Source organism: Magnetovibrio blakemorei (assembly GCF_001746755.1).
In the GTDB taxonomy this organism is placed as follows: Bacteria; Pseudomonadota; Alphaproteobacteria; order Rhodospirillales; family Magnetovibrionaceae; genus Magnetovibrio; species Magnetovibrio blakemorei.
The window spans coordinates 1-85,780 of record NZ_MCGG01000029.1; the positions used below are offsets into that span (position 1 = coordinate 1).

An 85,780-nucleotide genomic window follows, 5' to 3' on the forward strand; every position below is an offset into this window, starting at 1 on the left:
CAGGGGCCGGCGTTCCGGCTTCCGCCTGTTTCAAAATATTAATGATCTGCCTGTCCGAATAACAGGGCTGTTTCATGCAAAATCTCCTCACGTCAAATTACGAGAAAATTGTACTTCTGCGGACCTCTAATTTTCGGGGGTATTATCGCAACTGTGACGTTGATTTTGTGTTAAGTACGCTGTAGTTCTGAGAGTAAGGGTGCCTTAGTTAGTGCAAAGAGGGATTCTATAATCGGCCAGTATTACCTACCCAAAAAGCTTAGGGTACGTGGCAGTCAAGGTCGAATAGGGTAGCAATTAGGGTCAAAACTCATTAACCTTTCAGTGATTTAATAGCTTGAAACTCAAAAAGGAGGTTTTCGGGCTATGAAGCGCAATTTCTGGCTCTCTGACGAACAATTTTCACTGATTGAACCGCATTTACCTTACCGTGCCGCCGGCAAGCGTCGCAAGGATGATCGGCGCATTATCAGTGGCATCATTCATGTTCTACAATCCGGTTGCCGTTGGCAAGATTGTCCGCCGGAATACGGACCATCGACGACGGTTTACAACCGTTATAACCGCTGGTCGCAGAAAGGGATCTGGCAGTACATGTTTGCGGAACTGACGGCAGCCCTGTCGGGAACACCAGAACAAATCTCCATCGACGCCTCTCATGTCAAAGCCCACCGTTGTGCTGGCGGCGGAAAAGGGGGGCTTCTGCTCAGGCCATCGGTCGCACAAAAGGAGGTCGCAACACCAAGGTTCATGCCATAAGCGACGAGCAATGCCGCCCTCTGGCCTTTTACCTGACACCTGGTCACGTCCACGATATCAAGGGCGCTGTCATGCTCGGCGCATCACTGCCAAACACCCGATACCTGCTCGCCGATAAAGCCTATGACGCCGATCATTGGAGGGACTACCTGAAATCCCAACGTATCCTGCCGGTGATCCCAAACAAGTCCAACAGAAAGCAGCCGCACCCGTTCAACAAGGCCCGATACAAAGGACGCAACGTCATTGAGAGAATGTTTGGCCGTCTTAAGGACTTCCGTCGCATTGCCACGCGATACGACAAGAATGCTGAAAACTTTCTCGCTGCACTATGCCTCGCAGCACTCATTTGCTACTGGATTTGAATGAGTCTGGACCCTACCTTGCAGCATTATGTCTCGCAGCACTAATTTGTTATTGGATTTAAATGAGTCTGGACCCTAGAATGTTAAGTAGTGAACGGATTGTACAGGTGCTTGTGACGTGTAGATGTTGGGGGCGCTTTTTAGTATGACCAAAACAATCCTCGTCACTGGCGGCGCCGGATATGTCGGATCGCATGCCTGTAAGGCTTTGGCGGCGGCGGGCTATACGCCTGTCAGCTTCGATAATCTGTCCAACGGCCACGAGTGGGCGGTGAAGTGGGGGCCGTTGGTGGTGGGTGATGTGTTGAACCCAGATGATCTGGATGCCGCATTTGCGGCCCATAAGCCCGTCGCCGTGATGCACTTTGCAGCTTTGATTGAGGTCGGCGAGTCCGTCAAATATCCAGAGAAATTCCACCGCACCAACGTCACTGGCTCCTTCAATGTGCTGAAAGCTATGGGGCGGGCCAATGTGGATCGTATTGTTTTTTCAAGTACTTGCGCTGTGCATGGGGATGTTGGGGGGGCTTTGATTAAGGAGTCTTCGCCCATTGACCCCATCAGCCCTTATGCCAAAACCAAGGCTGAAGTTGAAGGTCTGTTGGCCGATTTTTCACTCAGTGACGGGCTCAAGGCGGTGGCGTTGCGCTACTTTAATGCTTCGGGCGCCGACCCGGATGGAGAGTTAGGCGAAGCGCATGACCCGGAAAGCCACCTGATCCCCATTGCGTGCCAAGCGGCACTGGGCCAGCGCGATGGCATGTTTATTTATGGGGATGACTACGATACTCCAGACGGCACTTGTCTGCGAGATTACATTCATGTCGCAGATTTAGCTGAGGCTCATGTAAAAGCCCTTAAGCGTTTAGATGGTGCGGTTCCGGGCGTTGAGGCATTTTGTCTTGGCGGCGGCGTTGGCACAAGCGTGCGCGAAGTCCTTGACTGCGTGAAAAAAATCTCCGGTGTGGATTTTTCTGTAAAGTTGCAAGCCCGCCGTCCGGGCGATGCCCCATCGTTGGTGGCCGACCTCAGCAAGGCTAGAACGGTTTTAGGGTGGACGCCTTCTCATTCCGATTTGACGACCATTATCAAAACGGCCTGGGCTTGGCATCAAAAACACCACCATCACTAGCTTGTGGCCTGGGTTGGACTCCGCTAAAAGAAAGACTTGATTCGCGTGGCTTTCAGACCGGGCGGGACTATTCTATTTTTTGATCAGAGGGCTGTTCATGAAAGTTGTTATTCTGGCTGGTGGATTGGGTTCGCGCATAGCCGAAGAATCTGATGTGCGCCCCAAGCCTATGGTCGAAATCGGTGGCATGCCGATTTTGTGGCACATCATGAAAATATACGCCTCGTACGGCCTTAAGGATTTTGTCATTTGCCTTGGCTACAAGGGCTATATGATTAAGGAATACTTCGCCAATTACGTTTTGCACCGCTCTGACGTCACGGTCGATTTGGCAAAAAATCAGATCACGTATCACGCCACCCAAGCCGAAGACTGGCGTGTGACCCTTGTCGATACCGGGGCCGACACCATGACTGGCGGGCGGGTCAAGCACGTTGGTGCTTACTTAGATCCCGACGAGCCCTTCTGCATGACCTATGGTGATGGCCTGTGTGATGTAAACATCTCAGATCTGATTGCCTTTCATAAAGCCCAAGGCCGTGAGGCCACGGTGACCGTTGTGCGGCCGTCGGGACGTTTCGGCGCGACTCGCTTGGAAGGTACACGGGTCAGCGAGTTTGCTGAAAAGCCGGCGGGCGAGGGCGATTTCATCAACGGCGGCTTCTTTGTCTTGAACCCGAGCGTGGTGGATCGGATTGCGAGCGATGACACCGTGTGGGAACGCGCGCCGTTGGAAGGCCTTACCCGTGACGGTCAACTCAGCGCCTTTCAGCACGATGGCTTTTGGCAACCCATGGACACGTTGCGGGAAAAACGCATGCTGGAAGACTTATGGGTCTCGGGCCGAGCCCCGTGGAAGACTTGGGACTGAATGATGACGTCCCGCTCCGATGCCTGGGCACGCACCACGACGATTGTCGTCACTCACCATTCCAGTGCGGTCATCGGGCCGTGCCTTGACAGTGTGTCGAGATCGGCCCGCATTATCGTGATTGATAACGAAAGCAACGACAACACGCTTGAGATCGTGCGTGCGCACGCGCCTCAGGCCGACATCATCGTCAACGCAATCGGTGTCGGTTACGGCAATGCGGCCAGCCAGGGTTTGGCCTTGGTCGAAACCGAATATGCGCTGTTGATGAACCCAGACGCCGAATTTGTCGGCGAAGCCTACGCGGACTTGGTGGCAGAGGCCGATGCGAACCCAGATGCTGGATTGCTATCGCCGTTGCTGATCGGCACCAACGGCGATTTTGATCGGGCCTGGAACGGGCCGTTGTTTGGTCGCGATTTAATGCCCAGCGACCGTAAATCCGAGCCCAAACCCGAAGGGACCTTTTGCACGTGGGTGGTTTCCGGGGCGGTGAACCTGGTGCGCATGTCAGCTATGCGTGACGTGGGGTTTTTTGATGAGGCGATTTTCCTCTATCATGAGGACGACGATATTTGCATGCGGTTGATGAACGGCGGTTATAAGGTGTTGGTGGTGCCGAACGCGGTGTCGGGACACATCGGCGGCGGGTCCATCGGCAGCGGCTGGCAGGTCCACTGGGAGAAGTACTATAACATGTCATGGTCGCGCCTGTACTTTGAAGCCAAACACAACAGCCTCGCCGCAGCTCAATCTTTGGCGTGGCGGCGGATGTTAAAGTTTGGTCCCAAGGCGTTGTTGGTGTTCCGCCCGAAAAAAGCGCTGCGGGATGCGGCCCGGTTTTGTGGTGCGCTGGCCTATCTGCGGGGCGTCGCCGCGTCCAAAACCACCACCCGCGCGAGACCGGAGGTCTGCCTATGATTTCTCCTGATTTTTGGCAGGGCAAGCGTGTGCTGTTGACGGGACATACCGGCTTTAAGGGCACCTGGATGGCCTTGTGGCTGGAAAACTTGGGCGCGGATGTGTATGGCTTTGGCTTGGAGCCGGAAACAGACCCCAGCTTGTTTAATCTGCTGTCGCCCTGGTCAGGCATCAAATCCACCATCGGCGATGTTCGCGATGCGGCTGCCGTCGAGCAGTGTGCGGCCGAGGCCGACCCCGAAATCGTCATTCATATGGCGGCTCAGGCCTTGGTGCGTCGTTCGTACCGGGAACCGGTCGATACCGTGGCGTCCAACGTCATGGGCACGGTGAATGTACTGGAAGCGTTGCGGGGCGCGAAAAACTTAAAAGTGGCTTTGGTCATCACCAGCGATAAGGTCTATCAAAACACAGATGACGGAATTGCCTTTGGCGAGGATGCCCCGTTGGGTGGCGACGATCCGTATTCGGCGTCCAAGGCGTCTCAAGAAATCATCGCCCAGTCTTGGGCCAAAAGTTTTTTTGCCGACCGCGACGTGGTCATTGCCACCGCACGGGCCGGCAACGTTGTTGGTGGCGGGGACTTTTCCGAAGATCGCCTGATCCCCGACATTTATCGGGCGTTGGCGTCGGGGCGCAACCTCACGCTCCGCAGTCCCAATGCCACGCGCCCTTGGCAGCATGTGTTGGATTTGAACGCGGGTTATTTGATGTATGTTGAACGTTTGGCGAGCAGATCAAAGGACACGCCGCTTGCTTTGAATTTCGGGCCGATGTCCGGACCCAGTTCAACGGTTGGGGCTATCACCAACATGATGATGACAGCTCTGGGCCAAGATGTTCCTTTGGATATTAAGTCTTCAAAATTGAAAGAAAAAACCTTGCTGTCGGTGGACGCCACCCGGGCGCACGAAATTTTAGGCTGGGCAGCGAAGTTGGATGTGGAAGCTACGGTGCGTTTGACCGCTGACTGGTACGGCGCATTCTTGAACGGTGCTTCAGCAAAAGACATCACCGCACGTCAGCTTATCGATTATGGAAAAGACCAATGACCACCTGTCGCTTTTGTGGATCAAGCATCCAGTTGAGTTTGGTGGACCTGGGTTTCCAGCCGCCTTCCAACAGTTATTTATCCAGCGCGGATGGCCAAGAAAAAGTCTTTCCCTTGCACGCTGTCGTGTGTGAGGACTGTCATCTGGTGCAACTGGCCGATGAGGTCCCGCCGGGTGAAATTTTTACCGAAGACTACGCTTACTACTCGTCATTTTCGTCCAGTTGGGTGGCGCACGCCAAGGCTTATGCCGAGGCGATGATGGCGCGCTTCGGCTTGGGGGCTGAGAGCAAAGTGGTCGAGATTGCCAGTAACGATGGTTACCTGTTGCAGCATTTTGTAGCGGCGGGTGTTCCGGTGTTGGGCGTTGATCCGGCGGCGGGCTGTGCGGATGCTGCACGCAAACGGGGGGTGGCTACCGAGGTCGCCTTTTTCAATGCCGAGACCGCCAAGCGGTTGTGCGCCTCCGGCCACAGTGCCGACCTGATGGCGGCCAACAATGTATTGGCCCATGTGCCCGATATTCGCAGCTTCGTCGAAGGCTTCGCCATTTTGTTGAAAGATGACGGCCTCATGACGGTGGAATTTCCCCACCTTCTGAACCTTTTGAACCGGGTGCAGTTCGACACCATCTATCACGAACATTATTCGTATCTGTCGCTGCTGGCGGTGGAACGCATCTTTGGCGAATGCGGTCTTAAGGTTTTTGACGTTGAAGAAATCACCACTCATGGCGGCTCGCTCCGGGTCTTTGCGTGCAAATCAACCAGCACGGCCCACGCGGATCAGCCGGGGCTGGCCGCTATGCGGGACAAAGAACGCGCTGCTGGCCTGCACACGCGCACGGCCTATGAGGGCTTTGACGCCAAGTGCCAAAACGTGCGTCAGGGCTTGTTGGCGTTTTTGCACCAAGCCCAAGCTGAGGGCAAAACGGTCGTCGGTTACGGCGCCGCCGCCAAGGGCAATACGTTGTTGAACTACGCCGATGTGGGTGCGGATCTGATTGATTTTGTTGTCGATGGTAATCCGGCCAAACAAGGCAAGTTTCTACCCGGAAGTCGCATTCCCGTTTTGTCTGCGGATCACATCGACAGCGCTCAGCCCGATTACATTTTGATTTTACCGTGGAATCTGCGCACGGAAATTGCCGATCAACTAGCCTCCATCCGGGCCTGGGGTGGAAAGTTTGTCGTCGCCGTTCCCGAAATCGAGGTGTGGTGATGCAGATCACCCCGCTCAAAATTCAAGGCGCAGCTCTGGTGGAGATTGAGCGCTTGGAGGACGAGCGGGGGTATTTTGCCCGCAGCTTCTGCCGCCAGGAATTCAAAGACGCTGGGCTAGATTTTGACGTGGTGCAGAGCAATCTGTCGCACAACGCGGCCAAGGGCACATTGCGCGGCCTGCATTATCAAGATGCGCCCAAGCCTGACCCCAAACTGGTGAGCTGCATTCGCGGCGCGATCTTTGACGTGGTGGTGGATCTGCGCAAAGGTTCTCAGACGTATTGCCAGTGGGTGGGCGTTCAACTCACGGCGGACAATGCCAAGGCCCTGTTTGTGCCGCCGGGCTGCGCGCACGGGTTTATAACGCTTTGCGATGACGCCTTGGTCAATTACCTGATGGGTGAAGTCTATGTGGCCGCGTTGGCGCGCGGAGTGCGCTGGAATGACCCGGCCTTTGCCATCGATTGGCCCGAAAACCCCGTCGTTATATCTGAACGCGATGCGGCCTATCCTGATTTCCAGGGGGCTTAAATGACACGCGTTTTGGTCACGGGGGCATCTGGGCTGATTGGCAAGCCGGCCGTCCGAGCCTTGGTGGATCAAGGCCTTGATGTTCACGCCGTGGCCCGCACCGTTGCGGAGCGACCGATAGGCGTGACGTGGCATGCCTGCGATCTGTTGGTGCCGGGCGCTGCGGAAGCCTTAGCGCATGACGTTCAAGCCACACACCTGCTGCACTTGGCATGGGTGACCGAGCACGGCCAATTTTGGAATGCGCCACAAAATGCGAACTGGCAGGGGGCTTCCAAGCGCTTGATCGAAGCCTTTCAGGCCAACGGCGGCAAGCGCGTCCTGATGGCTGGATCGTGTGCCGAATACGACTGGACCGATTTAGCCGATGGGGTATGCCGCGAGGGCATCACGCCGATGAAACCGCACACGCTTTATGGCCAGTCGAAGCTTGAGACGCTTGAATGGTTGGCAGACTTTGCCGCCAAGTCTGCGTTAAGCTACGCCTGGGGACGGGTATTTTTGTTGTTTGGCGAAGGCGAAAATGACAAGCGCTTGGTGCCTTCCGTGGCTTCAGCTCTAGCCCAGAGGCGTGTCGCCAAGTGTTCGTCCGGCACTCAGATTCGCGATTTCATGGATGCGCGGGATATCGGTTCCGCCTTCGCGGCCTTGCTGATGAGCGATGTGCAAGGGGCCGTGAACGTCGCCAGCGGAGAAGACCGCACAATTGGCGAAGTTGTTTCCTTGTTGGGCGAAATATCGGGGCATCCCGAGTTGGTGCACTTAGGCGCGTTGCCGGATCGGGCAGATGATCCTCGCAAACTGGTCGCCAGCGTGGAGCGTCTGCGTCTTGAAGTGGGCTTTAAACCCAAACACGACTTGCGTGAAAGCTTGATAGAGGTCTATCAGAAATTTAAAAATGAGAATGAATAGACGCTTTGGTGGGCGACGTGTTTTGATATAAATCGAACGGTGTTTTGGTGGGGTGGATTGTGTCTAAGCTATTTCGCAAATTAGCGCGGGTATTTGGCGGCAAAAAAAGCCGCGACATTTTGCCCGACTACGTGAGCATTGGTCGCGGCACCTATGGCGTGGATCGCAACACCATTCAGGGCTTGTCTTCGGATGCGCCGGTGAGCATTGGCAACTTTTGCTCGTTTGGCCTCCAAGTGCTGATTTTTTCCAAGGCCGACCATCCGTTGGACCGACCATCCACGTTTCCGTTACGCACTCTTCTTTTGCACCCCGGCCTGGGTAACCAAGATGCCGTGTCCAAAGGCGGCGTGACCATTGGACACGACGTATGGGTTGGTGCACGGGCCATGATTTTGAGCGGGGTCACCATCGGCAATGGTGCGGTCATCGGGGCTGGCGCGGTGGTGGCAAAAGATGTTCCACCCTACGCGGTGGTCGTTGGCAATCCCAGTAAGGTGGTTAAATACCGCTTTTCCGAACCCCACATCGAAGCTCTGCAAAGCATTGCGTGGTGGAATTGGCCTGACGAAAAAATACGTGAGTTCGAGCCGCAGTTTTACAGCGACATCGACGCCTTTATCGCCAAGGCCAAATGAGCGAACTCTCCCTTTAAATCACTTTAAGCGCAGCACTAACGCAGCCTAAGAAAAGGTTGCGTTATACGTTTCGCGCAGAATGTTCTTTTGCACTTTGCCCATGGTGTTGCGGGGCAACTCATTCACGATGAAAACCCCTTTGGGATGCTTGAAGCGGGCCAGTTGGTCCTTGATGGCGTCTTGAATGGTGGCGTCTGTGATGTTTGCACCCGGTTCAGAGACGATGACCGCCACCACGGCTTCGCCGAAATCGGGGTGCGGCACGCCCACCACGGCGCTTTCGATGACACCGGGCAACTCATCAATGACGGTTTCGATTTCTTTGGGGTAAACGTTAAAACCGCCAGAAATGATCATGTCCTTGGCGCGTCCGACGATGGACACGCGGCCGTCCTCGTCCATCTTGGCCACATCGCCGGTGATGAACCAGCCGTCCTTGCGAAACTCGGAAGCCGTTTTTTCCGGCATGCGCCAATAGCCACTAAAGACATTGGGGCCGATCACTTCCAAAACGCCGATTTCTTGTGGTGCCAAAACATCGCCGTTTTCGTTGGCGACGCGCACCTGAACGCCGGGCAGGGGGTAGCCGACCGTGGCGGGCACGCGATCACCGATTAAGGGGTTAGACGTGATCATGCCCGTTTCGGTCATGCCATAACGTTCCAAGATGCGGTGGCCGGTTTTGCCTTCAAATGCGCTGAACGTTTCGGCCAGCAAAGGGGCTGAACCTGAAACAAACAGCCGCATGTTGGAGGCGGCCTCTTTGGTTAAGCCCGGATGATCAACCAGGCGGGTGTAAAAGGTTGGCACCCCCATCAGGACGGTGGCTTTGGGCAGCAGATCGATGACGGTATCGACATCAAATTTGGGCATAAACCACATTTTTGAGCCGTTCAGCAGCGCGCAATGCAGCGCCACGAACAGGCCGTGGACGTGAAAAATGGGCAGTGCGTGAATCAGCACATCACCATCGCGCCAGCCCCACATATCGTGCAGAGCCAAGGCGTTTGAGGCCAGGTTTTGGTGACTTAACATGGCCCCCTTGGACCGCCCGGTGGTGCCTGACGTATACAAAATGGCCGCCAGATCATCGGGCTCAACTTGGGCTATTTCATTCCAAGGCTCCGCCGACTGGACGTCAACCCAGAGCGTACCATGTTTGTGCCCGTCACAAGTCATGATGTGCAGATTGGGCGTTTGTTTTAAGACCTCAAACAACGCCTGTTCGGCTTGAGGGCGACAGACCAGCAGCTTAGGTTCTGCATCGTTGATGAAATACGCAACTTCGCTGGCGGTGTAAGCGGTGTTGAGCGGCAAATACACCGCGCCGACGCGCAAGCACGCCAGATAGAGCGCCACGGCTTGGGGGGATTTATCGATTTGCACGGCCACGCGATCACCCTTGGCGACCCCCAATGTGCTGAGCAGCCCGGCAACCTGTGCGGACATCTTGTCCAGATCACCGTAAGAGACGGTATCACCGTCTGGCACGACCAGGGCGGGTGCGTTCAAGTCTTTGGGGAAGCGGGTTTGGAACAAGGCGTAGAGGTTTGCGTTTGTCATGGTGAAGTCTCGTGCACAAGGGGTGGTTTAGGCGCTGTTGCGGATCAATTCGGATGGCAAGGTGGCGATAAAGTCGGTGAAGGAGCCGCTTTGCACGGTGACGTGGTCCCTAAGCAATTGCTTGGCGCGCGCCTCGTCACCTTGGGTGATGGCATCAAGAATCTTGCCGTGCTCTTGAAACGATTCGGACAACCGTTGGCGTTGGCGCAATTGTAAACGGCGATACGGTGCCAAGCGATTGCGCAGCGCGCGGGTCTGGTCTGCCAGATAGGCATTGCGGCTGCCTTGATAAATGCATTCGTGAAAGCATACATTGGCGGCGTAGTAGCCGTCATGGTCTTCGTTTTCGCTAAAGGGCTGCCCTTGCAGGTGGCACGCGGCGAGCTTTTTGCGTTCGTCGCCAGACATACGCCGCGCCGCCAATTGACCGCACATGCCTTCCAGCTCAGCCATGACTTCAAACATTTCCATCATTTGTTTGAGCCCAATGGCGGCCACCACGGCACCGCGACGGGGGCGGATTTCCACCAAGCCGATGGAGGCCAGCTGGTTGAGCGCCTCGCGCACCGGTGTGCGCGACACGTGAAAGCGTTCCGCCAAACCCATTTCTTCCAGGCGCGTTCCGGGCGCGAGCTGTCCGGTAACAATCTCTTGTTCCAGCGTTTCCCGCAACGGACTGGCGGTTTTTGTCGACAAAGGCGTGTTCCCCTAGGGCTGTCATTCAAGGCGGTGATCGCGCGTGGATACAACGTGACCTGAGCGTGAGCGGATCGTCTGCGGCTCGCAGCGGGTCCGATCTTACTCAATAGCCACAGATACACTACAGTCTTTATTGCATTCAATAAATAGAAAATTGTATACAATTTAGTTTGACACGCATTCATGCGAGTTTTAGGCTGTTGAGCGAATGGGCAGGTTTCTAGTGTGTTTTGCCAGTGAATTCTGGTGCACGCAAAAGACTCTAAGCCCGCAAAAATAACAGGCATTTTCACAGGGATTTTGCGTCAGGGGAGTTGACTTACAATGACAATTTTTAAAACCACCGTGGCCGGGGCGCTTGCCCTTGCTTGCACCATCGCCGCCGGTTCCGCCGGGGCTGAAACACTGAAGGCTTCACACCAATTTCCAGGCGGCAAAGGCGATGCCCGCGATGAAATGGTTCAGATCATTGCCAAAGAAGTGGCCAAGGCCAATGTGGGTTTGGATATTAAGGTTTACCCAGGCCAATCCCTGTTCAAGTCCAAGGAACAGTGGAACGCCATGGTCAAGGGGCAGTTGGATATTGCTTCGTTCCCGTTGGATTATGCCAGCGGCCAGCATCCTCAGTTTTCTGCGACTTTGATGCCGGGTTTGGTGAAAAATCACAAACACGCTCTGCGCTTGAACAAGTCACCGTTTATGCAAGACATCAAAAAAATCATCACAGATGCGGGCGTTGTTGTTCTCTCTGATGCCTGGCTTGCGGGTGGTTTTGCGTCCAAGAAAGAATGCATTTTGGGTCCGGAAACCATGAAGGGCCAAGTGACCCGTGCGGCAGGTCCGGCATTTGAACAGATGTTGGTGGGGGCTGGCGGTTCGATTTCGTCGATGGCCAGCTCTGAAGTGTATCAAGGCTTGCAGACCGGCGTTCTGGACGCTGCAAACACCAGTTCCGGCAGCTTCGTGTCGTATCGCATTTACGAGCAGGTGAAATGTCTCACCGAACCCGGCGAACATGCTTTGTGGTTCATGTATGAGCCCATTTTGATGTCCAAGAAAAGTTGGGACAAGCTCAACACAGCCCAACAAGATGCTTTGATGGCCGCCGGCCAAAAGGCAGAAGCCTATATGACGGAACAGGCTGCTGGGCTCGACGCCAAAATGGTCAAGGTCTATAAAGAAAACGGCGTTGAAGTGGTCGCGATGAATGCAGAACAAGCGGCCGCCTGGTTGGAAATTGCCAAACAGACGTCTTACAAAATCTTCTCCGAAAAGGTTGAAGGTGGCAAAGAGCTGATCGAAAAAGCGCTCGCTGTCGAATAACCACCGATAATGGCCCCGACGGACTAGGTGCTGTCGGGGCTATTTTCCTTTTCGTTTAAGCTATACTCATTTTGGGCACTTTTCGGAGCGTTGACATGCATGCCTTCTGTCGATTGATCCGCGCCATTTCCCACCTTTGCGGAATTGTGGCCGCAGCCTTTGTCGGCTCAGCTATTCTTGTGGTCTGCCAGATGGTGGTGATGCGCTATTTCCTGAACGCTTCAACCGTATGGCAGCCGGAATACGTCATTTTTTCTCTGGTCGCCGCCACCTTTATCGGCAGTCCTTATGTCTTGCTGGTGAAGGGACACGTCAACGTCGATTTATTGCCCAATTTTTTAGGCCCGGTCGGTCGGCGCATCTTGGCGCTGGTGGCCAGCTTTGCAGGCTTGGTCTTTTGCGCCGTTTTGGCGTGGAAGGGCTATCAGCACTTTGAAGAAGCCCTGGTGAACGACTGGACGACCGATACGATTTGGGCGTTGCCGTTGTGGATACCTTATATGGCGATGCCCATTGGGATCGGCCTTTTGGCGCTTCAATATGTTGCAGATATTTTTGCCCTATTGGTTGGAGAGCCAATGCCGTTTGCCATGGATCACCACAGCGGTTTTGAAGGAGAATAGGCCATGACACCGCTTTGGATTGGTGTGCTTGTCGTTATTTCGACGATTGTTGTTCTGGCGTCCGGTATACCGGTGGCGTTTGGCTTAGGCCTGGTCGCCATTGGATTTCTCGTCGCGTTTGACGGAATTTCGGCATTGGACATTGTGGCCGACAAGTTTTTTGGCGGCATTGCCGAATTTTCTCTGGTTTCGATTCCGATGTTCATTGTGATGGGTGCGGCGGTGGCCTCTTCGCCAGCGGGCAAAGACCTGTACATCGCCCTTGATCGCTGGCTGCATCGGGTGCCGGGCGGTTTGATCATTTCCAACATCGGCGCGTGTTCGGTGTTTGCGGCCTTGTCCGGTTCATCGCCCGCGACCTGTGCCGCCATTGGCAAGATGGGTATTCCGGAAATGCGTCAGCGCGGCTACCCAGATGGCTTGGCCACCGGTGCCATTGCGGCGGGCGGGACTTTGGGCATCTTGATTCCGCCGTCCATCACCATGATCGTTTATGGCATCGCCACGGAAACATCCATTGGCCGACTTTTTTTGGCGGGGGTGTTTCCAGGTTTGCTGTTGACGGCCTTGTTCATGGCTTGGGCGTTATACACCGCACACCGCCATGGTTATAAATTTGGCCGCGTGGAGGGTGGGTTTTCGCTGCGCCAAAAGCTGGAAGTCTTGCCCCGTGTGTTGCCGTTCTTTTCCATCATTGTCGGCGTGCTGTACGTTTTGTACGGCGGCGTCGCGACACCCTCCGAAGCGGCGGGCGTGGGCGCCATGTTTGTCTTGGTTTTGATCGCCATTATTTACAAAGTTTGGCAGCCGCAAAAAATATGGGCCATCATCAGTGATTCCATGCGCGAAAGTGTGATGATTTTGATGATCATCGCCGCCAGTGCTTTGTTCAGCTACACCCTGTCATCCCTTTACGTCACCCAGTCTGTCGCCCAGTTCATCGTTGATTTGGATATCAACCGCTGGGGCTTGATGGCGATGATCAATGGCTTTTTGCTGGTGACGGGCTTTTTTCTTCCCCCCGTGGCCGTGATCTTGATGACCGCGCCGATTTTGTTGCCGATCATTGTGCAAAGTGGTTTTGATCCCTACTGGTTTGCCGTCATTTTCACAATCAATATGGAGATCGGCCTGATTACCCCGCCGGTCGGTTTAAACCTATATGTCATCAACGGAATTGCCCCCGATATTGCGCTTACCACCATCTTAAAAGGGGCGTTGCCGTTTATGCTGTGCATGGTTCTCGGTATTGTCATTTTGTGTTTGTTCCCCGAAATCGTAACATGGTTGCCGACCGCCGTGATGGGCCCCGTGATTGGTGGCTAGCTGATCAGGTGATAGGCGAAACATTTGGAAAGGGATTAGGCCGGGTGACCTTTTTTAGGACATTTCTCAGCACGATAGCAGACGCTGGGCGGGAGCTTTTAGACGTCCATCAAGGACGAAATGCAAAGTCCGGCGATGTGAAGGCGTTGTGTTCGGATTTGATCACGCAAAAGGGCGAAGCCCTGGGCACAGCCCTGGCGTTGGCGGTGGTGGAAGCGTACCAAAGCTATGACGCGGCCCAAAAACTGTCCTTTTTTAAAATGCTGCTCACCGATTTCGATGTGGATGAAGCGGCTCTCAATGCCGCCATCGCGGCGTATCAAAAGGCCCCCGGTCCGCTGGCGGCACAAAAGGTCGGCATGGGTGCGGAATCCTTGCGACAAAGGGTGATCCGTGGCGTCAATATGGCGCCGGGTGGGACCCGCGCGGTCATCAACATGCGCGAAGATTTGCTGGATATGGTACGCGACGAATCCTCTTTGGAGGCGGTCGATGCCGACTTCGCTCATTTGCTGTCGAGCTGGTTCAACCGTGGCTTTTTAGAATTGCGTCGCGTGGATTGGAGCACCCCCGCCAATGTTTTGGAAAAGCTCATCACCTATGAAGCCGTTCACGAAATTCGCGACTGGGAGGATTTGCGCCGCCGTTTGGACGCAGATCGGCGCTGTTACGCCTTTTTCCACCCCGCATTGCCGGACGAGCCGCTGATTTTTGTCGAGGTGGCCTTGGTCAAAGGGTTGTCCGGATCGGTACAGGAATTGCTGGACGATACCTTGCCGCGCATTTCGGCAGACAGTGCGGACACGGCCATTTTCTATTCCATCAGCAATTGTCAAAAGGGCCTGCGCGGCATTTCGTTCGGCAACTTCCTCATCAAGCAAGTGGTTTCTGAATTGCGCGCTGAGCTGTCCAACCTGAACACCTTCTCAACCCTTTCGCCGGTTCCCGGATTTATGCGCTGGCTGCAAAGCGTGCGTAATCGCTCAGATGAAGCGAAAAAGGTTTTGGACATCTTGGACGGGCAAGACTGGCTCAACGATCCAGACCTGCAGGACCAACTGCAACTGCCCATCACACAGCTGTGCGCCCACTATCTGGTGAATGAAAAACGCAAGGGTCGTCCGCTTGATGCCGTGGCGAAGTTTCATCTCGGCAATGGCGCCGGATTGGAGCGCATCAATTGGCTGGGCGATGTGTCGGCAAAAGGCGTTGGCGAATCCGCCAGTCTGTTGGTGAATTATAAATATGATCTGGCCAAAATCGAAACGCACCACGAAGCCTACGCCAATGAAGGCATCGTTGCACATTCCAAGCGCATCGCCAAACTTCTGGATGAGCCTTTGGTGTTTACGGAAAGCTAGGCTCTGACCCTAGATTCTGATCGTAAGTTGTTACATAAATTCTGCGATTCGAGCTGCCATTTCGGTGGGGGCTAGGCCGTGGGCGAATTTGACGAGAAACTTTCCATCGGGTGCCATCAAGAAAATAGAAGCCGTATGGTCGACCAGATACTCGTCTTTTGCCTCGCCTTCAGAACGTTGAACTTCGCTGAAGATTTTGTAACGCTGGCTGACGCTGTCGATCATCGGTTGCGGTCCGGTCAATCCGATTAAGCGCTCATCAAAACTCGCGACGTAATCGTGCAGCCGTTTTGCGGTGTCGCGCGCGGGATCAACGGTGATGAAAATCGGAGCAATTTCCTCAGCCTTGTCACCCAATTCAACAAGCGCGTTGCTCATGTTGGCCAAATTGGTGGGGCAGACATCGGGGCAATATGTATAGCCGAAAGTGATCAACAAATAGCGGCCGTCAAAATCTTGATCGGTTACAATCTTGCCGTTATGGTCTTCTAGCATAAAGCGACCGCCAATTTCCGCAGTCTGAGCATTGTCCTGGGCCTGTAAGGCCGAAGGTGCGCACCACAGCAGAGCGGCAAAAATCATTGATTTCAATACATTAAACGAATACAATTTTACACTTGCTGTTTGGTGAGGCGTAATCATCGAACGAGTACCTTCTGTGTTATTATATGGTTATAGTCCAAGAGGGGGTTGATTTCTGCAGTGCTCATAAAGTTTGTGGTGTATTTTGCGAGGATGTCATTGTGCCGACATTTAAGCATCGTACATCTTGACCAAGGTCAAATCTTACGGAGCATCAATAGCCTAAACTTTCTACCGTCCTAAGTCACGTCAGTCCCAAATCGCAGCAGCTCGGGGATACTGCGATTTGTTGTCCTTTTGTAGCCCGAGGGAGGATTTATCCTATGCAACTATTTGGTAAACGGGCTTTGTTGGCGCTGAGCGCCTTCAGTTTTGGCCTGGTCACCGCTTCAACATCTTGGTCGGCCGATAGCCTTGATGACGTTATGAAACGTCGTGGGTTAACCGAAAAAGATGTGCTGGCAGCGGCAAAAACATATGTTCCGACAGGCAAGCGCGACGAATTTCTCGCCTTTGCATCCGGCGGCCAAAGCGGTCAAGTGATCGTTTATGGCATTCCGTCTATGCGGATTTTGAAATATATCGGCGTTTTCACGCCAGAACCCTGGCAGGGTTATGGCTTTGATAACGAATCCAAAGCCGTTTTGGCTCAGGGTCGCATCAACGGCAAAGATATCCTTTTCGGCGATACTCACCATCCGGCGATTTCGGAAACCAATGGCGATTACGACGGTGAATACTTGTTCATCAATGACAAGAACAACCCTCGTATCGCGGTCATCGATCTGCACGATTTTGAAACCAAGCAGATTGTCGTCAACCCGATCATGAAATCGGAACACGGCGGCGCTTTTGTGACGCCCAACACCGATTACATCATCGAGGCTTCCCAGTATGCTTCGCCGTTGGAAAACGGTTATGTGCCGCTGTCTCAGTTCAACGAAAAATATCGTGGCGCTGTGACCTACTGGAAGTTTGATCGTAAAGCTGGTCGGATTGATCCGAAGCAATCGTTCTCTCTGGAACTGCCGCCCTATAGCCAGGATTTGTCCGATTTTGGTAAAGGCGTTTCCGACGGCTGGTCATTCACCAACTCGTTCTGTTCAGAACGTTATGTCGGTGGCATCGAAAAAGGCCGTCCGCCGTTTGAAGCGGGTTGCTCTCAAAAAGACACCGACTTCTTCCACATGATCAATTGGAAGAAAGCTGCGGAAGTGGTTAAAGCTGGCAAAGTCAAAATGATCAATGACCATCCGGTCATCATGATGGACACCGCCATTGCTGAAGGCATCTTGTACTTGGTGCCGGAACCCAAAAGCCCGCACGGTATGGACGTCAGCCCAGACGGCAAGTTCATGATCGTTTCCGGTAAGTTGGATAGCCACACCTATGTGTTCAGCTTCGAAAAGATGATGAACCTGATCAAGAACAAAGATTTCGCAGGCAAAGACCCCTACGGCGTTCCGATTCTTGATCTGAAAAAATCGTTGCACACCCAGGTTCAAGTTGGCTTGGGTCCGCTTCACACCCAATACGACTCGAAGCCTTGCGTTGTTTACACCTCTATCTACGTGGACAGCCAAGTCACCAAGTGGGACTATTGTGAAGGCAAGGTTCTGGATAAACTTTCCATCCACTACAACATTGGTCACTTGATGACGATGGAAGGCGATTCCGTTAATCCTAAAGGTAAATACCTTGTGGCTTTGAACAAGCTGGCAATTGATCGCTTCAACCCGGTTGGTCCTCTGCACCCGCAGAACCACCAGTTGATCGACATCAGCGGCGACAAAATGGAATTGTTGTATGACATGCCATTGCCGTTGGGTGAACCACACTATGCCGTGGCAATTGCTGCCGACAAACTCAAACCGATCATCCGTTACAAGAGCGGTTGGAACACCCGTACTGACGAAGTGCATGAAGGCAAGACGCGTCCGGGTAAAGAACGGGTCGAGCGTGACGGCAATAAGGTAACGGTGTACGGCACGACCATTCGTTCGCACATCACGCCTGAAATCGTCGAAGTTCAAGAAGGCGATGAAGTTACCTTTGTTATGACCAACCTGGAACGTGCTGAAGATCAAACCCACGGGTTTGCCATCAACGGCACCAACGCCAACTTGTCGTTGGAACCTGGCAAAACCGCTTCGGTGACCGTCACCGCTAGCAGACCTGGCGTATTCCCATACTACTGCACCGAGTTCTGCTCGGCGCTGCACTTGGAAATGCAGGGTTACTTGTTGGTCCAGCCAAAGGGCTATAAGGAAGTTGCAACTAAAGGCGCTGAAGGCCAAGCCTATACGCAGGCTGATTACGATAAGCAGTTCAAAACCAACATCGAAACACAAGGTGTGATCGATTCGGTTGTGGGCTACATCGTTGCACGTAACTATCAGGACTTCCCGCCTGTGGTTTCGTTGGTCGAAGACGCTACCGAACAGTTGGGCTTCGCCGCTGACACCCGCAAAAAAGCAGAAGAGTTCGCCGCCAAGAACGATTGGCAGAACGCGACGCTGTGGGCTGGCCAGTGGTGGCAGTATCAGGTTAAGGCTGCAGACATCGGTCTGCGCGCCAAAACCTATCTTGACCAGCATGGCGCAGTTGAGGTCAAAAAATAAAGACCTCAAGCCTTGCAAACTAAGGCAAAGCGAGGGGGGGCCGCATGAGGCGGCTCCCCCATCGTTTCACATTACAGGAGACCCCGTATGAAAAAGAACATCTTCCAAAGTGTCGCAATTTTGAGTTTCGTTATGCTGTCAGCGTCGGTCGCAGTCCTGCCGGCAAATGCCGCAGAAGAGAAAGCCAAGCGCGATCCTGGCAAGACTGTTTACATGGGAAAGGCCTGTATGGCATGCCATGGTAAAGATGGCCGCAAGGCAATGATGGAATATCCCAACATTGCGGGTCAGGATGAAAAATACATCGCCAGACAAATCGAGGACATCATCAGCGGTAAGCGCTTGGGTAGTCCTGATGCAACCGGCAACCCGCGTGCCCAAGGCATGCAGGGTGCGTTGGTCAGCCCCAGCGGTGACAAAAACGTACCGCGTATTTCAAAGGAAGAAATTAAACAGGTTGCGAAGTGGCTTTCCGAGCAAAAGCCTGCCGATCTGAAAGAACCGAAAGAACCCTTGGATGCCGCCAGCGTTGCCGCCGGCGAGACCTTGTTCAAACAGAAATGCAAAGCGTGTCACGGCAATGAAGGTATGAAGCCGCTTAAAGGCAATCCCTATCTTGCGGGGCAAAAGCGCAATTATATTTTTGCACAACTGCAAGACATTAAAAGCCAGGCACGCAAAACGGCAAAGACCGCTCCCATGTATGGGATCGTAAAGAAAATGACGGATGAAGAGTTTGCCTCCTTGGCCGACTATTTGTCCCAAGTTGATCGCAACGCTGCGAAATAACGCCCACATTAACGCACACCATTGGTATCGATGGAGATAACCTATGAAAACAAGAATAAACTTCACCGCACTTACATCGTCTTTAGCGACCGCGTTGGTCGCCACCATGATGCTGACCACGCCTGCCGCAGCAGCGGATAAGGCCGCAGGCTGGAACGAGGGCGGCGGCGAGCAAGACGAAGCATTGCACCTGACACCAAACCTGGAAAATGGCATTGAGGTGTATGAAGTTTGCGCCGCTTGTCACCTTTACGAAGGCTGGGGCCAACCCGACGGCACCTTCCCGCAATTGGCTGGTCAGCACAGACATGTGCTCATCAAACAGTTGGCGGACATTCGCGCGTTAAACCGCGATAACCCAACCATGTATCCGTTTGCTCTGCCCGAATCCATTGGTGGACCGCAGTCTATCGCCGACGTGACGGCATACATCGCAACCTTGCCGATGAACCCGGAACCGGGTCGTGGACCAGGCACCGATTTGGAGCATGGCAAGCAGCTTTACAAAGACAACTGCGTGCGCTGCCACGGTGAGCACGGCGAAGGTGTGGAAGAAAAATATTACCCTCGCATCCAGGGCCAGCATTACAACTACCTGATGCGTCAATTTGCCTGGATCCGTGACGGCAAACGCCGCAACGCCAACCCCGACATGGTCAAACAGATCCAAGAGTTTTCAGACAAAGACATGGCCGCCGTTTTGGATTACGTGTCGCGTCAGCAGCCGCCAGCCGACAAGCTTGGCGTGGTCGGTTGGGAAAACCCTGACTTTAAATAACTGACTGAGAACAAGGCCGGAGCGTCGGTTGGTGGGCGACCTTTTCCTCCGCTTCGGCCTTTATCTTCTCCCCCAAATTCACACGGGGGAGTAAATGCCAAAGAGATAACCCCGAAAAATGTCCCAAAAATTGGGCGGGCATTGAGGACAAAAAAATGATCGTAGAAGAAAAATCAAACCGCATGCTGATGGTACGCGCTTTGGCCTTTGCCGCTTTGGTGATGTTGGCCTTCGCATACGTGGCACCGACGTGGTGGGTGTCGCTGAAAGCACCCCAATATCCAGATATCGCATTTCCTCAAGGTATTCGTATCCACTTCCATATGGATGGGGTGTTTAACGGCTGTCAGAAAATTGAAGTTGCTGAAAAACAAGAAGACGAAGCGCTCAATTGCAAACACGAAATGGATGCCATCAACCATTACGTCGGTATGTATCCCATTGCTGCGGGCGGTCCGGTTGAGCGGGTGTTGTCACCGTTTGTGTTTTCCCTTCTGGGGTTGATGATTGTCGTCTTTATCGTGCCGGGACGCACCCGACGTACCATCGTTATGACGGTGGGGGGGCTTGCCATTGGCGCGTGGATGACAACCGCTTTGTTTACAGAGGGCGGGTATAAGTACCTGTCGCCAAACTATGTCACCGACGTGGTGACGACCATGGACCTCGATGAAGATGAATATGCGTCGTGGTCCGGTATCGAAATGCTGCAAGAAGGGTATAACGAAGCCCTGGGGCGTTATTTCCGCCAGCAAACCATCATTGATCATAATGTTGAGACCATGACCCTGGCTGCCAAGATTGCTTATGGCGGGTTGTTGGTATCGATGTTGATTCTGATCGTGGGCGTTGGCCGCATCAAAGCGGTGTATTGGCTGACCGTATTGATGCCGATTTTGTTGCCAGTCTTTTTCGTCGCCGATTATGCCGGGTGGCTGTGGTGGTTTGGTCACAGTCTCAATGAAATGGGGGCGTTCTCCTTAAAGCCGTTTATGCCGACTGTTTTGGGCCAAGGCAAAGTGGCGCAGTTCACGACATTTTCCTATCCACACTATGGTTTTGGATTGTTGGCGGCTTCGTCCGTGGCCCTGGGGTTTGCAGCCTTGTTAAGGCGCAAGCACATCTTGGTCACAGGGGACGACAGCTAAAGCTGTCGGAGATGCGGTCATGGGCAACCCGTATCGTCTAGTCATAAAAACCATCGCCGCACTGGCTATCTTCGGGAGTGCGGCGATGGGTTCTGCGTGGGCGCAACCTTTACCATCATTGCAACCGCTCATTGACGCAGCCAAGCCCGGCGATGTCATCACCCCACCTGCGGGGACTTACGCGGGGCCTTTACTGATCGACAAAGCCATCATCTTGGAAGGCGGCGGGAACGTCACCATCGACAGTGGCGGCGTCGGCAGCGTCATCGTATTGCAAACCGATGGCGCCACCGTGCGGGGCTTGCATTTGATGAACACGGGGGAATCGCATAACGATTTGGATTCCGGCATCCAGGTTCGCGGCAATTACAATGTCATCAAGGATAACGATATATCCGACAGTCTGTTCGGTATCGATATCCAGCAATCGAACAACAACATCGTTGCGCGCAATCGCATTCAATCAAAACCTTTTGATCTGGGGGTGCGTGGCGACGGGATACGTTTGTGGTACAGTAATGACAATCGCATTGAGGACAACACCATCATCAATGCGCGCGATGTCGTGGTTTGGTACTCAAAAGACAATACGATTTCGGGTAACTCCATCAGCGGTGGACGGTATGCGTTGCACTTTATGTACGCGCAATACAATTTGGTAAGCAACAACCACTTCGATAACAATTCGGTTGGCACGTTCTTGATGTACAGCGATGGTGTGGTGCTGCGGGGAAATCGCATATCGCGGGGGTTGGGTGCCACCGGCATGGGCATCGGGATGAAAGAAAGCAGCGATGTGACGGTGGAAGACAACACCATCTTGTATTGTGCTACGGGTATATACATGGATGTTTCCCCCTATCAACCGGGTACCACCAACCGTATCGTGCGCAATCGTTTGTCGTTTAATTCCATCGGTATTTTGTTTCACAACGATTGGACCGGGAACGTATTGGAAGACAATCGATTTGAATCCAACTACGTTCAGGTGTCAGTCAATGCGGGTGCCAGCGCCAAGCGCAACGATTGGGACGGAAACTATTGGGACGATTATTTAGGCTTTGACCGCAACAAAGATGGCATCGGCGATAACGCCCATGAACAGCGCGTGTATGCGGATCGTTTGTGGATGGATGTACCGGCAGCCTCGTTCTTTAAAGGCTCTGCAGTGTTGTCGATGCTGGATTTCTTGGAACGTTTAGCGCCTTTGTCGGAGCCCGTGTTGTTGTTGAGCGATCCCCGGCCAAAAATGACGGCCGACGTTAAAGTGGCCCGCGCAGATGACGAGACAAAAGAGGAAAGTGCGCCCCACGAAGGCCCACAGTTAAAATACGATCCGTTTGGCCTGTCCAATCGGGTTCCCAAATACATGCAACAAGAACGGTGAGAGCAGCCCCATGACGGACGCCAAAACACCCCCAACGAAAAAACCTGTAACCGTGCGCCAGTTGCGCGAACGCCGACAAGTGCTGCGCTCCATCGGCGCGGGTGCCGGCGTCATTGGTGCGGCGATGCTGGGCTTTTTCCCGGTCATGAAAAAATGGACGGAACGATTGCGGCCTCCAGGCGGGCTTTTAGAAGATCCTTTTTTGGCCGCCTGCATCAAATGCGGACAGTGTGTTCAGGTTTGCCCGGTCGAAGCCATTAAATTGGGCGATTTGGACGAGGGTTTTGGCGTTGGTGTGCCGTATATCGATGCACGCAGCCAAGCGTGTGACTTTTCGTGCGATGCCGTGCAGTGCGTTCTGGCATGCCCGACCGGGGCGCTGTCGCACGACACGGATACCAAGGAACAAGTGCACATGGGGGTGGCGCGCTTATCGCGTCCCAAGGCCTGTTTGGCGCGCCTGGGTAAAGGTTTCAAGGGTCCCGCGCGCGGGGCGGATCATCCCGGATTGCACCGTTATATGGAGGTCGATCGGTGGAATCCGATTTTGATTTCAGATCACCCATACGATCTTGAGCTTTGCGACTTGTGCGTTCGTGAATGTCCAATCGTAGGTGCGATTACACTGGAACGCATTAACCTAGATCCCAGCGATTTACGGGGAACGCCCGTGGTGTTTGACAAGTGTGTCGGCTGCGGCATGTGTGAAATGATCTGCCCGGTGGACCCGCCTGCCATTGTCATTGATAAACGCCAACCTGGGGAGGACGCATGATGTCGCTGTTGACCTCAATTGCCGAAATGTTCGGACGCGCCCCAGGCTCAAAGCCGGATGACAGTGCTTACTCCGAAGGGGCCCGCGCTCTTCACGACGCCAAGCGGACCAAAGAGGGTAAAAAGGAACGGGTCGCCGCCATTAAGGCCGAACGCGATCTGCATCCGTCGCACAAATGGCGCAACCGACGCTGGGCGTCGATCTTGATCGTCAACGCGCTGTTCATCGTGTCCTTCTCTTGGGACATTCAGTTGATCGAAGGCTCTTTGTCGGCGTCGCGCGTGGTCGGGTTCCACTTTGCCGACTTGAACGCGTCCTTGCAGGTCATGCTGGCGTTTAAGGAAATTCTCATCAACCTGGTGATCGGTACTGCGACGGTATTGTTGCTGTGGTGGTTGTTGGGCGGACGAACATTTTGCTCGTGGGTGTGCCCCTATCATTTGTTGGCGGAATTGGGGGAATACATTCATTTGCGTCTCACCTCCATGAAGCTGGTGCGCGACATGGCCATGCATCGTGGCTTGCGCACGGTTTTGTACATTGTGTTTGCCGGGCTTGCCTTTGGCAGCGGATATACGGTGTTCGAAGCCATTTCACCGGTCGGGATTTTGTCCCGCGCCATGATCTACGGCCCTGGATTGGCGCTGATCTGGGTGGTCGTGTTGTTGTTGTTTGAAGTGTTTTTCACCCGCCGGGCCTGGTGTCGCTATATGTGCCCCATCGGTTTGACTTATGGCATGGTGGGCATTACCTCACCCGTGCATGTGACCTACAATTTGGAAAACTGTTTGCATGAAGGTGACTGCCGCGCTGTTTGCCTGGTCCCTCATGTGCTGGAAGTGACCAAAAAGGGTTATGCGTTAAAGGAAGATGTGGCTCTCGGGCCGGACTGTACCCGATGCGGCCTGTGCGTTGACATCTGTCCGACCAATTCGTTGACATACGACGTTATGGGTCTGAACAAGCTTTTATGAGCCCGCAAAGAAAGACAACTTTTCCATGATCGAATTTGCAAAGGTATCGAAGACCTTTCAACGCCGGGCCGTCCTTGACGACATCTCGTTGTCCTTCAACAAGGGCGCGCGGGTGGCGTTGGTGGGCTCCAACGGTGCCGGTAAAACAACGTTGATCCGCTGTCTGTTGGGGGAATACGTCTGTCAGGGCCGTGTTTCTGTCGACGGTGTGGATCCACGCCAAGATCGTCAGGGCGTGCTGGCGCGCATTGGTTTTGTGCCGCAATTGCCACCACCTTTGAAAATCCCCGTTGGTGAATTGATCAACTATGCCGCCAGCTTGTGCTGCAGCGATCCGCTGCGCATGGAACAGGTGGCCACGCAATTGGGCTTGGACATGAAGGTCATTCGCACCCAGCCGTTCGTTAAATTGTCCGGTGGGCAAAAGCAAAAATTGCTGATCGGGATTGCCTTGGGACGCGACAGTGACATTTTGGTGATGGACGAACCGGCGGCCAATCTTGATCCTCAATCACGGAAAATTTTCTTCAACCTGTTGTCGGAGCGCTCACCGGACACGGTGATGTTGATGTCCAGTCACCGCATTGATGAGGTCGCGGCCTTGGTCAACCGGGTGGTGGAATTGGACCGGGGCAAAGTCGTGCTGGACGATCATGTTGCCGATACGGTGGACCCATCGGCGGTGCAAGCGTGCTCGCTGCATCTGAGCCGTCCCGAAGACGCTTTGGCCAAGACGCTCAGTGCTTGGGGCTTTGCCTCATCAGATCAGGGTTTGGTGTGGAGCGGCACCGTGGCAGGGCCGGACAGATTGCGCTTTTTCGCCATGATGTCGCGCTACGCGGGGCTGGTGTCTGGATTGGAACTCAAATGATGGGGGTAAACTTCACGCGAGCAATGCTGCTAAGCGCGTTGCTGGTGCTCAGCGCCTGCTGGGGTGGGGACAAAACCGGGCCGGAAGACATTCATTGGGACCGCGAAAGCTGTGAGCTTTGCAAAATGCTCATCAGTGATGCCCGCTTTGCCGCTGAGGTGCGCGGTGGGGCCAAAAACAAGATCACCAAATTTGACGATATCGGTTGTGCTGTAAACTGGCTCAATGAGCAAGATTGGGCCGGCGATCCGGCGACGGAAATTTGGGTTGCCGATGTCACCAGCACACGGACCAATATGATTTGGTTGAATGCCCGCGATGCCCATTACGTGAAGGCCGAGCTGACCCCAATGAATTATGGTTATGGTGCCGTCTCCGACCCCAAACAGGGCATTGATTTTGCCCAGATGACAGCAAAAATTTTGACCGATACACCCAATCACATTTGCAAAGTGCCCCTGAACAACAATTGATGAGACGAACAAAACCATGTTCAAATCTTTAGCTCACACAGCCCGGCTTGAATTAACGGAATCCATCCGGGCACGCTGGTTCTTGGTCTATTCTTTGGTCTTTGGCGCCGTGATGGTGTTGTTGTTGGCATCGGGCCTAACCGATTCTCGGGTCATGGGCTTTACCGGATTGTCGCGCACGCTGACCACTTACATCCAGATTTGCATGGCGATTTTGCCGATTTTTATTTTGATCACCATGGTGCGCTCGGTTGCTGGCGACCGTGAAGCCGGGGTGTTGGAATACATGCTGGCTTTGCCGGTGTCTTTGGGCGCTTGGTATTGGGGTAAGCTGTTGGGACGATATGTTACGGTCTTTCTGCCGGTCTTTTTGGCGGTGGTCGTGGCGGTGGCGTGGGCCGGCGTGCGTGGCTTTGATGTGCCATGGATGGAATTTTTATTCAGCACCGCTTTGTTGGTGTCGTTGACCTGGTGTTTTTTGGGCATCGGTATGTTGATTTCCACCATCGCCAAAACGTCGGACGTCGCCCAAGGCGCAGCCTTTACCGTGTGGCTGGTGTTGCTGTTGTTTCTCGATTTGATTTTGTTGGGGGCGATGGTGCGCGAACAGATGTCCTCGGAAGTGGTGGTGACGATCGCCCTGCTCAATCCCATGCAGGTCTTTCGCACCGCGTCCATGCTGGTGTTCGATCCGGAATTGATTTTGATGGGCCCTGCGGCGCATGTGATTTTAGATGCGTTGGGGCGAACTGGTTTTTTGATTTTCGGTTTTGTTTATCCCTTGGTGTTCGGCACACTTAGCGCCGTCACCGGGTTTGTTTTGTTTCGCCGTGGGGACCTACAATGAAGTTTGGTGTTGCTTTGGTGTGTATGGTGTTGTGGGTCACCAATGCACAAGCACAGTCTGAAGGCTATGCGGAAGACGGGCGCGATATCTATGTGGTGTGCGCCCCGTGTCACGGACCGGAAGGTCAAGGCGGTGGCGGCGGTGATTATCCGCGCTTGGCGGGCTTGCCGATGGAGTATTTGGTCAGTCAGCTGAAGGCTTTTAAGTCGCGCGAACGCATCAACATTCCGATGTTTCCGTTCACCGTCGAACGCGAATTGGGGGAACAGGAAGTTCTAGACGTCTCGGCCTACATCACCGAGATGAAACTGGAAAGCCGGCTTCCCGACATGCCTGATACGGTTGACGGGTATACCCGTCTGCTGGCGTCAAAGCGGGTTTTGCAAATTCCCCGCGCGCCTGGTGATGCAGACAAGGGGGCAACTGTTTATCAAGATGGATGCGCACGTTGCCATGGCGACAAAGGCGAAGGCCGTCCGCATGATCCACCGTTGGGCGGCCAGCACATCAAGTATTTGCAAAAGCAATTTGCCGATATTCTGACAGATACCCGGATGCATCCCCGACCGGAAAAAATTATAAAGCCGCTGAGTCAGAGCGATATCGAGAATCTGCTGGCCTATTTTTCTATCCTTGACGACTAGGTCTTGGCCCTAGAGCACAAACAAACCTGCCGCAGTTGTCAGGGCGAACAAGCCTTGAAATTTGACCGTAGTGCCGAGTAACGGGTTTAGGGCTACTCCGGGTTCTGTTGCGCGAAATGCGCGGATGGCTTTGAGCGCAAGGGGGATCGTCGCCAGTCCACACAGGGCACCGGGGAAGACGGTTTGGGTCGCAACCCCCATACTCAAAAGCACAAACGGTGCGAGCATCAATACGCTATACAAAGAGCGCGACGCGTTGAGGCCAATGCGGATGGCGACGGTGCGTCGCCCAGCGTCTTTGTCGCCCTTCATGTCGCGCACGTTGTTGAGCAACAACACCCCCCCCGCAGGCAGACCCATGGCGCCCCCCAACAGCACCGCAGCGTCGGAGACTTCGCCCGTTTGCAGGTAATAGGTCCCGGCGACGGCGAAAACACCAAAAAAACCAATCACGACCGCCTCTCCAAACGGGGAGTGTGAGATGGGATAAGGGCCGTGGGAATACAGATAGCCTGCGCCGAGCGAAGCGAGTCCTAAGAAAAATATCGGCCAGCCGCCAATGCCGATCAAGTGGAGGCCGCCCAAAAGGGCCAGCAAAAAAAGGCTTAGGCCTGCTGCCGACACCTGGTGGGGCAAAGCCCAACCCAAAGCCGTAATGCGGGGCGGGCCAAGGCGCTTTGTTCCTCCCAGCCCATCCGTGCCGTTGACAAAATCTTGGGCATCGTTGAACAGATTGGTGGCGATTTGAATGGCGATGGCGCACAGCAAAATAACTGCGGGAACCTCCATATGGGGCATGGGTTGGGACTGAGTGGCGTGCTCGCTCCACGCCAGCGCCGTGCCCACCAGCACTGGACTGACGGCCATCCCCAATGTTTTGGGGCGGATCGCTTGCCACCATACTCCCAAATTTGACGGTCGTGCAGGCGGGGAGGGGGGGGGCGTATCGCTCATGTAAACCAAGTGTCCCGAAATAAATCAAAGAGGCACAGTTTACAGGCACATGGGAAAAATCGTTACGTAAAATATGGGTTGATTGGGGTTGGTGTTCGGGCAACCCTATGTGGACAAGGTCGGCCTGGGCAGGATCCGTGCTCTGGGTCCGTGCTCTGGGCCCTTATTTCAGCAGAGGAACAACAAAGCGGTTGAGCGCCGCTTCACTGAAGGTTCCGCGTTGCACGTAAGGGATTGATCCATCCGGCGCAATGATCACCGTATAGGGCACTTCGCCAAGCGCGTTGCCCCATGCGGCCATGATGGCACTGCCCGCGGTGCCGCTGGTCAGCACCGGATAGGGGATCTCCAACGAGTTGGCAAAATTGCTTAACTTGTGGGGATCGTCCAGACCAACGCCGATCACTTGCAGCCCTTCCGTTTTATGGGCTTTGTGCCATTTTTTCAGGTCACGAATTTCCGCCTGACAGGGCGCACACCACGTGGCAAAGAAATTCAGCATGATGACCTTGCCCTTCCATTCGGAAAGGGTGTGGACTTTGCCGTGTATATCGGTCAGTCGGGCATCCATCAGGGCTCCGGCTTGGGCAGGATGATTGCCCGCCGCCCAAGATGGAGGAGCAAAAGCCAACAGGGCTGCGAAGATAAGAGCCAGTATGGTCAATTTATTTGTCATTGTTTTGGGCCATCGGCAGTTTCCAGTCGACGGTGAACTGGGTGCTCAGTTGGTTGACGAACATGATCAGGTTTTCTTGGAAGATCTGCTGATGTAAGCGGTCTTTGATGACCTCAAACGGCCGTTGTTGGGATTTGCTGCGCCCGTAAATGGCGACCAGATGATAGCCATGGGCGGTCTTGATGACCGGGCTCAGCTCACCATCTTTAAGATCTTTAATGGCAGTTTCAATTTCCGCCATACCGGAGCCTTCTTTGACCCAGCCCATGTCGCCCTTGTTCTGGCGGCCAATGGGATCGATGGAATGTTCTCCAGCGAGAACGTACAGGCTTTCTCCCGCAAGAATGCGTTTGTGTAAGGCTTCGGCTTCATCCGCTGTCGCCACGACGATTTGCGCCACATGACGCACTTCGGGTACATATCCGATGCCGGGATGGTTTTTGAAATAAGCCTGCAAGATGTCGTCGGTGACCCATTCTGAATCCATGTGTTCAAGCAACAAAGCGGGAAGCCGTTCTGCACGAAAGGCAGCCAGAATGGCGCTCACATCCAGGGCCTCGGCCTCGGCGGCGCGGACCACCAGTTCGAGCTCGACGGCATTGAACAGTCGATCACGCAGCACATGCTCGTCGTCGGATGTTTTTAAGGCATCCTCGCCTAAGATGTCGGACAACCGTAGATTCAGGTTATCGGCTTGGGCCAGAACCGTATCGGAGGCCGCGCCGATCTTGAGGCGATCATCATGCATGACCAAATGGTAGCGGGTTTTCAAATTTTCCAGCGCCAGTGCCCGCAACACCCGGTACTGGGCGCTGATGTATGCGTTTTGGGCAGGTTCCAGCGCTTCGGGTTGATCCTTTAGGGTTTCAGCGAGTTCGGCCAATTTAGCTTCGGGTATGCGAATGTCGGCACGCAGCTTGTCCATGTATGCCCGATACAAAATACCGCGTTTATAGGCACTCATCTGGGTGAGATACGCCGGGTCGTTATCCAGTCCGCGGCGTTCCGCTTCGAGCAACAACAGCTGTCCGGCCACCAGTCGTTTTAAGATGTCGCCACGCAGTGCCGCTTGATCGTTTGGATCCATGGCGGGGAATTGGACAGAAAACGTTGAACTGCCAATGGCTGTTTCCAAATCCGTCATGGTGATGGGGCGCTCACCCACCAAAACCAGAACTTGATCTTGATCCAAAGCGGAGGCGGAGGTTGCCCAGGGCAAAGTGGCACTCAGCAGAACGCCCAAAATGGCCCCCAAAACTGTCGAGGAAACCCAACGTTGCGGCGTGAAAGATGTGCTCATCGATAGATACGTCCTTAGGTTTAGAAAATTCGGGGGGCAAAATGCCCCCCGAACTTCGTCAGTGTACATGAGTCGTATGGTCCTGGAGCCTTATTCAGATTCCGGAACCTTGCCACCCACGTCGGCGGCGCTACCGTGCATCCACGAAACTGCGGCGTCGAAGTCGTTCAAGATCGGCTTGCCGTTCCAGACATGCTTTTCCTTGTTGGCCACGAACGGCACACCATTTTCGTTACTCACATGACACGCTGCGCATTTGAGCGGGCCGTGTGAACCGTCCGGGTTGTACTGGGCGGCTTGACGATAAGAGGTGGTATCCGTGCTCGGCGTTACCGGGTAGAGGCCGTGTGTGGACTCATGGCAAGCCTGACAAGACAGACCCTGGTGACCTTTGGAATAGCGCATCACGCTATACTTGCCGGGCTGGTTGATCGGGTAGGCAACGCCGCCCTGACCTTCCACGTACGGTGCCGCATGGCAATCTGCGCAGTGCGGCGCACCTGGGGACAGCCAGTAGTCACGGCCGTGTGTGGCCGCTTCATACGGAACTGCCGTAGCACCCGTTGCCCCTTCAGGCAACGTCAGAGATTTGATGTCAACCGCCGGGTTGGCCGACAATATGGCGACGCTGATATCACCGTCTTCATCCTTGGAAACCATCGGTCCATCGCCCTTCAGCGCAATCACGCCGATGTCGGGAACCAGGCGTTTTTTCGCCCAGGTCAGCAAAATGCCGGACTTGCCTGGGGTGTCTTGGCCCTTGCTGTCGAGGACAACTTTCGGATCCAAGTATTTGGTTTCCAATTCCTTCGTGGAAACGCCGATGGCTTTCGCAATTTCGTCCAAAGACTTGTTGCGCAAGGTTTCGCCGGTTTGCATGAAGGCGTTTTGCAGGTTGTCGCGCTGATACAGTTCACGAGACAATTGGCTGTGACAGTTCGTACACCACAGACCCTTGCCTTTTTTACCGTTACCGATGTTTGAGACATTGGCCTGGAGCCATTTACCGATGGCGTTGAGATGCTCAGGCGTTTCTGCGCCGTCGGTATCTTTACCCGGGTTGGCGTGAACGTCACGGCCAACGTAGCAGCCACCGGCAGCGTCGCGGTTATCACGTGTGGCGTAGGCATTTTTGCCGTCTGCCGTGATCGGATAGCCCTGCATGCCGCCATCTTGACGGTGAGCCGGGTGGCAACCTTGGCACGATGCGGTACGGCCCTCGCTGTCGGGCATCGGTTGTTTGAGAAGGTGCACACTGTGCATGGCTTCGGTCAGTGGCACGATGGGACGGCCTTTGTCTTCCGGCTTGGCTTTGTCGCCGAGCACGTCGCCGACGGTGCGGGAATTCAGCACGCCAATAACGTTGTCCGCATGACATTTCTGACACAACACCGGATCACGACCGATGCGGTTTGATGTACTGCCGCTTTTCATGTCGTAGTTTTTCAAGAAGCTCGTGCCATTTTTGTCATCATGAATTTGCAAGATGGAAACGGCGGAAGCCTTCACCGAAGCAATCCAGTCGCTTGCGCCTAAGCCTTTCCAAAATGCCAATTCGTTTTCGTACAGTTTGTACTTGTCGCCATTGGCGGTTTTGGTGCCGTGGCAGTTGGCGCAGTTGGGAATGTCGATCGGGTTGTCGCCGACGAACATCACCGGTTGGCCGGTGTGGCTGTCGATGACAGGTGCGCCGGTTTCGGCATCCAGCAATTTAACCCAAGCTTCTTGGAACGGCTGGACGTCGCTTTCCACCAATGTCAGCGGATCCTTGTTGATCGCTTCGTCATTGAACGGTGTCAGCGGTAAGCCCAAGGCGTCCCAAATTCCGGGGTTGGTCAAAACGATCGGCACGTTATCCAAGACCGGAGACTTGGTGTACACCACGGTGCCGCTCTTGTTGCCGGAATAGGTCAGAAAGCCACCGAACATCGGTGCGCCGCTCGGACCGGAATCGCGGGGCACTTTAATCTGCTTGCCGATAAACAGTTTTTTGGCATCCGCGCTGGTGCCCTCAGGGTTGCTGCCTTCGAGGTCTTTGTAGATGTACAGGTGGGTGAAATACGCGTTGGCGACGCTTTCACCAGGTTCGTATGTCCCGTTACCGTTCACGTCGTAAGGCACATCCCAGTATTTCAGCTTGCCACCTTCGGAGTAGTTGTTGCCAACATGACCGTAAGCAAGCTTGAAACGATTTCTCTTATCCTGCAAGACCGTCGGGTCCTTCGGATCGGCTTCCAAAAGGCGCGGTGTCTGGGTTGCGCGTGTTGAGTTTTTGACCACCTGCGCCTGAACCGAGTTGTATGGCGGCAGCACGCAGCACGCACTGAAATCAAAGCCGGTACAGTGCATACCCAGCTCATAGTTGATGGTGATGTTGTAGTCGTTTTTTGGATTGATGGTTTTTTCCGCAACAGCGTCAGCCGCCGTGGCTGGTTGCTGGGCAACAGCAACAAATAAGCCGACCGCTAACGCGATCGACGAAACGTAAACGTTTCGCATGGATAGTCCCCCCCTTTGTGAATATTCTACAAGTCTTTGCAGGCTCGACCCGCGCTCCCCCTATGTTTATCTCCTTATAGTTCTACACATTTAATTAGGTGTACGCAAGCTCAAAGACTGAAAAGAACAATTTTGGAGGCCAATCCATGCTTAAAGTGTGAGAAATGAGCGTTCGACGCAATTATATTGCAGTCTGCGCAAGGTCGATGGCTGCCAGTGCTCTGGGGGAGGAGGAGAGGGTTGAAACGCGTTGCTCCAGGTGGGCGTCTTGCGTCATGATGCGGACATGACCGATAACCCAGACCTACCACAGTCCGAGCCTCCCTCGTCCCCAGCCTCACCCCACGAGACATCGGGGCCGGGGGCGCTTGCAGGCTTGCGCATTTTGGACCTTACCCGCATTTTGGCGGGGCCGTTTTGTACCCAAATGCTGGGAGATTTGGGCGCGGATGTGGTCAAAATTGAACGTCCCGGTTTGGGCGACGATACCCGTCATTGGGGTCCAAATTATGTGCAGAGCGCCGACGGCGTTCAAAGTGGGGAAAGTGCCTATTTCGTGAGTGCCAATCGCAACAAGCGCTCGCTCAGTATCGATATCGCCCATCCCGACGGGGCCCAATTGGTGCGCCAATTGGCCCTGCAAGCGGACGTCTTGGTGGAAAACTATAAGGTTGGAGGATTGGCCAAGTATGGGTTGAGTTATGAGGACTTAAAGGACCAAAACCCTGGACTGGTCTATTGTTCCATCACCGGATTTGGCCAAACCGGACCTTATGCTCAGCATGCGGGTTATGATTTCATGATCCAAGGCCTGGGCGGCATCATGAGCTTGACCGGAGAACCCGAAGGCCAACCGATGAAAACAGGTGTGGCGATCGCGGACGTGATGTGCGGCATGTACGCGGGCACCGCCATCTTGGCGGCACTTCGTCACCGCGATCTAACCGGACAGGGTCAATACATTGATATGGCGCTGCTGGACACACAGGTGGCGTGGCTGATCAACCAAGGGCAAAATTATTTGCTGACCGATACCGCCCCGCCGCGTTATGGCAACGCCCATCCCAACATTGTGCCCTATCAAGCCTTTTCCGCGGCTGATGGGCACGTCATTGTGGCGGTGGGCAATGACCGTCAGTTTCGCCGCTTTTGTGATGTTACCGGTTTGGTCGGCGTTGCAGACGATGAGCGTTTTGCCACCAACAATGCCCGTGTCGCTCATCGCGAATCCTTGATCGCCTTGATTGCTCCCAAATTGGCGGCGTTTGGCGTTGATCACTGGCTTGAAAACTTACAGGTGGTGGGTGTGCCGTGCGGGCCGGTGAACGACTTGGCTCAAGTGTTTGACGATCCTCAGGTCAAGCACCGGGAAATGGTCCACGACCTGCCCCATGCAATGGATACGCGGGTCACGGTGAGACAAATTGCCAGCCCCATGAAGCTCTCCAAAACACCGCCCACTTATCGCCGTTCGGCGCCCGGTCTGGGGCAACACACGGATGAGGTATTGGTGGAAATGTTGGGCTTATCCCTGTCTGACCTGACGGCCCTCAAGGAAAAGGGCGTGATCTAACAGAGCGTTAGACCATGAACTCTTGCTGACCTTCGATCACTGGGCCGGGATGATCGGATTCCCGGTTCATATATGCGCCGCTGAGTGCATTGATGCCGCAAATGCGCGCAACCTTGGCCAGTTCAGGGGTCGCGAGACCCAACACCCAAGTGGGCAGGCGGCGGTGTGAAGCGCGTTGGGCAAACAACTGAAAGACTTTGCCGGCCAATTTCAAATCCATGGGCTTGTCGAACAAATCCAAGGTTACGCCGCCATAGTTCAAGTTGGCGTAGGGGGTAAAGTCGGCTTGGGTTTTCTCCGGTTGGGCCAACCACGTATCGAAGAAAGCCATCAGCGGAATGGTGATTTCGTCAAGCGTGTTGAGCGAAAGACTGGCTGGAAAGTCAATGATTTCCGGCACGATGAAGCTACGTTCTTCGGTGCTGAGCATGCGCATGGTGTCGGTCACCACGCTAGCCGCTTCCGGTGTTGCCAAAGCGACCGAATTGATGCGCACCAGCAAACGGAACCGTTCTCCGGATGAAAACCGCAGATGCAGTGCCTCAAACGCTTGTTTAAGGTACCTGACTTGGCGCAGCATGGTCAGGTCCACGGTCTGCTGACGGATCAGCGGCGTAAAGCCGGGCAGTTCAACGCCGTTTTCATCGCGCAAAATGGGTTTGGCATAAAACAAGTCGACCCGGGTTTGGTCGGTTTGCCAAACAGGGCGATAAACGGTGTCGAGTGTAGCGCCTGTGGGTTCTTTCACGATCATGCCTATGTTATATGTGGTCGAAACGTTGAGGGTGAACCGTGTGTACAGCACAGGCCACCACAAAAGCAATGATGACATTCCACGTTAAAAGCAGGAAACGACAATGGTTGATCAAGATAATACCCGCCCAGAGACGGTTGAGGCCGGGGACGATGGCTTAAAAAGTGAGGCCAAGGTGTTCGCGACCATCGTACGCTATTTGGCGGAACGCTTGACTGACGTTGAACCCGATGTCGATCCCGGCGATTTAGCGCACACTGGGGAGCTTTTTTTGGAACTGGCAGAAGCATTTGAAGCCACGGGCGGTTTTGAATTTGATCAAGATCAGGCCCTGCCGCTCTCGCATGCGTTTGCCATGCTGGAGGGCGGTATGCGCATTTTGGCGGAACAAGCCGATGAATCAGGCCACACCAACGCTGCGGCTAAAATGGAATGGGCTGCGTTGAAGGCTCGCACCATGACCGGGCAACTGGAAACCCATCACTTATCGGGATCGGGCGGCATTGTTGCGTTTGGCCTTGAGGATGGCGACGAGGCTTAAAGCGAGACCCAATTCGTCAGTCCATATATGCGAGTTTGCGCGATAACTGACGCAGTTCACGCCGTTCGAACTTTAAATCCTGGACATGATCGGGCTCACCCCCGGCTTCGATGGCTTTGTCCATGATGGCCATGATTTCGACAATGCTTTTGTGCGCGGCTTGGGCTTGTGCGGGCGTGGCGTCTTCGATCACCACGTCTTGGTCCATCATCATATCGCTATAGGCATCCATGTCTTGTTCCGACAGTTGCGCCAATTCAGCATCAAGTGGTTGCCAAATATCGCCCCACACCTTGAGCAAGTCCGCTTGTGGGGGGGCAAGAGAGCCTGAGTCTTCCAAGTGGACCATCAGGCGTACAAATTGCCATACGGTGAAGCGCAGTTCCAAGGTGCAAGTTTCCTTTGCCGAGAGGGCCTTTTGATGATGAGGCATGCCACACTTTATAGCCTGCCCAGAATGTGTAAAGACGTTGTTTTGGGGGTGTTTAATTGGGGAGAAGCTCAAAGTCTGCCTTGGCGACGGATTTTGCGTTTATCAAAATTTCTATGTGCTGAAGGCCAGGATAATATCGCCGCGTGGTGATGTGCTTAAAGGTATGGCGCTTGGTGGCGCTCAGCGACGCACCGCCCTTTAAAACAATGTTTTTCCACTTAAAAACTTTTGCCGTCGTTTGGCCGTTGGCGCGCCGATGATGGATGGCGTAATCGATGATTAAGGCTTGCTCAGTCTTGATCTTGGACGTGATATCCAGCTCGAACGCCAAATCTTCGCCCATGCGCACATTGGGTGTGGTGGCGCTAAAGCGTAACACGTCGATGTGGGCCGATTCATACCCCAACGCTTTGAATGCGCCCGGGTGTCCGTCTTTGATTAAGGTCCGCAAAGCATGGCGGATGAGGCGTTGACGATTTTTGTCGGCTTCAATCATCCAGGTCTGAGCTATGCTTGCGACCCGGTCGGGGTGATCTTTGGCGATATCGTTGAGGTTGTTGGCAACAGAGCGACGGACATATTCGGACGGATCGTCTTTGAGCTGCTCCAACAGGACAATGACCGCACTTGGGTCCTTAACAAAATCCTTCAGACGGAGCCCCCATGGCAGACGGGGGCGTGTGCCTTCGCTGACCAAACGACGCACATGGTCATGGTCATCCGTGACCCAAGTGCGAAGTGTTTCCAGAGTGAGCTGGGGATGATTGATCAAAAAAGGTCGAATGGCGAATTCGGACGTCAGGCGTGAGGTCATGTCTTTTAGGGCGTTAAGGGACTTAGGGACGTCGGCCGGGGCTTGGCCGTGACGGGCAATGAATTCGGCCATGGACATAACGGGCCAGCCGCGAATGCCTTGTGGAGGAAGCTGTTGGTCTTCAGGGTTGGGGTCAAGGGCGCTGCAGAGGATGCGAACGGCGCGGGCAAAATCATGCGGTAGGTATTGCTCCAAGGCATCGGTGAGGCGTGATGCACGCTCTTTGAATTCAAGGCGTTCAAGCCCTTCTGTGGCAAAGGCGACAAAAGCTTCGCTGTCAAAGTTTCCCTCCACGCTGGCCAAGTGATCGGCCATGGTGCGGATAACGGAGACATTGAAGAGATTTTTGAAAGGTTCCGGCATAAAGTGATGGTAGGGCTCACCACTTCAAAAAAGAAGGGATAATATTCACCTCTCGTGCGTGATGTCATAAATGGTTCACGCTAAATTTGTATGACCACCATTGGTCTGGGATAGAGGTGATTTTCGTGAGCATCAAAATTGGCATTAACGGATTTGGGCGTATGGGTCGTCTGGCCCTGCGCGCAGGATGGCAGCGTGACGGGTTGGACTGGTTGCGCGTTAACGAGATCGGCACCGATGCAGATGGCGCGGCCCATTTGTTGACGTTTGATTCTGTCCATGGTCGCTGGGACCGGGAAGCATCTTTTGCCGACAATTCTATCTTAATTGATGATCGTGCGCTGGCCTACAGCTCAACGCCCGCCCTTGAAGACGGGCAATGGGGAGACTGCGACATCGTGCTGGAATGCACCGGAAAATTTCGCAAGCCTGAACAGTTGCAATCCTATTTCGATCAAGGCGTCAAAAAAGTCATCGTCGCCGCTCCGGTTAAAGGTGATGCATTGAACATCGTTTATGGCGTCAACGATCATGAGTACGACCCCGCTCGCCACCACCTGGTGACGGCGGCCAGTTGCACCACCAACTGTCTGGCCCCGGTGGTTAAGGTCGTTCAAGAACAAATTAGCATCCGTCATGGCGTGATCACCACCATTCACGATGTCACCAACACCCAGGTGGTGGTGGATTTCCCCCATAAAGACAAACGCCGGGCCCGTTCAAGCTTGATGAACTTGGTGCCGACCACCACAGGTTCGGCCACCGCCATCACTATGATTTACCCGGAACTGAAGGGTAAGCTCAATGGCCATGCGGTGCGGGTGCCTTTGCTGAACGCATCGCTCACCGACTGTGTGTTTGAATTGAACCGCGAGGTTACGGCGGATGAAGTCAATCAGATGTTCAAAGAGGCTTCTGAGGGTGAACTGAAAGGCATTCTTGGTTTTGAAGATCGTCCCTTGGTGTCGACCGACTACGTGAATGATCCCCGCTCCTCCATCATCGATGGGCCGTCGACGATGGTGGTCGATGGGACCCAGTTGAAGGTTCTGGCGTGGTACGACAACGAATGGGGTTACGTGAACCGTATGATTGATTTGGCAGCAAAAGTCGCTGCAGCTTTGTGAGGGCGGACATGAATATGGACAGCCCCGATGGCCTTCGCGCGGTGACGAATGTGGACGAGCAGTCCCACGTGGGCGGATGGCGCGCCAAAACTGTCCGGGTGCTGAAGACTGTATTGGCCCGTCTGGATGTTGAACCCCAACCGCCATCCTTTGATCTGGTTGCGATGCAGACGGCAGCTATGGGGCCCGCCGTATTACCCGTTCAGCCGCGCTCGAAGTATCCCGATATTTTGACCCGTACACTTGATGCATTGCACAGCCCCGTTGTCGTGGTTGGACCGCGCCGGAACATTTCGCACGTCAATACAGAAGCCCGTGAACTGTTTGGTGACAAGATTGTGGGGCGCAATTTAGCGCTGTTCTTTCGTGAACCCATCGCCCTTGATATGCTCAATGAAGTGTTGAGCGAAGGCGGCACGCGCAGCCTGGAAGTCAATCTGGACGTGCCCATCCGTCGTCAATACAAGCTGGTCATTTCCCGTTTGTCTTTGGTGCCTTTAGAAACACCACACGCGGTTTTGGAATTTCAGGAAACGACCTTGATGAAGCGCACGGAATCCATGCGCTCCGAATTTGTCGCTAATGTCAGTCACGAATTGCGTTCGCCGTTGGCGACGTTGATTGGTTTTATCGAAACCATGCAATCGGGCTACTCAGAGACCGACCCTCAAGACCGGAACGCACATATTCGTTTTTTAGGTATCATGGAAGGCGAAGCGCAACGCATGAGCCGCATGATCGACGATCTGTTGTCGTTGACGAATGTTGAATTGCGCGAACACGAACGCCCCCGTGGGCAGGTGGATTTAAAAGGCCTGTTGCGCGAAGTTATCGACACATTGGTGGCGCGTGGCCGCCGTGCCGATGTGGAGATCGTGCTCAGTCTTCCAGACGTCGTGCCGTGTGTCTGCGGAGATCGCGATCAATTGATTCAGGTCTTTCATAACCTCATCGTCAACGCCGTGAAATATGGCGGCAATGGTGGGCGCGTCGAGGTGAATGTGAAGGCGACGGAGAATGGCTTGCCCGATGGCGGGCACGGTGTGCAAATCGGCGTGCGCGACTTTGGTGACGGCATCGCGTCCGAACACATCCCCCGCCTGACGGAGCGCTTTTATCGCATCGACAAAGGTCGCTCGCGGGACATGGGCGGTACGGGGTTGGGGCTGGCCATCGTCAAGCACATCATCAACCGCCACCGGGGCCGCTTTCACATCGAAAGCGTATTGGGTGAAGGTTCCACGTTTACGGTGCGCCTACCCGCATACAAAGGTGGCGCGTGAACCAAATGTGCTTACAGCACGTGTCACGTATTCGTAACAAAACAGACATGAAAGCGTAAGCCCTCAGCCATACAGTCGGGCGTAAGCGTTACCGATTTCTATCGGTTCGCAAAACGTTATTGTTCGCTGTATCGCCAGAGGATCACCACATGCCGACCGTTCTCGTTGCTGAAGATGAACCGCCGTTATCCGAAGTCCTGACCTACAATTTGGGACGCGCCGGGTTTGACACACTTGTCGCCATGGATGGTAACGAAGCGCTCCAACAGGTTCAACAGAACCATCCCGATGTGCTGATTTTGGATTGGATGATGCCTGGCATGTCGGGTATCGAGGTGTGTCAGAGCATTCGCAAATTGCCCGAAGTCAAAAGCCTTCCCATTTTGATGCTGACGGCGCGGGGCGATGAAATGGACCGCGTACAAGGTCTTGATGCTGGCGCGGACGATTATATGGTGAAGCCGTTTTCCCCTCGTGAACTGGTGGCCCGAGTGCGCGCTTTGTTGCGGCGTTCGCAACCCAGTGCAGATGATTCGATGTTGTTGTTTGGCGACATCAAACTCAACACCGTTCAACATAAAGTCACCGCTTATGACAAAACCGTTAAACTCGGGCCCACGGAATATCGGTTGCTCAAGTTTTTGATGGAATGTCCGGGTCGGGTGTATTCGCGTGAAATCTTGCTGGATCGGGTGTGGTCCAACGGCGTACATGTGGAAAGCCGAACGGTTGACGTTCACATCCGTCGTCTACGTAAAGCGTTGTTGGATGCGGGCGGTGTCGATCCCATTCGCACGGTGCGCGGTGCTGGCTATTCTTTGGACCAAGAAGCGCTTTAGCCTTCTGGTTTTAGCGTTCTGGCGATAACCTGATGGTGGCCAGAAAAGAGGACAGCGTATCAGCCAACTCACCGTTGTTGTCGATCATCACAACGTCGTCACCGCTGATGAGATATTCATGGGCGCGCTGAACGTGGAGTTTTATCTCTGCATTGCTTTCGCGTCCACGCGCTTTAAGGCGTTGGCTTAGCGTGTTTTCATCAACATTGATGTACAAAACCTTGACCGGCTTGAAGCGTGTGCGGGCGTCGTCCACCACGGTGCGTGATACGGAGACGACAACGTTGCGTCCGCGTTCCAGGTGTTGTGCCACAGCTTTGGGCACGCCATAGCGGAGCTTGCGTTCCCGCCATTCCAACAGCATGTCGCCGCGCGATAGCATGGTTTCAAACAATTCAGCAGACAGCGGGATGTGAGCATCACCCTGGATGTCTTCGGGTTGGGTGATGTAGAGGCGCGGAAATACGGTGCCCTCTTCGCCCAGTGATTTGGCGCGCGCCTCAGAAATAAGGCTGTTTTTACCCACTCCACTGGGGCCGATGACCAAAAACAAGGTGCCCCGGCGGGGCGTTTTAAAGGGGGAAAACACATTTGTATCGGTGGACATCGTGTAACTCCCGGAGGGGGGTGAAAGTGGTCTTGGATCTTCAGTGAGTGTCTTGGCGATGGTCGAGCAAAACGGTATAACAATGAATTGTCATATTTATCATATATGGCTCTATCAAGGGTAAAGACGTGTGGCTACTATAGTGGCACGAAACGTATGCAATGGTAAGCCATGTGGCCTGAAATTTTTTGGATTTTTATCGGGGTATTTCTGGGTGTTGTCTTCACACGTGGGGTCGCATATGTGCGCGCCAACCGCTTGGCAGCTCAGGGAGGCACTTCTGCAGATAAAGACAGGCATGAAGAAGAATTGGAGCGGTATCGGCGCAGTCAGGTCTTTGCCAACATCGGCACTTGGGACTGGTCGATCAAACCGGATATCTTGCACTGGTCCGATGAAATTTATCGCATGTTTGGCTATACGCCCGGTGAAGTGACGCCGTCCTATCAGCTGTTTATGCAATCCGTACATAAAGACGACCTTCAGCGTGTTCAAGCTGCGGAAAAAGCTTGTCTGGAGGATAAAGAACCACACGATATTGAATACCGCGTGGTGTGGCCCGACGGCACCGTAAGGTGGTTGCGTGAGACCGGGGACGTGTTGTTCGATGCGGCGGGGGAGGCCGTGCAGTTTACCGGCGTGGTTCGAGATGTCACGACCAGCAAAATGAAGATGGATCACATTCGCCATCTTGCTCATTTTGATGGACTGACGGGCCTTGCCAACCGGGAGTTTTTCCGCGCCCATTTGAAAGAGGCTCTGGACCGGGCTGACCGACATGGTTCGATGGTTGCATTGGTGTTCATGGATCTGAACAAATTCAAACCGATCAACGATACCCATGGGCACGCCTATGGTGATCAGGTGTTGATGGCCGTTTCACAAAACATGAAGCTTGCGATCCGCAGCGTCGATCAAATCGCCCGCGTTGGCGGCGATGAGTTTGTGGCGACCTTGGAAGATATCAAGTCTGCTGAAGAAGCCCTCGCCGTTGCGGATAAACTGCGGAACCTTTTCAGCGCGCCGATGATTGTGGGAGGGCGCAGCGTCGATCTTGGCATCAGCATCGGCATCAGTCTCTATCCCCATGACGCACGCGACATCGAAGAACTGATCCACATTGCTGATATGGCCATGTATCGGGAAAAACAAACTCGGCCGCGTTAGGGTCTTGACCCTAACTGAGATCGATCCAGGTGGCTTTGATTTCGGTGTATTTATCCAGTGCATGCAAAGACTTGTCGCGGCCATTTCCGGATTGTTTGTAACCGCCAAACGGCATCGTCATGTCACCGCCGTCCCAACAGTTGACCCACATGTTGCCCGCCCGAATGCGCCTGGACAGTTTCAGGGCTTTGTTGACGTCGCCGGTCCACAGGCAGGCCGCCAAGCCATAGATGGTGTCGTTGGCAATGGCGACGGCTTCGTCGGCATCCTTAAAGGTGATGGTGGACAACACCGGGCCAAAGATTTCTTCTTGGGCGATGCGCATGGAATTTTTCACGTTGTCAAACACGGTCGGGGCGACGTAGTAGCCGCCTTGGTTGAGCAGCACGCGTTCGCCGCCGCACAGCAGCTTCGCCCCTTCGTCCTTGCCCGTTTGGATGTAATCAAGCACGCGGTCCATGTGTTTTTCTTCCACCAGTGCACCCATGGAGGTGTCCAAGTCCATGGGGTCGCCCGGTTGTAAAGTTTCGGCGACTTTGAGGACTTCGCTGATAAATTCATCCTTGATGGTGTCTTGGACAATCAGCCGCGACGCTGCCGTGCACACTTCGCCTTGGTTATAAAAAATACCGATGGCGGCGTGCTTGGCGGCCTTTTTCAAATCCAGGCAATCGGCAAACACGACGTTGGGGGTTTTGCCGCCACATTCCAACCACACCCGTTTCATGTTGGAGCGACCGGAATATTGCAAAAACAGTTTGCCGACAGCGCCCGATCCGGTGAACGCCAAACAATCCACATCCATGTGCAGCCCCAGCGCTTGCCCCGCCGTCGGACCAAACCCGGCGACGACGTTGAGCACGCCTGCGGGCAGTCCGGCTTCCATCGCCAATTCGGCCAGACGCAAAGCGGTCAACGACGACTGTTCAGCGGGTTTGAGAACGACGGAGTTGCCCGCAGCCAATGCCGGGCCCAGCTTCCAGCACGCCATTAACAAAGGGAAATTCCACGGCACCACGGCGGCGACCACGCCGATGGGTTCGCGGGTGATGGCGCCAAAGGCGTTGGGGCCGGATGGAGCAACTTCGTCATAAACTTTGTCGCAGGCTTCCCCGTACCAGCGCATGCAGTTTGCGGACGACGGCACGTCCACGGCGAGGCTGTCGCCAATGGGCTTGCCCACATCCAGGGTTTCCAAAATCGCCAGCTCTTCAGCGTGTTGGTCCATCAAATCTGCCAGACGGATGAGGATTTTTTTACGCTCTTTGGGGGCCATGTTGGACCACACGCCCGATTCAAAGGCGCGCCGTGCGGCGGCGACGGCCAAGTTGATGTCTTCAAGGTCGCCTTCGCCGATTTGGGCAATGACCTGACCGGTGCCGGGGTTGATGCAGTCAAAGGTTTTCCCGGATGCGGCGTCAACGGCCTTGCCATCAATGAACAGCCTGGTCGGCAAACGTAAAGACTGGGCACGGGCTTGAAGCGATTGCGTGGTGTAGGGTGAGGACATGAGCGTTTACCGATGCGGAAAAAGGGAGGGGACTAGAAGCTGGGCGGTGTGGCGGCGCTGATGATGACGGCCTCACCTTTGCCGATGTTTTTGAAGCGGTGAGGGATTTTGTTATTGATGTAATAGGAATCCCCCTCTTTCAAAACTCTGCTGTTTTGTCCCACCGTCAGTTCAATGGTGCCTTGAATAACCATTCCGGCCTCTTCGGAATTGTGGGTGAGCATGTCTGCGCCGGAGTGTGCACCCGGCTCGTAGCGTTCGTGCAAAAACCGCAATTTGCGGTCTTTGCGGTTTGCGCCGACGATTTTGAGATGGGCACCGTTCTCAAAAAATTCAACCAAATCACCCTTGGCGAAGAAAATTTTGTCATCGTCTTCATTCATGTCCATGGTCAAAAATTCGATCAAAGACAGGGAAAAGCTATTGAGCACCTTCTTTAAGGAATCCACAGATGGGCTGACGCGACTTTGTTCGATCAGCGAAATGGTGCTGTTGGTGACGCCTGCGCGCTTGGCGACTTCGCGTTGGGAGAGGCCGTACATTGTGCGCAGCGCTTTGAGACGGGTGCCGATATCACTGTCCATGGGGGAGCCTTTGTTCCTGTTGTCAATTATATTAAACACCCAAGCCCCGGTCGACGGCAATCATTATTCCCTTAAAAGCTGGGCGGGGTGCAGGCGCTGACCACTTCGCATTCATCGTCGCTGACATTGCGAAAGCGATGCGCAATGCGGGATTCAAAATAATAGGCATCGCCCGGTCCCAAAATGCGCTTTTGCTTGCCCACCGTGACCTCCAGACGACCGCGAATGATGACGCCGCCTTCTTGAGAATCGTGGCGCAGCATGGCCTTGCCCGTGTCCGCGCCGGGGCTATAGCGTTCGCGCAAGATTTGCAGGCTTTGCCCCGCTCGTCCGGTTCCGACCTGAAGGTAAGAAATGCGCCCGTCGGCAATTTCCGTGAGCTCGTCGGCCTGAAAGAACACTTGATGCGGGGCTTCGTCGGCCAGGGCAAAAAAGTTGGACAGCGACAACGGCACGCCGTCCAAGATGCGCTTGAGCATGCCAACGGACGGATTGGTGCGATTGTTTTCGATCAACGATATCATCGCATTGGTGACGCCTGAACGCTCTGCCAGGTCCCGCTGTGACATGCCCTGGCTGCGTCGGACTTGGCGCAACCGCGCGCCGATGTTGATGTCTTGAGACATGGCAAAATCCACTGTTAAATATATCGCTAAAATATAGTCATAATTCTATTAAATTCAAGATGTTGTGATTTTCAAGGAAACCATTATTAAAAGGATGTTCGCCCTGATACCGTCGTCGTTTCGCTTCTTCCAATGACACCGGTGTTTTCAGGAGTTACCCACATGTTCAGCCCCAACGATTTAGAAGCCTACTGGATGCCGTTTACGGCCAACCGGGCGTTCAAATCCAGCCCCCGTATGTTGGTGGCGGCAAAAGACATGCATTACACCAGCGCGGATGGCCGGCAAATTCTGGATGGCACGTCGGGCCTGTGGTGCTGCAACGCCGGGCATGGACGGGCGAAAATCACCGAAGCGATCCAACGCCAAGCCGCAGAAATGGATTATGCGCCGCCCTTTCAAGTTGGTCATCCGGCTGCGTTTGAACTGGCCAATCGCTTGACCGACATTATGGCGGGTGATCTCAATCACGTGTTTTTCACCAATTCCGGATCTGAGGCGGTCGATACCGCGCTGAAAATCGCCTTGGCCTATCACAAGGCCTGTGGCAACGGCGGGCGGGTGAAATTCATTGGCCGCGACAAGGGCTATCACGGTGTGGGCTTCGGCGGCATCAGCGTCGGCGGGTTGGGGGGCAATAAAAAGCAGTTCGGCAATCAATTGCCCGGTGTCGATCACATGCCGTTTTTTTACGACAAAGCCACGTCGGCCTTTTCCAAGGGTCAGCCAGTACACGGCGCAGACATTGCCGACGACTTGGAAGCCATCATCACCCTGCACGATGCATCCACCGTGGCCGCCGTCATTGTCGAACCGGTGGTGGGTTCGGCGGGTGTGTTTGTGCCGCCCAAGGGCTACTTGGAACGTTTGCGCGCCATTTGCGACAAGCACGGCGTGTTGCTGATCTTTGATGAAGTGATCACCGGGTTTGGCCGTTTGGGCACCGCCTTTGGTGTCGACAAATTTAAAGTCGTTCCCGATTTGGTGACCACCGCCAAGGGTTTGAATTCCGGTACCGTGCCCATGGGGGCGGTGTTCGCGCGTGATGGTATTTACCGAGCCATCGTGGACGGTGCCCCCGAAGGTGCTATTGAACTGTTTCACGGCTACACCTATTCGGCCCATCCGTTGGCCTGTGCGGCGGCATTGGCGGCGCAAGCCGTTTACAAGGAAGAAGACCTGTTTGCCCGGGCGGGCGCGTTGGAGACCTATTGGCAAGGCGCCGCTCATGCCTTGAAAGAGGCCCAACACGTCGTCGACATCCGCAACATCGGTTTGGTTGCGGGCATTGAATTGGCCCCGCGCGCAGGCAAACCGGCGGCACGCGCTTTTGATGTTTTTTTGAAAGCTTTTGAGAAGGGCTTGTTGATCCGCACCACGGGTGACACCATCGCCTTGTCGCCCCCCTTGATCATTTCCAAAACTGAAATCGATCAGATTTTTTCCACCCTGTTAGATATCCTCAAGGAAACGGCTTAAGTCATGACCGAACAACTCACCCACTACATCGACGGCGCACGCGTTTTGGGCGCGTCGGGCAACGTTCAAGACGTGTTCAATCCGGCCACCGGGGAAGTCCATGCCCAGGTGCCGTTGGCCAACGCGGATGAGGTCCGGGCCGCGATTGCGTCTGCTCATGCGGCATTCCCGGCCTGGTCCGCATTGGCCCCGGCCAAACGCGCGGCGGTGATGTTCAAGTATCGGGAACTGCTCTTGACCCACGCGGACGAAATCGCCGAACTGGTGTCGCGTGAACACGGCAAGACCCTGGATGATGCCAAAGGCGAATTGGCCCGCGGCATTGAAGTGGTGGAGTTTGTGTGCGGGATTCCCCAAGTCCTGAAGGGCGAGTTTTCCGAAGCGGTTGCGACCAACGTGGACACCCATTCCGTTCGTCAGCCCTTAGGGGTGGTGGCGGGCATTACGCCGTTTAACTTTCCCACCATGGTGCCCATGTGGATGTTCCCGGTGGCCTTGGCGGTGGGCAATACGTTTGTGTTGAAGCCGTCCGAGCGCGATCCGTCCGCGACCTTGAGAATCGTTGAACTGTTGCATGAAGCAGGCCTACCTGCGGGGGTGATGAATCTCATCAACGGTGGCAAAGAAGCGGTCGATGAAATTTTATCGAACCCAACGGTGAAGGCCGTCAGCTTCGTTGGCTCTACCGCCGTGGGTGAATACATCTATTCTGAGGGCTGCAAGCACGGCAAACGCGTGCAAGCGTTGTGCGGGGCGAAAAATCACATGGTGGTGATGCCCGATGCGGACATGGATAAAGCCGTCGATGCTCTGATGGGGGCGGCTTATGGCTCGGCGGGCGAACGCTGCATGGCGATTTCGGTCGCGGTTGCCGTCGGTGATGAAACGGCGGATGAACTCATCGCCAAACTGTCGCCCAAAATCCAAGCCTTGAAAGTGGCCCCTTACACGGACCCGACGGCAGAAATGGGACCGGTGGTGACAGGGGAAGCGAAAGCGCGCATCGAAGGCTATATCCAGTCGGGTGTCGACCAAGGGGCAAAGCTGGTGGTCGATGGTCGCGGCTTGCGTTTGCAAGGCTATGAAAACGGTTATTTTCTGGGTGGTACATTGTTCGACCATGTCACCACCGACATGGACATCTATACCGATGAAATCTTTGGTCCTGTGCTGGCGGTCGTACGCACACCCGATTACGAAACCGCGCTGGCCATGGTCAACGATCACGAATACGGCAACGGCACGGCGATCTTCACCCAAGACGGCGATGCGGCGCGCGATTTCACCGCCCGTGTTCAAGCGGGCATGGTCGGCGTCAACGTGCCGATCCCGGTGCCGGTGGCATATCACAGCTTTGGCGGTTGGAAGCGCTCGTTGTTTGGCGATCACCACATCCACGGCATGGAAGGGGTGCGCTTTTACACCAAGTTGAAAACCATCACATCGCGCTGGCCATCGGGCATCAAAACCGGTGCACAGTTCCACTTTAAGGCCGGTAAGGATCACTAAAAAAGATCTCTATCATTTTTGAGGGCTAAGCCTTACACAGTCGCCAGTTGGGTCTAAATGTATTGAGGTCAAAGCATGACATGGGTCGCTCATCACGAAAAGGTGTTGACCATCCTTAAATGGATCGGCACGGCAACAGGTATTATTGGGGCCCTGATTGTGGCGTTGAACATCGACGCCGTGGGCATCGGCTTTATCTTTTTTGCGGTGTCGTCTGCGACGTGGACCTATGCCGGATGGATGCACCGGGAAATGAGCCTGTTTGTCTTGCAGGTGGTTTTTTTATGCATTGACCTGCTGGGCATTTACAATTGGCTGTATGTCTAGCGACAAGAAGCTCTGCTTGACCAACCCCACCACATGGCTCCTAATGGAGGTATGAATACACAGGCCTCCCCACCCCTGAAGATGACGATTTCCCTGGCTTTGCGGGTGTTTTTGCCGTTCGCCTTGGGCTATTTCCTGTCGTACTTGTACCGGGTGGTGAACGCGGTCATCGCGCCCGATTTGATCACCGATATGGGCTTGGATGCGTCGACGTTGGGGTTGCTCACGGCGGCGTACTTTTTCACCTTTGCGGCGTTCCAAATTCCGTTGGGAATATTGCTAGATCACTATGGTCCGCGTCGGATCGAGGCTGCATTGCTGGTGTTTGCCGCCCTGGGCGCGGCATTGTTCGCCCTGGCCCCCAACACGCCGATGCTGATCTTGGCGCGTGGCCTCATCGGCTTTGGCGTTTCGGCCTGTTTGATGGCGGCGTTTAAGGCCTATGTCATGTGGTTCGCCAAAGAGCGCCTGGCCTTGGTGAACGGCTTTCAGATGATGGCGGGGGGATTGGGCGCATTGGCTGCGACCCAGCCGGTGGAAGTGCTATTGGGCTTTACCGATTGGCGCGGGGTGTTTTGGATTTTGGCAGGATTGACGCTGGTGTCGGCCGCGGGCGTGTATTTTGTCGTGCCGGACCATCGTCCATTAGATCAAGGGACTAACCGACAACCTGAGGCCAAACTACGGGATGCTTTGGCGGGTGTGAAAACGGTCTTCACCAGCGCGCTGTTTTGGCGGGTGGCGCCGTTGTGTGTTTTGTCCCAAGCGATTTTCACATCGGTCCTGGGGTTGTGGTCGGGGCCGTGGCTGCGTGATGTGGCGGGCTTTGATCGCGCGCTGGCGGCCACCTATTTGTTTTGGATTGCGGCGGCGATGGTTGCGGGTTTTTTCACTTGGGGACTGGTTGCGGAACGGTTGCAGCGGTTGTGGGGGGTGCGCCCGATGACGGTCGCGGTGTTTGGTATAATCTGCTTTATGGTGGTGCAGAGCACCATCGCGTCGGAGCTCGTGTTGGAGTATCCAACCCTTATTTTAAGCGCTTGGATGGCTTTCGGTTTTTTCGCCACGGCGGGTATTTTGCCCTATGCGGCGCTGTCGCAAGTGTTTCCGGCCAACTTGGCGGGGCGGGTCAATACGGGGCTTAATTTGCTGGTGTTCGTGCTGGCGTTTGTCGATCAGTGGGCGATTGGCGCGGTCATTGATTTATGGCCGCAGACGGCGTCGGGCGGTTATGCGTCTGAGGGCTATCAAGTGGCCTTCGGGGTTCTCCTGGGGTTGCAGGTGATGGCGCTGGTTTGGTATGGGGCAAGGCGCTCCATACGGATTTAATATGTATCTAGAGCTTTTCTTTCCCCGACATATGAGTATTATCCGGGCCATCTGAGAAAATGGAGACTGAGCCCATGATTCCGCGCTATTCGCGTCCAGAAATGACCCAAATCTGGGAACCTGCCAATAAATTCCGCATTTGGTTTGAAATTGAAGCCCACGCCTGTGACGCGCTGGCTGAGCTGGGGGTCATCCCCAAAGCCGCTGCCAAGGCCGTGTGGGAAAAGGGCAACAAGCCCTACACCGATGCGCGCATCGCCCGGATTGATGAAATCGAGCTGGAAACCAAGCACGACATGATCGCGTTTTTGACCGAATTGGCCGAACACGTGGGCGAAGAAGGCCGCTTTGTGCACCAGGGTATGACCAGCTCAGACGTGCTCGACACCTGCTTGGCCGTGCAGATGGCCCAGGCCGCCGACATCTTGTTGGACAATCTGGACGAGTTGTTGGCCGCGCTGAAAGTCCGCGCCGAGGAAACCAAGTACATGGCGTGCATCGGGCGCAGCCACGGCATTCATGCTGAACCCACCACCATGGGGCTCAAGTTTGCGCGCTTTTATGCGGAATTCAAGCGCAGCAAAGAACGCCTGCAAGCGGCGCGCAAAGACATCGCCACCTGCGCCATTTCCGGCGCCATCGGCACCTTTGCCAATATTGATCCGGCTGTCGAAGAATACGTCGCTGAAAAATTGGGCCTGACGCCGGAACCCATTTCCACCCAGGTGATCCCGCGCGACCGCCATGCGCATTTTTTCACCACGTTGGGCATCATTGCGTCGAGCATGGAAAACATCGCCACCGAAATTCGCCATCTGCAACGCACCGAAGTGCGCGAAGCTCAGGAATACTTTGCCCCCGGTCAAAAGGGCAGCTCGGCGATGCCGCACAAACGCAACCCCATCTTGACCGAAAACTTGACCGGCATGGCACGCATCGTGCGCATGGCGGTGACGCCGGCGCTGGAAAACGTCGCTTTGTGGCATGAACGCGATATTTCGCATTCGTCGGTCGAACGTATGATCGGCCCGGATGCCACAATCACCTTGAACTTCGCGTTGAAGCGTTTGATCGGCACAGTTGCCAAGTTGGTGGTGTATCCCGATAACATGATGAACCAGTTGAACAACTTCGGCGGCATCCACGATGCGCAGCGGGTGCTGTTGTTCTTGACGCAAAACAACGTATCGCGCGAAACGGCTTATAAGATTGTTCAGCGCAACGCCATGTTGGTGTGGAAAAGCTTCGGCATCGATCCGGACAATCCGGATTCGACGCCCGAACTTAACGCCATTGAACAAGGCGCTACGGAACATGCCAACCGCTTGTTCTATTTCCTGTCCCATGACGAAGACTTAAAAGCCGCGCTTGATGTCAAAGACCTGAAGCGCTTGCTCGATGAAGATTCCATCAGTTACCACACCAAACGCGTGGATGTGATTTTCCAGCGGGTGTTTGGTTAACTCTCTTCTTGGTTTCTTTGATATAAAAGCGGGCCTGGAGGATATCCAGGCCCGCTTTTTGTTGGTCAAATCCGCGCCATACGCAATAAAGGTGTACGGCTTGATGTGTTATTGGCTGGGTTGAGGTGAAGCCTTATCAAGCAAAAGCTCATGCACCAGCACACCGCCGTTGAGGTCTCCAAAAAGCAGATGGTTTGAATTGGGTATGGGCAAAACAAAAGGCCGCGGTACAAATGTCAGGCCTGTCGAAAATGTGTCTTGTCCGGTCTTTTGCGACAAAACATGCAAAGTCCGCTTCATGTCCAAAGCGAGGATGTGATCGTCTTTGGCTTGCAGCTCGGCCATGATGGAGCCCCAATCTTTGCTGTTGCCTTTAAACTGGTGCGTATTATGACGCCACAGGTGTTTGCCATTCCTATTGTTCATGGCATAGATCCACCCTGTCGGTGACCAGAAATACACATTTCCGTTTGCGACCAATTGCGAATTGATAAAGTTGCCAGCATAAAATCGCCAGGAAATGCGTTTGTCGTCTGGGACGCTATTGCCGGTTTGGATTGCCAGCACCTCATCGTGATAGCCGCCCGCAATAATGAGATCGCCGTCGAGGTAAATTTGCCGCAAATACTGCCAGTCGGCACCGTTGGCAAAGGACCATTTAATGGCTCCAGTTTGGGCGTCAAACGCGTACACAACACCATCACCTGCGCCCAGATACACGGTGTCGTTGCGGCCAATTGCGCCGTAATGAATCTCGGCACCGCCTTCAATGTGAAAGCGCCACCGCTCTGACCCATCGGTTAGATTGAGGGCGATGAAGTCTTGTCCATCTCCAAAAAAGAGAGCGTCTTGCAAAATGTAGGGAACCGCGACTTGTGCACTTTTCTTGTAAGACCAAATCAAGCTACCGGTTGTGCGGTCCCAGGCATTTAAATGGGAGCGTCCGGCACTGATCACCAGGGTTTCAGACAGTCGCGGCCTAAAATGAGCGGGACTGGGCAGGATTGCTTGCCAAAGGCGCACACCGTCCTGAAGACGCCAAGCTTCCAGTGTGTTGTCGCCACTCGCATACACGATGCCATCGTCATAGGACATCGGCGTCAGGGTTGTGTTGTCTGTCTGCCATTTTGCCGTAAGTGTCAAAGATGACGCCTGTGCAAATGACCCCATGAAAAAACACCACAGCCCGAATAAAGCCGTGGCGGAAATGATTGAAGCAGATCGTCGGAAGAATATAAAGGGGCCGACATGATTGTCGGCCCCTTTGTTATGCGCAGTCATTATTCGCATTTAGCACCCTTGTTGATCCACCGCAAAAGGACTTGAAGGTTTGGGTGGTCACGGTTTTCGCCGGGATCAATACCCGCAGGCATACGGTTTCTGACCAGTCGTTGATACAGTTTGCTGCCTTCTGAATCACCCGGAATGACGATTTTTACCGCAGGTAAGCCTTCGGCCTTTTTCGCAATTGCATCTGCACCCAGCATGACACCGTCGTAACTGGACAAATTCAGCTCGTGGAAGCTCGGAGGTTCTTGGTTTGACATGTGGCATTCAACACACGCAGCCGACCCACCATAAGCCGTAGGATCTTTGAATGAGGGCAAAACGGTTTGTTTAAAGAAGTTATCGTTTTTGGCCCCGTCATCAATCCATTTTTTGACCGCCAAAATTGCGGGCAAGTTTGTCGGGACATCGAACGAAACGCCGAACGGCATCCGGTTGTCGCGAATGAAACTGCGAATCAAACTGTGATCACCATCTCCGGGAGCAACAATCTTTTGGGCTGGTGCCTCTGTGGCCCCTTTCAAAATTCCTTCGCACGTTGAGAGGTTCAGTCCGCGCGGGCTGTGTTTTTCATCGTTGGAATTGTGGCACACGATACAGGCTGCACCTTCGCCAAAGGCGTTTGGCAAGCGCATCAAGGTGGCGATGTAGTCATAACCGATGTCGACATCATATTTGTCCATAATGTTCAAGACGGCCCGCTCATGCGAATCCATATCGTCGTTTTGTGCGAGAACGGGCGTCACCAATACGGAAATCGAGGCAAAAACACTCACGCCGAATCCGACCAACAGGTTTGTAATTTTCATTCTTATTCCCTCCCCTGGGATTGTAGATAATTCTTTTTATACTCTATATTTGTAATTAATAAAAATAAAACTTATTTTTTGTGTGGGGTTTCACGTGCGTTATCATCTCCATGAGGGACGGGCCTCAATATGCCACCTTCACAACAACCCCAATGTTTTAAACGAGGTGTTGCCGCTTTTGCTGACCACCACGTGGTCGTGAAGTGTGATGCCGAGTTTTTCTCCGGCACCTTGCAGTTCGCGGGTCATTTCGATGTCGGCTTGGCTGGGGGTGGGGTCGCCTGAGGGATGATTGTGGACCAAGATGAGGGCGCTGGCGCTGAGATCTAAGGCCCGTTTGATGACTTCGCGGGGATAGACGGGGGTGTGGTCGACGGTGCCTTCTTGTTGCAATTCGTCGGCGATGAGAACGTTTTTGCGATTGAGATAGAGCACCCGGACTTGTTCGGTTTTGCAGGGTCCCATGGACACGCGGCAATAGTCCATGAGGCTCTGCCAGTTGCTGAGCACCGGCTGGTGCATGACATCGGTTTGCAGCAAGCGTACCGCCGCTTGGCGCACCGCCAACAGGCTCACTGCTGCGGCTTCGCCGATGCCGTCGATTTTTTGCAGTTCCGCATAGTCCGCGCCCAGCACGCCGGCAAATGAGCCAAATCGTTTGATTAACGCCTTGGCCACCGGCTTGACGTCGCGCCGGGGCATGGCGGCGAACAGCAACAGTTCGATAAGTTCATAATCGGCCAGGTCTTGGCCCTTGGACCGGACGAAGCGTTCGCGCAGCCGCTGTCGGTGTCCGGCATGTTGCGAGGGCGATTTGGTGTCTTGAGCGGGGGGCGGCGTATCGGTCATCAGTCCTCAATCCGGGCGAGGGTGTTGCTGTGCCGCTCAAGGCATGAGTGCACTGACCGTAGAGTGCCTAACGATAGGGGGGCTTGTCCAGACCTTCCGGTGACAAGGTGAAAACTTCATAGCCGTCCGCCGTCACGCCGATGGAATGTTCAAACTGGGCCGACAAGGAACGGTCCTTGGTGACGGCCGTCCAGCCATCGCCCAAAATCTTCACATCGTACTTGCCCAGATTGATCATCGGTTCGATGGTGAAGAACATGCCCTCTTCAAGGCGTATCCCGGTGCTGGGTTCGCCGTAGTGCATGATGTTGGGCGCGTCGTGAAACACCCGGCCCAGGCCGTGGCCGCAAAAATCACGCACCACAGAACACCGTTGCTTTTCCGCATAGGTCTGAATGGCGTGGCCGATGTCGCCGGTGGTGGCGCCGGGCTTGACCACCCGAATACCTTCCCACATGGCCTCAAAGGTGATGTCGATCAAGCGCTTCGCTTTGACCGCCACTTCGCCGACCGTGAACATGCGCGACGTGTCACCGAACCAGCCATCCAAAATGGTGGTGATGTCGAGATTGATGATGTCACCATCGTGGAGCTTTTTGTCACCGGGAATGCCGTGACACACCACGTGGTTGACGGACGCGCAGATGGATTTTGGAAAGCCGCGATAGTTCAACGGTGCGGGCTGAGCGCCGTGGGCAACAATAAAATCGTGACAAATGGCATTGAGCTCATCGGTGGTAACGCCGGGCTTCACATGAGGGGTGACGATGTCGATGGTCTGGGCCGCCAAGCGTCCGGCTTTGCGCATGCCTTCGAAATCTTCGGGGTCGTGGATCTTAATGCTGCGTGAATGGCTCATACTTAACTTTTCTTTTGTGTGTTTTAGCGGTTGGCCAATTATGGCATGGGTTCGCGAAATTCAAAGCTTTACCTCTGCCGGGCCTTTAATTTCAATTTCAAGCGGCGATACGCGACAGCTGTAGGCCACCACTTCAACGCCGCGATTTTGGGCGATTTTGAGCCCTTCGCTGTAGACCGGGTCAATGTTGGCGGCAACGGTGAAGGTGTCGGCATCGTCACGTTGAATCAGGTAAAACATCACCGCGCGGTGGCCTTGTTCGACCATATCGCCCAACTCTTCCAGATGCTTGGCCCCGCGCGCGGTGACGGAATCGGGAAATTCGGCAGGTGCGCCGGGGTTTAAATCGCGGCGCATGGTGGTGTTTTTGACTTCCACATAACAGGTCGGCTTGTCGGGGCTTTCCAACAACACGTCGATGCGCGAATTCTTGCCGTACTTGACTTCGCGGCGCTGCGTTGCGTAGCCCGTCAGCTCAGCAATTTTGCCCGCTTCAATGGCTTCATAGACGATGCGATTGGGGTGCTGGGTGTTGATGCCGACCATGGCATCGCCGATTTTGATCAGCTCCCAGGTGAATTTCAGTTTGCGCTTGGGATCATTGGCAGGTGACAGCCACACCGGGGCGCCGGGTTCATTGACCGACAGCATCGAGCCTGAATTGGCGCAATGCGCCGTCACGATGGTTCCATCTGCCAGTTCAACATCGGTGAGGAACCGCTTGTAGCGTTTCACCAGTTTGCCGGGGATCAGGGGTGTTTCAAATTTCATAGGGCGAACCTAAGGACTAGCTTTGAATGATTCAAGGGTGTTTAGGGGCGCTCCCCTCAGGCGTCGCCCAAAACTTGAGTGAGCGAGGTTTGGGCGCTGCCCGGTTGCAAGGGCTTTTGCTGGTCGGGATGCGGTGACCAGGCGGTCAGGTAGATGATGTCGAAGGTGGCGGGAATGCGGCCTTCGCCACAGTCATCTTGGCCGGCAAACTTTTCGACGTAGATTTCGGCGGCGCGCATCAGGGTGTCTTTGCGGGTGAAGGTTTTGCGCCTGCCGCTGACCGCCCCGGTTTCGCCCATGCCACGCAGGTCGTGCATCAGCTTAAAAATGTCTGGATAACTGACGGTGATGGTTTCGGTGTCGACCACGGGCATGGCGAATCCGGCGCGTTGCAGCAATCCGCCCAAGTCTTGGACGGTGGCGTAGGGCGACACACGCGGGCTCATGCCCATTTCGATTTCAATTTCTGCCGCCATCAATGCAGTGCGGAGTTCTTGCAAGGTGCCTTCGCCCAACATGGCGGCGAGAAACAGACCGTCGGGTTTGAGCGATTGACGGATTTGCACCAGGGCACCTGTCAAATCGTTGGCCCAGTGCAGCGACAAGTTGGACAGCACCAAATCGAAGCTTTCGGGCTTGATGGGTAAAAATTCTTCATCGGCGGCAAAGCTGAGGCTGTGCTCTCCGTTCGCGGCTTTTTGCGCCATGGCGGGGGAGGGATCGCACTGGATCAAGGTTTCAATGTTGCCGCGCCGATGGTCACCTTGAGTTAAGCTTCTGGCCACCTCGCCGCCATGACAGCCAATGTCGAGCGCCAGCGGGAAGTCGCGTTTGACGTCATCTAAACGCTCGGTCAGGCGATCGGCGACTTCAACAAACAAAAAGTCGTGATCATCCAGCAGCGCGGCGGCGCGGTTTCGGTGCAGACGCACGGCGTGTCGCTCAAAAAGAGCCATGTGTGGAGGTGTTGCCATAACCCCTATATGCCACAGCCAGCAGGGCTGTTAAAGTGTTAGCTTATAGGTTGATATTTGTGGGGTCGCATGCATCACAGCGTGTTGAGGCCGTTTCGCAGTCTGATCGATTTTATATTGCCGCCCACCTGTGCGGGATGCGGTACCCAGGTGGCCGAGGCCCAGACCCTGTGTGCGCCGTGTTGGACCCGGCTGACGTTTCTGGGTTCGGCCTGCTGCCAGGCGTGCGGCCATCCGTTTGACTATGAAGTGGCGGAACGCACCCTATGTGGGGCGTGCGTACGCGCACTGCCGCCGTTTGACCGCGCGCGTTCGGCGTTGCTGTACGACGATCCATCGCGCGATTTGATTTTGGCCTTCAAACACGCTGATCGCATCGAAGCGACTGAACTGTATGCCAAGTGGATGTTGGCAGCGGGTCGTGCGTTGGTGGCGGACGCGGACGTGATTGTGCCGGTTCCCCTGCATTGGACGCGCTTGTTTCACCGTCGTTACAATCAAGCGGCGTTGCTGGCGTTGGCGATTGGCAAACTGAGCGGGACGCCAGTTGACGTGGCGGCTTTGGTGCGCAAACGCAAAACCCGCAGCCAAGGGCGGCTTGGCCGATTGGCGCGGGCGCGCAATGTTCAAGGCGCGTTTGCCCTGTCGCTTGGGCGGATGGAACAGCTCAAGGGCAAACGTGTGCTGTTGATTGATGATGTCTACACAACCGGGGCAACGGTGCGCACAGTGGCCAAAGTGTTAAAGCGTGCGGGCTGCACGGGTGTGGACGTTTTGGTGCTCGCGCGGGTGGTGCGAGGTTTCGTTTGAAAGCCATCACGCCTTATATTAGAAATATGTATAGCTCACGGTCTACTGGCGTGACCTAACATTTGGAAAGACATCATGGCTAAAATTGAAATCTACACCACACCCATTTGCCCCTATTGCGTTCGTGCCAAAGCCCTGCTGAACAAAAAGGGCGTTAAATACCAGGAATTCAACGTGATGACGGACCGCGCCAAGCGCACGGAAATGGAAAAACGTTCAGGTGGTCATACGGTGCCGCAGATTTTCATCGACGACAAACCGATTGGCGGCTGCGACGATCTGTTCGAACTTGATTTCGATGGCGAGTTGAATGGCATGCTGGGGCTTGCTTAACGAACACTTCACAAGGATTTTGCCGTGACCGGGTCGTTAGCACGCTTTAAAACCGCTTGCGTACAAGTCAATGCCAGCGATGACATGGCCGCCAACATTGATGAGGCCTGTGAGTTGGCGCGCGAAGCGGCGGTGCTGGGGGCGGAGTTTGTGCTGTTCCCCGAAAATGTCGCAATGATGACGTTCGGCCCCGACAACATTCGCGCCCATGCCCGTTCTCAAGATCGCCACCCGGCCATCGAGGCCTTTAGTGCCCTTGCCGTCGAGCTCGACATCTGGCTCCATGCCGGCACCCTGGCGATCTGGAACGGCGACAAAATCGCCAACCGATCATTTGTCTTTTCGCCGGACGGTAAAATCGCTTCCACCTATGACAAAATCCACATGTTCGACGTCGATTTGGCCAATGGGGAAAGCTATCGTGAATCCGCCACGTTTAGCCCCGGCAGCGAAACCGTACTGGTCGATTTGCCGTGGGGTGGGTTGGGGTTGAGCACGTGTTACGACGTGCGTTTTCCCTATTTGTATCGAGCCTTGGCCCACGGCGGTGCCACCATGCTGGCGGTTCCGGCGGCGTTTACCGTGCCCACGGGCGAAGCGCATTGGCATGTGTTGTTGCGCGCACGGGCTATTGAAAACGGCTGTTACGTGTTTGCCCCCGCGCAAACCGGAAGCCATGCGGGAGGCCGCAAAACCTTTGGCCATGCCCTGATCATCGATCCTTGGGGCCGGGTACTGGCGGATGCGGGCGATGAACCGGGGTTCATCATCGTCGACATTGACCCGAATTTGGTGGTCGAGGCACGTTCCCAAGTGCCGTCGCTGATGCATACCCGTAAATTATTTTAGGCGCTATGACTGACTTCAAATGACGGGGTCAAATGGGGTGAACGGGCGGTTCGCCGTCTTCGCGCTCGGATTGGCCCAAATCGTTGACGGCGCATAGGCGCTGTTTTACGCCCTGAATATCGGCATTGGTGACCAGGCCCTGTTCATACGCCACCACGTTCAGTTTGCCTTGGGCCATGCGTAACAGCTCACCCGCCTTGAGCAGATGGTCGGGGTTGCGCGGGCGGCTGTAGTCTTCATTGCCGAGCGCAAAGGTTTCATACAGCAACACGCCACCGGGGTTGAGGGCGGCCAAAATCTCTGTGTTTAAATCTCTGTGCAGATAGTTCACGACGATCACCGCATCGAAACGGCGCTCTCCAAGAGGCCAAGGGGAGCCATCTTCCAGGTCGGCTTGGATCACTTCAGCGTGCGGGGTGTCTTGCAAATCGGACAGCGGCTCAAGGGTGCGATCCACAAACGTGACGCTGTGGCCGTGCTCAAGACACAAACGACCATGGCGTCCGCCCCCTGCCGCCAAGTCCAAAACCTGGGCGTGGGGCTTAAACAAAGGCAGCCAACGCGCAATCCAAGGTGACGGCTGAGTGATGCGCAAATGGCGGAATGATTTGTCGACAGAGGTGTCGGTGTTGGACATTTGTTAACCCTTAAAGCGTAGTCTTTGATGCTGTGATCGAACGAGGTTTCGGTTTTGTCTCGATTCCACTATAGTATTTCACAACCAAATTGAATAACGGGTTTGCGCCGATGATCCTTTACCAACTTCGCTGCGCCGATGAACATAGTTTTGAGGCGTGGTTTCGCAACAGCACCTCTTATGATGAGCAGACGGTGGCGGGTGATGTCGAATGCCCGTATTGCGGTTCAACCAACGTTTCCAAGGCCCCGATGGCCCCTCATCTTGCAACGTCGAGGGGGGACGGGGGAGATCAGGAAGCCAGCGCCCAGAAAGCTGAAGACAGCGCCCGTGAAGTGAGTGCTCAGCCCGTTAGTGACGTGAATGTCATGGATGAGCGCCGCGCCCAAGAAGTGGCCCAGCAAATCTTAGACGCGGTCGGCCAAATTCACGATTATGCCGAAGAACACTTCGAAAATGTCGGCGATGAATTCGCCTCTGAAGCCCGTAAAATGCACTACGGCGATACAGAAGAACGTGGCATTTATGGCAAAACCAGCGAAGAAGACGCCGAAGAGTTAAAAGAAGAAGGCATCGATTTCCTGCGTATTCCGGGCCAATCGCGACGTAATAATTAAGGTCGCGGTGCAACAATTACGGCCTTAAAGCCCGGCTTTTTTCTCAGCAAACCCCAAATAATTCACATCCAAGTTAGATTTGGACAGGGTCCAGGTGTCCTGCATGGGATTGTAGACCATGCCTTGCAGGTCGGTGAATGCCAGTCCGTGTGGATGGATCAAACGTGCCAATTCACTAGGTTTGAGAAACTTTTTCCAATCGTGGGTGCCGATGGGAAGCCACCGGAGCAGGTATTCCGCGGCAATTTTGCCTAACATCAGGGATTTAAAATTGCGGTTCATGGTCGACAAAACCATGCAGCCCTTTTCGCCGAGCAGCGCCGCCGATGCCGCCATGAAGGCCTCGGTGTCGGCAACGTGTTCAATCACTTCCATGTTCAACACGACGTCAAAGCATCGGCCTTCTTGAGCCAGGTCTTCGGGCAAAACATTGCGGTAGTCGATGTCGAGTTCGCTTTGAAGGGCGTGGATTTTGGCGATTTCGATGTTTTTCTCCCCCGCATCGATGCCAACCATGGTGGCGCCAAGGCGCGCCATGGGTTCCGACAGCAGTCCCCCGCCGCAGCCGATATCAACGATGTTCAACCCTTTGAGAGGGCGCTCAGCGTTGGCATCCAAGCCAAAATGGCGACAAACGTTGTCTTTGATGAACTGAATGCGCGCCGTATTGAGCTGGTGCAACGGGCGGAATTTGCCGGTTGGGTCCCACCATGCATCCGCCATGGCGGTAAAGCGCGCAATCTCTTCGGGATTGGCTGTGCTGGTCTGGGAGTCGGTCATGGGGCTTAAGCCTTTTCAGATCAGGTTTTTTCAAGCTGGGCAGGTGTTGGCGTACTTGCGAGATTGGGGCATAGCGGGTATGTATAGCCGCCCGTTCCCCTTATTGGGGCTGTCATAAGCTGAATCTGGGTTTGTTTCCAGTGCTTTTCCAGTCTTTGTCGGGTCCAAAGCGGGCACAAATGATTAAATTATTCGAATTTGAGAAACGCAAACGTAAGATCTACAAGAAATTAAGACGGTAGGTATAAGACGGCAAATGGCACTCATTGTACAAAAATTTGGCGGGACCTCGGTGGGCGACGTCGAACGCATTCAAAACGTCGCGAAGCGCGTGAAGCGCGAAGTGGACGCCGGTAATCAAGTCGCCGTGGTGGTGTCGGCCATGTCTGGCGTGACCAACCAGTTGGTCGACTATGTGACGTCGATCAATCCGCTGTACGACACCCGCGAATATGACGTGGTGGTGTCCAGCGGGGAGCAGGTGACGGCGGGGCTTTTGGCGTTGGCGCTGCAAAACTTGGGCGTGACGGCGCGGTCCTGGATGGGCTGGCAATTGCCCGTCAGCACCGATAGCGCCCACGGCAAAGCCCGCATCTTGGATATCGATTGTTCAGAAGTCTTAAAACGACTGGCAGACGGCGAAGTCGCCGTCGTGCCGGGGTTTCAAGGCGTCGGCAGCGACAAACGCGTCACGACCTTGGGGCGCGGCGGTTCCGATACCTCGGCCGTGGCGCTGGCCGCCGCGTTGAAGGCGGATCGGTGTGACATCTATACAGACGTGGACGGTGTTTACACCACCGATCCCCGGATCGTATCGAAGGCCAAAAAACTCGACAAAATTACCTTTGAGGAAATGCTCGAGATGGCCTCATTGGGAGCAAAGGTCCTGCAGACCCGCTCCGTAGAAGTGGCAATGAAGCATGGGGTACGCCTGCAAGTGCGTTCGAGTTTCTCGGACGATGAAGGCACCTTAGTTGTGGACGAGGACGAGATCGTGGAACATGAACTGATCAGCGGCATTGCCTATAGCCGCGATGAAGCAAAAATTACCCTTATCGGCGTTTCTGATGAGCCGGGCATTGCGGCCAAATTGTTTGGTCCGTTGGCCGAAGCCAGCATCAACGTGGATATGATCGTGCAAAACGTGTCTGAAGACGGCAAGTCGACGGACATGACCTTTACGGTGACCAAATCCGATATGGTGCGCGCTGTCGAAACGGTGCGCAAGCATACCGCCGAAGTCAGCTACAAGGACTTGCTGGCCGATTCCAACGTTGTGAAAATTTCCGTGATCGGTGTCGGCATGCGTTCGCATGCGGGCATTGCGCAGCGGATGTTCCAGGCGCTGGCCGACAAGGGCATCAACATTCAGGTGATTTCGACGTCCGAAATCAAAGTCAGTGTTTTGGTGGCGGAAGACTATACCGAATTGGCGTTGCGCGCTCTGCACACCGCATATGGTTTGGATGCGACAGACTAAATTTATTGAGTAAATGAATTTGACGGGATCTGATATGAGCGTTTTTGCTGAACAGCGCCTAAACCAACTGTGGTCGCGGGGCCGGGATTTTCTCGGTTCTCAATACGCCATCTTGGGCGGCGCCATGTCCTGGGTGTCCGAACGCCATCTGGTGTCGGCCATTTCCAACGCGGGCGGGTTTGGCGTGTTGGCTTGCGGGTCCATGGGTGCGGATCTTTTGCATGCGGAAATTGTCGCCACCAAGGCGATGACCAGCAAACCGTTCGGCGTCAATTTGATCACCATGCATCCGGATTTGGACAAGTTGATCGACGTGTGTTTGCAGCTGTCCGTCTCTCATGTGGTGCTGGCGGGGGGATTGCCATCCGGATCGGCCATCAAAAAACTGAAAGAAGGCGGTGCTAAAGTGATTTGCTTTGCCCCCGCGTTGGTTTTGGCCAAACGCTTGGTGCGCAGCGGTGCAGATGCTTTGGTGATTGAAGGCAGTGAAGCTGGCGGCCACATTGGTCCGGTTTCGACATCGGTTTTGGCTCAAGAAATTCTGCCCAACATCACCGAAGTTCCGGTGTTTGTCGCGGGCGGTATCGGCCGGGGTGAAACGATTGTGAGTTATCTTGAGCAGGGCGCGGCGGGTGTGCAGTTGGGCACGCGGTTGGTTTGTGCGACGGAAAGCATTGCCCATGATAACTTCAAAAAGGCCTTTATCAGGGCTTCGGCGCGCGACGCCGTGCCGACCGTGCAGATCGACCCGCGCTTTCCTGTTATTCCGGTGCGCGCCATCGTCAACAAGGGCACGCAAACCTTTATGGAAACCCAACGCCGGGTGATCGAAAAACACTACGCTGGTGAACTTGATCAGCACGAAGCTCAATTGGAAATTGAACATTTTTGGGCTGGGGCCTTAAGGCGCGCTGTGATCGACGGTGATGTTGAAGGTGGCTCCTTGATGGCAGGGCAAATTGTCGGCATGGTTAAAAGCGAACAGCCCATGGCGGATATCTTTGCAGAATTGATTGACCAAGCCCACGTATACATCGATGCGCGTCAAGGCGCGTAGCGCAACACCAAACGCATAAGCAAACGCGGCACACGACACAATAAGCGGGAGCCGATCATATGAATCCGGCCTCAATATCTACGGCCCCGAGGCGACTGCTCGCAAGGGTACGCGACGTGATGGCGGGCGAAGGCTCGGCACAGTCGCGCCTGGATAAAATCACCGCAATTATTGCCGCCGATTTGGTGACAGAGGTGTGTTCGGTTTATGTGCGCCGTGCGGGCGACGTGTTGGAACTGTTTTCTACCCAAGGTTTGAGCCCCAAAGCCGTGCACGTGACGCGACTGCGTTTTGGCGAAGGGCTGATCGGTGAAATTGCCGCCCGCGCCGCGCCGCTGGCCTTGTCCGATGCACAAGCGCACCCCAATTTCGTGTTTCGACCGGAAACCGGTGAAGATGAATTTCACTCCCTGATGGGGGTCCCGGTGCTGCGCGCGGGCCGCGTGGTTGGTGTTGCGGCGGTGCAAAACAAAACCGAACGCCAATACACCGATGAAGAAATCGAAACCTTGCAGACCGTCGCCATGGTCTTGGCGGAAATGGTCGCGGGCGGGGAACTGATCAGTCGTCATGAACTGATGCCCACCGATGGCATTGCGCTGAAACCCTTGCGCCTGGAAGGGACCTGTTTCAGCATCGGCCTGGGCATCGGTCAAGCGGTCTTGCACGAACCCAGTTTCGATATCGGCGATTTGGTGGCCGAAGATCCAGAACAAGAAATGGTTCGCTTGCATGAGGCCTTTACCGCCATGCTGGGCCAATTGGACACGATTTTGAGCCAAAGCCCCTTGACCGCCGGGGAAGGGGGAGAGCACGAAGATGTGCTGGAGGCCTTCCGCATGGTGGCGGAAGACGCCGGTTGGCTGCGCCGTACCGAAGAAGCCGTGACCTCTGGCCTGACCGCTGAAGCGGCAGTGCTTAAAGTCAAAAATGAAATGCGTGCTCGCTTGGGCGCCTCGTCGGATCCCTACTTGCGTGAGCGGATGCACGATATGGAAGACTTGGGCAACCGTTTGCTCAAACAACTTCTGGGCACCATCACGGTAGACAAGGATGACCTTCCCGAACACGTCATCTTGGTGGCGCGCAATATGGGCCCGGCAGAGCTTTTGGAATACGACCATACGCGCTTGCGCGGTTTGGTCTTGGAAGAAGGTTCCGCGACGTCACACGTTGCCATCGTGGCACGCGCTTTGGACATTCCGGTTATGGGCCATGTGCGCGAAGTGCTGTCGAAAATCGACAATGGCGAAAGCATCATCGTCGATGGGCAACATTCTCAGGTTTTGGTCCGTCCCGGCGAAGACGTCCAGCAAGCGTTTCACGAAACCCGCAAAGCCCTGGAGCAAATCAAAGCCCAGTATGCTCAGCTCAAAGATTTGCCGGCCAAGACCCTTGATGGCATTGAGGTCAGTCTCTCCATCAATGCCGGTCTATTGTTCGATTTCGACCAAATCGAAACGACGGGGGCCAATGGCGTCGGCTTGTACCGCACCGAAGTGCCGTTCATGGTGCGCGCCGAATTTCCTGATGTGCCTGCACAGCGCACGCTGTACGAAAAAGTCTTGGACCGCGCCAATGGGAAACCCGTGGTGTTTCGCACCATTGACGTGGGCGGCGATAAAGTTCTGCCCTATTGGGGGGAGTTGGACGAAGAGAATCCGGCCATGGGGTGGCGCGCCATTCGCATTTGCTTGGATCGTCCGGCGATTTTGCGCCAACAGTTGCGGGCCTTGATCCAGGCCGCACAGGGGCGCGATATTCATGTGATGTTCCCGATGATCGCGGAAGTCGAAGAATTCGATGCGGCCAAGAAGCTTTTGCAACGCGAACTGGACCGGGAAAAAGAACGCGGCGGAATTTTGCCGGAACATGTTTATACCGGGGTCATGTTGGAAGTGCCCGCCCTGGCGCTGCAGCTTGATAAGTTGCTCAAACGGGTGGATTTTGTGTCCGTTGGCTCAAATGATTTGATGCAGTTTTTGTACGCCACGGATCGCGGTAATGCTCATGTTTCTGAGCGATACGATATCTTGTCGCCGTTTGCGTTGGGATTTCTGAAATCCGTGCGTGATCGCTGCGACCAGGCGAATGTGCCGGTCAGTGTGTGTGGTGCGGCTGCGGGCAACCCTTTGGAAGCGATGGCGCTTGTGGGTATCGGGTTTCGTCGTCTTTCGATGCCGCCGCCCGCGTTGGGCCCGGTGAAGGAAATGATCCGTTCCATGTCGGAACGTCAAGTGGCGCAGTTTGTCCATTCTGTGCTTGAAATACCCCGGGTGAGTATCCGTCCACGGCTTAAGGCCTTTGCCAAGGACCACGGGATTAAGATTTGAGCCGTAATTTCAAGGCAAGTCCTTGCATTTTAGTGAGCATCGGGCAGAATACACGATATATAGCGGGGCGCTGATTGAACAATTTCCCCGTATAGGGGTTTTCGCGTGACCAATAGCCAATCGTTTTCAAATAGTCCTTCTTCTCAACCATCAGCCACTTCGACAACTGTGGGTGGGTTATTACGCGAAACGCGCAAACGCGCCGGTATTGGCATTGCCGATGTGGCCCGCGCCCTGCGCATCAGCCAGAAATATCTGGAAGCCCTGGAAGATGATCGACACGCGGACCTTCCAGGTGCGGCGTATGCCATTGGGTTCGTGCGCAGTTATGCGGAGCACCTGCACCTCGACGGCGAGGAAGTGGTGCGTCGCTACAAAGTCGAAGCGGCGGGTCTCAACGGTAAAAAAGATTTGGTGTTTCCCAAGCCCATGTCCGACAGCGGCGTGCCCGGTGGTGCGGTGCTGGGCCTCGGCGTTATCTTTGCAGCCTTGGCCTATGGGATGTGGTATTGGAACTCCACCGGGGATGGTGTTGATGCGGCGCGGGTTGAAACCGTTCCGGAATACATGGCGTCGGTGACCGATAAGGCAAGCGCAATAACCTCAGAAGCCACCTCTACTGCCCCTGAAGGCACGCCCGAATCCACCTCGGAAACGGCACCACAAGCCGCTGTTGTTGCGGAAGCGACCTCGGAACTTGCCCCAAAAACAAACATGCCGCCCGAAAGCCCGGAAGAAATTTCATCACCTCAGGACAATGCTGAGGATGTTCCCGTGTCAGCCATGAAAAAACAGGTCGCCGAAGTTGAGGCGACCCCAAAAACGGAGATGCCGATGGCGGCGCGCGCTTCGGATGCTGCTGGAAATGTAGCGGACCAAACGCCGACCACGCCCGCGAAAGAGCCCCTTAAGGTTCCGGAATCCATGCCGACAGCGGATAAAACGCCGCCTGCTCCTGCACGGATTGAGTCCGCCCCTGTCACGGCTGTTCCCGCGGTTGACACGCCAACCGTTCCCCAGCCAGCCGTCTCCGCGCCAACCGTTGTTGCCCCCACCTCAATCGAGCCGGCCCCGACCCAGGAACGCCAAAACGAAGGGCCGAGTCGCATCACCGTACACGCCCTTTCAAACAGTTGGATTCAGGTCCGCGATGAGGTGGCAGATCGTTTGCTGTTTACCCGCCTGTTGCGCAAGGGGGATGAATACAAGGTGCCCAATCGCAGCGGGTTACGCTTGATGACGGGCAATGCCGGAGCCTTGGAATTGCGCGTAGATGATGTCGCAGCCCCTTCCATCGGTGCCATTGGCGAGGTTCGCCGCAGCGTGGAATTGGATGTCGATAAGTTGAAGGCCGGAACGGCGGTGAGCGAATAGCTCTGGCGAACGGAACCACACTGGACCGTTGTGTTTGTTGTCCCAATCAGGAGATCTGTGCAAGAGCGCTTCCGAAATCGGGCTGGGCGCGGTATATAGCCCCCTTAGAAGTTCTCTCAGGAACCCGTACATGAGCTCACTTTCTCAACAGGCTGCGCCAAACCGCCATCAGACCGTCTGCGTCGACATCGACGGGGTCAAGGTCGGCGGTGGGCATGTTGTGCGCGTACAGTCTATGACCAACACCGACACGGCCAATATCGACGCCACCGTGGCGCAAGTCGCAGCGTTGGCGGGGGCGGGATCCGAACTGGTGCGCCTGACCGTAGATCGTGACGAAGCCGCCAGAGCGGTGCCCTATATTCGCGAAAAGTTGTTGGCGCAAAATGTCACTGTGCCGTTGATCGGCGATTTTCACTACATTGGCCACAAACTTTTGGCCGACCACCCCGCGTGCGCCGAGGCGCTGGCAAAATTTCGCATCAATCCCGGCAATGTGGGCTTTAAAGAAAAACGCGATTCACAGTTTTTGTCGATGATTGAACTGGCGGCAAAGCTGGATAAAGCTGTGCGCATCGGCGTCAATTGGGGCAGTTTGGATCAAGATCTGGCACAGTCCTTGATGGATGAAAACGCCAAGTTATCCGAGCCGCGCTCGCCCCAAGACGTCACCCGCGAAGCCCTGGTTCAATCGGCGCTGGGCAGTGCCGAGCGGGCCGAGCAGTTGGGCCTGGGCAAAGATCGCATCGTCATCTCGTGTAAAGTCAGCGAAGCCCCGGAACTGGTGAATGTCTACCGTTTGCTGGCAGAGCGCTCCACCTATGCCTTGCATTTGGGCCTGACCGAGGCTGGAATGGGCGACAAGGGCATCGTTGCGTCCACGGCGGCGTTGTCGATTTTGTTGTCCGAAGGCATCGGCGATACCATCCGCGTGTCCTTGACGCCCGAACCGGGGGCGGCCCGGGAACGCGAAGTGCGGGTCGCTCAGGAAATCTTGCAAAGCCTTCACTTGCGCAGTTTCTCGCCCCAAGTCATCGCTTGCCCCGGTTGCGGACGCACCACGTCGACCTCGTTCCAAGAGCTGGCGATGGACATTCAAAACTATGTCCGCACCCGCATGCCGGAGTGGCGCACGGCCTATCCCGGCGCGGAAAGCTTAAAATTGGCGGTGATGGGCTGCATCGTCAACGGTCCCGGCGAAAGCAAACAAGCCGATATCGGCATCTCGTTGCCCGGCACCGGCGAAACTCCCTCGGCCCCGGTGTTTGTGGACGGTGAAAAGGTGGCAACCCTCAAAGGCGAGAATTTGGCCAAGCAATTTCAAGAGATGGTCGAAGCGTACGTGCAAAAGCGCTATGGTGGCGCATGACCGAAAACCGGATTGCCAAAGGCCGACCGATCATCGTGGGGGCGAACCACCGCTCTTCGACGATGGTCATGCGCGACCGTATCTTCATTGAAGAGCCGCGCGTGCCTTCTGTGCTGCACGATTTGGCGGAACGGGGCGTGGCTCAAGTCATTTTGCTGTCCACCTGTGACCGGGTCGAAGCCATCGGTATCACCCAAAACCCGGACGCCTTTGAAAAAGCCGTGTTGGAAGTCTTGGCCAAAGAAGGCGAATGCGAACTCGAAGAAATTCGCGAGCAAACCTATACCTTGGTTGACGAAGCGGCGGTTGAGCACATGTTTCGCGTCACCGCATCGCTGGACAGCTTGATGATGGGGGAACCCCAAGTGTTGGGTCAAGTGAAGCATGCCCATCGCCAAGCCACCGAAACCGACCACGTGCGCGCTGAGCTGGAAACCTTGATGCAAGCGGCCTTTGCCACGGCCAAACGGGTGCGCACGGAAACCAAAATCGGCGAAGGCCCGGTCAGCATGTCGACCAGCGCGGTGCAGATTGCCCGTGATCTGTTCGGCGATTTGAAGCGCTGCAATGCGGTGCTGGTGGGCACCGGGGATATGGGCGAAATGATTGCCCGCGATTTGTTGAAAATGGGTCTGGGGCGGTTGACGCTGACCCATCCCCGCGCCGGGCGGGTTGACGCCCTGGCCCGCGAGCTGGGCGTTCATGTGGCGGACTTCGATGATTTTGAAAGCCTCTTGGGCGAATGCGACATCGTTCTGACGGCGGTGGGCACGCGGCGCTTCAGCCTTGGTCAAGCCCCGGTGAAAGCCGCGTTGAAGGCGCGCCGACAGCGCCCGATGTTCATCGTCGATGCGGGCGTGCCGGGCGATGTCGAGCCGCAAGTGGAAGCGTTGGACGATGCCTTTGTTTATGGTCTTGGTGATCTTGAACAGGTTGCCTTGAAAGGCCGCGCCGGGCGGGAGCAAGAAGCCCGGCACGCCGAAGATATCGTTCGCCAGGAAGTCGTTAACTTTGTGAAAACCCGCGCCGAACGCGCCGCTGTACCGGCGTTGACACGCTTGCGCACAAAGTTTGATGCGGCCCGCGAACAAGCCTTAAAAGATGCGGGCGGCGACGCTGAAAAAGCCACCCGCCTTTTGGTTGGGCGCTTGTTGCACGATCCTTCCGAGGCCATGCGCCGCATCGCCGCCGATGATGAAGCGGCCTGGGCGCGCCTGGAATTCGCTTTGGAACGCCTGTTTGACCTCAATGATGAAAAGGCCTCAACGTGAGCCTCGAAGAAAACCTCAAACGTGTGCAAGATCGCCACGAAGAGTTGGGTGCCCTGTTGTCCGCAGGGAACGTGGTGCCGGACGCGTTTCGCAAAATGTCCAAGGAATATTCTGACTTAAACCCGATCGTCCAAGCGATTGAGGCGCTGGAAACAGCTCGCGCAAGTTTGAAGGAAGCCCAGGCTTTGCTTGCTGAATCGGCCAACGATGCGGAGATGCGCGAACTGGCCCAGGCCGAAGTGCAAGATCTGAAAGAGCAACTGCCGGAACTGGAACACCAAGTTCAGGTGATGCTGCTGCCCAAAGACGAAGCCGATGATAAAAACGCCATTTTGGAAGTGCGCGCCGGCACCGGCGGCGATGAAGCGGGGCTTTTTGCCGCCGATCTGATGCGCATGTATCAGCGCTTTGCCGAACGCCAAGGGTGGAAGTTTGAGCTGATGGACGTCAATGAAACCGGCATTGGCGGCTATAAGGAAGCTACCGCCGAGATTTCCGGGCGCGCCGTGTTTGCCAAATTGAAGTTTGAATCGGGCGTGCACCGGGTCCAACGTGTGCCGGAAACGGAATCGGGGGGGCGCATTCACACCTCTGCTGCGACCGTTGCGGTGCTGCCCGAAGCCGAAGACGTGGACATCCAAGTGCGCACCGAAGACCTGCGCATCGACACCTATCGCGCCCAAGGTGCGGGCGGTCAGCACGTCAACACCACCGACAGTGCGGTGCGCATCGTGCATGAGCCGTCGGGCATTGTGGTGCAGTGTCAGGACGGTCGTTCGCAGCACAAGAACAAAGAAAAAGCCATGACCATGCTGCGTGCCAAACTGTACGACCATCAGCGTCAAGAGTTGGACCGGGAACGCTCGGCATCGCGCAAGGGGCAAGTGGGTTCGGGGGATCGGTCCGAGCGCATTCGCACCTATAACTTCCCCCAAGGCCGGGTGACCGATCACCGCATCAATCTGACCCTGCACAAGCTTGATCGGGTCCTGGAAGGTGAGTTGGAAGAACTCATCGACGCGCTGAGCTTTGAAGATCAGGCGCAACGCTTAGCGGATCTTTCGTGAGCACCTTAGAAGATTTCCAAAACTTGACCGTGGGCCAGGCCCAGCGTGTTTGCGTGCCCCTGTTGAAAGACGCCGGCATTGATGACCCTGTTTTTGAAGCCCGTGTTCTGTTGGGCTTTGTGCTGGGGGGCGGGCCGGAACGGGTGCTTGCCGATCGGGATGAACAGCTCTCTCTCGCCCAAGCCAAAGCCCTGGCAGAGGCCTTGAGCCAACGCTGTCGCCGTATGCCCATGGCGCAAATTGTTGGCGTGCGAGAATTTTGGTCCCTGGCCTTTAAAGTGACGTCCGACACTCTGACGCCGCGCCCCGACACGGAAACTTTGGTCGAGGCGGTTGTTGATCATTGCGTTCAACCCCCAAAACGAATCTTGGATCTGGGGACCGGCACAGGCTGCATCGTGTTGGCGCTGCTGAGCGAGTGGCCGAGCGCGGTCGGTATCGGTGTCGATGCCAGTTTAGAGGCTCTCAAAATCGCCGAGGAAAATAGCCGCACGTTGGGACTGGTGGAGCGGGTGGCGTTTGTCAGCGCGGATTGGACCGGGCCGGACTGGACCCACGCGTTGGGCGCGCCGTTTGATGTGGTGGTGTCCAACCCCCCTTACATTCCGGCGCTTGATATTGAAGGCTTAGAGCCAGATGTGCGTGATTTTGAACCGCGTGCGGCCCTGGATGGCGGTGAAGATGGCCTGGATGCGTATCGTGCCATTGTCGCAGAACTGCCAACTTTGTTGGCGCCCGGCGGCTTGGTCGGATTTGAAATTGGCATTGGTCAGGCCGATGACGTTGCCGCTTTGTTGAAGGGGGCGGGGCTTGACGTTGTGGAGCAGCGCGCCGACTTGGGCGGTGTCACGCGGGTGGTCTTGGGCCATAAAGCCGCGTAAGCGAAAAGCATTTGAAAATTAAATACAAACTCAAAGAAAAAAGAGGTTGGAAAGCTGCCCTAATGAGGCTAGGGTTAATTTACTGAATGGCCGGATGAGGCCTCATGTTCCGCACCGTAAGTCCATTGTTCTGGGTGCCGACAAATTCATCCACCCCTTCCATACGTTGCCAAACATCCCCTCGAACACTTCGCGGGAATTAAGGTATCGGCTTGTGCCCGAAGAGATTTGGGTCGGAAGGTTAGCTTTTCCATGCAACAACAAAAATAGATATCATGAAGCAAGGTACCAACCCCAGACGTTCCCGAGGTCGCAGCAACAATAATAATGGCAGCGGCGGTGGAAATAACAGTGGCGGCAACGGCAACCCCAATAACGGTGGGGCGCGTCGGAGTTCACGCAACCAAAACTATGAGAGCAATGGACCGGACGTCAAAGTTCGCGGCAGCGCTCAGCAGGTTTTGGACAAATATTTGCAATTGGCCCGGGATTCGCAGTCCGGTGGTGATCGCGTAAAAGCTGAAGCCTATTTGCAGTTTGCCGAACATTATTACCGGATCGTCAACGCCGATGCAGAAAACGATCAAGCGCGCGCGCCGAAGCCGGCGGACGGCGGCAATCAGCCGGAAGTCCGTCAGCCCGCACAGCAGACGTCTTCTCAGCCGAATCCTCAGCAAGTCTCTCAACACGTTCGGGGGGAGACCCAGTCTCAGCCTCAACGCAACGAGGACCGTCAAGGGGACGAACGCCCTGTTGATGACCGCCCCGCCGGGGAACGCCAAGCCGGTGAGCAGGTGAGGCGCGGACGTGGTCGTGGACGCCCAGTGCAGATCAAAAACGAAGCCACTCTGGCTGCCGAAGCTGCCGCAGCAAACGAAGCCGCCCTGAAGGCCGCTCAGGTTGCTGCCCAGCCTGCTTCTCAGGCCACCCCTCAGGTCTCTTCCCAGGCCGAAACGGTGTCAGTTGTGCCCGCTGAATTGCCGTTGGAGGCCCCTGCAAAAGCACCGGTAAAGCCGAGGACAAGACGGGTTAAGCCTGTGGACGCGGAAGCGGACGTTGAAAGCAAAGCCATTTTGGCATAACACTGACTGTCCCTTATTTTAAAAAAGGCCCTGCTGAAACCGTGGGGCCTTTTTTTATGTTTTATCGTAGTTGAAGGCTTGGATGTCGGGTTGGAGGATCTCAAGCGCGGTTGCCATGAACGGCGCGTAGTGTTTCCATTGGCCGATGGCTTTGCGGCTGAGCTTATTTGAGACGTCCGTATAACTGGGGGTCGAAACGATGGTGCTTTCAGCGGTGCTTTGATAGTTGCGCACGTCCTCGTCCCAAGACAATTCGAAGAAGTCCAGAACCCCGCCTACGGTGGCGTCAAAATCGTCGATTAGGTCTTCATAGCGGTATTCATAACAAGATAACCCGATGGTGTCTCTCGCTGTCCGCCAAAGGGCCATGGATTGACCATAGAGGTTTGCCGTGGCCGTCATATCCGACATGTGGATCATGAACAGGTTGGGGACAAAGGCCTGCATAAAGTTGCTCACGCACACGTCGCGCGGATCGCGCAAGGCCATCAGCACCCGGGCACGGGGATACAGCACGCGGATCAGTGGCAAGTACAAAAAATTCAGTGGGTTCTTGTCAATCAGCGTGCGCTCGCTAGGGGGCGCAGTGAGCTCTTGGTCAAAGCATTGCCAATAAATGGCGCGCAGATCGTTTAAGTTTTGATCGCTCAGCGTGCCCAAGTCGGTCGGGTAGTTGATTTTGCGCCCGATGATGTTGTCAAGCTCTTCCAAGACAACGCCCATGGCAGGCAGCTCTCCCGATGTTTGCAGGGCCGGGTGCGAGCCGAGAATCATTTCCATCAAGGTCGTGCCGGAGCGGGGAAAGCCGATGAAAAAAATGGGTGCGTGGCCATCATAGGTAGTCTGTTGGGGCAGACTGGCGGGGCCGCCTTGTTCTAACCAAGTTTGGGTGATGCGGATGATATGTGGCACCATATCACGGGCCAAGGGGCGGCTTTCCGGTCGATTAAGCATGGCTCTGTTTTTGTGCTCAAAGGCGGTGAAGGCCTCTTCATAAAGGCCCAGTTTATCTAAAGCTTTGCCCAAAATGGCATAGGCATCGTGTAAGATTTCGGGTGTCACATCATTGCTCTCAACCAGCTTTTCCAGGCGTGTGCGGGCGGTTTCGAACTGACCTTTTGAGACTTCGATGCGCGCCAGGGCCGTTTGTGCCCCGGGATGGCGGGGGGCCTTTTTCAGGCACTTTAAAAGCAGAGCCTCGGCAACATCGAGACGGCGGCTCTTTTCCAGCCAAATCGCATAGCCCAAGAGGGCCGGAATATTGTCCGGGGCCAGTTTGGCGGCCTTTTCACTGTAGGCAAACGCTGCATGGGGACGAACGGACGTGGCCGGCAGAGAACTGAGACCGCACAAAGCTTCTATGTTATCGGCATCAAGTTCCAAGGCACGTAAGAACGCAGTCTTTGCCGCCCCTAAGTTTCCTTGGGCTTGGAACGCCGTACCCAGACAGCCGTACACGCCGGGATTGTCAAGCATCGAAGGTTCCACGCGGGTCAGTCGCGCGATGGCTTCGCCATATTGGCCCAACCGAACCAGGGCCGCCCCCGCTCCATAGGCGGCATTGGCATCGCTGGGGGTGAGACGCAGGGCCTCGGTAAAGGCCTTGAGTGCATCCGAAAAATGCCCCCGCGCTTGTTGGGCTAGGCCTAAATTGTAATGCGCAGCACCATTGTTGGGGGTAACTTTGGTGGCAGCGCTCAAATATTTGACGGCTTGCTCATAGGCCCCCAATTCATAGCGTAATATGCCCATCAGCATCAGCGCGTCGGGCTGGTGGGGGGCCGATTTCAGGACGGTTTTGTAACGTTGGGCGGCTTGCTTGAGGTTTCCGGCGCGGTGCATCCGATAGCCTTCGGCCAAAGTGTTTTGCATGTGGGAGTCCATAAAGCGTTCCGTCAAGATCAGTCGAGCAGGGTGACTGTGTCCCCGGCTTTGATGTCGCCGCCTTCAACAACTTCAGCGTAAATGCCCATTTGCGTGTGGCCGAAGTGTTCTTTTAAGGCATGAAGGACTTTGACGTCCAATTCACCGCTGTCGGGATTGATATGGGTCGCTTTGCAGCGCCCGGTGATTTGGGTGATTTCCAAGACCGTGTCGCCGATTTTTATGCGTTTGCCGGGCCAGTGCATTTCCGCCCACGCGGGCAGACCTTCCAGCAGCAGGTTCATGCGAAACCGTAGTGGGTCCAGTTGGCGGCTGAGCAGCTTTTCCAGGGCCCGCACGGACTCCATATTCAACAATGAGACGGGGCCTTTGGTGGTGTCGAAATAACCGATCTCTTGGGCTTCAACCAAAATCGGTGTGCCGCCTTCATTTTGCGGGCCCTCGTCCAAGCCTAAATGCTTTGCCACCGCCGTTGCAATGGCGTCCCGGCCGGGTTGCGTGTCAAGTTTGCCGGAACCGTGCATACCGCCCGGCGCTTCAAAGTTCAAACGTAGGGAGGCCTCGTCGAAATGCGTTCTAAACTGGGACAATTCATGTTCGCGCACCTGCACCAGAAAGTGCGATTTGGGATGCCATGCCGTGTTGTCAGCCGCGTCGCCGTCGGGGCGCGCCAACGCCCAATGGCGATCAAACGGCAGGCCTTGGCCGGGGGTCAGACGACAACGCGTTAGCTCTTGAACCGACAGACTTTTGACCGGATACCGCAAGATTTTGCTGATGTGCATGAGACTTTCCTTCCCCCTATTCAGTCATTATGCACCGAGAAGCTTGCGACGGCTAGAATTCAAGACATATCATATGCAAACAACCGCAAACCGCGAGACCGGAACGGGTTGCCACCGCATTTTGGGGCCCGATAGCGTCGTCGCTGAGAAAGGAATGTGGAACATGGATTTTGAAAAATACTCTGAACGCTCTAAAGGCTTTATGCAGGCGGCGCAAACCTTGGCGCAACGGCGCGCCCATCAGCAATTGCTGCCCACCCATCTTTTGTATGTTTTGTTGGATGATAAAGAAGGTTTGTGCGCCAATCTCATTAATGCTGCGGGCGGGGACGCCCCAAAGGCTTTAAAAGAAACTGAAAAAGCCCTTAAAGCCTTGCCCAAAGTCGAAGGCTCGGGGGCTGGACAAATTTATCTGTCCCAAGAACTGGCGCGCTTGATGGAACAAGCTGAACAAATTGCCGAAAAATCGGGCGATAGCTTTGTCACCGTGGAAAAAATTCTCCTCGCCTTGGCACTGGCCGCTGGAACTGAAGCGCAGAAAATTCTTAAGGACGCGGGCATCACGCCCCAAGGCCTCAACGGTGCCATCGAAAATATTCGCAAGGGGCGCACCGCCGACAGTGCGTCTGCCGAAGACCAATACGATGCGTTGAAGAAATACGCTCGCGATCTGACGGCTGCGGCGGCGGAAGGTAAAATCGATCCGGTCATTGGCCGTGATGAGGAAATTCGCCGCACCATCCAAGTGCTCAGTCGTCGCACCAAAAACAATCCGGTGCTGATCGGGGAACCGGGCGTGGGCAAAACCGCCATCATAGAAGGTTTGGCGGTGCGCATCGTTCAAGGCGACGTGCCGGAAAACCTGAAAACCAAAACCCTGATGGTTTTGGATCTGGGCGCACTGGTCGCCGGGGCCAAGTTTCGCGGTGAATTTGAAGAACGCTTGAAAGCCGTGCTGAAAGAAGTCCAAGGCGCCATGGGGCAAATCATCTTGTTTATCGATGAGATGCATACCTTGGTCGGTGCCGGCGCTGCGGAAGGATCGATGGATGCATCGAACCTCATCAAACCCGCCTTGGCGCGTGGCGAATTGCATTGCGTGGGCGCCACGACGCTCAACGAATACCGTAAATACGTGGAAAAGGACGCGGCCTTGGCGCGGCGCTTCCAGCCCGTATTTGTGTCCGAGCCAACGGTTGAAGATACCATTTCCATTTTGCGCGGCATCAAGGAAAAGTATGAACTGCACCACGGCGTGCGCATTCACGACGGCGCGTTGATTTCGGCGGCGACCTTGTCCAACCGCTACATCACGGACCGTTTTTTGCCCGACAAAGCCATCGACTTGATGGACGAAGCAGCGTCGCGGGTGCGTATGCAGGTGGACTCAAAACCTGAAGAACTGGATGTGCTGGACCGCAAAATCATCCAGCTGAAAATTGAACGCGAAGCCATCAAAAAAGAAGATGATGCCGCCTCCAAAGAGCGCATGGGAACGTTAAAAGCAGAACTCGCCGATTTGGAAGGGCGCTCGGCAGCCTTAACCACGGAATGGCAGGGCGAAAAAGACACCCTGGCGGGCGCAACGCGGCTGAAAGAACAGCTCGACCAAGCGCGTATCGAGCTGGAACGGGCCATGCGTGAAGGCCGTTATGAAGAGGTCGGCAAGCTTCAATACGACCGCATCCCCGCCTTGGAAGAGCAACTCGTCAAAGCCGAAGACACGCAAAATCACCGCATGTTGGACGAAGTCGTGACCGATGCCGACATCGCCCGCGTGGTGTCGCGTTGGACCGGCATTCCGGTGGACAAAATGCTGGAATCGGAACGCGACAAACTGGTCCACATGGAAGACGGCCTGCGCGCCCGCGTGATCGGTCAAGAAGAAGCCTTGGTGTCCGTGTCCAATGCCGTACGTCGTGCACGTGCCGGACTGCAAGACCAAAACCGCCCGATCGGATCGTTTTTGTTTTTAGGCCCCACGGGCGTGGGCAAAACCGAACTGACCAAGGCATTGGCCGAATTCTTGTTTGACGACGAAAGTGCGCTGTTGCGCATCGACATGTCGGAATACATGGAAAAGCACGCCGTGGCGCGTTTGATCGGTGCACCGCCTGGCTACGTCGGCTATGACGAAGGTGGCGCGTTGACCGAAGCCGTGCGCCGTCGCCCCTATCAAGTCATCTTGTTTGACGAGGTCGAAAAGGCTCACCCCGATGTGTTCAACGTGCTTTTGCAAGTGCTCGACGACGGGCGCTTGACCGACGGCCAAGGCCGCACGGTGGATTTCCGCAACACCCTGATTGTGCTGACGTCCAACTTGGGCGGCGACATCTTGGCGGCCCAAGAAGACGGTCACGACAGCGCCGAGCTGCGCGGCCCGGTGATGGAAATTGTGCGCGCTGCGTTCCGTCCCGAATTCCTCAACCGCTTGGACGAAGTGGTGCTGTTCCACCGCTTGTTCCGCGAACACATGGACGGCATCGTCGACATTCAGCTGGGCCGCTTGTTGGCGCTGTTGGAAGACAAAAAAATCACTTTGGATTTGGACGCCAAAGCCAAAGCCTGGCTGGCGAACCGCGGTTACGACCCCGTCTACGGCGCAAGACCGCTGAAACGCGTCATCCAACGCGCCCTGCAAAACCCGCTTGCGGGTCTGATCTTGGAAGGCAAAATCAAAGATGGCGATACCATCAAAGTGTCGGCGGGTGATGAGCACTTAACCATCAACGGCGACGACGTCGCGAACTGGGTCAGCTAAACACGGCCCTCTCTGTGCCAGCCTTAGATTGCCGCGCCCCCAAGTGGGGGCGCGCAAGGGTGGACCGTTGTTATTTGCACACTCCGAACCCTGTGATAAAGTGCGCGCTGTTATGGAGTAAGGGCGTTTGTGATGAATCGTGTACGGGGTATTTTGCTTTTGCTGCTGACGGCGTTACCGTTGGATGGTGCATGGGCTGATGAATTGCAGCAGATGCCTCAATATCTGACGCCGCCTACTGTTTCCGCCCCCGTTACGCCGCCCGTTACGCCGCCCGTTGCGCCGCCCGCTACGCCGCCCGCCAAACCAAGCGCAGCGCCTACGGTAAAAGCGCCTTCATCGATTCCGGTCATGCCACAGTATTTGCCTCAGCCGCAAGTTCAGCCGCAAGTTCAGCCTCGGGCCCAGATTGGGCCCGGGCCCGAGGTCGAGCCTGAGCCCTTTATGATGCAGTGTCGCACCAACAGGACGGAAATGATTTTTATGCTGAACCCCGAATATGGTTTGGTCCAGAATGTGTCGTCGTTTCCGCGCACCACCGGGGTGCTTTATGTTTCCGAGATGGAATACGTATTGGTGTTTTCCAGTCGCGACATTGACGTCACCCTTGAGTTTGTCATCAACCGCTACACCGGGCGGCTGTCGGCGGTGGCGAATGGCGAGCGGGTTGTGTCCACGGGCAATTGCCGCAAGGTGCGGGCGCGGGCGCTGTTTTAGACTTTTGCTTTTAGGCGTCTAAAAAAGCCGTCACTTCTTTCAAAAAAAGCTCTGGCGCTTCGGCGTGCAGCCAATGTCCGGCACCGGGTATGTGGGCAATGGTGGCGGCGGGAAACAGGCGGGTGATGGTGGGGGTATGGTGGGCTTGGATGTAATCCGATGTGCAGCCCGCGACAAACAACGTTGGGCCTAAGTAACTTTGGTGGTGTTTGGGTATGGGGAAATCCGCAATCTCGTCCATGCCGTCATCAAGTGCTGCCAAGTTGATGCGCCAGCGATAGACGCCTTGTTCACGCACCAGATTTTGCACCAAAAAGCTTCGCACTAAGGCATTGGGGACGACCCCTGCCAAGTGCGCTTCAACATCGCCTCGGCTGTCGCACGATGCCAGCGGCACTTCGGCCATAGCTTCGATATAGGCGCTGAAGCCGGTTTCGCGTTCGACCGGGGCGATGTCCACCACCACCAAATGCTTTACCAGTTCGGGGCCGTTCAGGGCCAAGGTCATAGCGGTTTTGCCGCCCATGGAATGGCCGATGACGGTGCAGGGACCCAGACCCAAGCGCTTCACGGTAGCCGCCACGTCATCGGCCAGATCGACGTAGTTCATGCCGTCCACCCAAGGCGATTCGCCGTGATTGCGCAAATCCAGCGACACCACCCGATGATGGGCGCTGAGACGCTTGGCGATGGCCGTCCAATTGCGTTTGGAACCGAACAAACCGTGCAAGATGACAATGGGCTCACCATGGCCGATATCGTGAAATGAAAGCTCAACACTCATGGGAAAGTCCTCAAAGAATTTTGAGTATTTAAACATAATAAGAGGCCCCCTGCTATGGCAAGGGGCCTCTTGTTTCGGCTGCGCAGGACAGGTCTTAGCCGTTGCGAATGGTGCTGAGGAACTTGCTCACTTCCCCGCGCAAAAGTTCAGACTGCTGGGACAGTTCACCCGCTGCGCTGAGCATCTGAGACGCGCTGCTGCCGGTTTCTGCAGCAGCCTGGGTAACGCCGGCAATGTTGGATGACACTTCCCCGGTCCCTGCCGCAGCCTGTTCGACGTTGCGAGCGATTTCTTGGGTTGCAGCCCCTTGCTCTTCAACCGCAGCCGCAATGGTTGAGGCGATTTCGTTCATCTGGTTGATGATGCCGCCGATGGAATTGATGGCATGCACCGCCCCTTCGGTCGCATTTTGAATGCCGCCGATTTGCGCCGAGATTTCCTCGGTCGCTTTGGCGGTTGCGTTGGCCAAGTTTTTCACTTCGCTGGCAACCACGGCAAAGCCTTTGCCCGCTTCGCCCGCGCGCGCCGCTTCGATGGTGGCGTTCAGTGCCAACAAGTTGGTTTGATCGGCGATGTCGGTGATCAGGGCGACCACTTCGCCGATTTTGTTGGCGGCGTCGGCCAAGCCTTGAACCTGAGCATTGGCGCCTTCAACCTCGGCAACCGCAGTCGCTGAGATCTGCGTCGATTGAGACACTTGACGGGAAATTTCAGAAATCGAACTGGACAGTTCTTCCGCCGCACTGGCCACCGTTTGCACGTTGGCAGAAGCTTCTTCCGATGCCGCCGCTACGGTGGTGGATTGTTTTGACGTTTGTTCCGCCGTTGCTGACAGGGATGTGGCGGCCGACTGCATTTCGGTTGCTGCAGACGACACGGTGTTAACCACGCCACCGATGCTGCCTTCAAAATCATCGGCCATTTTAAGCATCATCTCGCGCTTTTCACGTGTCGCACGCTCTTCATTCGCGAGCTGCTCGGCTTCCAAGCGTTTGACTTCGATGGCGTTGTTTTTAAAGACCTGGACGGCCCCAGACATTTGTCCGACTTCGTTGCCGTAATCTTGGGCCGGAATATGAACGTTTAGATCACCGTCAGCCAAGGTTTCCATGGCATGGGTCATGTCGGAGATGGGGCGTACGATGCCGCGACCAATCGCAAATGCAATACCAAAGACGAGAATCGAAACCACAGCCATAGAAATCATGATGAACTGAAAGGCATTGGCCGCTTCGGTGTTCAGCTGGTCGGTGGCCAACTGAGCGTCGCCGCTGCCTTTTTTGACGAAGAAGTCCAATATGGGCTCAACTTCAGCATACTTGGCGCTCATCGTGGCTTTATCCTGAATTTCTTCAAGATAGAGTTTGGTAACTTTTTTGAAGGCCGCCATGTAAACGTCAAATTCTTGTTCGATAGCGGGTCGGGCGTCCATCGGAACTTCGGACTGTGCCAGTTGCTCATCGAACTCCACCATAACCTTTTCCATCTCGTCGATGTATTTGGGATCGATGCGGAGGAAGAAGTCTTTCTCATGGCGGCGCATCATCAACATGGATGCGGTGAGCTTGGGCGTGTCATATTTTTTGAGCGTGTCTTCGACCATGGCGACGGCACTGCGCAACTCTCCCATCAACCCTTCATCAGGGGTCAGGCCGATCGTCTGCCACATGGCCACCACTTCTTGGAACTGTTTAGCGTAGTCGATGAAGGCGATGCGCATATCGTCGATTTTTTTCTGCTCATCAGGTTCCTGGTGGATGGTTTTCAGCTTATCGAAATAGGGCAGAATTTCGTCGACACGGGCTTTGTGCCGGTCCGCATATTTCACCTGTTTGCGGACCAGAAAGTCTTTTTCATCGCGACGCTCTTCAAGAAAACCAATGGAAACGGCGTTGACGTAGGTGACGCCAGCGCTTTCAGACAATTGGGTTGCAAGATATTCTGCTTGCCGTGAGCTGCTATTAAAGTAAATCACCCCGATGACGATAAAGCCAATCAATGCGATCACGCCAATGGATAGAATCTGGATGCTAATTTTTAGATTTCGCATTGATGTTTCCTCGTTGTTCTCTCAGGGTTTGGCTCTGATCAGCAGACAGAATTACGTGTGATCACACACTTCAGTGTGATGTAGAGCATCGAATTTTGCACCTGATATCGTCGAAGTGATATTTGCCGATTTAGCGATACTATATCTTTAGGGTACTCATGTCTTGTTTAGGGCACTCGTGTCCTGAAGATGAAAATTCTGACTTCAAAAAGATAGGCCCTTTTCGTTTCGTCATATCAATTGTATGACCAGTTAATAGTACGCCGACCCTTGTGGATTGGAAAGAAGATATGCGCACCAAAACAAAGATTAGAGAGCTTTGAAGGTGCGTGAAAGTCGTGTCGAATTGACGCTGTCGATTGTAATGTCATCACGGCGATCAGGCATTCAAGACTTCAAACGCACGTTACACCAAGACGTCTTTTCTTTGAATGTGAGAGCCGGTCTGGTACGATACAACTTTCAGTATGTTGTTTTTTTGGGGGGGTGGGCATGAGCAACGATATTGAGGTCATGCGACCTGATGGTGAAAACACCAGTTCGGTGCCGCAAGTGCGCGCATTGATGCGAAATCACATTGAAGCGGTGGCGTTGTTCAAAATCCTTCTCATCAATTTTTTGCTGACGATTGTGACCTTGGGTATTTATCGGTTTTGGGCGAAAACCAGATTCCGCCAATATCTTTGGGGTCATGTGGAAATTATGGGCGATCGCCTGGAATACACGGGTACGGGCAAAGAGTTGTTTCTCGGTTTTTTGTTTGTTTTTATCGTCATTCTCATGCCGTTGTTTGTGGTCTCCATTGGTTTGGAAGTGGCCCTGGTGGATGCTTCGGACGAGGCACAAGTGGTGCGTCAGATTTTACAGCTCATCGTCATTTTGTTTTTAATCGGCATGGCGCTTTTTCGTGCCCGGAGATACCGTCTGACCCGCACCCACTGGCGGGGCATATATGGCAATCAATCGGGTTCTGCCGTGACGTATGCCTTGATGACTTTGGGCTGCATGGTGCTGTCGGGCGTGAGTCTCGGCCTTGCTGCACCGCTGTGTTCGGTATGGCTTACAAAATATGAAATGGGTCACACTTGGTTGGGCGATGAACGACCGACGTTTACGCCCAAGGCCACAAAACTGTACGGGGCCTACTTGGTTTTTTGGTTGGGCAGTATTGTGTATTTGGGGTGTGTGATGGCCGCGATTGGCGTCAGCAACATGAGAGCTGGGGACGGCGTTGAACCCGTGCCGGAAATGATCGCCGTTTATATTGTGCTGTTTTATCTCAGCCTGATACCGCTCGCTCTTTTATATGCTTGGTATCAAGGCAAAAAGCTTCACCATTTTGTGTCCAGCACCCGGTTTCACAATCACGACCTGAGCAGCGCCATTTCGGGGGTGAACTTTTTAGGCCTTACGGTGGGTAATATGCTTTTGAAAGTGTTGACGCTCGGTTTGGGTACGGCCTGGGTCTACAAACGTTCTTTTGCTTTTTTGGAACGCAATGTCGGGCTCTTGGGCAACGGTGATTTTACCGCCTTGCACCAAAGTCAAATGTCCAAACCGCAAACCGGAGAGGGACTGGCCGATGCCTTCGATGTTGGGGCCATCTGAACAGCCATCGCCCAATCCCCCTCTGCTAGAGGCGTATTATTACAATGGCAAAAGCGCGGTGCGTCACAAGGTGGCGGTGCGCTTGAGCGAGTCTGCGTTGGATATCCTTTTGCCGTCAGGTGAAACGATGACACGGTGGCTTTATGACGTGATCGTTTTTGCCGACAAAAGCAGCGGCGGTGTGCGCGTCGCCAAGGCGGACAGTGAAGAACGGCTGGTGTTTTTGGATCAAGCAGCCTTTGAGGCGCTGCGCAGTCGTGCTCCCAATATGTACACCTCACAAAAACGCATCCGCCGGGGAATGGCGTTGGCGATTGCGACGACCATTGTCTTCTTGGTCGGGGTCTATTTTGTGACGCCTACGTTGACGGCGGTTTTCGTCGCATTGACGCCGTTGTCGTATGAAGCAAAATTGGGCAAGCGTTATGCGGGACAAATTTCCAGCTTGTTAGAAGATGGGGCAGACAAAAAGACTTGCCAAGGCGTTCACGGCCTCAAAGCCTTGGACAAGCTTGTTCAGGCCTTGGCCCAACATGCGCCTGTGCTGTTGCCCTATCACGTGCAGGTTCTTGACGTCAAAATGGTCAACGCAATGGCCTTGCCGGGGGGCTATATCTTTGTCTTTCGCGGCCTATTGGATCAGGCTGAAAGCCAAGACGAGTTGGCAGGGGTGTTGGCCCATGAAATGGCCCATGCTCAATTGCGCCACCCGATGCACGCCATGGTCCGCAGGTATGGTGTTTCCATGATGAGCGATATGATGTTCGGCGGCAGTGTCATGGGCGGTGTTTCAAAAAACGTGATGATGACCGCATATTCTCGTGAGGCTGAGCAAGAGGCGGATGCCCTTGCGGTGCAAACCTTGCAAAGTGCACATATCGACGCCAACGGGTTAGCCAATTTCTTCAAGCGTCTCTCGAAAGAGGAAGAAAAAAGTCGTTTTGAATTGCCGGGATTTATGTCCACGCACCCAGACACCGCCAGCCGCGCCCGGCACGTAGAAAGCGCCAAGCCAGGTGGTCTTGCGGTGTTGCAAGATGAAGAATGGACGAACCTAAAGGCTGTCTGCAGTTAACAGCCGGATGACCTCAGCGTTGTGCCAACTGCTGGTTGGGTTGTGCCAAAGCGACCCATTCTTCTTTGACCGCTTCGCGTGTTTCTTCAAAACGCGCCAATTCGGTGCCTTGGAGCTTTTGTCCCGATGGCATCTTGACGCGCATCGGGTTGACTTTTACGCCGCGACGGATCATTTCGAAATGCAAGTGCGGCCCGGTGGACCGCCCGGTTGTGCCGACATAGCCGATGACTTCGCCCTGACGCACGCGGCTGCCTTTGGTGATGCCGGACTTGAAGCCCTTCATGTGGGCGTATGCGGTTGAGTATTCGGAGTTATGGCGGATTTGCACATACTTCCCATAACCGCCTTTCCAGCCTGCCAATTCAATGGTGCCGTCGCCGGCCGCGTAAATCGGTGTGCCCGGCGGTGCGGCAAAATCAGTTCCCGTGTGCAGCTTGGTGTAGCCCAAAATGGGGTGCTTGCGCTTGCCGAACGAAGACGACAAGCGGGCTCCATCGATGGGTGTGCGCATCAACGCTTTTTTGGCGCTTTGGCCCGCTTCGTCGAAGTAGTCTTGAGTGCCGTCTTTGAGGGTGTGCAAGAAGATGGCTTTGCGCTCGCCCGACAAGGTGAGCGCGGCAAATAGGATCTGGCCGTTGTGAACGACTTCGCCGTCTTCCGTTGCACTGCGCTCATACATCACTTCGAATCGGTCGTCTTTGCGAATGTCGCGTTGAAAGTCGACGTCCCATGAAAACGCGCGTACCAATTCAGCCATAACCTTGGTGGGCACGCCGGCATCTGAGCCGGCCTGAAAGAGGCTCCAGTCAATGACGCCATCAGCGCGGGCATTTTGGGTGACGAGATTGCGTTCAAATTCGTAAGCTTTGTATCCACCCTCCGGGGCAGGTGCGACGGCGATACGGGTGGCGTAATTCAGCGGTATTTCAAAGCCGGTAAAACGATCCTGTTCTCCATTAAGACCTGACGGCGAAAAGGATACGGCAATGCTTTGACCGGCTTTCAGCGTGCGCGGATCGTAAATGCCTTTCAGTGCGAGAATCGCAGCATCCGCATCCTGTGCCGGGGCGCCAGCGCTCTCCAGCACTTTGCTGAGGGTGTCGCCCGCATGAACGCGCAGGGATTTTTTGTAAGATGTCGGGGCGGATGGGATATCAAGAGAGGGGTCAGAAGAGTTCTTCGCGTTATATGGTGCGTTGGCAACGGTTGTTGGTCGCGTGCTTGTCAGGGCTTCCAACGCGGCTGCTGTTGCTGGGTTGCCGATGGAAATCGGCGCTTTGCCCATAGGGTTTTTTGTGAGGCGCATAAGCGATGCAGATGCATTCGCGCTCGCGCTCTCATACTTAGCGGCCTCACCAGGTGTAGGCACCGCGGCCACGCCATCGGCATATTTCAAATTCAAGACTGCGCCTGCGATCAACACGGTGGCGACAGCCATTCCCCTCAACATCATTTGCACTTAATCTCCTTTAAAGAGCATAGAACCTTGGTCTTGCTCTTATTGGGACGCGGGCTTTGCAAAATTTATTTCTGCGTTTGCGAAGAAACTTATTTTGCGCGCTCACGTCCAGGCCCCCTTAGTGCCAAATTCGCCGGTAAAAATCAAGTGTATCCGCCATTTTCTTAAAAGATCCTTGCGAGTTTCATAAATATGCAAAAAAGGGTTTGACAGGGCAGGTC

General features: G+C 54.9%; 79 protein-coding genes. 52 read left to right on the forward strand and 27 right to left on the reverse strand.

All coding sequences use genetic code 11. The features are described 5' to 3' along the window. Window positions 1-366: 366 nt before the first annotated feature. The 9 genes from BEN30_RS17935 to BEN30_RS19110 all read left to right on the forward strand — a co-directional run bounded on the left by BEN30_RS17935 (window position 367) and on the right by BEN30_RS19110 (window position 8,403). Window positions 367-1,124 (forward strand): IS5 family transposase gene (locus BEN30_RS17935; protein ID WP_211563353.1). Its coding sequence is split into 2 segments (ribosomal slippage): window positions 367-700 and window positions 700-1,124, totalling 759 coding nucleotides; the frame shifts between segments, so codons are not numbered across the junction. A gap of 145 nt (window positions 1,125-1,269) precedes the next feature. Beyond that, entirely contained in the window at window positions 1,270-2,256 is a 987-nt protein-coding gene (gene galE, locus BEN30_RS09955; RefSeq protein WP_069958200.1) for a UDP-glucose 4-epimerase GalE, read from the forward strand. A gap of 97 nt (window positions 2,257-2,353) precedes the next feature. After that, window positions 2,354-3,127: a glucose-1-phosphate cytidylyltransferase gene (gene rfbF, locus BEN30_RS09960; RefSeq protein ID WP_069958201.1), complete on the forward strand. Its 774-nt coding sequence runs from the start codon at window positions 2,354-2,356 to the stop codon at window positions 3,125-3,127. Further along, window positions 3,128-4,048: a glycosyltransferase family 2 protein gene (locus BEN30_RS09965; protein WP_069958202.1), complete on the forward strand. Its 921-nt coding sequence runs from the start codon at window positions 3,128-3,130 to the stop codon at window positions 4,046-4,048. It abuts the gene before it with no gap. After that, window positions 4,045-5,100 carry a CDP-glucose 4,6-dehydratase gene (gene rfbG, locus BEN30_RS09970; protein ID WP_069958203.1) on the forward strand — a complete coding sequence of 352 codons (1,056 nt, stop codon included), beginning with the start codon at window positions 4,045-4,047 and terminating at the stop codon, window positions 5,098-5,100. The genes BEN30_RS09965 and rfbG overlap by 4 nt, the downstream gene beginning before the upstream one ends. Then, window positions 5,097-6,320: a class I SAM-dependent methyltransferase gene (locus BEN30_RS09975; RefSeq protein WP_069958204.1), complete on the forward strand. Its 1,224-nt coding sequence runs from the start codon at window positions 5,097-5,099 to the stop codon at window positions 6,318-6,320. Before rfbG ends, BEN30_RS09975 begins: the two co-directional genes overlap by 4 nt. Next, on the forward strand, window positions 6,320-6,853 hold the full coding sequence (gene rfbC / locus BEN30_RS09980; RefSeq protein ID WP_069958205.1) for a dTDP-4-dehydrorhamnose 3,5-epimerase: 534 nt from the start codon (window positions 6,320-6,322) through the stop codon (window positions 6,851-6,853). The genes BEN30_RS09975 and rfbC overlap by 1 nt, the downstream gene beginning before the upstream one ends. Beyond that, entirely contained in the window at window positions 6,854-7,765 is a 912-nt protein-coding gene (locus BEN30_RS09985; RefSeq protein ID WP_069958206.1) for an NAD-dependent epimerase/dehydratase family protein, read from the forward strand. Between the two features lie 59 nt (window positions 7,766-7,824). Then, window positions 7,825-8,403 carry a CatB-related O-acetyltransferase gene (locus BEN30_RS19110; protein ID WP_211563355.1) on the forward strand — a complete coding sequence of 193 codons (579 nt, stop codon included), beginning with the start codon at window positions 7,825-7,827 and terminating at the stop codon, window positions 8,401-8,403. Between the two features lie 45 nt (window positions 8,404-8,448). Here the strand turns inward: BEN30_RS19110 and BEN30_RS09995 are convergent, their stop codons facing one another. Together BEN30_RS09995 and BEN30_RS10000 are read right to left on the reverse strand one after the other, a co-directional pair. Beyond that, the gene (locus tag BEN30_RS09995) at window positions 8,449-9,966 is read right to left on the reverse strand and encodes a malonate--CoA ligase (protein ID WP_069958207.1); all 1,518 of its coding nucleotides are present in this window, start codon (window positions 9,964-9,966) and stop codon (window positions 8,449-8,451) included. 27 nt (window positions 9,967-9,993) lie between these two features. Further along, complete coding sequence (locus tag BEN30_RS10000) at window positions 9,994-10,662, reverse strand: GntR family transcriptional regulator (protein ID WP_069958208.1); 669 nt, start codon at window positions 10,660-10,662, stop codon at window positions 9,994-9,996. 327 nt (window positions 10,663-10,989) lie between these two features. On the opposite strand from BEN30_RS10000, the gene dctP reads away from it, so the two are divergent. The 4 genes from dctP to BEN30_RS10020 all read left to right on the forward strand — a co-directional run bounded on the left by dctP (window position 10,990) and on the right by BEN30_RS10020 (window position 15,298). Next, the gene (dctP, locus tag BEN30_RS10005; RefSeq protein WP_069958209.1) at window positions 10,990-11,988 is read left to right on the forward strand and encodes a TRAP transporter substrate-binding protein DctP; all 999 of its coding nucleotides are present in this window, start codon (window positions 10,990-10,992) and stop codon (window positions 11,986-11,988) included. Window positions 11,989-12,083: 95 nt separating this feature from the next. Next, complete coding sequence (locus BEN30_RS10010; protein WP_069958210.1) at window positions 12,084-12,611, forward strand: TRAP transporter small permease; 528 nt, start codon at window positions 12,084-12,086, stop codon at window positions 12,609-12,611. Between the two features lie 3 nt (window positions 12,612-12,614). After that, window positions 12,615-13,937, forward strand: coding sequence for a TRAP transporter large permease (locus BEN30_RS10015; protein ID WP_069958211.1), 1,323 nt, complete (start codon window positions 12,615-12,617; stop codon window positions 13,935-13,937). 44 nt (window positions 13,938-13,981) lie between these two features. Next, the gene (locus BEN30_RS10020) at window positions 13,982-15,298 is read left to right on the forward strand and encodes a malonyl-CoA decarboxylase (protein WP_069958270.1); all 1,317 of its coding nucleotides are present in this window, start codon (window positions 13,982-13,984) and stop codon (window positions 15,296-15,298) included. 30 nt (window positions 15,299-15,328) lie between these two features. Here BEN30_RS10020 and BEN30_RS10025 read toward each other — a convergent pair whose 3' ends face one another. Continuing rightward, window positions 15,329-15,880, reverse strand: coding sequence for an SCO family protein (locus tag BEN30_RS10025; RefSeq protein ID WP_170827022.1), 552 nt, complete (start codon window positions 15,878-15,880; stop codon window positions 15,329-15,331). A 323-nt stretch (window positions 15,881-16,203) separates the two neighbouring features. Here BEN30_RS10025 and nosZ point away from each other — a divergent pair, with 323 nt between their 5' ends. The 11 genes from nosZ (at window position 16,204) to BEN30_RS10080 (ending at window position 27,187) form a co-directional block, all read left to right on the forward strand. Further along, complete coding sequence (gene nosZ, locus BEN30_RS10030) at window positions 16,204-18,501, forward strand: Sec-dependent nitrous-oxide reductase (RefSeq protein ID WP_069958213.1); 2,298 nt, start codon at window positions 16,204-16,206, stop codon at window positions 18,499-18,501. Window positions 18,502-18,588: 87 nt separating this feature from the next. Continuing rightward, a complete protein-coding gene (locus BEN30_RS10035; protein ID WP_069958214.1) occupies window positions 18,589-19,290 on the forward strand; it encodes a c-type cytochrome in 702 nt (233 codons plus the stop codon). 43 nt (window positions 19,291-19,333) lie between these two features. Next, window positions 19,334-20,068, forward strand: coding sequence for a c-type cytochrome (locus BEN30_RS10040; RefSeq protein ID WP_084005355.1), 735 nt, complete (start codon window positions 19,334-19,336; stop codon window positions 20,066-20,068). Window positions 20,069-20,223: 155 nt separating this feature from the next. Beyond that, window positions 20,224-21,216, forward strand: a complete 993-nt coding sequence (locus BEN30_RS10045) for a hypothetical protein (protein WP_069958215.1) — start codon at window positions 20,224-20,226, stop codon at window positions 21,214-21,216. 85 nt (window positions 21,217-21,301) lie between these two features. Continuing rightward, window positions 21,302-22,603 carry a nitrous oxide reductase family maturation protein NosD gene (nosD, locus tag BEN30_RS10050; RefSeq protein WP_069958216.1) on the forward strand — a complete coding sequence of 434 codons (1,302 nt, stop codon included), beginning with the start codon at window positions 21,302-21,304 and terminating at the stop codon, window positions 22,601-22,603. Between the two features lie 10 nt (window positions 22,604-22,613). Then, the gene (locus BEN30_RS10055; protein WP_069958217.1) at window positions 22,614-23,378 is read left to right on the forward strand and encodes a 4Fe-4S dicluster domain-containing protein; all 765 of its coding nucleotides are present in this window, start codon (window positions 22,614-22,616) and stop codon (window positions 23,376-23,378) included. Next, complete coding sequence (locus BEN30_RS10060; protein ID WP_245649036.1) at window positions 23,375-24,352, forward strand: NapH/MauN family ferredoxin-type protein; 978 nt, start codon at window positions 23,375-23,377, stop codon at window positions 24,350-24,352. Before BEN30_RS10055 ends, BEN30_RS10060 begins: the two co-directional genes overlap by 4 nt. A gap of 25 nt (window positions 24,353-24,377) precedes the next feature. Then, complete coding sequence (locus tag BEN30_RS10065) at window positions 24,378-25,223, forward strand: ABC transporter ATP-binding protein (RefSeq protein WP_069958218.1); 846 nt, start codon at window positions 24,378-24,380, stop codon at window positions 25,221-25,223. Next, a complete protein-coding gene (locus tag BEN30_RS10070) occupies window positions 25,220-25,696 on the forward strand; it encodes a nitrous oxide reductase accessory protein NosL (RefSeq protein ID WP_069958219.1) in 477 nt (158 codons plus the stop codon). The genes BEN30_RS10065 and BEN30_RS10070 overlap by 4 nt, the downstream gene beginning before the upstream one ends. Window positions 25,697-25,712: 16 nt before the next feature. Next, on the forward strand, window positions 25,713-26,543 hold the full coding sequence (locus BEN30_RS10075; protein ID WP_069958220.1) for an ABC transporter permease: 831 nt from the start codon (window positions 25,713-25,715) through the stop codon (window positions 26,541-26,543). Then, window positions 26,540-27,187 carry a c-type cytochrome gene (locus tag BEN30_RS10080; protein WP_069958221.1) on the forward strand — a complete coding sequence of 216 codons (648 nt, stop codon included), beginning with the start codon at window positions 26,540-26,542 and terminating at the stop codon, window positions 27,185-27,187. Before BEN30_RS10075 ends, BEN30_RS10080 begins: the two co-directional genes overlap by 4 nt. A 9-nt stretch (window positions 27,188-27,196) precedes the next feature. Here BEN30_RS10080 and menA read toward each other — a convergent pair whose 3' ends face one another. From menA to BEN30_RS10100, 4 genes are all read right to left on the reverse strand, one after another. Then, window positions 27,197-28,141, reverse strand: a complete 945-nt coding sequence (gene menA / locus BEN30_RS10085; RefSeq protein WP_069958222.1) for a 1,4-dihydroxy-2-naphthoate octaprenyltransferase — start codon at window positions 28,139-28,141, stop codon at window positions 27,197-27,199. 163 nt (window positions 28,142-28,304) lie between these two features. Next, the gene (locus BEN30_RS10090) at window positions 28,305-28,817 is read right to left on the reverse strand and encodes a TlpA family protein disulfide reductase (protein WP_069958223.1); all 513 of its coding nucleotides are present in this window, start codon (window positions 28,815-28,817) and stop codon (window positions 28,305-28,307) included. Beyond that, window positions 28,807-30,117: a peptidylprolyl isomerase gene (locus BEN30_RS10095; RefSeq protein ID WP_170827023.1), complete on the reverse strand. Its 1,311-nt coding sequence runs from the start codon at window positions 30,115-30,117 to the stop codon at window positions 28,807-28,809. The genes BEN30_RS10090 and BEN30_RS10095 overlap by 11 nt, the downstream gene beginning before the upstream one ends. A gap of 90 nt (window positions 30,118-30,207) precedes the next feature. Next, window positions 30,208-32,616, reverse strand: a complete 2,409-nt coding sequence (locus BEN30_RS10100; RefSeq protein ID WP_069958224.1) for a cytochrome c3 family protein — start codon at window positions 32,614-32,616, stop codon at window positions 30,208-30,210. Between the two features lie 286 nt (window positions 32,617-32,902). On the opposite strand from BEN30_RS10100, the gene BEN30_RS10105 reads away from it, so the two are divergent. After that, window positions 32,903-34,189 carry a CaiB/BaiF CoA transferase family protein gene (locus BEN30_RS10105; RefSeq protein WP_084005378.1) on the forward strand — a complete coding sequence of 429 codons (1,287 nt, stop codon included), beginning with the start codon at window positions 32,903-32,905 and terminating at the stop codon, window positions 34,187-34,189. A 7-nt stretch (window positions 34,190-34,196) separates the two neighbouring features. On the opposite strand, the gene BEN30_RS10110 is transcribed toward BEN30_RS10105, so the two are convergent. After that, window positions 34,197-34,937 (reverse strand): hypothetical protein, encoded by a 741-nt coding sequence (locus BEN30_RS10110; RefSeq protein ID WP_139134966.1) that lies wholly within the window; start codon window positions 34,935-34,937, stop codon window positions 34,197-34,199. Window positions 34,938-35,046: 109 nt separating this feature from the next. Here BEN30_RS10110 and BEN30_RS10115 point away from each other — a divergent pair, with 109 nt between their 5' ends. Beyond that, window positions 35,047-35,484 carry a hypothetical protein gene (locus tag BEN30_RS10115; protein WP_069958227.1) on the forward strand — a complete coding sequence of 146 codons (438 nt, stop codon included), beginning with the start codon at window positions 35,047-35,049 and terminating at the stop codon, window positions 35,482-35,484. 16 nt (window positions 35,485-35,500) lie between these two features. Here BEN30_RS10115 and BEN30_RS10120 read toward each other — a convergent pair whose 3' ends face one another. Both BEN30_RS10120 and BEN30_RS10125 read right to left on the reverse strand, forming a co-directional pair. Further along, window positions 35,501-35,917, reverse strand: coding sequence for a hypothetical protein (locus BEN30_RS10120; protein ID WP_069958228.1), 417 nt, complete (start codon window positions 35,915-35,917; stop codon window positions 35,501-35,503). Between the two features lie 52 nt (window positions 35,918-35,969). Beyond that, window positions 35,970-37,094, reverse strand: coding sequence for a DNA alkylation repair protein (locus BEN30_RS10125; RefSeq protein WP_069958229.1), 1,125 nt, complete (start codon window positions 37,092-37,094; stop codon window positions 35,970-35,972). Between the two features lie 125 nt (window positions 37,095-37,219). Here BEN30_RS10125 and BEN30_RS10130 point away from each other — a divergent pair, with 125 nt between their 5' ends. From BEN30_RS10130 to phoB, 3 genes are all read left to right on the forward strand, one after another. Further along, on the forward strand, window positions 37,220-38,221 hold the full coding sequence (locus BEN30_RS10130; RefSeq protein WP_069958274.1) for an ArsJ-associated glyceraldehyde-3-phosphate dehydrogenase: 1,002 nt from the start codon (window positions 37,220-37,222) through the stop codon (window positions 38,219-38,221). An 8-nt stretch (window positions 38,222-38,229) separates the two neighbouring features. Further along, complete coding sequence (locus tag BEN30_RS10135; protein WP_084005361.1) at window positions 38,230-39,504, forward strand: ATP-binding protein; 1,275 nt, start codon at window positions 38,230-38,232, stop codon at window positions 39,502-39,504. A gap of 149 nt (window positions 39,505-39,653) precedes the next feature. Continuing rightward, window positions 39,654-40,343, forward strand: a complete 690-nt coding sequence (phoB, locus tag BEN30_RS10140) for a phosphate regulon transcriptional regulator PhoB (RefSeq protein WP_069958230.1) — start codon at window positions 39,654-39,656, stop codon at window positions 40,341-40,343. 10 nt (window positions 40,344-40,353) lie between these two features. Here phoB and phnN read toward each other — a convergent pair whose 3' ends face one another. Beyond that, entirely contained in the window at window positions 40,354-40,950 is a 597-nt protein-coding gene (gene phnN, locus BEN30_RS10145) for a phosphonate metabolism protein/1,5-bisphosphokinase (PRPP-forming) PhnN (RefSeq protein ID WP_069958231.1), read from the reverse strand. 171 nt (window positions 40,951-41,121) lie between these two features. On the opposite strand from phnN, the gene BEN30_RS10150 reads away from it, so the two are divergent. Further along, window positions 41,122-42,117 (forward strand): sensor domain-containing diguanylate cyclase, encoded by a 996-nt coding sequence (locus BEN30_RS10150; RefSeq protein WP_069958232.1) that lies wholly within the window; start codon window positions 41,122-41,124, stop codon window positions 42,115-42,117. Between the two features lie 10 nt (window positions 42,118-42,127). Here the strand turns inward: BEN30_RS10150 and BEN30_RS10155 are convergent, their stop codons facing one another. The 3 genes from BEN30_RS10155 to BEN30_RS10165 all read right to left on the reverse strand — a co-directional run bounded on the left by BEN30_RS10155 (window position 42,128) and on the right by BEN30_RS10165 (window position 44,837). After that, entirely contained in the window at window positions 42,128-43,627 is a 1,500-nt protein-coding gene (locus BEN30_RS10155) for an aldehyde dehydrogenase (RefSeq protein WP_069958233.1), read from the reverse strand. 32 nt (window positions 43,628-43,659) lie between these two features. Next, the gene (locus tag BEN30_RS10160) at window positions 43,660-44,211 is read right to left on the reverse strand and encodes a cupin domain-containing protein (RefSeq protein ID WP_069958234.1); all 552 of its coding nucleotides are present in this window, start codon (window positions 44,209-44,211) and stop codon (window positions 43,660-43,662) included. A 71-nt stretch (window positions 44,212-44,282) separates the two neighbouring features. Further along, window positions 44,283-44,837, reverse strand: a complete 555-nt coding sequence (locus BEN30_RS10165; RefSeq protein ID WP_069958276.1) for a cupin domain-containing protein — start codon at window positions 44,835-44,837, stop codon at window positions 44,283-44,285. 162 nt (window positions 44,838-44,999) lie between these two features. Between BEN30_RS10165 and BEN30_RS10170 the strand changes: the two genes are divergently transcribed. The 5 genes from BEN30_RS10170 (at window position 45,000) to purB (ending at window position 50,944) form a co-directional block, all read left to right on the forward strand. Beyond that, on the forward strand, window positions 45,000-46,316 hold the full coding sequence (locus BEN30_RS10170; protein WP_211563357.1) for an aspartate aminotransferase family protein: 1,317 nt from the start codon (window positions 45,000-45,002) through the stop codon (window positions 46,314-46,316). Between the two features lie 3 nt (window positions 46,317-46,319). Next, the gene (locus BEN30_RS10175) at window positions 46,320-47,825 is read left to right on the forward strand and encodes a CoA-acylating methylmalonate-semialdehyde dehydrogenase (RefSeq protein ID WP_069958236.1); all 1,506 of its coding nucleotides are present in this window, start codon (window positions 46,320-46,322) and stop codon (window positions 47,823-47,825) included. Between the two features lie 75 nt (window positions 47,826-47,900). Continuing rightward, window positions 47,901-48,152, forward strand: coding sequence for a hypothetical protein (locus BEN30_RS10180; RefSeq protein WP_069958237.1), 252 nt, complete (start codon window positions 47,901-47,903; stop codon window positions 48,150-48,152). A 51-nt stretch (window positions 48,153-48,203) separates the two neighbouring features. Beyond that, a complete protein-coding gene (locus BEN30_RS10185; RefSeq protein ID WP_069958238.1) occupies window positions 48,204-49,481 on the forward strand; it encodes an MFS transporter in 1,278 nt (425 codons plus the stop codon). A 74-nt stretch (window positions 49,482-49,555) separates the two neighbouring features. Beyond that, window positions 49,556-50,944, forward strand: coding sequence for an adenylosuccinate lyase (gene purB, locus BEN30_RS10190; protein ID WP_069958239.1), 1,389 nt, complete (start codon window positions 49,556-49,558; stop codon window positions 50,942-50,944). A gap of 108 nt (window positions 50,945-51,052) precedes the next feature. On the opposite strand, the gene BEN30_RS10195 is transcribed toward purB, so the two are convergent. The 6 genes from BEN30_RS10195 to BEN30_RS10220 all read right to left on the reverse strand — a co-directional run bounded on the left by BEN30_RS10195 (window position 51,053) and on the right by BEN30_RS10220 (window position 56,493). Then, window positions 51,053-52,114, reverse strand: coding sequence for a PQQ-binding-like beta-propeller repeat protein (locus BEN30_RS10195; protein WP_170827024.1), 1,062 nt, complete (start codon window positions 52,112-52,114; stop codon window positions 51,053-51,055). 110 nt (window positions 52,115-52,224) lie between these two features. Continuing rightward, window positions 52,225-53,040, reverse strand: a complete 816-nt coding sequence (locus BEN30_RS10200) for a hypothetical protein (RefSeq protein ID WP_069958241.1) — start codon at window positions 53,038-53,040, stop codon at window positions 52,225-52,227. 138 nt (window positions 53,041-53,178) lie between these two features. Continuing rightward, on the reverse strand, window positions 53,179-53,889 hold the full coding sequence (radC, locus tag BEN30_RS10205; RefSeq protein ID WP_069958242.1) for a RadC family protein: 711 nt from the start codon (window positions 53,887-53,889) through the stop codon (window positions 53,179-53,181). A gap of 67 nt (window positions 53,890-53,956) precedes the next feature. Then, window positions 53,957-54,748: a type I methionyl aminopeptidase gene (gene map, locus BEN30_RS10210; protein WP_069958243.1), complete on the reverse strand. Its 792-nt coding sequence runs from the start codon at window positions 54,746-54,748 to the stop codon at window positions 53,957-53,959. Between the two features lie 60 nt (window positions 54,749-54,808). Then, the gene (gene sfsA / locus BEN30_RS10215) at window positions 54,809-55,519 is read right to left on the reverse strand and encodes a DNA/RNA nuclease SfsA (protein WP_069958244.1); all 711 of its coding nucleotides are present in this window, start codon (window positions 55,517-55,519) and stop codon (window positions 54,809-54,811) included. 56 nt (window positions 55,520-55,575) lie between these two features. Then, window positions 55,576-56,493, reverse strand: a complete 918-nt coding sequence (locus BEN30_RS10220) for a methyltransferase domain-containing protein (protein WP_069958245.1) — start codon at window positions 56,491-56,493, stop codon at window positions 55,576-55,578. A 69-nt stretch (window positions 56,494-56,562) separates the two neighbouring features. Between BEN30_RS10220 and BEN30_RS10225 the strand changes: the two genes are divergently transcribed. The 3 genes from BEN30_RS10225 (at window position 56,563) to BEN30_RS10235 (ending at window position 58,485) form a co-directional block, all read left to right on the forward strand. Then, window positions 56,563-57,303 (forward strand): ComF family protein, encoded by a 741-nt coding sequence (locus BEN30_RS10225; RefSeq protein ID WP_069958246.1) that lies wholly within the window; start codon window positions 56,563-56,565, stop codon window positions 57,301-57,303. A gap of 75 nt (window positions 57,304-57,378) precedes the next feature. After that, on the forward strand, window positions 57,379-57,636 hold the full coding sequence (gene grxC, locus BEN30_RS10230; protein WP_069958247.1) for a glutaredoxin 3: 258 nt from the start codon (window positions 57,379-57,381) through the stop codon (window positions 57,634-57,636). A gap of 24 nt (window positions 57,637-57,660) precedes the next feature. Beyond that, a complete protein-coding gene (locus tag BEN30_RS10235; protein WP_084005365.1) occupies window positions 57,661-58,485 on the forward strand; it encodes a carbon-nitrogen hydrolase family protein in 825 nt (274 codons plus the stop codon). Window positions 58,486-58,513: 28 nt separating this feature from the next. Here the strand turns inward: BEN30_RS10235 and BEN30_RS10240 are convergent, their stop codons facing one another. Beyond that, window positions 58,514-59,122 carry a class I SAM-dependent methyltransferase gene (locus BEN30_RS10240; protein ID WP_069958248.1) on the reverse strand — a complete coding sequence of 203 codons (609 nt, stop codon included), beginning with the start codon at window positions 59,120-59,122 and terminating at the stop codon, window positions 58,514-58,516. Window positions 59,123-59,232: 110 nt separating this feature from the next. Here BEN30_RS10240 and BEN30_RS10245 point away from each other — a divergent pair, with 110 nt between their 5' ends. Then, on the forward strand, window positions 59,233-59,739 hold the full coding sequence (locus BEN30_RS10245; RefSeq protein WP_069958249.1) for a DUF1178 family protein: 507 nt from the start codon (window positions 59,233-59,235) through the stop codon (window positions 59,737-59,739). 24 nt (window positions 59,740-59,763) lie between these two features. On the opposite strand, the gene ubiG is transcribed toward BEN30_RS10245, so the two are convergent. Further along, window positions 59,764-60,519: a bifunctional 2-polyprenyl-6-hydroxyphenol methylase/3-demethylubiquinol 3-O-methyltransferase UbiG gene (gene ubiG, locus BEN30_RS10250; protein ID WP_069958250.1), complete on the reverse strand. Its 756-nt coding sequence runs from the start codon at window positions 60,517-60,519 to the stop codon at window positions 59,764-59,766. Between the two features lie 256 nt (window positions 60,520-60,775). On the opposite strand from ubiG, the gene BEN30_RS10255 reads away from it, so the two are divergent. The 9 genes from BEN30_RS10255 to BEN30_RS10295 all read left to right on the forward strand — a co-directional run bounded on the left by BEN30_RS10255 (window position 60,776) and on the right by BEN30_RS10295 (window position 72,433). After that, on the forward strand, window positions 60,776-61,999 hold the full coding sequence (locus tag BEN30_RS10255) for an aspartate kinase (protein ID WP_069958251.1): 1,224 nt from the start codon (window positions 60,776-60,778) through the stop codon (window positions 61,997-61,999). Window positions 62,000-62,033: 34 nt separating this feature from the next. Further along, a complete protein-coding gene (locus BEN30_RS10260) occupies window positions 62,034-63,056 on the forward strand; it encodes an NAD(P)H-dependent flavin oxidoreductase (protein WP_211563359.1) in 1,023 nt (340 codons plus the stop codon). 119 nt (window positions 63,057-63,175) lie between these two features. Further along, window positions 63,176-65,389 (forward strand): phosphoenolpyruvate--protein phosphotransferase, encoded by a 2,214-nt coding sequence (gene ptsP / locus BEN30_RS10265; RefSeq protein ID WP_245649037.1) that lies wholly within the window; start codon window positions 63,176-63,178, stop codon window positions 65,387-65,389. A gap of 105 nt (window positions 65,390-65,494) precedes the next feature. Further along, entirely contained in the window at window positions 65,495-66,763 is a 1,269-nt protein-coding gene (locus BEN30_RS10270; protein ID WP_084005367.1) for a helix-turn-helix domain-containing protein, read from the forward strand. Window positions 66,764-66,893: 130 nt separating this feature from the next. After that, the gene (ispG, locus tag BEN30_RS10275) at window positions 66,894-68,132 is read left to right on the forward strand and encodes a flavodoxin-dependent (E)-4-hydroxy-3-methylbut-2-enyl-diphosphate synthase (protein WP_069958255.1); all 1,239 of its coding nucleotides are present in this window, start codon (window positions 66,894-66,896) and stop codon (window positions 68,130-68,132) included. Then, window positions 68,129-69,403, forward strand: a complete 1,275-nt coding sequence (gene hemA / locus BEN30_RS10280) for a glutamyl-tRNA reductase (protein WP_069958256.1) — start codon at window positions 68,129-68,131, stop codon at window positions 69,401-69,403. The genes ispG and hemA overlap by 4 nt, the downstream gene beginning before the upstream one ends. After that, on the forward strand, window positions 69,400-70,470 hold the full coding sequence (gene prfA, locus BEN30_RS10285; protein WP_069958257.1) for a peptide chain release factor 1: 1,071 nt from the start codon (window positions 69,400-69,402) through the stop codon (window positions 70,468-70,470). Before hemA ends, prfA begins: the two co-directional genes overlap by 4 nt. Then, window positions 70,467-71,351, forward strand: coding sequence for a peptide chain release factor N(5)-glutamine methyltransferase (prmC, locus tag BEN30_RS10290; protein ID WP_069958258.1), 885 nt, complete (start codon window positions 70,467-70,469; stop codon window positions 71,349-71,351). The genes prfA and prmC overlap by 4 nt, the downstream gene beginning before the upstream one ends. Before the next feature lie 275 nt (window positions 71,352-71,626). After that, window positions 71,627-72,433, forward strand: coding sequence for a DUF4167 domain-containing protein (locus BEN30_RS10295; RefSeq protein ID WP_069958259.1), 807 nt, complete (start codon window positions 71,627-71,629; stop codon window positions 72,431-72,433). A gap of 54 nt (window positions 72,434-72,487) precedes the next feature. On the opposite strand, the gene BEN30_RS10300 is transcribed toward BEN30_RS10295, so the two are convergent. Further along, window positions 72,488-74,305, reverse strand: coding sequence for a tetratricopeptide repeat-containing sulfotransferase family protein (locus tag BEN30_RS10300; protein ID WP_069958260.1), 1,818 nt, complete (start codon window positions 74,303-74,305; stop codon window positions 72,488-72,490). Window positions 74,306-74,334: 29 nt separating this feature from the next. Continuing rightward, window positions 74,335-75,102 carry an MOSC domain-containing protein gene (locus tag BEN30_RS10305; protein ID WP_069958261.1) on the reverse strand — a complete coding sequence of 256 codons (768 nt, stop codon included), beginning with the start codon at window positions 75,100-75,102 and terminating at the stop codon, window positions 74,335-74,337. Between the two features lie 163 nt (window positions 75,103-75,265). On the opposite strand from BEN30_RS10305, the gene clpB reads away from it, so the two are divergent. After that, entirely contained in the window at window positions 75,266-77,863 is a 2,598-nt protein-coding gene (clpB, locus tag BEN30_RS10310; RefSeq protein ID WP_069958278.1) for an ATP-dependent chaperone ClpB, read from the forward strand. Between the two features lie 132 nt (window positions 77,864-77,995). Next, window positions 77,996-78,580: a hypothetical protein gene (locus BEN30_RS10315; RefSeq protein ID WP_069958262.1), complete on the forward strand. Its 585-nt coding sequence runs from the start codon at window positions 77,996-77,998 to the stop codon at window positions 78,578-78,580. Between the two features lie 10 nt (window positions 78,581-78,590). On the opposite strand, the gene BEN30_RS10320 is transcribed toward BEN30_RS10315, so the two are convergent. Further along, window positions 78,591-79,364: an alpha/beta fold hydrolase gene (locus tag BEN30_RS10320; RefSeq protein ID WP_069958263.1), complete on the reverse strand. Its 774-nt coding sequence runs from the start codon at window positions 79,362-79,364 to the stop codon at window positions 78,591-78,593. Between the two features lie 94 nt (window positions 79,365-79,458). Then, entirely contained in the window at window positions 79,459-81,414 is a 1,956-nt protein-coding gene (locus tag BEN30_RS10325) for a methyl-accepting chemotaxis protein (protein WP_069958264.1), read from the reverse strand. A gap of 492 nt (window positions 81,415-81,906) precedes the next feature. Between BEN30_RS10325 and BEN30_RS10330 the strand changes: the two genes are divergently transcribed. Both BEN30_RS10330 and BEN30_RS10335 read left to right on the forward strand, forming a co-directional pair. Then, window positions 81,907-83,022 (forward strand): YjgN family protein, encoded by a 1,116-nt coding sequence (locus BEN30_RS10330; RefSeq protein ID WP_069958265.1) that lies wholly within the window; start codon window positions 81,907-81,909, stop codon window positions 83,020-83,022. Beyond that, window positions 82,997-84,097, forward strand: a complete 1,101-nt coding sequence (locus BEN30_RS10335) for a M48 family metallopeptidase (protein WP_170827025.1) — start codon at window positions 82,997-82,999, stop codon at window positions 84,095-84,097. Before BEN30_RS10330 ends, BEN30_RS10335 begins: the two co-directional genes overlap by 26 nt. Before the next feature lie 13 nt (window positions 84,098-84,110). Here BEN30_RS10335 and BEN30_RS10340 read toward each other — a convergent pair whose 3' ends face one another. Further along, window positions 84,111-85,538, reverse strand: a complete 1,428-nt coding sequence (locus BEN30_RS10340) for a M23 family metallopeptidase (protein ID WP_069958267.1) — start codon at window positions 85,536-85,538, stop codon at window positions 84,111-84,113. Between the last annotated feature and the right edge of the window lie 242 nt (window positions 85,539-85,780).

Excerpts from the sequence above, each read along its gene's own strand:
- galE (WP_069958200.1), top strand. The coding sequence starts at position 1,270 with ATGACCAAAACAATCCTCGTCACTGGCGGCGCCGGATATGTCGGATCG.
- rfbF (WP_069958201.1), top strand. The coding sequence starts at position 2,354 with ATGAAAGTTGTTATTCTGGCTGGTGGATTGGGTTCGCGCATAGCCGAA.
- BEN30_RS09965 (WP_069958202.1), top strand. The coding sequence starts at position 3,128 with ATGATGACGTCCCGCTCCGATGCCTGGGCACGCACCACGACGATTGTC.
- rfbG (WP_069958203.1), top strand. The coding sequence starts at position 4,045 with ATGATTTCTCCTGATTTTTGGCAGGGCAAGCGTGTGCTGTTGACGGGA.
- BEN30_RS09975 (WP_069958204.1), top strand. The coding sequence starts at position 5,097 with ATGACCACCTGTCGCTTTTGTGGATCAAGCATCCAGTTGAGTTTGGTG.
- rfbC (WP_069958205.1), top strand. The coding sequence starts at position 6,320 with ATGCAGATCACCCCGCTCAAAATTCAAGGCGCAGCTCTGGTGGAGATT.
- BEN30_RS09985 (WP_069958206.1), top strand. The coding sequence starts at position 6,854 with ATGACACGCGTTTTGGTCACGGGGGCATCTGGGCTGATTGGCAAGCCG.
- BEN30_RS09995 (WP_069958207.1), bottom strand. The coding sequence starts at position 9,966 with ATGACAAACGCAAACCTCTACGCCTTGTTCCAAACCCGCTTCCCCAAA.
- dctP (WP_069958209.1), top strand. The coding sequence starts at position 10,990 with ATGACAATTTTTAAAACCACCGTGGCCGGGGCGCTTGCCCTTGCTTGC.
- BEN30_RS10010 (WP_069958210.1), top strand. The coding sequence starts at position 12,084 with ATGCATGCCTTCTGTCGATTGATCCGCGCCATTTCCCACCTTTGCGGA.
- BEN30_RS10015 (WP_069958211.1), top strand. The coding sequence starts at position 12,615 with ATGACACCGCTTTGGATTGGTGTGCTTGTCGTTATTTCGACGATTGTT.
- BEN30_RS10025 (WP_170827022.1), bottom strand. The coding sequence starts at position 15,880 with ATGATTTTTGCCGCTCTGCTGTGGTGCGCACCTTCGGCCTTACAGGCC.
- nosZ (WP_069958213.1), top strand. The coding sequence starts at position 16,204 with ATGCAACTATTTGGTAAACGGGCTTTGTTGGCGCTGAGCGCCTTCAGT.
- BEN30_RS10035 (WP_069958214.1), top strand. The coding sequence starts at position 18,589 with ATGAAAAAGAACATCTTCCAAAGTGTCGCAATTTTGAGTTTCGTTATG.
- BEN30_RS10040 (WP_084005355.1), top strand. The coding sequence starts at position 19,334 with ATGAAAACAAGAATAAACTTCACCGCACTTACATCGTCTTTAGCGACC.
- BEN30_RS10045 (WP_069958215.1), top strand. The coding sequence starts at position 20,224 with ATGATCGTAGAAGAAAAATCAAACCGCATGCTGATGGTACGCGCTTTG.
- nosD (WP_069958216.1), top strand. The coding sequence starts at position 21,302 with ATGGGTTCTGCGTGGGCGCAACCTTTACCATCATTGCAACCGCTCATT.
- BEN30_RS10055 (WP_069958217.1), top strand. The coding sequence starts at position 22,614 with ATGACGGACGCCAAAACACCCCCAACGAAAAAACCTGTAACCGTGCGC.
- BEN30_RS10060 (WP_245649036.1), top strand. The coding sequence starts at position 23,375 with ATGATGTCGCTGTTGACCTCAATTGCCGAAATGTTCGGACGCGCCCCA.
- BEN30_RS10065 (WP_069958218.1), top strand. The coding sequence starts at position 24,378 with ATGATCGAATTTGCAAAGGTATCGAAGACCTTTCAACGCCGGGCCGTC.
- BEN30_RS10070 (WP_069958219.1), top strand. The coding sequence starts at position 25,220 with ATGATGGGGGTAAACTTCACGCGAGCAATGCTGCTAAGCGCGTTGCTG.
- BEN30_RS10075 (WP_069958220.1), top strand. The coding sequence starts at position 25,713 with ATGTTCAAATCTTTAGCTCACACAGCCCGGCTTGAATTAACGGAATCC.
- BEN30_RS10080 (WP_069958221.1), top strand. The coding sequence starts at position 26,540 with ATGAAGTTTGGTGTTGCTTTGGTGTGTATGGTGTTGTGGGTCACCAAT.
- menA (WP_069958222.1), bottom strand. The coding sequence starts at position 28,141 with ATGAGCGATACGCCCCCCCCCTCCCCGCCTGCACGACCGTCAAATTTG.
- BEN30_RS10090 (WP_069958223.1), bottom strand. The coding sequence starts at position 28,817 with ATGACAAATAAATTGACCATACTGGCTCTTATCTTCGCAGCCCTGTTG.
- BEN30_RS10095 (WP_170827023.1), bottom strand. The coding sequence starts at position 30,117 with ATGAGCACATCTTTCACGCCGCAACGTTGGGTTTCCTCGACAGTTTTG.
- BEN30_RS10100 (WP_069958224.1), bottom strand. The coding sequence starts at position 32,616 with ATGCGAAACGTTTACGTTTCGTCGATCGCGTTAGCGGTCGGCTTATTT.
- BEN30_RS10105 (WP_084005378.1), top strand. The coding sequence starts at position 32,903 with ATGACCGATAACCCAGACCTACCACAGTCCGAGCCTCCCTCGTCCCCA.
- BEN30_RS10115 (WP_069958227.1), top strand. The coding sequence starts at position 35,047 with ATGGTTGATCAAGATAATACCCGCCCAGAGACGGTTGAGGCCGGGGAC.
- BEN30_RS10120 (WP_069958228.1), bottom strand. The coding sequence starts at position 35,917 with ATGCCTCATCATCAAAAGGCCCTCTCGGCAAAGGAAACTTGCACCTTG.
- BEN30_RS10125 (WP_069958229.1), bottom strand. The coding sequence starts at position 37,094 with ATGCCGGAACCTTTCAAAAATCTCTTCAATGTCTCCGTTATCCGCACC.
- BEN30_RS10135 (WP_084005361.1), top strand. The coding sequence starts at position 38,230 with ATGAATATGGACAGCCCCGATGGCCTTCGCGCGGTGACGAATGTGGAC.
- phoB (WP_069958230.1), top strand. The coding sequence starts at position 39,654 with ATGCCGACCGTTCTCGTTGCTGAAGATGAACCGCCGTTATCCGAAGTC.
- phnN (WP_069958231.1), bottom strand. The coding sequence starts at position 40,950 with ATGTCCACCGATACAAATGTGTTTTCCCCCTTTAAAACGCCCCGCCGG.
- BEN30_RS10150 (WP_069958232.1), top strand. The coding sequence starts at position 41,122 with ATGTGGCCTGAAATTTTTTGGATTTTTATCGGGGTATTTCTGGGTGTT.
- BEN30_RS10155 (WP_069958233.1), bottom strand. The coding sequence starts at position 43,627 with ATGTCCTCACCCTACACCACGCAATCGCTTCAAGCCCGTGCCCAGTCT.
- BEN30_RS10160 (WP_069958234.1), bottom strand. The coding sequence starts at position 44,211 with ATGGACAGTGATATCGGCACCCGTCTCAAAGCGCTGCGCACAATGTAC.
- BEN30_RS10165 (WP_069958276.1), bottom strand. The coding sequence starts at position 44,837 with ATGTCTCAAGACATCAACATCGGCGCGCGGTTGCGCCAAGTCCGACGC.
- BEN30_RS10170 (WP_211563357.1), top strand. The coding sequence starts at position 45,000 with ATGTTCAGCCCCAACGATTTAGAAGCCTACTGGATGCCGTTTACGGCC.
- BEN30_RS10175 (WP_069958236.1), top strand. The coding sequence starts at position 46,320 with ATGACCGAACAACTCACCCACTACATCGACGGCGCACGCGTTTTGGGC.
- BEN30_RS10180 (WP_069958237.1), top strand. The coding sequence starts at position 47,901 with ATGACATGGGTCGCTCATCACGAAAAGGTGTTGACCATCCTTAAATGG.
- BEN30_RS10185 (WP_069958238.1), top strand. The coding sequence starts at position 48,204 with ATGAATACACAGGCCTCCCCACCCCTGAAGATGACGATTTCCCTGGCT.
- purB (WP_069958239.1), top strand. The coding sequence starts at position 49,556 with ATGATTCCGCGCTATTCGCGTCCAGAAATGACCCAAATCTGGGAACCT.
- BEN30_RS10195 (WP_170827024.1), bottom strand. The coding sequence starts at position 52,114 with ATGGGGTCATTTGCACAGGCGTCATCTTTGACACTTACGGCAAAATGG.
- BEN30_RS10200 (WP_069958241.1), bottom strand. The coding sequence starts at position 53,040 with ATGAAAATTACAAACCTGTTGGTCGGATTCGGCGTGAGTGTTTTTGCC.
- radC (WP_069958242.1), bottom strand. The coding sequence starts at position 53,889 with ATGACCGATACGCCGCCCCCCGCTCAAGACACCAAATCGCCCTCGCAA.
- map (WP_069958243.1), bottom strand. The coding sequence starts at position 54,748 with ATGAGCCATTCACGCAGCATTAAGATCCACGACCCCGAAGATTTCGAA.
- sfsA (WP_069958244.1), bottom strand. The coding sequence starts at position 55,519 with ATGAAATTTGAAACACCCCTGATCCCCGGCAAACTGGTGAAACGCTAC.
- BEN30_RS10220 (WP_069958245.1), bottom strand. The coding sequence starts at position 56,493 with ATGGCAACACCTCCACACATGGCTCTTTTTGAGCGACACGCCGTGCGT.
- BEN30_RS10225 (WP_069958246.1), top strand. The coding sequence starts at position 56,563 with ATGCATCACAGCGTGTTGAGGCCGTTTCGCAGTCTGATCGATTTTATA.
- grxC (WP_069958247.1), top strand. The coding sequence starts at position 57,379 with ATGGCTAAAATTGAAATCTACACCACACCCATTTGCCCCTATTGCGTT.
- BEN30_RS10240 (WP_069958248.1), bottom strand. The coding sequence starts at position 59,122 with ATGTCCAACACCGACACCTCTGTCGACAAATCATTCCGCCATTTGCGC.
- BEN30_RS10245 (WP_069958249.1), top strand. The coding sequence starts at position 59,233 with ATGATCCTTTACCAACTTCGCTGCGCCGATGAACATAGTTTTGAGGCG.
- ubiG (WP_069958250.1), bottom strand. The coding sequence starts at position 60,519 with ATGACCGACTCCCAGACCAGCACAGCCAATCCCGAAGAGATTGCGCGC.
- BEN30_RS10255 (WP_069958251.1), top strand. The coding sequence starts at position 60,776 with ATGGCACTCATTGTACAAAAATTTGGCGGGACCTCGGTGGGCGACGTC.
- BEN30_RS10260 (WP_211563359.1), top strand. The coding sequence starts at position 62,034 with ATGAGCGTTTTTGCTGAACAGCGCCTAAACCAACTGTGGTCGCGGGGC.
- ptsP (WP_245649037.1), top strand. The coding sequence starts at position 63,176 with ATGGCGGGCGAAGGCTCGGCACAGTCGCGCCTGGATAAAATCACCGCA.
- ispG (WP_069958255.1), top strand. The coding sequence starts at position 66,894 with ATGAGCTCACTTTCTCAACAGGCTGCGCCAAACCGCCATCAGACCGTC.
- hemA (WP_069958256.1), top strand. The coding sequence starts at position 68,129 with ATGACCGAAAACCGGATTGCCAAAGGCCGACCGATCATCGTGGGGGCG.
- BEN30_RS10295 (WP_069958259.1), top strand. The coding sequence starts at position 71,627 with ATGAAGCAAGGTACCAACCCCAGACGTTCCCGAGGTCGCAGCAACAAT.
- BEN30_RS10300 (WP_069958260.1), bottom strand. The coding sequence starts at position 74,305 with ATGCAAAACACTTTGGCCGAAGGCTATCGGATGCACCGCGCCGGAAAC.
- BEN30_RS10305 (WP_069958261.1), bottom strand. The coding sequence starts at position 75,102 with ATGCACATCAGCAAAATCTTGCGGTATCCGGTCAAAAGTCTGTCGGTT.
- clpB (WP_069958278.1), top strand. The coding sequence starts at position 75,266 with ATGGATTTTGAAAAATACTCTGAACGCTCTAAAGGCTTTATGCAGGCG.
- BEN30_RS10315 (WP_069958262.1), top strand. The coding sequence starts at position 77,996 with ATGAATCGTGTACGGGGTATTTTGCTTTTGCTGCTGACGGCGTTACCG.
- BEN30_RS10320 (WP_069958263.1), bottom strand. The coding sequence starts at position 79,364 with ATGAGTGTTGAGCTTTCATTTCACGATATCGGCCATGGTGAGCCCATT.
- BEN30_RS10325 (WP_069958264.1), bottom strand. The coding sequence starts at position 81,414 with ATGCGAAATCTAAAAATTAGCATCCAGATTCTATCCATTGGCGTGATC.
- BEN30_RS10330 (WP_069958265.1), top strand. The coding sequence starts at position 81,907 with ATGAGCAACGATATTGAGGTCATGCGACCTGATGGTGAAAACACCAGT.
- BEN30_RS10335 (WP_170827025.1), top strand. The coding sequence starts at position 82,997 with ATGCCTTCGATGTTGGGGCCATCTGAACAGCCATCGCCCAATCCCCCT.
- BEN30_RS10340 (WP_069958267.1), bottom strand. The coding sequence starts at position 85,538 with ATGGCTGTCGCCACCGTGTTGATCGCAGGCGCAGTCTTGAATTTGAAA.